Consider the following 87,227-nt stretch of genomic DNA (forward strand, 5'->3'; position numbering starts at 1 on the left):
GGTCTCGGTTCAACACTTCCCGGCAAAATAGAAACCCAGAACGGCAAAGATCAATCAATTCAATCAACGAGTTGGGAATAGTTCACGGGAGACTATTTGATTCCAAGTTTCCCCTAGGTTACCTTGCGACAGGCTCACATGTTGCGGGGGTGAAAAAGATGGCGCTTAATCTGGTTATCTCGTTCGAGCACAAGCCACATTACACGCATTACAACGCCATTCCATGGCGCCGCGGAATGAGCGTATTGCAGGCGCTCGAAGCATATGAATTCGGGCCGCCCGAAAATGAGCCTTGGCATTATTTTAGGTTCGGATACCGGAGTGGCTATTTTGTTTCGTCAGTAGACGGCATTCTTCCACAGTGGGTCGATCCGGCATATTTCGACCCCTATACTCCCTCCACATTGTGGTTATTCAGTTTGAATGGTACCCCGACCACTGAAGGCCTCGAAAAGTTGAAGGTACAAGATGGAGATACTCTGACTTTTGATTATTCATTTATCAGATTTTCCAAGTTCGACTCACGCACTCAGGAGCTGTTAAGGCAACGGTTTTTTCCAGGCCGCTGGCGCACCGTCCCACGATCCGTACTGGAAGCGCGCGTGCGGACAGGTAATCCCATTGAACCAAAAAGATACGAGTCTGATGTCGATGGCAGGATAAAGGCCGACGACTTTGGTAAAGGCTGGTTTCATCAGTTTGGCCTCAGTATTCTGAATTTCGATCCAGAAGATTTGCGTTTCGAGTATCAGTGTGCATTTTGGCAGAAGAAGAAGAAGAAGGTTGTCAATTCAAAACTGTATAGATCGGGGGAATCTTGCCCCGCGCAAGAGGTCTCAGACAAGATTCGAGCGATTCGACTAAAGCTCGAGGGAGCCCGAAAAGGAGAGTACAGGCTAAATTGGTCGGGAGAAGTCGCCTTCAAAGGACCGAATCCCAGTAAGCCTTATCCTAACCTCAAATCCGGAGATTGGTGCGGGACGCCGGAAGATGGCGGCGGTGCTGAGGATGAGTGGGTCAATAAGCTTTATATTCAGATTGTGGAATTCCGCAAAACTAGCCGTAAGTCGAAGTTATAAAGCATTTTGTCGGCCTGATTTCGTAGCAGCAAGCAGCAGTAAGTTGAGAGGGCGCGATTCGCCATTGACCTCGCGAGCCAAACGGCAGGATTGGGAAATACCACGATCGATATCTGCGCCCGGAGTCACCAGCTGCCCCGGCGCGTTTTTATGCCCTGATGGTCCATTCCCAACATGCGAGATTTCCAATGCGGCAAGCATTTCGTCGGCAGGCGGAGCATGCGAGGTTTACTGTCATCGTTGTCCGGCTCAATATTGGGCTTTGCTTGTTCGGAGTAGCGGCGATTATCGCAGCTATGCTTGGTTGACCGACGAAGCGCCCGGCCTCAAACAACCTGGCTTCACCAATAGATCAAGGCATTGACTCTCACATAGAAGCGAGTACATCATTACGTTGCGGCACGTCGGAAAAAGGCAACAAATTAGCCGCGCAAGCAACACTACACAGCGTCGGGACAATCAACGCAGCCTGCTATGCAGGAGGCGAATCCTGCGCACTTTTTTTCGAGCGCTTAAACTTCTTTATCGCTCTCCAACGTACACGAGGCATTACTGCAGGAAGTCAGTGTGAGGAAAAGTGGAAACGGCACCGATCAGCGATGTCGATAAGTGCAATCAAAAACGCAACGACGAAGAGCTCACGTTGATCTGGCGGCGCTGACTTGGCTTTAGCGTAAGGGACTGCCTCCAGCTTGAAGGTAGGTGTAACTATGCCGCATTCGCAACAACGATTGGATTCCGGTTCTTGCCCATGCAATCGAGGAAAAAAGACCCGGATCGACAAGACACGCCGGCGGCTTCTTGTTGGCATGGGTGCTTTGGGATTGAGCACGCTGCTGCCCGGGACTGCGCGGGCGGATTGGGGTGAAATCCCCGCCGGCGCGTGGCCGTTCCCCAATCATTTCAAAGTGCTGGAAGTGTTTCTGTATGGCGGCTTGTCGCCCTGGGAAACCTTCTATGTGAGGCCCCCAGGCGCGAACCAGTTCCGCGGCCTTGATGCGGACGTCGCCGCCGCCATCTGGAATGCGGGGTGCAGCGGAACGCCCATGCCTGTGAATGCGACCGAGTATTTTGCCGATGCGCAGGATGAGACTGCGGCGAATGTGCATGGCGTTCACCTCGGACCCTTCACGGCACCCTTATGGCGAGCCGACCTTATCTCCCGCATGCGGATGCTCGTCATGCAGCACGATCTTGAGCCGCATGAAGCTGCCATTCCCTATGCGATGACCGGCCATCGCCTGGGCCGTCCGAAATTTGCCGGAACAGGGGCGGCGATCCAGCGCCGTTTCCAGCTGACCAACCCTTCGCAAACCGCTCCGTTTTCCTACGTCTGTGTGCCGGGAACATACAACTTTCCCGGCGACAACATTCTCGCCGCGACGGCCACCGGCATGCATGGCGGAGACGCGAAGCCGCTGTCGCTGCGGATCGGCGCCGGCTCCTCCGAAGTTGTCAATCAACTCTTGCGCTCGGGCGTCACGCCGGAGATGGATCAGCTGCTCAATGTGTATCGTGCCGAGTATCGCCAGCGGCTGCGTTTCCAGGGCGCCGGCAACCCGCTGCGCTCGAAGGGCTTTGCCGCCTATGATTCGAGCTCGGCCAGCCTGCTAAATGCGGCGACGCTGCAGGCCATCCTCAACACGCCGTCATTTAATTTGCGGCAGGATGTCGATTGCTCGGTCAACTCGCCGAGCCTGATCGACAACCAGCCGGGCACCGCGATCAGGCTGGCGTCCCATCTGCTCACGCGTCCGAGCAACGGCGCCCGTTATGTGTGCGTGATCGATAGCGGCCTTCGCGAGGCAACGGGCGGTGGCGGCTACGATACGCACTCGAACAACATCGGGACGGTCGGACGGAATCTCTGGAACACGCTGAGCACGCTTGCGGAGATCATCCAGAATCCCACTCTTCCGGCGGACCCGAACAAGATCAGCCTCGACGACACGCTTGTCGTCGTCACGACCGAATTCGGCCGCACGCCGTCGCCGGCGCCAAACGGAAACGGGCGCGATCACCATCCGGGCGGCTATGTGAACGTCCTGCTGGGCGGCCCTATTGGCGCTGGCACCACCGGCAGGCGCCTGGTCGGCAACATTGTCGATGCCACCGGCTATGCCAATCTGAGCAACGTCTATTCCGCGACTGATTTGCGCGCGGCGATCCTGCTGGCGGCCGGCGTCTATCCGCTCAATCCCGACAGTTTCGCGATTGGCGACCTGACGAGCACACTGAGCGCGCCCGACGAGCCCAGCAGCGCGATCCTCCTGCGGCAGAGGATTTTTGGGTCTTAGAGCATCGAACCGAAAAGTGCGAAGCGGTTCTCGGATAATCCGATGCGCAAATAAAAGATGGAGCGGCGCGACGTTCCAACAGAACGTCCGGCGGTCTGGCTCGAACACCGGAGAAATACCATGAAGGTTCAGCGCAGAGTGTCTTTGCTCATGGTTCGGCTATGGATCTGTGCGCTCGTGATCGTGGGATTGGGAAATCCCGCTTGGAGCGACGATGCCGGAGATGCATCATTCTTCCGTCAGGCCGTGCCCCTCCTTTATGGCCGCAAGGTCCGGGGTCATGACGAGCTCAAGCTGCTGACCGATCTGAGCGCGGTCTCCGGCCGGGAGGCGGTGCTGCGCGCCCTGATGGAAAGCGAGGAATACGTCGATCACTGGTCGAATACGCTGGTCGACATCTTCCGCGTCCATCGCGAGACCGCCAAGGAACAGTCGACATGCTATGCCAATCCGCTGCGCGCCGGTGCGAGCGACAGCGGCCTTGCGGCCTGGATACGCGACCATAGGGCGATGGATGGGCCTGCCCCCGGCGGCGCGTTCAACATGGCCGACGTCGTCCGCTCCTCGCTGAAGCTCGATAATCTGTCGGTGATGTTTCGCGCCCACCTCTTTGCCATGACCTCCAAACCCGTCACCGGCAATGAGGTGATCGAGAAAAATGTCCGCGACGATCTTGGAGTAGCGTTCCAGAACATCTACCTCAATCGGCAGATAAGCTGCCTGAGCTGCCACAACACGGAATTCTCCACATCGGGCACAGTCACGGGCTGGAACCGCACGCATCCGATAGCTGTCCATCTCGACAAGGCGACGATGGGCTCGAGTTTCGGGCGCAACACCGACGACCTGTTCGTCTTTTTCCGCTCGTCGGTCAATCAGTCCAGCTTTACCGAGCCGCCCGACTCAAGTCCTCTCGTCAAACCATGGGGGCTGACGGGTTGCGGCGAATTCCATCAGACGGTGCCGGCAAATTCACTCGGCAGTCCTTTCTGGGGTAACCCGCGCGGCGCCAATGTGAGCATCTGGGATCTCGAACGTTCGCTCGACGATGGCTACAGGGTTCTGAAGCGCGACGGTCTGGTGCGGATGCCCGGGACCGGTCAGGGTCCACGCGATCCCGCCGACAAGGACGCCGCTTTTGCCTTCGAAGTCGCGGCAAGCACCGTCAACAAAATCTGGATCGAGTTGATGGGCTATCCGCTCACCATCGCCAACAACTTTCCGCGCAACTCGGGCCAACTCCATCCCTATTGGGTTCTCACCGAGTTCGAGTTCGCCAGGAACGACTGGTCGCTGAGGCGCGTGCTGCTCCGCATGCTGACCTCGGGATATTTCAATCGCAAGCCGCCGCTGACCGAAAGCGGAACGTCCGGCTATCAGATGCAGATGGTGTTCGATCCATGGGTGGCGGACGATCCGCGCGACGGCGTCGACACCGCGCCGGAGGTCAACCGCAATGCGATCTCAGAATCGGTGCATCGCTATTCGGCGCAGACGCTCTTCGCCTCGCTGGGCGCGGCGCTCGATTGGCCGCGGCCTGAGCGCTTTCCTCAGGCTTCATTTCCAAGCGCCGGTCTCCTGAAATCGCTGGGACAGTTTGTCAGGGATGCGGAGCCGGGATTCACGTCGGTCGATTTTCAGGGCCTGCTCGCCTGGGAGGCGCTGCCGGCAAGATGCGAAAATCCCGGTTCCGGCCCCGACTGGATCGACCGTCTAGTGTCGGCGATCCCGGCATTCGATGCCGCCAATCCCGGCAATCCGGCGCATCTCGACGATCTGGCGGTCACGATGCGCGATTGGCTGCTGGGCGATGCCGCCTTCGCGCCGGCCGGGCTCCAGGGTGCTGCAACGGGTGAGCAAGCCGCGCTGGAAGCCCTCTTCGGCGCGCCTCTGGCGACGACCCGGGCCCAAGGTTTTTCCGGACTGCCCGCGAAGCTCCGCAATGTCTGCGGCGTCATGCTCAAATCGCCGCAGTTCATGCTGTCGGGCCCGTCGACCAGCGGGCTTGGCAACGCACCCCGTTTGCGGGTGTGCAATGCGACGCCCTGCTCCTATCAGGAACTCTGTTCGGCCATGTCTCCCGCCATAAGCGCGGCGACGGGGCAGTCGGTCAGCTGTTCGAGCAATAATGTCGCGCTGCTGTCGCAGCCACGCGTGGGGCGGATCGACCTTGCCAGGCTTTGCCGTCGCGGCCTGTGCGATATTCTTCCATTGCAGATCTCACGGCTCTGCGATTTCCACCCACGCTTCTGCACCCTGAGAGGTGAGATTGACGCGCGGGCCATCACGCAACCCTTCGAACGCGGATATCTCGTCAGCATAGGGGACGGAGTGATTGTCGAGGGCAGCACATACCGCCCCGTTTTCAAGACGTCCGACCTTGTCGGTTATGACAATGGTTTGGCCCAAAAGCCATCGGGCAGCTCCGGCGACAAGCAACCGGGCTTCCGCGAGCAGTTGCTCGAGGTCCAGCCGGGAGACCAGTTGAGGATCAAGAACAGCAAGGGCAAGCTCGTGCTCGATCTCGATCGCCGCAGGGAAAAGAAAGATCCCAAGAAGCCGGGCGATGTTTTTTTCGTGAACCTTGCGCCCGTCCTCTCGCCGCCGGCAACTGAACTGAGAGAAACGAAGGAACCCACCTACGAGTCGTGGGACACGCTGATGAAGCGTCAGGACCAGACTTATTTGCGCCATGGCGAGGCGGGACCGCCGCCCGATCCCAAGGCGATCAAGGCGCGCGACTGCAAGCGCCATCCGGATCTCGCCGCCTGCCAGGTGAAGAAGTGAACGCGATGGGCCCGCAGCAGGGAGAGAAGCAATGACCAGCTATTATTTCTCGATCTTTAAGAAGCTTCGGGTCATCGGGGCAGGTGGCCATGTGAACGCGGCACCTGGGGGACTCAATCTGAATGATCCAACGGGCATCTTTGGCGGCAACGCGAAAGGCGCTTTCCTCGGGAATACACCGGCAAACAGTCCCGTTTGGGCCGTGCTGAATGCCACGGCGATCAATCCCGCGCCGGGCATGGTCATGGTCGGAGCGGCATCCTGGCGCAAAATGCCCTTGGGCACCGCCCCACCGGCCTGGACCGATTTTCAGGTCAACGCGGCGCCCCCGGCGACGTCCATCGTCGAGAGGCTGGGCGCCTGGATAACCGCAGGCAAGGTCAACGACACTCCGGCAGCTGTCATCGCTGCCATGCCGCCGCCAAACCTGCTCGCCACCAAGCCCGACACCACCACCACCGTCTTTGTGGCAAGCTCGCCCACCGATGACGGCGACCGCCCCGGAACAGTGCCGTGGAATTACTGGGAAACAGGGCAGATTTTCCTCACCGATCCGCAGACCGGAGCGACGGTCACGCCGGCGCAGTTTGCTGCGGGATCGGTCTACAACCTCGTCGCGACTATCGGCAATCGCGGCCCGCAAGGCGGCAAATATGCCATGCCGCCGACGGTCGTTCAGGCCAAGGCGCTGGTCATGGTCTTCGGCACCAGTGTGACGCCTGCGGTCGAGCTGCCCGCGCTCTCGAACATGGACGATGCGTCGAACAACAGTCTCTACGAAGTCTATGACATGCCCGGCAAGAAATATGAGCTCGTGGGCTTTCGCTTCAACGCGCAGGATATCTTCGACGGTCTGGCCAAGGCGATCGAAACCAGCGGCATCGATCTCGGGGGCCTGCCGCCCGATATCTGGTTGCAGGGACAGTCGAGCGTGGGCCATGTCTGCGCCAAGGTGATCGTCCGTCTCGACAGCCAGACCTGGCCGCTGGTTGGGGATACGCCGTTGACCAGCAACCGCATCGCCCAGAAAAATCTGGCCCCCTTCGCGATCGATGTCCAGGCCAGCGATCCCAACAATCCGCCGATCGTCTGGCGCAACATCATGGCCGGACAGGCCTTCCTGACACTGCGTGACACAAGGCGGGAGCGCTTCAAGCACAATCTGTTCCGCATCGCTGGCGATCTGCCGGCGGAGGGTGTCGAGCTGTTCCTGGCCATTCCGCAGAAAAGCTTCGAGAGATTCTTCAATCCAAAGCTGATGCGAAGCGCCGAGCCGATTGCGCTGGTCAAGAAATACGGACAAAAGCCGCCGATGCCGGACTGCACGGTGCTGGCGGTGAAGAATTCCAAGGAACTGTTGCTCGAGCTACCCAACCTCAAAGAGGAATTCGTAGCGATGTCGATCGGCGTCAGGATCGATCCGAAGAAAATCAAGGTAGGTTCGCAGTTCGATCTGACACTGCTGCATTCGGCGATGATAACGCCGCCTAAATCCAAGGGGAGAGTGCCGGAACTGTCCGAGCAGTTCGCACCCGGACTCACCTTTCAAGTCTCCGTGGTGAACTCAAAACGCCAAAAACTTCATGCAGTTGCCGCCAACAGCTGAAAGCCTTGACGAAACCGACCTGGTAGCGATGTCATCGGAAAAATTTTCGCACTTCCGCATTTTCCCCTTGACATCGCGGGCCAAACGGGAGGATTTGGGAAATATCAAAATCGAAGAACGTATGCCCGCAGGCTAAAACCCCGCGGGCATATTTTCATGCTGAGGCGCCCGCCGGCCTTGCTCCGCCGAAGCGAAGCCTCGGCTTCGCGAAGGCGAGAGGCGGGCCTCGAAGCGTCGAGCCTCATACCGCAGGCGGCGCCTGGCGCCCGAATGGCCTGATCGCGGCGGCGCTGCGGCCGTTGGCGAGGAGCCAGTCCCAGGCATAATTCGCATAGGAGCGGAAGACATAGAGGTCGATCACGTCCGGCTTCTGGCTCACGATGTGGAGGAGGGCGGCGATCTCGGCGAAGCGCAGGCGGCGCACCGCTCCCGCCTCATAATCCGAAGACAGGAGATCGAGCGAGGAGCCCTTCAGCAGCACGAAGCGGGCATCATCGCCCTCGAGCCGGATGATGGTCCGCATGTCGGAAACATCGACGGCAAAAGAGTGGATGCCTTCAAAGGCTTGGCGCAGATTGCCCAGAAGCTCGGCCGTCTTCGCGCGCGGGCAGAGAATGAGCCATTGATCGGTCGAGAGCCACAAAGCTTGAATCTCGCCCCAGGCGGCGCTGCTGCGCGGGGCGGTCGGCAGGTCGAGTCCCAGCACCTCCTTCGCCGCGGCCATGAACTTGCTGTCGCTCGCGAGGCCTCTCAGATCGATCATGCCGCGAGTGGTGATCTCGCGGATATCGACGGCGAGGTCCTTCGGCGCCTCGCGCGCCGCAAGCGCGCTCTCAAACCGGACGTCAGACATTCTGCCGGCTCCCTTCCTTGTCATAGAAGACGGGATCGGTGATCTTCGCCCTGACCACCTTGCCGCCCTCGAGCGGGAAAGAGATCGTCTCGCCCATGCGGTTGCGCCCGTTCTCGATCAGCGCCATGGCGATCGAGCGGTCGAGCGTCGGCGAATAATAAGTGGAGGTGACCTGGCCGATCATCGTCATCGGCGGCTTGTCCTTAGGCGTACGCACGGCATAGGCGCCGTCCGGCAGCACTTCCTTGGGGTCCTCGGTCAGGAGCCCGACCAGCTGCTTGCGTCCCGCACTCTTGAGGAAGGATTGCTCGAGCGAGCGCTTGCCGATGAAGTCCGCCTTCTTCTTCGACACCAGCCCGTCGAGCCCGACATCGGCGGGCGTCACCGTGCCGTCGGTCTCATCGCCGACGACGATATAGCCCTTCTCGGCGCGGAGCACATGTAGCGCCTCTGTGCCATAGGCCTCGATGCCGAATTCGGCGCCGGCGGAAAGGATCGCGTCCCAAAGGCCCCGGCCGAAATTGGCCGGCGTCGCCACCTCGTAGGAAAGCTCGCCCGAGAAGCTGATGCGGTAGATGCGCACCGGATAGCCTGCAAGCTTGCCTTCCTTCATCACCATATGCGGAAAGTCCTCGGCCGAGATATCGAAATCGGGGCCAAGCTTCGAAAGCACTTCGCGTGCCTTGGGACCCGCAATGGCGAATTGCGCCCATTGCTCGGTGACCGGCGTCACGAAGACCTTGTACTGCGTCCATTCCGTCTGCAGCCACTCTTCGAGCCAGGCCGCAATGCGATCCGCACCGCCCGAGGTCGTGTGCATGAGGAAATGATCGTCGGCGAGCCTGACCGTGACGCCGTCATCGATGAGGAAGCCGAGCTCGTTCATCATCAAGCCATAGCGGCAGCGCCCGACCTTCAAGGTCGAGAACATGTTCGTATAGACGCGGTCGAGGAATTCCGCCGCATCCTTACCCTTGATCTCGATCTTGCCCAGCGTCGAGGCATCGAGGAGCCCGACCTTCTGCCGCACGCTCAGGATTTCGCGGTTGATCGACCGATGCTTGTCTTCGCCGGCGCGCGGATAGGTGTAAGCGCGCCGCCATTGCCCGACCGGCTCGAACACCGCGTTCTGCGCCTTGTGCCAGCGAAAGATCGGCGTCTGCCGGATGGGCAGGAACAGCTCCTTGGTGAGCGAGCCCGCGATCGAGCCGAAGGAGAAGGGCGTATAGGGCGGCCTGAAGGTGGTGATGCCGATCTCGGGGATCGTCTTGCCCGTCGCTTCGGCCAGCACGCCCAGGCCGTTGAGGTTCGACGTCTTGCCCTGGTCGGTCGCCATGCCGAAGGTGGTGTAGCGCTTGGTGTGCTCGACCGATTCATACCCCTCGCGCTGCGCGAGCTCGAGATCGGCGGCGGTCACATCGTTCTGGAAGTCGATGAAATGCTTGTTGCCCTCATTATATTTGCCGGTGGCCGGCGAGAACCAGATGGGTTCCAAAGGCTTCTGCGCCGGCGCTTCCGCCTTCGCGCGGTTCAGGCTTGGCGCTGCGTTCTTCACGGCTGCTTCGCCTGCGGCATAGCCCTCGGCCAGGCAGCCCCCGATATCCATTGTGCCATTGGCGGCACCGACCGCACTGATGGCGTCATGATGCTTGCCGGGCTTGAAACTCTGGAGCGCGCTGTCGAAAGTGAGCTTACCGCCATTGTGGCACCACAGATTGACGGCCGGGTTGAAGCCGCCCGACATGGCGACGAAATCGCAAGCGATGCGGCTCTCATTGACCACGCGGCCCTGACCCCTGCGCCAGGACGCGACCTTGACGCCGGTGACGGACAGCCCGCCGAAACCCGTCTCGACGCCGGCGATCGCCTGGCCGGCGAGGATATCGATGCCCTGGGCGCGGGCCTCATCGGCCAAGGCGCCTCCCGCATCGGCGCGCGCATCGATGATGCCGGCGATGCCGACACCCGCGCGCTTGAGGGAAAGAGCGGTGAGATAGGCATCGTCATTGTTGGTGAAGACGACGCCGCGCATGCCGGGCGCGACGCCATAGCGTTCGACGAACGCGCGGACAGCGGTGGCGAGCATGACGCCGGGCCGATCGTTATTGGCGAAGGCGATCGGCCGCTCGATGGCGCCCGTGGCCAGGATGACTTGTTTGGCGCGCACTTTCCACAAACGGTGGCGCGGCGCGCCCTTGGCGAGGCTCGCCGGGTCGTGATCGGCGGCGCGCTCGAACAGCATGACATAGTTGTGGTGCCAGTGGCCGACGGCCGTCGTGCGCGTCATGACATGCACATTGTCGGCTTGGGCGAGAAGCTCGGCGCGGGCTTTGATCCAGTCGAGCGGGGAGCCGCCATCGATGGTGCCGGAGCTGAGATCGCAGACGCCGCCGAAACGGGGCTGTTCATCGCAGATGATGACGCGGGCGCCCGCGGCTTGTGCTGCTTCGGCGGCCGCGAGACCGGCAATGCCGGCGCCGATGACGAGCACGTCGCAATGCGCATGCATATGCTCGTAAGTGTCGGGATCGCGGCCTTGGGGCGCCTTGCCGAGGCCGGCGGCGCGCCGGATCAGCGGCTCATAGACATGCTTCCAGAAGGCCTGCGGCCACATGAAGGTCTTGTAGTAGAAGCCGCCCGGGATGAAGCGCGAGAACCGGCTGTTGATGGCGCCGATATCGAAGGAGAGCGACGGCCAGCGATTCTGGCTCTGCGCCACGAGCCCGTCATAAAGCTCGATCTGCGTGGCGCGCAGATTGGGCTCGTGCCGCGGACCTTCGCCGACGCCGATGAGGGCGTTCATTTCCTCAGCCCCCAGGCCCACGACGCCGCGCGGCCGGTGATATTTGAAACTCCGGCCGAAGACGCGCTGGCCATGGGCGAGGACGGCGGAGGCAACCGTGTCGCCACGTAAGCCGGTGATGGTCTCGCCGTCGAAAGTAAAGCTCACCTTTTTCGTCCGGTCGATGAGGCGTCCGCCCTTGGGCAGCCTGTAGGGCTTGCCGCTCATGAGGACTTTCCTTTGCCGCTCTCGAGCTTGTCCTTGAAGAAGGACGCCCATTCGCCGGTCGCCGCTTCCATCCATTGGCGGGGCGGCAATTCTGCGATGCCGTAGGTCGCCTTGAAGTCCATGGTCACCGTGTCGCGCACCGCATGGAACCACTTGCCGCAGCCGCGGTCGCAGCGCCAGCGCTCGAAATGCAGCCCCTTGGGATTGCGCCGCATGAACAGGTAATCGCGCTGCTCGGCATCGCTCACATGGGCGGGATCGTGCGTCGCGGGCCGCCTTATATGGGCCTCGCCGCCATAGTGGAAATCCGTCTCGTCGCCTTCGGCGCCACAGACCGGGCAATGAACGATCAGCATGAAGGGGAGCTCCTGAAGGTCTCGATCATCAGTGCGCCACCGCCGCGGCGACGCTCTCGTCGATGAAGCGGCCCTCGATGAAACGGTTGAGGCCGAAGGGTTCGGCGATCGGATGCGGGCGGTCGTGGAAGATCGTATCGGCGAAGACTAGCCCTGAGCCCGGGATGGATTTGAAGCCGCCGGTACCCCAGCCGCAATTGACATAGAGCCCTTCGACGTCGGTCTTGCCGATGATCGGCGAGCGGTCGCCGGTCATGTCGACGATGCCGCCCCACATGCGCAGCATCCTGAGGCGCGAGATGATCGGGAAGGTCTCGACCAGCGCCGTCACCGTGCGCTCGAGGGCCGGGAAGGAGCCGCGCTGCGAATAGTTATTGTAAGGATCGGTGCCGCCGCCCACCACCAGTTCGCCCTTGTCGGATTGGCTCAAATAGCCATGCACCGTATTGGCCATCACCACGCAATCGAGCACCGGCTTGATCGGCTCGGAGACCAAGGCCTGCAGGCACAGGCTTTCGATCGGCAGCCTGAGTCCCGCCGTCTGCACGATGGTCGAGACATGGCCGGCGGTGACGACGGCGACCTTCTTCGTCTTGATGAAGCCCTTCGACGTTTCGATGCCGGCGACTTTTCCGCCGTCGCGGCGGATGGAGAAGACCTCGCAATTCTGGATGATGTCGACGCCGAGGCTGTCCGCTCCCCGGGCATAGCCCCAGGCCACCGCGTCATGACGGCCGGTGCCGCCCCTCGGCTGGTAATAGGCGCCGAGGATCGGGTAGCGGCTGTTCGGATCGTCATTGATGATGGGCGCGATCTTCTTGACCTCTTGCGGAGTGATCATGCGGCAATCGAGGCCGGCGAGCCGGTTGGCATGGGCGGTGCGCTTGAAGGCGCGGAACTCGTGCTCGGTCTGGCACAGCATCATCACGCCGCGCGGCGAGAACATCACATTGAAATTGAGGTCGTGCGAGAGCTCCTCATAGAGCGAGCGGGCGAGCTCATAGATCGCGATCGAGGGATCCTGCAGATAGTTCGAGCGGATGATGGTGGTGTTGCGCCCGGTATTGCCGCCGCCGAGCCAGCCCTTCTCGACCACCGCGATATTGGTGAGCTTGTGGTTCTTGGCGAGATAATAGGCGGTGGCGAGGCCATGGCCGCCGGCTCCCACGATGACCGCATCATATTCGGCCTTGGGATCGGGGCTCCGCCAGGCCCGCTCCCAGTCCTTGTGGTAGTTCATCGCGTTGCGCGCGAGGGAAAAGATCGAATAGCGGGACTTCATGCTGGCCCTCTGAAAACCAGTCCGCTCTTTATCAAAAGGGGGGTAGGGGCGCATCCGGTTTCCGACGCCCCATTGCTGCCATGCGACAATGCGACGGACCCTTTTGCGAGGCCGGGACACTATTATTGGCAGGATCACCGGAACGCCATGACAGCATGCTGAATTTCCTTGTTTTTGCGGTACTTGCGGCGGCCGTTATGCTGGCCGTCTGCTGGCCCGTCCTGAAAACGAGGACGGCGGGGCCGGCCCGCGCCCAGTATGATGAAGCCGTGTTCCGCGACCAGCTCGCCGAGCTCGAGCGCGACAAAGCGCGGGGCCTCATCGGACCTGCCGAGGCCGAGGCTGCCCGCAACGAGATCGCCCGCCGCCTCCTTTCGGTCGGCCAGGGTGGGCCGGCCGCCGCGGCCTCGGACGCCGGCAAATGGACCGTCCTTGCGGCCGCCGCCTTCATACCCGCTGTGTCGCTGGCGCTCTACCTCGCCATCGGAGCGCCGGGGCAGCCGGACTTGCCGCTGAAGGCCAGGCTCGACAATGCGGTCGCCAATAACGATCTCCTGGCCCTGATGGCGAAGGCCGAGGCCCATCTCGCGGAAAAGCCCGACGACCTCCAGGGCTGGGAAATCTTAGGTCCCCTCTATCGCGGCACCGGGCGCTATGCCGATGCGGCGAAAGCCTTTGCCAACATCCTGAGGCTCAAGGGACCCGATGCCGGGGTTTATGGCGATTATGGCGAAGCGCTGGTGCTCGCCAATCAGGGCCTTGTGCCCAAGGAGGCGGCCCAGGTCTTTGCCGAGGCGCTGAAACGCGATCCCAAATCACCCAAGGCGCGCTTCTATGCCGGTTTGGCTCTCAAGCAGGACGGCAAGACCGCCGAAGCTTTGGCCCTCTGGCAGGCGCTCCTCGCCGATACGAAGCCCGATGACAGCTGGCGGGGCGCTCTCGAAGGCCAGATCGCGTCGCTGTCGCCGGGCGCCCCGGCTCTGTCGGACGAGCAGGTCGCCACCACCCAGGATATGAGTGCGGAGGATCGCGAAAAAATGATCCGCGGCATGGTTGACGGCCTGGAGGAGCGGCTTAAGTCGAGCCCATCCGATCTCGAGGGCTGGCAGCGCCTCATCAAGGCACGCGCGGTGCTCGGTGAAATGGACAAGGCGCGCGAGGCGTATGCAACGGCTAAGGAACAGTTCAAGGCCGACGCAGAGGCGTCCGCCGCCCTCGCGCAGGCGGCAAAGCAGATAGGGATCGACTAGATGACGATGGTGATGTCATCGCGCCGGACGAGGAAGCAGAAGCGCGCCGCACTCATCCTGGCGGGCGTGGCGCTTCTCGGCATCGCCGCGGGCCTCGTGCTCTATGCGCTCAACGACACGATCGTCTTCTTCTATACGCCGAGCGAAATCGCCGAGAAGAATGTGACGCCCGGCCAGCGCTTCCGCCTGGGCGGTCTCGTCGAGACGGGCAGCATCGTCAAGGGTGAGGGCATGACGGTGAGCTTCACCGTCACCGACACGATCAAGGCCATCCCGGTGAGCTACAAGGGCCAGCTTCCCGATCTCTTCCGCGAGGGCCAGGGTGTCGTGACCGAAGGCCGGCTCGACCCGTCGGGCAAGTTCATCGCCGACACGGTGCTCGCCAAGCATGACGAGACCTATATGCCGAAGGATGTCGCCGACCGCCTGAAAGAGAAGGGCGTGTGGAAGGAAGGCAAGGGGGCAGGCCCGTGATCGCCGAGACCGGCCATTTCGCGCTGATCCTGGCCCTGGCGACAGCGCTGGTGCAATTCGTGGTGCCGCTCTATGGCGCCGCCAAGGGCGACCGCGCCTTGATGAATGTCGCGGCCCCCGCCGCTCTGGCGCAGTTCTCGCTCATCGTCATCGCCTTCTTCGCGCTGATGCATGCCTATGTGACGTCCGATTTCTCGCTCGCCAATGTCTGGGAGAACTCGCACTCGGCCAAGCCGCTCCTCTACAAGATCTCGGGCGTGTGGGGTAACCATGAAGGCTCGATGGTGCTCTGGGTGTTGATCCTGGCGCTCTTCGGCTCGGGCGTTGCCTTGTTCGGCAACAACCTTCCGCTCGAGCTCAAATCGCGCGTGCTCGCCATCCAGGGTTCGATCGGCGCCGCCTTTCTCCTGTTCATCCTCGCGAGCTCCAACCCGTTCCTGCGCCTCTCGCCGCCGCCTATCGAAGGCAACGGCCTCAACCCCTTGCTGCAGGATCCGGCCCTCGCCTTCCACCCGCCCTTCCTCTATGCGGGCTATGTGGGCTTGTCCGTCGCCTTCTCCTTCGCCATCGCCGCTTTGATCGACGGCAAGGTCGATGCCGCCTGGGCGCGCTGGGTGAGGCCATGGACGCTCGCCGCCTGGATGTTCCTCACCATCGGCATCGCCATGGGCTCCTGGTGGGCCTATTACGAACTGGGCTGGGGCGGCTTCTGGTTCTGGGATCCGGTCGAGAATGCCTCCTTCATGCCGTGGCTCGTTGCGGCCGCACTCCTGCATTCGGCGGTCGTGGTCGAGAAGCGCAACGCGCTCAAGGTCTGGACCATCCTTCTCGCCATCCTCGCCTTCTCGCTGTCGCTCGTCGGCACCTTCCTGGTGCGCTCGGGCGTGCTCACCTCCGTCCACGCGTTCGCCGTCGATCCGGCGCGCGGCGTCTTCATCCTGATGATCCTCACCGTCTTCATCGGCGGCGCGCTGACGCTCTTCGCCTGGCGGGCGCCGGCGCTCAAGGCCGGCGGCCTCTTCGCGCCCATGAGCCGCGAAGGCGGCCTCGTCATCAACAACCTGCTGCTCTGCGTCGCCTGCGCCGCGGTGTTCATCGGGACGCTCTATCCTTTGGCGCTCGAGACGCTGACCGACGAGAAGATCTCGGTCGGTCCGCCTTACTTCAACCTGACCTTCGGTCTCATCATGCTGCCCTTGCTGCTGCTCGTTCCGGCTGGGCCGCTCCTCACCTGGAAGCGCGCCGAGGCCTGGCCGGTGATCCAGCGACTGTGGGCCGCGGCGCTCGTGACTTTTGCCGTCGCCATCGTCCTTCTCGTCGCCACCCGGCGCGGGCCGTGGCTGGCGCCTTTCGGCGTAGCGCTTGGACTGTGGCTCATCCTCGGCGCCTTGGTCGAGCTCGCCGAGCGCATCGCTCTGTTCCGCACCTCCTGGCAGGCCTCCTGGTCCAGACTGCGCGGCCTGCCGCGCTCATCGTTCGGCATGACGTTCGCCCATGCGGGGCTGGGTGTCATGATCATCGGCATCTTCGCCGTGACGACCTGGCGCGAGGAGCACATTCTGGCGATGAAGGCGGGCGACAAGCTCAGCGTCGCGGGCTATGAGCTGACTTATCTGGGCGAGGCGCCGATGACCGGCCCCAACTATACCGGCGATGCCGGGCGGTTCCGCGTCATGGACGGCAATCGCGAAGTGGCGGTGCTCGCCTCCGAGAAGCGCCGGTTTCAGCCGAGCGGCCAGGAGACGACCGAGGTCGGGCTGCTGCAGGCCTGGTCGGGCGATCTCTATGTCGTGATGGGCGATCGCATGAATGACGGGACCCGCGCCATGCGCATCTATTTCAATCCGCTGGTCTCGCTGATCTGGCTCGGCACTTTGGTGATGTTCCTGGGCGGCTTGATATCGCTGACCGACCGGCGCTTCCGCGTCGGCGTGCCGCGGCTCGCGCGCAAGCCCGTGGCCCAGGCAGCGGAGTGAAGGATGAAGCGGCTTCTCGCAGGTCTTTTCCTGCTCATGATCGCGATCCTGCCGGCGAAGGCGGTCCAGCCCGATGAGATCCTGTCCGATCCGGCGCTGGAGAGCCGCGCGCGCGCCCTGTCGGAAGGGTTGCGTTGCCTCGTCTGCCAGAACCAGTCGATCGATGATTCGAACGCGCCCTTGGCGCGCGACCTGCGCATTCTCATTCGCGAAAGGCTGAAGGCCGGCGACAGCGACGCGCAGGCGATCGACTTCGTCGTCGCGCGCTATGGCGATTTCGTGCTGTTGCGGCCGCGCTTCACGCCCGAGACCTGGCTTTTGTGGATCGGGCCTTTTGCCTTGCTGCTGGTCGCCGGGACGTTTCTCTTTTTGCGCCGGCGCAGAGGCGGCAATGAGGCCGAAAAAGCTCTGGCGCCCGAGGAAGAGGCGGCACTCAAGCGCGCTCTCGATCGCCGATCGTGAGCGAACCCGCTTTCACGGGATCGTGAAGGCCGATAAGGGCGAGCCCAAGCCCACATTACAGAAGTTTCATCTTGCCGAAAGGTCGCCGTAACCCGCGGATACCTAAGTCTAGGTCTCACTAATAACCCTGCTTTACCTGCTTTGGGACACAAGGAGACTTCCATGACAACAAGCACGAAAGTGCGCAACCGCGTGTTGGGCCTGATGGCGTTCGGCCTTCTCGCTACGACGGCGCTCACCGCCAACTTCATGGTGACGCCATCGCTGCCGGTCCATGCTGAGACCAATCAGCAAGTGGCCCCGCAGGCGGGCTTCGCCGATCTCGCCGCCAAGGTGATGCCAGCCGTGATCAGCGTCGAGGTCAACTTCGCCAATGTCGCCGACAATTCGGACGACAATGACGATGAGGACATGGGACGCGGCATGCCGAACCTCCCGCAGGACAGCCCGTTCCGCGACTTCTTCAACCAGTTCCCGCAGTTCCGCGATCAGTTCCCGCAAGGCGCCCCGCGCCAGCCGCGCGGCGGCGTCGCGCAAGGGTCGGGCTTCGTGATCACGGCCGACGGCTATGCCGTGACCAACAACCATGTCGTCGGCAAGGCCGACAAGGTGTCGGTGACCTTCAGCGACGGCCAGAAATACGACGCCAAGGTGATCGGCACCGATCCCAAGACCGATCTCGCTCTGATCAAGATCGAAGGCGGCAAGAGCTTCAATTATGTGAAGTTCTCCGACAAGGAGCCGCGCGTCGGCGACTGGGTCATGGCGGTCGGCAACCCCTTCGGCCTCGGCGGCACGGTGACGAGCGGCATCATCTCGGCCCGCGGCCGCGACATCGGCTCGGGTCCGTATGACGACTTCCTGCAGATCGACGCCTCGATCAACAAGGGCAATTCCGGCGGCCCTGCCTTCAACCTCGACGGCGAGGTCATCGGCATCAACACCGCCATCTACTCGCCCTCGGGCGGCAGCGTCGGCATCGGCTTCGCCATTCCGGCTGCGACCGCCAAGGAAGTGGTCGAAAGCCTCAGGACCAACGGCGCGGTGACGCGCGGCTGGCTCGGCGTTCAGATCCAGCCGGTGACCGACGATATCGCCGAAGGCCTGGGCCTCACGGAGAAGAAAGGCGCGCTTGTCGCCGATGTGACGGAGAAGTCGCCCGCTCTGGCCGCCGGCATCAAGACCGGTGACACGATCGTCAAGGTCGGCAGCGACGAGGTGAGCGATCCGCGTGATCTCGCCAAGAAGGTGGCGCGCTACACCCCGGGCAAGTCGGTCGAGGTCACCATCGTGCGCGATGGCAAGACCATGCAGATCCCGGTCGAGCTTGGCAAGATGCCGGGCGACGACCAGGCCGCCAACACCAAGCCCTCCGAGCCTGAGCGCACGGGCCTTGCCGAGCTCGGCGTGCGCCTGGCGCCCGCCGAAGACGGCGCCGGCGTGAAGGTCATCGACGTGAAGCCCGGCAGCAGCGCCGATCAGCGCGGCATCCGTCCGGGCGATGTGATCCTCGAGGTCGCGGGCCGCGAGGTTCATGAGCCGGCGGACGTGAAGTCGGCGCTGGCCTCGGTCAAGGGCAAGCGGATCGTCATGCTGGTCCGCTCCGGCGACAATCAGCGCTTCGTCGCACTGCCGGGCAACGAAGGATGAGACAGCGTCTCGTGCGACGCTTGGATGTCACACTCTCCCCCGCTCCCGTGTGACATTCCAGACGCGGAGACAGGGCAACCCCCTGTCTCCGCGGCCTGTTTTCGGCCTTCGAGTTTGAGGGCTTTTCCCGAGGACTAAAGTCATGCAACTTATGACGAATGGAACCACCAAGCCTGCAGTTACCGCCCGTGATTCGGACCATATGCGCATCCTGGTGATCGAGGATGACCGCGAGGCCGCCACCTGGCTGCTCAAGGGCCTGACCGAAAGCGGTCACGTGGCCGATCATGCCGCCGATGGCGAGCAGGGCCTGGCCCTTGCGCGCGAGAAGGTGCACGACGTGCTGATCGTCGACCGCATGCTGCCCAAGATGGACGGCCTCACCATCATCAAGACCTTGCGCGCCGAAGGCGTGACCGCGCCGGTGCTCATCCTGAGCGCGCTCGGCGACGTCGACGAACGGGTCAAGGGCCTCAGGGCCGGCGGCGATGACTATCTCGCCAAGCCCTATTCTTTCTCCGAGCTGCTCGCCCGCATCGAAGGCCTGTCGCGGCGGCGCCATCAGGAGCCGCAGCAGACGAAGCTCAAGGCCGCCGATCTCGAGATGGATCTCCTCGCCCGCACGGTGACGCGCTCCGGGCGCCCGATCCTGCTGCAGCCGCGCGAATTCAAGCTGCTCGAATATCTGATGCGCAATGCCGGCCATGTGGTCACCCGCACCATGCTGCTCGAGAATGTCTGGGACTATCATTTCGACCCGCAGACCAATGTCATCGACGTGCATGTCTCGCGTCTGCGCGCCAAGATCGACAAGGGGTTCGATGAGCCGATCCTGCAGACCGTGCGCGGGGCCGGATACATGCTTCGTGCATCATAGCCGGCGGAGGCGGGGACATCGGTCTTTCGCGCCGCTCCGGCAAAGAAGAGATTCATGAACCCGCAACCCGCCAGCCCGGACAACAGCCATTCGAGCCTCTGGAAGCTGTTCCGCACCTCGACTTTCCGGCTGTCCGCTCTCTATCTCATCGTCTTCATCCTCTCGGCCGGCGCCATCCTCGGCCATATCTACTGGAACACCGCGGGCCTCCTCGAGCGGCAGACCGACGATACGATCATCGCCGAGGTCCAGGGCCTCGCCGATCAGTATCGCATCAGGGGCGTCACCGGCGTGCTCGACACGATCCACCGGCGCAGCCGCGACGATACCGGCTCGATCTATCTGCTGACGACGCCTGAGGGCGTGCGCGCCGCGGGTAATCTCGTCTCGGTACCGGACGAGGTCGCCGTGGAAAATTCGGGCTGGACCGAATTCCCCTTCAATGTGAAGACCTCGACCGGCATGGAGCCGCATCGGGCGCGCGCCTACTACACGGCATTGCCCGGCGGCAATGTGCTGGTGGTCGGCCGCGATATCGAGACCATGCGGCAATTCGCGACCATCATCCGCACCACGCTGATCACCAGCATATTGATCGCGCTCGCGCTGGGCATTGGCGGCGGCCTCTTGACCAGCCGGAATTTCCTGCGCCGCGTCGATGCCATTACCGGCGCCAGCCGCTCCATCATGCGGGGCGACCTCTCGGGGCGCATGCCGGTCAAAGGCACGGGTGATGAGCTCGACCGCCTGGCCCAGTCGCTCAACCAGATGCTCGACCAGATCGAGCGCCTGATGCGCGGCATGCAGGAAGTGTCGAGCAATGTCGCGCATGACTTGAGAACGCCTCTGACGCGCATCAAGGCGCGCGCCGAGTCGGCCCTGCGCTCCGGCGCGGAAGGCGACTTCAAGGCGGCGCTCGAGCGGACGATCGATGAGTCCGACCGCCTGCTGCAGACCTTCAACGCCCTGCTTTCAATCGCCAAGGCGGAATCGGGCCAGCCGCGCGAAGGCCTGCAGCCGATCGATGCCGCCATCATCCTCAACGAAGTCGCCGAGCTTTATGGGCCCTTCGCCGAGGATCTGGGCGGCAGCCTCACCACCGATATCGAAGGGTCTCTCGACATCCGCGCCAATCGCCAGCTTCTCGCCCAGGCGATCAGCAATCTCGTCGACAATGCGCTGAAATACGGCGAGTCGCCGGCAAGCGGAGCACCGGAAATCCGGCTGACCGGCCGCAACGACGGCCATGACGTGGTGATCACGATCGCAGATCGCGGCCGCGGCATCGAGCCCAAGGACCGCGAGCATGTGCTCCAGCGCTTCGTGCGTCTCGACGAAAGCCGCTCCAAGCCCGGCAATGGCCTGGGCTTGAGCCTCGTCGCCGGCGTCATGAAGCTGCATGGCGGACAGGTGCTGCTCGAGGACAACGCGCCGGGCTTGCTGGTGAAGCTCATCCTGCCGCGGCTTGTGGCTGAAGAGGCGGCCGGTTAGCTCTTTACTTCAGCGAAAATCGACGTACAAAGCCCGCCCCCGGGTGAGTGATGGAGGCGATGATGACCGACCAGACCGACGTCGCGAAACATTGGGAGGCCAATGCCGAGACATGGACGAAACATGCGCGCGCCGGCTTCGACGTCTATCGCGACGCGCTGAACACCCCGGCCTTTTTCGCCATGCTGCCGCCTGTCGCCGGTCTCCTGGGACTCGACATCGCCTGCGGCGAGGGCTCCAACACCAGGCTCCTCGCCCGGGCGGGCGCCAGGATGGACGCCATCGACATTGCGCCGACCTTCATCCGGCATGCTGAGGCCGAGGAGGAGGCTGATCCGCTCGGCATCACCTACAGGGTCGGGGACGGCATGGATCTGCCTTATGAGTCCTCATCTTTCGATTTCGCGACCTCGTTCATGGCGCTCATGGACATGCCGGATCAGGGCCGGGTGCTCAGCGAGATCGCGCGCGTGCTCAAGCCCCAAGGCTTCCTCCAGTTTTCCATCCTGCATCCCTGCTTCGTCCCGCCCTACCGCAAGACCTTGCGCATGCCCGATGGCGAGGTGCGGGCGATCGAGATCGGCCGCTATTTCGATGCCATCGACGGCGAGGTCGAGCGCTGGTGGTTCTCGACGCTGCCGGAAGAAGAGCGCAGCGGCGTCGCGCCCTTCGCGGTGCCGCGCTTCCATCGCACCTTGAGCCAGTGGGTTAATCTCATTTGCGGCGCCGGCCTGGTGATCGAGGAACTGGGCGAGCCCTGTGCCAGCCTCGAGCTCGCCAAGGCCGAGCCGGTCGTCGCCGACACGAGGGTGGCGCCGATCTTCCTCCATGTCCGCGCTCGGAAGCCAGTAAATACCCGTTAAAACTACGGATTTCGGTTCCATCGGCTCGCCCGGCGCTCTAACATCCGCCGCCATGACGGGAGAGACCATCCATCCAATCGCGCAGATTCCGCCGCCGCTCGACCGGGACGCAGCGCAACGCGCCTGGGACCAGCTCCAACAGAGCGGCACATTCATGGCCGCCTTCGAAGCGAGGCGCTCGCTGCTCGATGCGGTCTTTGGCGGCTCGCCCTTCCTGCGCGACCTCATTCTGCGCGATCCGCAATTCGCCGCCGAGAGCCTCTCGGGCGATCCGGAGCGAACGCTGGACATGCTGATTGCCGGCCTCAGCGCCGATGTGGCCGACGAGGCGGAACTGCGCCGCCTCTTGCGCGCGAGCCGCGCGCGGGCCGCGATGACGATCGCGCTCGCCGATATCGGTGGGCTGTGGTCGCTCGATCAAGTGACGGGGGCCCTGACGCGCTTCGCCGAGGCGGCGCTTGCGGCGGCGCTCAACTGGCTCCTGCGCGATGCCCAGCGCACCGGCAAGCTCACATCGCTCGATGCGAAGGATCCAGGTGCGGGCTCGGGCTACACCATCCTCGGCATGGGCAAGTTCGGCGCCCATGAGCTCAACTATTCGAGCGATATCGACCTCATCGTCCTCTACGATCCAGAGACGCCCAAGCTCGCCGACGGCGTCGATCCTTCGACCTTCTTCGTCCGCCTGACCAAGCGGCTGGTCGTGCTGCTGCAGGACATGACCGAGGACGGCTATGTCTTCCGCATCGATCTGAGACTGAGACCAGACCCGCGCGCAACGCAGATCGCGATATCGATCGAGGCGGCGGCGATCTATTACGAGAATATGGGCCAGAACTGGGAGCGCGCCGCGATGATCAAGGCGCGCCCCGTCGCCGGCGATAGAGCGCTTGGCGAAGAATTCCTCGACCGCCTCGTTCCCTATATCTGGCGCAAATATCTCGATTTCGCCGCTATCGCCGATGTGCAGTCGCTGAAGCGCCAGATCCATGCGGTGAAGGGCCATGGTACGATCGCGGTCCTGGGCCACAATATCAAGCTCGGCCGCGGCGGCATCCGCGAGATCGAGTTCTTCGTGCAGACCCAGCAACTCATCGCCGGCGGCCGCAATCCGAAGCTGCGCGGCCGCCGCACGGTCGACATGCTGGGCCGCCTCGCCGAGGCGAAATGGATTTCACCCGAGGCGGCCGGGGAGCTGGCGCAAGCCTATCGCTTCCTGCGCGTGATCGAGCACCGTATCCAGATGGTGGCGGACGAGCAGACCCATATGCTGCCCGAAGAGCAGCCCGCCTTCGACAGCCTGGCGCGCCTGTCCGGTTTCGCCGACCCGGCCGAATTCGAGACGAAATTGCGTAGCACCTTCGAGCTGGTGCAGGGCCATTATGCGGCATTGTTCAAGGATGCCGAGGATCTCGGGACCGAGGCGGGAAGCCTCGTCTTCACCGGCGGACGCGACGATCCGGAAACGCTCGAGACCCTGACCCGCATGGGCTTCAAGCGGGCGAGCGAGATCGCCGCGATGGTCAGGAGCTGGCATTTCGGCCGCTATGGCGCGACCCGGAGCGCCAGGGCCCGCGAGCTTCTGACCGAGATCATGCCGGCGCTCTTGACCTCGCTCGCCAAGAGCGGCGATGCCGACCAGGCCTTCATCGCCTTCGACCGCTTCCTCGCCGGGCTTCCGGCCGGCGTGCAGCTTTTCTCGCTACTCAAGTCCAATCCGGGGCTGCTCGATCTCATCGGCACCATCCTCGGTACGGCGCCGCGCCTCGCCGAGGAATTGAGCCACCGCCCGAAAGTCCTCGACGCCGTGCTCGATCCGGGCTTCTTCGGAGCACTACCCAAGGCCGAGGAAATTGCCGCACTGCTTGCCGCGGCGATACCGCCCGAAACCGAGCTCGATGACGCGATCGATCGCGTGCGCGTCGTGGCCAAGGAACAGGCCTTTCGTATCGGCGTGCGGATCCTGTCCGAGACGGTAAGTGCCGCCGATGCGGGCGGCGCCTTCTCCGATCTGGCCGATGTCGTACTGGCTCAGCTGCACGACACGGTGACCAGAAAGATGGTACGCCGTCATGGCCGCGTGACCGGAGGCCGCAGCGCCGTCATTGCCATGGGCAAGCTTGGCGGCCGCGAGATGACGGCGGGGTCCGATCTCGATCTGGTCCTGATTTTCGATCACGACGAAGAGGCCGAGATGTCGGACGGCAAACGTCCACTTTCACCCGGCCAGTACTTCACCCGCTTTACCCAGCGCCTGATCAATGCGGTGACGGCGCCGACCGCAGAGGGTGTCCTCTATGAGGTGGATATGCGCTTGCGACCCTCCGGCAATAAGGGCCCGGTGGCGACGAGCCTTGTGAGCTTCAGGCATTATCACCGCGATCATGCCTGGACCTGGGAAAGCCTGGCGCTCACGCGCGCGCGTGTCGTCGCCGGCGATGCGAGCCTTGCCGATGACCTCAAGCGGGTCATCGCGGAAGATCTGTGCCGATCGCGCGACAAGGCGAAGGTCACGGCCGATGTCGTCGACATGCGCCGGCTGATGCTGAAGGAGAATGCGCCCTATGGACTCTGGGACATCAAGCGGGCGCGGGGCGGGCTCGTCGATATCGAATTCATCGCGCAATACCTGCAGATCATCCATGCGCATGACGCGCCGGAGATTCTCCATACAACGACCTACCGCGCCTTGGAGAAGCTGATCGCCACGCGTCTCCTGGGCGAGGCGGAGGGGCGGGTGCTCAGGGAGGCCTGCCTCCTCTATCAGCGCCTGACCCAGGTCCTGAGGCTCTGCGTCACCGGCCCCTACGATCCGCGAAAAGTTCCCTCGGGCCTCAACCGCATCGTCGCCAGCGCCACCACCGCCCCCGATATCGGTTCCGCCGAGGCTCTTCTGGCCGAGATGCAAGCCCAGGTGGCGGCGGTGTTTTCGAGGATTGTCGGACCACTCGACAATTAAGGCGGAATCCAGCGACGGATATCACGATCTGTTCCGTCTTCGTTTCAGGGAGCTGATTCCCATCAAACTAGGGAGACTGAAATGAAGCTTAACGCAGCTTGTGTTGCGGGGGCAGCCGCTTTGGTTCTGCTGGGGGCTGGCCATCTCGCTTTCGCCAATGAGCCATTCCTGCCGCGCTCGGAACGCTCTTTCGCGCGCCTCGACGCCGACAGCGACGGCAAGGTGACGGTGAACGAATGGAAGCCCAAGGCGGAGAAGCGGTTTCTGCGCCTCGATGACGACCATAATGGCACGGTGACGACGGCCGAGATCGACGCCTGGCTCAAGCGCGGCATCGACCGGCGCAAGGAGCGCATGCTGACCAGGCTCGACCAGAACAAGGACGGCAGCGTGACGCGTGACGAGGTTGACGCCTATATCGATGCTCTGTTCAATGGGGCGGACGGCGACAAGGACGGCAGCCTGACCTTGGTGGAGATTCGCGAGAACGCACCGAAGCGCGGCAGGCAGAGCGACGTCAAAGGAAACTGATGATGGGCCGGCATGAGTTGAGACATCCATGCTCGGCGAAAGGAAGCGACCGGAAGACGTGTCGGCACGCAACACTGAGACTGACCTGTCCGCCGACCCGGACAGTGCGCTCCTCGCTGCTGCCGCGGCCGGCGATGAGAAGGCGTTCGCCGGTCTGGTCGAACGGCATTACGACATAATCTACCGCGTGGTCTGGCGAGTCACGTCAGGCCACGCGGATACCGAGGACATGGTGCAGGAAGCCTTTCTGAAGTTGTGGAATAACCCGGCGCAGGTGCGCCATGGGGCGGCCCTCAGAGGCTGGCTCATGCGCGTCGCGACCAATCTCGCCATCGACCGGGCGCGCCGCAAGCAGGCTTCCAATATCGACGATCAACCGGAGATCGCCGCTTCCGGGCCCGATGCGCTGGACCAGGTCCTGGGCGACCGGTCGGCCCATGAGATTAATTCCGCTCTGGCACGCCTGCCGGAGCGACAGCGTTTGGCCCTCTCACTCGTCTATTTCGAGAGTATGAGCAATATTGAGGCGGCTGCGGCCCTGGAGATCAGCGTCGAGGCGGTGGAATCGCTCCTGGCGCGGGGCCGCCGGGCGCTGAAAGCCGATCTCAAGGACCGCTGGCGCGACCTCCTTGCCGATATCGGCGAGATAAGCCAATGAGGAAGACGTTATGGACGCGATGAGGACGAGACTGAGGGAAGTTCTGGCCGCCTATGGCGCGAACCCGGCCCGCTGGCCCGTCTCCGAGCGCGACCGGCTCATGGCGCTCGTCGAAAGGGAGCCCGAGCTCCTGGCCGAGGCGCGCGAGATCGACCAGGTGCTGGCCCGGGCGAGGGCCAAGGCGCCGGAGGTGCCAGCCGGCGCCGCCGCCCGGCTCCTGGCGCGGGCAGGGCAGCAAAAGCCGCAAGGGACGGTCGTTCCTTTCGACCAGGCCCGGGCAAGGCCCCGGCCCTCGATCTGGACCTGGGGGGCGGCTGCGGCGCTCGCCGCGTCCTTCGGCCTCGGCATCTTCCTCGGCACCACGAATTTCGCCGCCCGCTTCGGCGACAGCGAGGTGGTCGAGATCGACGATCCGATCGTGCTGACCGGCATCGACGATGCGACCGACCTGCTCGAGGGCGAGAGCTGATGGCGGAGCACGCCGACACGCCGAGGCGGAGCTGGTTTTCGACCTGGCCGCATTGGACCATGTTCCTGCTGGTGGCCTCGCTCGCCGTCAATCTCCTGATCGGCGCCGCCATCGGCATGCGCTATTTCTACCCCGAACGTCTCGAGCGCTGGAGCGGGGCGAGCTTCACCCAGCTCCTGCCGCGCCGCTTCCTGTCGGACCTGCCGGCGGACCGGCGGCGCGAATTCCTCGATCTCCTGAAGAGCCGGCGCGAGGTGTTTCGCCAGTCGCGCGCCGGGATGCGCGACGTGGCGCTGCGTTTCGCGGCGGCACTCGAGCGCAATCCCTATGACGAGACCGAGGTCAATGCCGCGATCCAGGACTTCACCAAGCTCTCGACCCAGATGGTCGACAGCGGCACGCAAGTGACGCTCGACGTCGTCAAGAAGCTTTCGCCGGAAGAGCGCAGCCTCCTGGCGCAGAACGTGCGCGACCGCGTCGAGCGCATGCAACAGCGCCGCAAGAAATGGCAGAAGGACCAAGGTAACGAAGAGTGAGTATCGTCAGCCCTCTTTGCATCGGCCACGCAGCCATCCATGCGCGACCGATGGGAGCTGACATAGAAAGCAAGCACTGCTGATGTATGGTGCTGCCGCACATATCTCAGTGAGCTTTCTCCCCTAGATTCGACTATCGATCCTTATCGATCCGAAACTAGGCGCTCCGGATCGAAGGCTGGGCGGTATAATGGATACCTTGATATCGGAGAGTGCAAAGCACCCGAACTGAGATGCTTCCGCTGGCTCATAGTAAGCCAGGTAGGTCGTCTTAAACTTCTGATCGTCGGATATCAGAACGATGCGCCATATGTAATCGGCGAAATCGTAGTCATGAAAATAATGGTCTGATTCAAGCGCTGCCCATGCCTCCTTGTTCAGGAACCGTTCTATTCTTGTAATGTCACCCAAACACATCGCGACAACATTCAGACCAGGACGCAACCCGGCAACCGTTTGAGTGAAATCCTTCGTGCCCGTCAAAGAGGCTTCGAAGTACATATCGGAAATATCCCGATTTAGACCTGACTCGTCCTCGCTAAATTCGTTAAGCAGCTCCTGGAGCAGAAGAAAGGTAGTGAAAGCAGACCATGCTAAGAGGGCCCAAACAATGATCCATCTGGTGCCTCTGCGACTCCGCTGGAAAAGCATGCCTCGCGTCATTCTCGCAGTCCTTGCCGGCGCGATGAGTGCCAGGCTTTCGCCTGAGCCTTTATGACCTCCTGCGGCAGCCGACGCCACGGACATCACTATTTGTTTAAGGGGCGCATTCTGAAGCAATGACAATGCGCCGCGCATTTGCTTCTTATCGAACGTCGTTTGCCCGCCCCCACGACACAACCATACCGAACTCAACGCATCATTTCTAAAACAGGAATTATGGCCGATTATCGGCGGTTTCAGCCGCGGCCTGCTTCCATGGATGCCATGACAACACGGCTTTCCTTCCGGTTCATTTTCTGCTATGGCCCCGCTCCCTGAGAGCAATGGCACATTGAGGCTCCGTTTTGCCAACGTAATGACCGGTCTCGTCTAGTTTCACCCGCCGGGGCGGGACAGCCGCGTGCTGTCTCCTCCCGGGTTTTCGTTCATCGGGTGGTGGTCTGAGACCGGTCTGGCATTGTCGGCCTGTGCCATGCGCAACATGCGCCGTCTCAGCTCTTCCATCACTCGAACAACATCGCCCGACCTCGGCCCTTAGGGGCGTCTCCCGCCGCCATCTTGGTGAACTTCCTGACCGGAAGGCCAAGACAGCATGTGCGATCTCGAGCGTGTCCAATGGACCATCATTCCCAGAACTGCCCCGCAACCCTGGATCGCCTGCAGCCGATGCGGCGAGCCGAAACCTTTCCGATCGAGCGGCAAAATCAGGCTGAACGCCAATGGCCGAAGGCTCGATGCCTGGCTGATCTACAAATGCTCAGACTGTGACGGAACCTGGAACCGGCCGCTCTTCGAGCGCCGACCCATAGGCGATATAAGTATCGCCGATCTCGAGGCGCTCCAGTCCAACGATCCCGGTTGGGTAAAATCATATGAGTTCGACATCGGCGGATTGCGCGACCGGGCACGGCGTATCGATGAAGGCACGGAAGTCGAGGTCCACAAGCAGACTCTGACGGACGAGACCGGGACCGGCAATATTCTCGAAATCACGCTCGTCGTTCGTTCAGCCGTGGGCCTCAGGCTCGACCGCCTGCTCGCCGCCGAGCTTGGCCTGTCGCGGTCGCGGCTTCATGCTCTTCGCGAACAAGGACAATTGCGGATCGATCCCGACCACAAGGATGTCCTGCGGCGGCGGATCCGGGACGGCACGCGCATTGTCCTGGAGCGATTCAAGGAAGCTCGATGGTGACGTTGGGCCAGCGCTCATGCCATCTCTTTTCCGTGATGCGCGCTATGTACTCCGCCCTGCGGGCATGCCCGCGCGAGGTCGGCCGGATGGACATTGAAAAGAGATCCTGGAGCCCATAGGGCGCCAGGATCTCGAGGCCGCCACCTGTGTCCAGCCGCGCGGCGACGCAGGTGGGTGTTTCGAGCCAGAACCGCAATGCGTCGGCCGTCGAAGCATAGGGGTCATCGCCATTGCGGATATGCATGCGAGCCTGGTTGCGCACGCTCCAGGGCAGGGCCGGATCCCTGTCCCTCAGCCTCTGTTCGATCGTCTCATCGTGCCGCGGATCGCGGTTGCCGGGATCGAAATAGAGCACGTCGATGTCATCGACTGGGGAAGCAATGGTGTAACCGGAGAGCGCGTCCCACACCGCCGCCCTGATGAAGCCCGCGCCCACGGCCCAATCCGGCAGAGCGAGCGACCGCACGATCTCGAAGACATGCATGCGGAGCGGGGCCTGCTTGAGGATCGCAATGAGACGCTGGTCAAGATCCCTGTCGTGCATGAGATGAGACTTCCTTTCGGAAGAACAGGTGAGCTACGCCGCCGCCGAATGCGCCGGCTTCGCCGCCACCGCCGGCAGCCGCACCGTGACGATGGTGCCTTTGCCGGTCTCGCTGTCGATGGTGAGCGTGCCGCCATGGAGCTCGACCAGCGATTTGGAGATGGCGAGGCCGAGGCCGGAGCCGCCCTTGGTCTTGGTGAACTGGTTCTCGACCTGCTCGAAGGGCCGGCCGAGCTTCTCGATGTCCTTGGGCGGAATGCCAATGCCGGTATCGGCGATCGAGATCACGGCATGCTCGCCGTCGAGCCTGGCGGTCAGCGTGACACGCCCGCCTTCGGGTGTGAACTTCACCGCATTGGAGGTGAGGTTGATGAGGATCTGCTTGAAGGCGCGGGTGTCGACCTCGGCGTTGAGCTTCTTCGGCGTCTGGCAGACGAACTCGACCTTGCCTTCCTGGGCGCGGGATTCGACCAGGCGGATCGTCTCCTGGACGATCTCCGAGAGATCGGTCTTCTGGTACTCGAGCTTGAGGCGTCCGGCCTCGATCTTCGACATGTCGAGGATGTCGCTGATGACATCGAGCAGGAACTGGCCGCTCGAATGGATGTCCTTGGCGTATTCGATGTATTTGCTGGCGCCGACGGGGCCGAACATCTCGTTCTCCATCACCTGGCTGAAGCCGATGATGGCATTGAGCGGCGTTCTGAGCTCGTGGCTCATATTGGCGAGGAATTCCGATTTCGACCGGCTCGCGGCTTCCGCCCGCGTTTTCTCGCGCGAATATTTGTCGGCGAGGTCGGCGAGGCGCTGCGATTGCTGCTCGGCGAGGAGGCGCTCCTTCTGCAGGTCGCGCACCGTCATCATCAATTCGCGCTCGGAGAGCAGCAGGCGCTCTTCCTGCTGCTTGAGCGGGGTGATGTCGGTGCCGACCGAGACGAAGCCGCCGTCCTTGGTGCGCCGCTCGTTGATCTGCAGCCAGCGTCCATCGCCGAGCTGCACCTCGAAGGTGTTGCCTTCGCCGATATCGCGGCTGTGGATCGGCATGCGCTGGCGCACCGCCGGCTCCTTGGCAGTCTTGGCGACGAGCTCGTAAGGCGTGCCGGGCGTGCACACGCTGGCGGGGAGCGAATGGAACTGCTGGTATTTGGTGTTGCACAGGACGAGGCGATTTTCGGCGTCCCAGAGCACGAAGGCTTCCGAGATGTTCTCGATCGCGTCCTTGAGGCGGAGCTCCGCTTCCTGGTTGAGCCGGTCGGCGAGCTTCTGCGCGGTGATGTCGATGACGATGCCGACGAGATGCGGCTCGACCTCTTCCGGCGCATGCGAGAGCTCGGCGCGAGCCCTGAGCCACACCCAGTTGCCGTCGACATGGCGCATGCGGAACTCGTGGTCGAACACCGATTTCTGGCCGCTGAGCAGGGCCTCGACCACTTCCTCGAGCTGCGCGTCCTCGGGATGGATGCGATCGGCGACGTCGCCGAAATTGAGGAACTCGCCGGTCTCCTCGATGCCCAGTATGTCATACATGGATTTCGACCAGAAGATCCGGCCGCGCGATATGTCCCAGTCCCACAGGCCACAATGGCCGCGGTCGAGCGCCTTGTCGAGCCGCTCGGTGGCGAGGGTGAGGGTGCGGTCGGCCTCCGAGGCTTTCGCCGCCTGCCAGTGGAAGGCGCCGCCCAGCATCATCAGCACGAGGAAGGTGACGGCGAACAGCACGCTCACCTGCATGACGCTGTCCTTCCAGGCGCGCATGACATCGGCATGCTTCTGGATGACGAGCAGGCTGCCGGGCAAAGGAGCGAGGTCGCTCATGCCGACATAAGCCTCCTCGCCCGAGGACAGCATGAGGCGGGCCATCTCCGTATCGTTGATGTTGATCTCGGTGATGAAGCGGCTGGTGAGCACATCGGCGATGGTCTGGCCGGCGATCGTGCCGTCGGATTTGGAGGCGACCGTGATCACGCCCGCGGCATTGACATAGGCGAAGATGCGGCCCTCGCGCTGCGCCTCAGGCAGGAGCGCGGCGTCGAGATCTTCCTGGGTGAAGGGTTTGGGCGTGAAGCCGGATTGGATCTGGTTGCGCGCTGCCTGCTTGATGTGCTGGGCGGCGGCCGTCGCATAAAGGAGCGTCTGGCGGTTCTGCTCGGCGAGATGAGTGGTGCGGCTTTGCGCCAATTGCAGGAAGAGCGCCAGAGCCAGGGTGATGAGGAAGAGCGAGACCAGGATCGTGATCAGGATGCGCAGCGATCTTTCGCCGATCGAGACGCGGGCCCAGCCGGGCAAAGGCAGCGGGAGCCGGAGCACCCGCTCCTTGAAGAAAAGCTCGCCCAATTGTGCCTTGCTGCTCAATCTCGCCCCCTGCGTGGCGCGCCGTAACCGACCTCAGCACCCTCCCACCACCTCACGAATCACCGCCTATTGATTCGTAGTTAAGGTGATTTGTCCAGCCGAAACCGGCATTGGCTATTATGTTGATACTGCAAGCGATTTTGAGGCGATCTTGGGCGGAAATTGCGCCCTGTTGAGGCCTCGCCTGAGGCAGAGTTGGTTGAGCCCGTTATTCCGGCGCCACCGCGAGCGATTTCGAGACGATCTCGTAGAGATCGCGCGACAATCCCGGGGTGGCGAGAATGCGCTCGAGCTGGGCCTTGGCAAGGCCGCGGCGCTTCGCTTCGAGGCCCGCCCAGCTGCGGAAGGCGGTGGCCATGCGGGCGGCAACCTGCGGGTTCAGGGGATCGAGCGCCAGGATCGTATCGGCCAGGATGGCATAGCCTTCGCCGTCCTCAGAATGGAAGGCGAAGGGATTGCCCATGGCGAAGGTGCCGATCAGGCTCCTGACCCGGTTGGGTGTAGCAAGCTTGAAATCGGGATGCGTCATGAGCTCGCGCACCCGCCTTATGGTGCCCTTGAGCGGCGCCGATGCCTGCAGCGCGAACCATTTGTCGATAATGAGATGATCGCCCTTGTGGCGCGCATAGAAGGCATCGAGCGCCTGGTCGCGCTCCGCGACATCGAGGGTCACGAGGGTGGAGAGCGCGCCGATCTCATCCGTCATGCTGGGCGCTCGAGCAAGCTGCTCCACGGCGAGTTTGGTGCCGAACGCCGGATCGCCGCCGGCGATCGCATAAAGCACGGCATAGCGCAAGGACCGCCGCCCCGTTTCCTCAGGGCTCGGGCTGTAGGCGCCCTTACTCTCGGTTTTCTTCCACAGAGCGAGCAGAACATCGGCAAGGCCCTTGCCGATCTCGCCGCGCAAGGCCTCGCGCGCTTGATGGATGGCACCGGGATCGACATTGCGGGCAATGAGGGTCGCGATCTCCTGCTCGCCGGGCAAGGTCAGCATGGCCGACTTGAAGGCCTGGTCGACCTCGGGATCATCGAGGACGGCTCCGAGGGCTACGATGAAGGACGTCTTGTCGTCCGAGGCACTGTGCCCTTCGAGAGCGGAACGCAGCAAAGTGTGGGCCGCCGTCTGCGCCGCCTCCCAGCAGTTGAAGGTGTCGTTGTCCGTCTTCATCAGGAAAAGCTGGTCGGCCATCGATGTCCGGCTTTTGAGCCGGATGGGCGCTGAAAAGGAACGATTGAGCGACAGGACCGGTCTTCGGGCAACGTTACGGAAACGAAACGTCTTCTTGGGCTCGTTCAGTTCGATCAAGGGCTCGTTGAGCGTGCCGACACCTTCGAGATCGAGCGGCATGTCCTCGCCGTCGGCGTCCAGGAGACCGATGCCGAGCGGGATCTGCAAGGGCAGCTTCTCCGGCTGGCCGGGCGTGGGCAGGGTCCCTTGCTCGAGGGTGAGATCGAAGGTTTTTGCCTTGGCATCATAGGCTTCGGTGACGGTGACCTCGGGCGTGCCCGCCTGCTCGTACCAGCGGAAGAACTGGTCGAGATTGCGCCCCGAGGCATCGGCCATGCAGCGCACGAGATCTTCCACCGTCGCCGCTTCCCCGTCATGGCGCTCGAAATAGAGGTCCATCGCCTTGCGGAAAGCGTCGCGGCCGATCAGCGTCAGCATCATGCGGCAGAGCTCGGCGCCCTTTTCATAGACCGTCGCCGTGTAGAAATTGTTGATCTCGATATAGGAGGCGGGCCTCACGGCGTGGGCGAGGGGACCCGCATCTTCCGGAAACTGATCGGCGCGCAGCCTCTTCACATCGGCGATGCGCTTCACCGCGCGCGAGCGGATGTCGGAGGTGAATTCCTGGTCGCGGAAAACGGTGAGGCCCTCCTTGAGGCATAATTGGAACCAGTCGCGGCAGGTGATGCGGTTGCCGGTCCAGTTGTGGAAATATTCATGCGCGATGATCGCCTCGATATTCACATAGTCGACGTCGGTCGCGGTCTCGGGCAGCGCCAGGATGTATTTGTCGTTGAAGATATTGAGCCCCTTGTTCTCCATGGCGCCCATGTTGAAATGCGACACCGCGACGATCATGAAGATGTCGAGGTCATATTCGCACCCGAAGCGCTCCTCGTCCCAGCGCATCGAGGTCTTGAGCGATTCCATCGCCCAGCCGCAGCGCTCCTCCTTGCCCTTCTCGACATAGATGCGCAGCTCGACCTTGCGGCCCGAGCGCGTCACATAATGGTCGGCAACATAAGCGAGATCGCCGGCGACGAGGGCGAAGAGATAGGACGGCTTAGGGAAGGGATCGTCCCATTCGGCGAAATGCCGGTCGGTGCCGGGGATCTGGCCGCTGGCACCCGGATTGCCGTTGGCAAGGAGGACCGGGCATGAGGCGATAGGTCCCTCGATGCGCACTTTGTAGCGCGCCATGACATCGGGACGGTCGTAGAAATAGGTGATGCGCCGGAAGCCTTCCGCTTCGCATTGCGTGCAGAAGACATCGTTGGAGACATAAAGGCCGGACAGTTCGGTATTGGCCTTCGGATTGCAGAGGGTGACGATTTCGAGCGTGAAGGGCTTTTGCGGCACTTCCGCAATGGTGAGGCTCGTGGCGCTCACGTCAAAGTGAGACTTGTCGAGAGCTTTGCCGTCGATGCTGATCGCCTGGAGCTCCAGTTTCTCGCCATCGAGCACCAGGGGCGCGCCCTTCTGGCTTGATGCCTTGTTGGGCTTCAAATTAAGCCGCGCAATGACCTGCGTCGCTTCAGTATCCAGGCTGAAATCGAGAAATACTTCCTCGATCAGGTAAGGAACCGGCTGGTAATCCTTCAAATAAACGGTCTGCGGGCTTACATTATTCATGTGCTATACTGACTTCAGTTGATGGGGGTGGATTGAACTGATCCCGAAAGGCTCCTGCGGACCTCTTCGGATAAGATCATGTGAAAACAAAAAGATAGATGGTGAATGTGAGTCAATCAAGCGACATTGGGCGGAACTGAAGATGAGCCGGGCATTTGTCAAGGAACAGGACGACCAAGAGGGCCTCGAAGAGCTGCCGGAAAGACCCATCAGCTCCAACCCCAATTTCGTGACCCCGCACGGCCTCACCTTGATCGATGAGGAGATCGAGGCGGCGCGCAAGCTCCTGGCCCACGCCCAGCATGAAAGCGACCGCGCCGGCATTGCGCGCGCCTCGCGCGATCTGCGCTATTGGACGCAGCGCCGCGCCACCGCGCAGACGGTGGAGCCGCCCAAGGCGCCGCAGAAGGTCGCCTTCGCCACGCGCGTGACAGTCAAGCGCGATGACGGTCGCGAGCAGGTTTTCTCGATCGTCGGCGAGGATGAGGCCGACCTCGAAAAAGGGCTGATCGCCTATACGGTTCCCATGGCCCGGGCTCTGCTCGGTCTGGAAGTCGGCGACGAGGCCGAGCTGCATGCCGGCCATGTCGAAGTAGTCGATCTAAAACCGATCGACGCGGAAGGCTGACAGATCGGTATTGCTGGGAGCGCCGCTCAGCATTTCGCCGAGCAGGCGTCCGGTCGTCGGGCCCCAGGTCAACCCCATATGACTGTGACCGAAGCCGTACCAGACATTGCGGAGCTTGCGCGAGGGACCGATGACCGGCAGGCCGTCGGGTGTTCCGGGTCTCCGCCCCATCCAGCGCGAGACCGTCTGATCGATCTCGCGCAATTTCGGCAGGCAGCGCTTGGCGAAGGGCCAGAGCACGTCGGCGCGCTTCCAGTTCGGTGGCGCATCGAGCCCGGCGAACTCGTCCGTGCCGGCAAGCCGCAAGCCCATATCCATCGGCGTCATGGCCATCGGCGTCGCCACATAAGTGAGCGAGCGGCCAAGCGTGATGCCGGGAGCGGGGATGACCAGGTGATAGCCACGTTCCGCTTCCAAGAGCACCTTGTCGCCAAAGGCTGAGGCGAAGAAATTGGAATAGGCGCCGGCGCAAATGACGAGACGGTCGAGCGGGCGCTCGCCGCCCGATTTCAGCGTGAGCGCCGTGGCGCGCGATCCGTCCTGCGCGACCTTCAGCACATCGTCTTGGATGATCTCGCCGCCATTGCGGACGACATTCTCGGCGATCGAGGCGACGACTTTCTGGGGATTGCGCACATAATACCAGCCGCCATGGAAAGCGCCGCACGCGAAGTCGCGGGCGATGTCGGGCTCGATCTCGGCGATCTCGCCCGGCGACAGCTTCTTCATTTCATAGCCATGCTCGCGCTTCACGGCGCGCTCTGACTCTTCGGCCTGATACTGGGCATGCGTGTCGTAGAGCCGGAGCGAATCCTTCTTGACCATAAGATCGATGGACCCCGCCGCGGTGAGCAGGGTCTCGAAATCGCTGACGACGCGCAGCCCGAGCGCCGCGCGCGCCGCGGTGATCTTGCGCACCCGGTCGGGCAGTGCATTGCGGCCGGCGGCCAGGAACCAGGGCAGCGCCTTGGGCAGATAGGACCAGCGGATGGTGAGGGGACCCAAGGGGTCGAGAAGCCAGCCCGGGATTTTGAGCAGGATGCGCGGACGGATGGTGGGCGTCACCTCGGCGAAAGCGAGGCCGCCGGCATTGCCGAAGGAACAGCCTTCGCCCGGCGGCACGCGGTCGATGACCGTGACCTTGTGGCCCGCGCGTTGCAGGAAGGCGGCGGTCGAGATGCCGATGATGCCGGCGCCGATGATGGTGATATGGGAACTGGGCATGATGTGTGACTCGCGAAGCGGCTTGTTCTTCAGTCTATTTTCGCTCGCGCGTCAAGGCTGCGCGGCACCTTCCGCCCTCACCGGATTCCGTCTACGGTCATGACAGTCGCAAAACGGAGGCATGCATGGGGCGTTTGACGACGCATATATTGGACACCGCACTCGGCCGGCCGGCCAAGGGACTGAAGATCGAGCTCTGGTCGCTCGATGGCGGGCCGTCCTTGCTCAAGACGGTGGTGAGCAACCAGGATGGCCGCGTCGATGCGCCGCTTCTCGACGGCGAAGACTTCAAGGTCGGGCAATATGAGCTGCGGTTCCATGCCGGCGCCTATCTCAAGGCGAATGGCGCGCCGATCTCCGATCCGCCTTTTCTCGACGTGATCCCGCTGCGCTTCGGCATCGCCAACAAGACCGAGCATTATCACGTGCCGCTGCTGCTTGCGCCTTACGGCTATTCGACCTATCGCGGAAGCTGAGCCGCCATGCGGCCCGACTCGCTCCTGACCACGAACTATCGCTATTTCGCAGCGGTGGCGGAAGCGGGGTCGGTGCGCGGCGCCGCGCAAATGCTCAATGTCGCGGCCTCGGCGGTGAGCCGCCAGATCATCCTGCTCGAGCAGCAGTTCAACCTTTCCTTGTTCGAACGGCGCGGCCGCAGCCTGAGGCTCTCGGCCGCGGGCGAGATCCTGCTCAACGGGCTCAAATCGGCGATGCAGGGCCATGAGGCGACGCTCGATCATCTCGATGCCTTGCGCGGGCTGAAGCGCGGGCGCCTCAGGATCGCGACCGTCGAAAGCATCTCGGTCTCGCCCTTGCCCGACCTCCTGGCGCGTTTCGCCGGCGACTATCCGGGCGTCGAGGTAACGGTGACGGTCGCGGGCTCGGATGCGGTGACCGATCTCGTCCGCAGCCATGACGCCGATATCGGCTTCACCTTCAATCCGGCGACGGTCGAGGGGCTCGACGTCAGGCTGACCCTCGAGCTGCAGCTTGGCGCAGTGATGGCGCCGGACCATCCTTTGGCCAAGGCGCGCAAGCTCTTGTTCGCCGAGTGCCTCGCTCATCCGGTGGCGTGGCCGGCCCGCGGCTTGAGCTTCAGGGCCATTCTCGACAAGCTGCTCGGCAAGGCAAAAACGCCGGCGCGCGCCTTCGAATGCAATTCGCTGCGCCTCATGGCCGCTTTGGCAAGGCGTGGACGCTGCATCGCCTTCCAGACGAAGGTCGGGATCGAGCAGGAGCTTGCCGAGGGTTCGCTGGTCTTCGTGCCCCTGGCCAATCGCCGCATGCCGGCCGACCGTCTCACCATCGTGCATCGACCGGGCTCGGCCGCGGGCCTCGCCGCCGGCGCCTTTCTCGATTTGGCGGTGCGGCACTTCTCGGCCCGGAAGGCTGTGCGCAAATAGAGCACAGACTGTCATCTTTATTGTCCTTTTTCGTACACCTGCCGTAATGCTACTTTATCGGTGACAGCTTGGAGAATTGCGATGGCGAGGAACAAGGTCCGATTTCTCCGCCGCGGCGAGGTCGTTGAACTCGCCGCCGTCCCGCCGATGCTCACCTTGCTGGACTATCTGCGCCTCGACGAAGGTTCGCGCGGCACCAAGGAAGGCTGTGGCGAAGGCGATTGCGGCGCCTGCACGGTGGCCCTGGGCTCGCTCAAGGACGGCCGGCTCGCCTATGAGCCGGTCAATGCCTGCATCCTGCTTCTGGGGCAGGTCGACGGCAAGGAGATTGTCACCGTCGATGATCTGGCGAATGGCGGGAAGCTGCATCCGATCCAGCAGGCGCTGGTCGATCATCATGGCTCGCAATGCGGCTTCTGCACGCCGGGCTTCGTGATGGGCCTGTTCCCACTCTACCAGTCGGCCATCGCACCCGACCGCAAGGCCGTCCTCGATCAGCTGGCCGGCAATCTCTGCCGCTGCACCGGTTATCGCCCGATCGTCGACGCAGCGCTCGCCACTTGCACCGGCAAGCCGGACGATGCCTGGTCGAGCGCGCGCGCCGAAACGGAGAAGCAGCTCGCACGGCTCGATGATGGCAGCGATCTTTTTGTCGGCGACGACAAGGGCTTTTTCGCAGCACCCGCAAGCGACGCAGCCCTGGCCGAATTGACCGAAAAACACCCCGACGCCGTGCTCCTCGCTGGCGCTACCGATGTCGGCCTGTGGGTCACCAAGCAGTTGCGCAGCCTCGGCAAGATCATCTTTCTCGGGCGGATGCGGTCGCTGCGCCGGATTGCCGATGAAGCGGGCGCGGTCAAGCTCGGTGCCGCCGTCACCTATGCCGAAGCGGAGGAGAGCCTCGGCCGTCTTGATCCCGATCTCGCCGAGCTCCTGCGCCGCATCGGCTCGAAGCAGGTGCGCGCCTCGGGAACGATCGGCGGCAACATCGCCAATGGATCGCCCATTGGCGACATGCCGCCGGCGCTGATCGCGCTCGGCGCCCGGCTCGAGCTGCGCAAGGGTGCGTCGTCGCGCGATATGGCGCTCGAGGATTTCTTCATCGCCTATGGCCGGCAGGATCGCGCGCCCGGCGAGATCGTCGCCCAGATTATCGTCCCGAAGCTCAAGCGGGATGAGGCCTTCCGCTGCTACAAGATCACCAAGCGGTTCGACCAGGATATTTCCTCGGTGCTGGCGGCGTTTAAATTCACCCTTGCCGTCCGCAAGATCAGGCAAGCCCGCATCGCCTATGGCGGCATGGCGGCGACGCCGAAGCGCGCGCGCCAGACGGAGGCCGCGGTTGCCTCGCTCTCGCTCGATGATCGGGCCGGCTGGGCCGCGGCCGCCGATTGCCTCACGCAAGATTTCCAGCCGATCGACGATCATCGCGCGGGCGCCCTTTATCGCCGTGAAACGGCGCGCAATCTGCTGATCAAGGCGCTGACCGAGATTGCGGGCGAAGCGACGGTCAACACCCGCATCACAGGGGTGAGGGAGCCGGTCCATGCGGGCTAAGCGCAAAGAGATCGCCACCGAGACGGTGGGCCTGGCGCTTGCCCATGACAGCGCCGCACTCCATGTGCAAGGCAGCGCCATCTATATCGACGACATGCGCGAGCCGGAAGGCACGCTGCATGTGGCGCCGGGCTATGCGCCGGAAGGAGCGAAGGGACGCATCACCCGTTGCGATCTCGCCGCGGTTGGCACATTCCCCGGCGTCGTCGCGGTGCTCACTGCCGCCGATATTCCGGGCATCAATGATTGCAGCCCGAATATGGGCGATGATCCGATCCTGGCCGACGGCGAGATTCTGTTCCATGGCCAAGTGGTTTTCGCCGTCGTCGCCGAGACGCGCGAGGCGGCACGCCGGGCCGCGCGGCTGGCCAAGATCGAGATCGCGAAGGAGACGGCAGCGATCACGGTCGAGGACGCCCTGGCGCAAGGAACTGACGATGTGCTGCCGCCCTACGAGTTCAGGCGCGGCGATCCGGCCAAGGTGATTGCGGCATCGCCGTCGCGCGTCACGGGCTCCTTCCATGTCGGCGGCCAGGAGCATTTCTATCTCGAAGGCCAGGTGGCGATGGCTATGCCCGAAGAGGGTGGCGGCATGATCGTCTATTCCTCGACCCAGCATCCAAGCGAGGTGCAGCATTGCGTCGCCAAGATGTTGAAACTTGCCGATGCCTTCGTCACCTGCGAGTGCCGGCGCATGGGCGGCGGCTTCGGCGGCAAGGAGAGCCAGGCGGCGCAATGGGCGGCGCTTGCAGCCCTTGGCGCCCATGTCACGGGGCGCCCGGTCAAATGCCGGCTCGACCGCGACGACGACATGATCATGACCGGCAAGCGCCATGACATGCGCATCGATTACAGTTTCGCCCATGACAAGACGGGCCGCCTGACGGCCGTCGATGCCAGCCTGCTGTCGCGCTGCGGCTATTCGGCCGATCTCTCGCTCGGCGTCAATGACCGCGCCATGTTCCATGCCGACAATGCCTATTATTATCCGGCGGTGAGCATCAAATCGCGCCGCCTGCGCACCAACACCGTGTCCAACACGGCCTTTCGCGGCTTTGGCGGCCCGCAAGGCATGATGCTGGCCGAGCGCATGATGGACGAGATCGCGCACGTCCAGGGCCTCGATCCGCTCGACGTGCGCAAGCGCAATTTCTACAAGGCCGGCCGCGACAGGACTCCTTATGGCATGAAGGTCGTGGACAACATCATCCACGAGGTAGTGGGTGAGCTCGAGAAGACGAGCGACTATCGCGCACGGCGTGACGCCATCAAGGTCTTCAATGCCAAAAACCCGATCCTGAAGAAGGGCCTGGCGCTGACGCCGGTCAAATTCGGCATCTCCTTCACCTTGATCCATCTCAACCAGGCGGGTGCGCTCGTCCATCTCTATACCGACGGCTCGGTGCATTTGAATCACGGCGGCACCGAGATGGGGCAGGGGCTCTATATCAAGGTGGCACAAGTGGTGGCCGAGGAATTCGGTATCGAGCCCGCCCGCGTGAAGATCACCGCCACGACCACCGGCAAGGTGCCGAACACCTCGCCGACCGCGGCCTCGTCGGGATCCGACCTCAACGGCATGGCGGCCAAGGAGGCGGCCGGCCGCATCAAGAAGCGGCTCGTCGATTTCGCCAGCCGGGAATGGAAGGTAAAGCCGGGACAGATCCGCTTCGCGCAAGGGCGCGTGATCATCGGCAATCAGAGCATCGCGCTCGGTGGTCTCGCCAAACAAGCGCATCAGGCGCGCATCCCGCTGTCCTCCACCGGCTTCTATGCGACTCCCGAGATCACCTGGAATCGCGACAAGGCCAAGGGCAAGCCCTTCTTCTATTTCGCTTATGGCGCGGCCTGCGCCGAAGTGACCGTCGACATCTTGACGGGCGAGATGCGGGTCGATCGCGTTGACATCCTTCACGATGTCGGCCGCTCGCTCAATCCCGCGATCGATCTGGGCCAGATCGAGGGCGGCTTCGTCCAGGGCATGGGCTGGCTCACTACGGAAGAGCTGGTCTTCGACCAGGAGGGCCGGCTCAGGACCCATGCGCCCTCGACCTACAAGATCCCGTGCGCCTCCGACGTGCCGGCCGATTTCCGGGTCAATCTCTTCGCCTCTTCGGGGAATCCGGCCGATACCATCTATCGCTCCAAGGCGGTGGGCGAGCCGCCGCTGATGCTGGCGCTTTCGGTGTTCTCGGCGATCACCGATGCGATCGCCGCTTTGAAGCCGGGCAAGATGCCGCCGCTTGCGGCGCCCGCTACACCGGAAGCGATCATGAAGGCCGTGAAGGCAATGTCGGCATGAAGATCTGGCACCATATCGCAAAGGCGCTCGAAGCGGGGGAGCCCTGCGCTATGGTCTCGGTGCTCAAGGTTGATGGCTCGGCGCCGCGCGAAGTGGGCGCGAGGCTCGTCCTTACCCAGCGCGGTTTCCACGGCACGATCGGCGGCGGCGCGCTCGAATGGCGAGCTTTGGCCGAGGCCCAGAAGAAGCTCAAAGGCGGCCGGTCGCTGACCGTCACGTCGCATGCGCTGGGGCCGGAGCTCGGCCAATGTTGCGGCGGGCGAGTGGAATTGCTGACCGAGATCTTCGACGGCACCGGTCTTGCCGATGCCCGCACATTGGCAGATGCCGAAAAATCGGGCGCCTTTGCCACCGAAAGCCGCTTGCGCTCCGATCATGTTGTCCGCAGCATTGTCTCGGCGGGATCGTCGGCCAAGGATGTCATGATCGAGCATTTCGGCGAGGAGAAGCGGCCTCTTTATCTGTTCGGCTCGGGCCATGTCGGGCGCGCCCTCGTCCTGGCGCTGGCGCCCTTGCCTTTCGCCATACGCTGGATCGATACGCGCCCCAACGCCTTTCCCGCCGCCATGCCGGCCAATGTCGAGCCGGTCGCGACGAGCGATCCGGTCGCCGAGCTCACCGCCGCACCCGACCGCACTTTCCTTTTGGTCATGACTCATAGCCATGCGCTTGATCTCGCCATTGTCGAGCAGGCGCTGCGCGATGACCGCTTCCCCTATGTCGGGCTCATCGGCAGCGCCAGCAAGAGGGCGCGGTTCCTGAGCCGGCTGCGCCAGGCCGGCATCGCCGATGAGCGTCTCGCCGCCTTGAAATGCCCGATCGGGGTGCCCGGTATCGCCTCCAAGGAGCCGGCGGTCATTGCCGCGGCGACGGTGGCGGAGCTCCTGGAGCGCGACGAGATGTTGAGAACCCGCCGGAATCTTCCCGCAGGCGTGCAAACGCCTTATACAATGAGCCAAAAAAAGGGCCAGGGTGGGTGACGGACAAGATCGGCAAAGACCATCTTCTTGAAGCGCTTCACATCGTGAAGGTCTTCGGCCGCTTGCGCGCCAATGACGATGTGTCGCTTTATGTGCGCCCGGGCGAGATCCATGCTCTTCTGGGCGAGAATGGCGCCGGCAAGTCGACGCTGGTCAAGATCATCTATGGCGCCTTGCAGCCGACCTCGGGTGAATTGCGCTGGCAGGGCGCCCCCGTCACCATTTCATCGCCCGCCGCCGCCCGCAAGCTCGGCATCGGCATGGTGTTCCAGCATTTCTCCCTGTTCGAGGCGCTCACCGTTGCCGAGAACATCGCGCTCGCTCTGCCGGGCGTCTTCGACATCGGCACCCTGTCGAAGAAGATTTCATCCATCTCCAAGGACTACGGCCTGCCGCTCGAGCCTTCGGCGACCGTCGGCGATCTCTCCGTCGGCGAGCGCCAGCGTATCGAGATCATCCGCTGCCTGCTGCAGGAGCCGAAGCTCCTGATCATGGACGAGCCGACCGCGGTGTTGACTCCGCAAGAGGCCGACCAGCTCTTCCTGGTGCTCGAGCGCCTGGCCAAGGAAGGCTGTTCCATCCTTTATATTTCCCATCGTCTCGAGGAGGTGAAGCGGCTCTGCCAGTCGGCCACCATTCTGCGCATGGGCAAGGTCGTCGCCTGCGTCGATCCGCGCAAGGAGACGGCGGCGAGCCTCGCGCGGCTCATGGTGGGCGGCGACATCCACATCGTGCGGCCGAAGGCCAAGGCCAAATCCGGCAGGCCGCGCCTTACCCTCGATAGGCTGAGCCTGGCGCAGGACGGTCATTTCGGCGTCGCCTTGCGCGATGTCTCGCTCAACGTGGCGGGCGGCGAGGTCGTGGCCATCGCCGGTGTCGCCGGCAACGGCCAGTCCGAGCTCTTCGATGCGGTCTCGGGCGAGAAGCTTCTCAAGCGCAATGAGGCGCTCCTCATCGACGGCAAACCCTGCGGCAGGCTGAGCATCACCGCAAGGCGCAAGATGGGCGCTGCTTTCGTACCCGAGGAACGCCTGGGCCACGGCGCCGTGCCCGGCTTCAGATTATCGGAGAATGTCATCCTGACGCGCTATGCCTCGGACAAGGATCTGACCCGGTCCGGGACCATCGGCCGCGACGCGGCATTGGCGGTGAGCGAAAGGGTGATCAAGTCCTTCGACGTGCGCAAGGGCAAGCCCGATCCCGAAGCGCGCGCTCTGTCCGGCGGCAACTTGCAGAAATTCGTGGTCGGCCGCGAGCTCGACCGCAATCCCGCCGTCCTCATCGTCAATCAGCCGACCTGGGGCGTCGATGCGGGAGCCGCCGCCACCATTCGCCAGGCGCTGGTCGACCTGGCGCGGGGAGGTTCCGCGATCCTGGTCATCAGCCAGGACCTCGACGAGATCTTCGAGATCGCCGACCGCATCGCGGTGATCTCGCGCGGCCAGCTCTCTGAGGCCCGTCCGGCATCCGAGCTCACGCGCGAGAAGATCGGCCTCCTGATGGCAGGCGAGCATGAGGTGAGGGAGGAACGCCATGCCGCTCGTGCTTGAGAAACGCGCCGAGCGTTCGACCCGCATGGCACTGTTGTCGCCGGTCCTCGCCATCCTCCTCACCGTGATCACCGGCGCCATCATCTTCGCGCTTCGCGGCATCGATCCGCTGCATGGGCTCTATGTCTATTTCATCGAGCCTCTGACGCAGCTCTGGTCGCTGCAACAGCTCATCGTCAAGGCGACGCCTTTGGTGCTGATCGGCGTCGGCCTTGCCGTCTGCTATACGGCCAATGTGTGGAACATCGGCGCCGAAGGCCAGCTCACGGCGGGCGCCATATTGGGCGGCATGATCCCGGTGCTGTTCCCCGAGTGGCAGTCGCCGCTGACCCTGCTCGCCATGCTCATTCTCGGCATTGTCGGCGGCATGGCCTATGCCGCGATACCGGCGGTGCTCAAGACGCGGTTCAGCGCCAATGAGATCCTGACCTCGCTGATGCTCGTCTATGTGGCGAGACTTCTGCTCGACTGGCTGGTGCGCGGGCCCTGGCGCGATCCGCAAGGCTTCAATTTCCCGAAAACGATTACCTTCAGCGATTGGCAGCTCCTTCCGATGCTTTGGGGCTCGGTGCATGCCGGCGCTCTCTTTGCCGTGCTTGCCGCCGTCATCCTCGCTTTCGTCATGGGCCGCATGCTGAAGGGTTTTGAGATCAGAGTGAGCGGGAGCGCGCCGCGCGCCGGCCGCTTCGCCGGCTTCTCGCGGCCGCGCACTGTCCTGTTCTGCTTCCTGTTGTCGGGCGGGCTCGCCGGTCTTGCCGGCATCACCGAAGTGGCGAGCGTCGTCGGACAATTGCAGCCGCAGATCTCGCCGGACTATGGCTTTGCCGCCATCATCGTCGCCTTCCTCGGCAGGCTCAATCCGTTGGGCGTACTCGTTGCCGGCCTGATGCTGGCGCTGAGCTATCTGGGCGGCGAAGCGGCGCAGGTTTCGCTCGGCCTCTCCGATCGCATCGCCAAGGTCTTCCAGGGCATCCTCCTGTTCTTCATCCTGGGCTGCGACACGCTCATCCTCTATCGATTCCGCTGGCTGAAGACGCAAGTCTCCGCCGCGGCGCAACCGGCGGACTGATCGACATGGATGCTTCGCTCGCCGTCCTCCTCACCATCGTCACCGCAGCGACCCCCTTGCTGCTCGCGGCGATCGGCGAACTGGTCGTCGAGCGTTCGGGCGTGCTCAATCTCGGCGTCGAGGGCATGATGGTGATGGGCGCGGTCGCGGGCTTCGGCGCCGCTTTCCTGACCGGCAACCCATATGTCGGTGTCATCGCCGCCATCATCGCCGGCATGGCCATGGCATTGCTCTTCGGCCTTCTCACCTTGACGCTGGTCTCGAACCAGGTGGCGACCGGCCTGTCCCTGACGCTCCTGGGACTTGGCCTCTCGGGCTTGTTGGGAGAATCCTTCGTCGGCGAGCCGGGCGCGCGCCTGCCGAAATATTTCGGCATCGACATGCTGATCCCATTCTCCTTCATCCTGACCGCCGCCGTGGCCTATGTGCTGTTCCGCACCAAGGCCGGCCTCATCATCCGTGCCGTCGGCGACAGCCACAATTCGGCGCATGCTCTGGGTTACCGCGTCATCTGGGTGCGCTATCTTTGCGTATTGTTCGGCGGCGCCTGCGCCGGACTGGCCGGCGGCTATCTGTCCCTGGTCTATACGCCGCAATGGGTCGAGAACATGACGGCGGGGCGTGGCTGGATCGCGCTGGCCTTGGTCGTCTTCGCCTCATGGATGCCGTGGCGCCTGGTGGCAGGCGCCTATCTCTTCGGCGCCATATCCATCCTGTCCTTTGTCGGGCAGACCCGGGCCTGGGACATTCCCACGCAGTTCATGAACAGCCTGCCCTATCTCGGCACCATATTGGCGCTGGTGGTGATTTCGGCCAATCGGCGGCTGACGCGGATGAATGCGCCAGCGAGCCTCGGCCAAGCTTTCGTGCCTGATCGATAATACAGGGAGTAAGGAGAAACAGATGAAGAAACTACTGACATGCGCCGCGGCCTTCGCCCTCGCTCTGGGCATTGCCGCAGGCTCCGCTTCGGCGCAGGACAAGCTCAAGGCCTGCTGGATCTATGTCGGCGCCATCGGCGATTTCGGCTGGACCTACCAGCATGACCAGGGCCGCCTCGCGGTCGAGAAGGAGCTCGGCGACAAGGTGCAAACGGTCTTTGTCGAGAATGTCGCGGAATCGGATTCGGAAAGGGCGATCGAGCGCCTGGCGCGCGACGGCTGCGCCATCATCTTCACCACCTCCTTCGGCTTCATGGAGCCGACCCTCAAGGTGGCGAAGAAATTCCCCGATGTGAAATTCGAGCATGCGACCGGCTTCAAGACGGCTGACAACGTCACGACCTACAATGCCAAGTTCCACGAAGGCCGTTATGTGATCGGCCAGATCGCCGCCAAGATGTCGCAGACGGGGACCGCCGGCTATATCGTGTCCTTCCCCATCCCGGAAGTCGTCGCCGGGATCAATGCCTTCATGCTCGGCGCGCAATCGGTGAAGCCCGACTTCAAGGTGAAGATCATCTGGGTCAACAGCTGGTATGACCCGGGCAAGGAGGCCGATGCCGCCAAGGTCCTGTTCAGCCAGGGCGCCGACATCATCGTCCAGCATACCGATTCGACCGCGGCACTCCAGGTCGCCGAGGAGCAGGGCAAGCATGGCTTCGGCCAGGCTTCCGACATGATCAAATTCGCGCCCAAGGCACAATATACGGCGATCGTCGACAACTGGGCGCCCTACTATGTCCGGCGCATCAACGATGTGCTGAACGGCACCTGGAAGTCGCAGTCCTCATGGGATGGCATGGCGGAAGGCACGGTCAATATTGCGCCCTACACCAATCTCCCCGACGACGTCGTGAAGATGGCGACCGAGACCTCCGAAGCTATCAAGACCGGCAAGCTTCATCCCTTCACCGGTCCGATCACCAAGCAGGACGGCACCGTCGCCGGCGAGGCCGGCAAGCCTCTGGCCGACGGCGATATCCTCGGCATGAACTGGTATGTGAAGGGCGTCGACGACCAGCTGCCGAAATAAGCGTAGCACCTTCCACGTATAGCGGACATCGGGCGCAAGCTCGATGTCCGCACTTTGAAAAGCCCCCATGACGCTCGATCCCTTCATCGCCGACTGGCTCAATCTCCTGCTGCGCTGGGCGCATGTGATGGCGGGCATCGCCTGGATCGGCACTTCCTTCTATTTCGTGGCGCTCGACTTTTCGCTGAAGCGCCGGGCCGGCCTTCCCGCCGGCGTCTATGGCGAAGCCTGGGAAGTGCATGGCGGCGGCTTCTATCATGTGCAGAAATATTCGGTGGCGCCGGCCGATCTGCCGCCAGGTCTCATCTGGTTCAAATGGGAAGCCTATCTCACCTGGCTCACCGGTTTCCTGCTGCTGATCGTGCAGTTCTATTTCAATGCGACGAGCTACCTGATCGATCCGACGATCATGCCGCTCACTCCCTGGCAGGCCATCGCGATCTCGCTCGCCGGATTGGCGGCGGGCTGGTTCATCTATGACGGCCTGTGCCGCTCAGCCCTGATCCATCGTCCGGGATGGCTGGCGCTCGCCGTCTTTCTCCTGATCCTCATCGCGGCCTACGGCTTCACCCATGTCTTCTCGGGCCGCGGGGCCCTGATCCATGTCGGGGCCTTCATCGGCACCATGATGGCCGCCAATGTCTTCGCGGTCATCATTCCCAACCAGAAGAAGATCACCGCTTCACTCCTCAAAGGCGAGGCGCCCGATCCCAAATTCGGCATCACCGGCAAGCAGCGCTCGCTGCACAACACCTATCTGACCTTGCCGGTGCTCCTGATGATGATCAGCAACCACTATCCGATGATCACCGATCATCGCGAGGCGTGGATCCTGGTCGGCCTCATCGTCATCGGCGGTGCCGCCTTGCGCCACTTCCTGGTGCGCCATGAAGTGGGCGACGACATGGAGGAGATCGCCTGGACCTTGCCGATCATTTTCGGCGCGCTTGCCGCGGCACTCTGGCTGACCGAGCCCGCGCCCATCGTCGGCGAAGGGCTGGTGGTTTCGGATTCGGAGGTTCTCGGCATCACGGCCAAGCACTGCACCATGTGTCATGCCGTGAAGCCGACGCATCAGGGCTTCAAGGAGCCTCCCAAGGGTGTCGCGCTCGAGACGTTCGATGAGTTGCGCCGTTACAATGCGCAGATCATGGCGCAGGCGGTGCGCAACAAGTCGATGCCGCTCGGCAACGAAACCGGCATGACCGATGAGGAGCGCCAGAAGCTCGGCGCCTGGCTCGTAGCGCAATGACCACACTCGGCGACATAAACGTCATGACGCGACAGGCCTTCGTCGCAGGCTTTGGCGATGTGGCCGAGCACTCGCCCTGGGTAGCGGAGCAGGCCTGGGAGAAGCGACCCTACGCCGATCGCGACGCGCTCATCGAGGCTTTCGCGCAAGCCTTGCGCGAGGCGCCACGCGAGGCGAAGCTCGCTCTCATCCGCGCCCATCCCGATCTCGCGACGCGTGCCAAGCTCACGGCGGATTCGACGAATGAGCAGGCGGGCGCCAGGCTCGACCGCCTGAGCGCCGATGAGTTCGCGCGCTTCAGCCGTTTCAACGAAGCCTATAAGACGCGCTTCGGCTTTCCGTTCATCTTCGCGGTCAGGGGCGCGACCAAGCATCAGATCCTGGCGGCCTTCGAAGAGCGGCTTGGCAACAGTCCGGAAAAGGAATTCGAGACCGCTCTTGCCCAGATCCTGCGCATCTTCCGCTTCCGGCTTGAAGATCGGGTGTCGCCATGACCCATGTCCTCTTCGGTGCGCTCCTGACCTTCGGCGCCGAGCCTGAGGATTTTTTCCATGAAGCGCAGGGCGCGCTGGTGATCGGCGATGATGGCCGCATCCTGTGGCGCGGCGCCCGGCAGGATCTTCCGGAGGACTATCGCCCGAGCCCCACCGATGATTTCGGCGATTGCCTGATCCTGCCGGGCTTCATCGATGCCCATATCCACTTCCCGCAGTATCGCATGCTGGCTGCACCCGGCAAGGACCTGCTCGACTGGCTCACCCGCTTCACCTTCCCGGAGGAAGCGCGCTATGGCGATGAAGCCTATGCCAGGGCGGCAGCGGAGAAATTCCTCGACCGGCTGTTCAGCCATGGCACGACCTCGGCCATGGTCTTCTCCTCGGTGCACCAGGTCAGCGCCGACGCCCTGTTCGACGCGGCGCAGCGGCGGCACATGGCCCTCGTGACCGGCAAGACGATGATGGACCGCGACGTGCCTGCTTCGGTGCGCGATAGCCCGGAGCAAGCGGCGGTCGAGAGCGAGGCGCTCTATCGCAAATGGCATGGCCGGGATCGCCTGCGCTATGCGGTGACGCCGCGCTTCGCCGTCACGTCGAGCGAGGCGCAGCTTCAGGTGGCGCATGACCTGATGCAATCCTTGCCTGACGCGCTGCTGCAGACGCATCTTTCGGAAAGTCAAGGCGAACTCGAGCGTATTCGCGAGCTCTATCCGGATGATGCGGATTATACGGCCGTCTATGACCGTTTCTGGCTGCTGGGCGAGCGCAGTCTCTTCGCTCACGGCATCCATCTCTCCGATCGCGAATGCCGGCGCTTGTCGCAGACGGACTCGATTGTCGTCCATTGCCCGACGTCGAACATGTTCCTGGGCTCGGGGCTGATGGACATGGCGTATCTGAGTATGGAAAGACGGCCCGTACGCCTGGCGATCGGTACCGATGTCGGCGGCGGCACCAGCTATTCCATGCTCGCCACTCTGGGTGCCGCCTACAAAGTGCAGATGCTCGCCGGCAACAGGCCGACAGCTCTCCAACTGTTCCATCTGGCGACGCGGCGCAATGCCGAAGCCCTGCGCCTTACCGATGAGGTGGGCTCGCTCGAGCCCGGCAAATGGGCGGACATCGTGGTGATCGATCCGCATGCGACCGAGATCCTGGCGAGCCGCCAGGAGCTTTCGCGCTCGCTCGAGGATATGCTGTTCGCGCTTATGATATTGGGCGATGATCGCGCCATACGCGCGACCTATGTCGCCGGACGCAAAGTTCATGAGAGAAGGATGAAATGACGAGTTCCTATCCGCGCGACATGAAGGGCTATGGCCGTGCCATACCCGATCCCCAATGGCCGGACGGCGCCTATGTCGCCGTGCAGTTCGTGCTCAATTACGAAGAGGGCGGCGAGAATTGCATTCTCCATGGCGATGCCGCGTCCGAGGCGTTCCTCTCCGAGATCGTCGGCGCCCAGTCCTGGCCGGGGCAGCGCCACTGGAACATGGAATCGATCTATGAATATGGCGCGCGCGCCGGCTTCTGGCGCCTGTGGCGCATCTTCACTGGCCGCAAGATACCGCTCACCATCTATGGCGTGGCGACGGCGCTCGAACGTTCGCCCGACCAGACCCAGGCGATGAAGGAAGCGGGCTGGGAGATCGCGAGCCACGGCCTCAAATGGATCGAATACAAGGATTACAGCGAGGCCGACGAGCGCGCCCATCTCAAGGAGGCGATCAAGATCCACACCCAGGTTACCAGCGAGCGGCCGCTCGGCTGGTATACCGGGCGCTGCTCGGTCAATACGACGAAGCTGGTGATGGAGGAGGGCGGCTTCCTCTATTCATCCGATTCCTATGCCGACGATCTGCCCTATTGGGTGGCGCGGCCGCAGGGCGGCAGTCATCTCATCATTCCCTATACGCTCGATGCCAATGACATGCGCTTCGCCACGCCGCAGGGCTTCAACAGCGGCGAGCAGTTCTATGCCTATCTGCGGGACAGCTTCGATTGCCTCTATGAGGAGGGCCGCCGCGGTTCGCCCAAGATGATGTCGGTGGGCCTCCATTGCCGGCTTATCGGCAGGCCGGGCCGGGCCCTGGCGCTCGAGCGCTTCCTCGATCACATCGTGCGCCACGACAAGGTGTGGATACCGCGCCGCATCGACATTGCCCGGCACTGGCACGAGCATTTTCCGCCGGCGTGAATGTTCTGTGGCCCGGTTCGCCCGCATCGTCATTCCGGATGTCCCGCATCATGTGGTGCAGCGGGTGCGATCCGGCGTGGTGCTCTTCGCCGATGATGCCGACTATACCGAGTATCGCGATATCCTCTTGCGCAACCTGCGTGGCGTCGATCTGGTTTCCGCCTGCCTGATGCCGGATCACGTGCATCTGGTCGCCATTCCGCAGGCGGCCGATGCGCTGGCGCGCATGATGGGCGAGACACGGCGTCTCTACGCCCGCCACAAAGGGCTCGGGCCGCAAGGGCTCTGGCGCGGCAGGTATCAATCCTGTCCGCTGGACGAAACGCATGCCAGGGCGGCGCTCGCTTATGTGAGCTTCAATCCGGTACGTGCCGGGCTCGTCGCCGATCCCGGCCAATGGCCGTGGCTGATCGGCGAAAAGCATCCGGCGCCGCCTGCCGATGAGCGCCATATCGAGGCGATCAGGCGTGCGACACGAACCGGCAGGCCCGCGGGCGCTGCCGATTTCTATGCCCGGATCGAATATGAGCTCGGCCGCTCGCTGAAGCCGAAGAAACGTGGCCGCAAGGCGCGCTGGTGATCCGCTAAAGTTGGATGATCGCGGGCTGCGGCAGCTCGACTTCCTCGAGGTTGTTGCCCGGACCCTTGCGGTCGACGATCAGGAAGTCACCCTGCTGGTCGAGGACGAGGAGCGGATAGTGCCAGACATTGCGGGCATAGTTGATGCCCTGCCGGCCCGTGGCGCGGAAGGCATGGAGCGTGTCGATGGCGGGCGCCGGACCCGCTTCGGCGACGACGATGAGCCAGTCGCGATCCTGCAAGGGATAGAAGGCCTGGCTGCCGAGCGGATGGCGCTCGACGAAGCCGATCTCGATCGGCAGCGGCCGTGGCCTGCCGTGGAACAGGCTGATGATCGTCTCGCCGTTCTCGGCACCGGTGTCTATGCGCGCCAGATCGTGAAAGCGTTCGGCATAGCCCTGATTGATCGGATAGTGCTGAGCGCCCGTCATCTCGATGACGTCGCCGAAAGGCGCGAAGCCCGCACGGGTGAGCGGTTCGATCTTGAGTCGGCGTGCCATGGCTGAACGTGAATCATTGGTCATGATATCGCCAAACTAGCGGTTAACGCTGCGCGAGACTACAAGGGTTCCGCAGACTGTCGTTGCGACAGAACCTTAGGGAAGTGTGATCGACATGCAACGAACATTGCCGCGTCGCACAAAAATCGACAGCACAAAATATGAGTGATCAAAATCAAGGCACAAGCAAGCTATTGAAATAGTTGAAGCTCAGTCTTGATGTGGCGCAAAAGAGGCAAACTGACGTAACGATTGCCGCAAAAATGCCGATGGTCCTCGCAGGTTTGTGATGTTATCAAACTAAAGGGTTGGGGAACCGATGAGCGCTAGGGACGGGCGCCGCGTTGTCATCGTTCACCAATCGAGGGGAAGTTTAGGTAAATGCGTTCAAGAGCGTCCGTGGTCGTGCCGGCCATACTGTCTGTTGTCTTGGCCGGTTGTAATGCACTCCCGAGCGAAGGCCCTCAAAGTAAGCAGATCGAAAAAACCTATCTCGAGAAGAACACGGCGGGTTTCGTTCTCGTCAATGTCAATCGCAGTGTTGCCGACTATCTGGCGCGTCACCAAGCGTTGAGCTTCGGGGACCGCTTCGGCAAAGGCAAGCCGAACCGCGCCGAATTGATCGGACCGGGTGATGTGCTCACTGTCACGATCTGGGAAGCCGACCAGACCGGCGTCTTCGCCAGCACGAGCACGGCCGATCGCGGCACCATTCCTGATGTCGAAGTGAGTAGCCGGGGAACGATTTCGATACCCTATGCCGGCAGCATCAAAGCGGCCGGACGCACGCCGCAGGGCCTCGCGGCCTCGATCGCCAAGGCTCTGTCGAACAAGGCGGTCGAACCGCAAGTGCATGTGGCGCGCAAGGAGAAAGTGGCTTCCGTCGTCACAGTCTCGGGCGGTGTGGGCAAGCCCGGTCTCTATCCGTTGAGCCTGCGCGGCGACACGCTCCTCGATGTCATCGCCGGATCGGGCGGAACGTCCGATGCCGCCTATGACACGGTGGTGAGCCTCACCCGGCATGGCGAGATCGCCTCGTCCTATCTCGATCACGTCCAGGAGACGCCGGCCGACAATATCTACATGCGGCCTGGCGATCTCATCAGCATCGAGAAGATGCCGCGCACCTATTCCGCCTTCGGCGCGGTGGAACGCAAGGGCAATATCCCGTTCGGAGCCAGCAACCTCAATCTGATCGAGGCGGTCAGCAAGGCGTCGGGCCTCGCCGATATCCGCGCCGATCCTACCGGCGTCTTCCTCTTCCGCTTCGAGAAGCGCGCCGCCGCGGAACGCTTCTCGTCTCAGCCGATCCAGGTGCAGGGCGACCTTGTGCCGGTGATCTATCGGCTCAATCTCAGGGATGCGAACCAGTATTTCTTCGCCCAGGCGATCGCCATGCAGGATCGCGACGTTATTTATGTCGCCGACGCGACGACCGTGGCCTTGCAGAAGTTCCTGGCGCTCCTGGGTTCGGCGCTATCGCCGCCGGCATCTGCTGTACGGACAGTGAATTCGGTCAACACTCTGCAGGGGAACTGACTTTGAGCAGGCTTTTGAGCGGCGCATAAAGTCGCGGGGTGGAGGCGAGGACGGCATTGCCTTTGCGGAGGCCGTCCTCGCCCAGAAAATCATTCACGCTCCCGCCCGCTTCCTTGACGATGCACAAGCCCGCCGCGACGTCCCACACATTGATATGGGCCTCCCAATAGCCGTCGAGCCGGCCGTCCGCCGTCAGAGCGAGGCCAAGCGCGCCTGAGCCGAGCCGGCTATATTCGCAATGGGCATCGAGCAGGGCCTTGACCGCCTCGGCATGCGGAGCGACCGGACGGCGATAGCTGAAGCCGATGGCGAGCCGCGCCTCATCGAGCTTCTTCACTTTGCTGACCTCGATCCTGCGGCCGTTGAGCGAGGCCCCGTGGCCCTGGCGGGCGGCGTAGAGCTCATCGGTGATCGGGTTGTAGATCACGCCGATGGCGAACTCGCCTTGGGCGAGAAGGCCGAGCGAGACGCACCAGAACGGGATGCCGCGCAGGAAATTGGCGGTGCCGTCGATAGGGTCGATGATCCAGACGGTCTTGGCGTCTTTATTCTGCACGCCGCGCTCTTCGCCGAGGAAACCGTCTTGCGGGAAGAGCCGCTTGAGCGCGCCGACGATCATGTCCTCGCAGGCGCGGTCGGCCTCGCTCACCAGATCCTGGGTACCCTTGCGCTCGACATCGAGCTCGTGGCGCCTGCGGTAGTGATCGGCCGCCCGCTCGCCCGCTTCGCGCACGACGGCGAGCGCCGCCCAGTATCTCAACTCGATCTCATTGCTTTCCAAAGGCGGCTCCTAGAATTTTGACTAGCCAAGGCTTTTTGCTTGGTCCAATCTGTCACACAACTGTCATAATTGGTCAAAGGCAGCTTCCTCGGCACCTCAAGAAACGGGCGGGGACGGCCACAGGGAGGACTCCATGAGACGATCAGCCAAGGCCCTTATCGCATCATTGGCGGCTTTTGCCGCGCTTGCTTTTTCGGGCTCCGCCCGGGCCGACGGGAATCTCACCGTCTATTGCTCCGTGCAGGAGGAATGGTGCCAGCTGATGGTCAATGAGTTCCAGAAGGCGACCGGCATCACCGTCGCCATGACCCGTAAGAGTTCGGGCGAGACCTATGCGCAGGTCAAGGCCGAGGCTGCCAACCCCAAGGGCGACATCTGGTGGGGCGGCACCGGTGACCCGCATCTGCAGGCCGCCGAAGAGGGGCTGACCGAAGCCTATGATTCACCCATGCTGGCGAAGCTCCATGAATGGGCGGTCAAGCAGCATGAGACGGCGCAGAAGCGCACCGTCGGCATCTATCTGGGCGCGCTCGGCTTCGGCTACAATACCGAGCTTCTCGAGCAGAAGAAGCTCGAGGCGCCGAAATGCTGGGCCGATTTGATCAAGCCGGAATTCAAAGGCGAGGTGCAGGTCGCCAATCCCAATTCGTCGGGCACCGCCTATACGTTCGTCGCCACCCTGGTGCAGATCATGGGCGAGGATGAAGCCTTTAAATATCTGAAGGCGCTCGCCGAGAACATCAATCAATACACCAAGTCGGGTGCAGCACCGGCGCAGGCCGCGGCGCGCGGCGAAACGCTGATCGGCATCGCCTTCCAGCATGACATCGTGACGCCGACCATCACCTCCAATGCGCCGATAAAGAATGTCTCGCCCTGCGAAGGTACGGGCTTCGAGATCGGCTCGATGAGCATCATCAAGGGCGCGCCCAATGGCGAAAATGCCAAGAAATGGTATGACTGGGCGCTGACGCCCGAAGCGCAGAAGCTCGGGGCGCAAGCCAACTCCTATCAGAATCCGTCGAACAAGGAGGCGCCAATCCCTGAGCAGGCGCCGAAGATGGCGGATATCAAGCTGATCGAATATGATTTCGCGAAATTCGGCTCATCGGCAGAGCGCAAGCGCCTGCTTGGCCGCTGGGACAAGGAAATCGGTGCGAAATAGCTGAAGCGTGGGCCTGTCAGTGCCGCACTGACAGACCCGCTTGCTCGCCATGATCGCGCTCAGCCGGCAGTCGCATTACATCCTCCTCGCCCTGATCGCCACTGGCCTCGGCTTCGTGGCGCTCCCTTGGTATGGCATCCCTTCAGGTTTCTGGAGCTTCTCCTGGTTGAGCGCTCCTCTCGAGAGCGCCCATGCGTCGGGCCTGATGCAGGCCATTCTCCATGGTCGCTTCTGGCTCTGGCCTCTGCCGGTCCTGCTGGTCGTCAGCTTGATTGAAATCCTGCGCAGGGACGGGCCGCGGGCTAAGCTCATCGCCTGGTGCGGTGGTCTCGGATTGGGCGCTTTGCTGCTGCAGGGTTTCGCGATCGGGCTCAAGGGATGGAATTTCACCGGCCTCGAAAGCCATTTCGGTCCCGTCGCGCCCCAGATCGGCATGGGTGGCGGCGCTTTCCTGACCGGCACCGGCTTTCTGCTTCTCTTCTCCGCCGGCCTCGCACTCAAGGGCTTTATGCGCGGGGATGTCTTCCTCGTTTCCTCTATCGCCGTCGTGGTCGCGGCGATCGGCCTCTTCGTCTTTTTCCCCGTGGCCCTCATCCTCATCGAGGCGGCCTTGTCGGCTGAAGGCGGCTATTCGATCGCAGCATTTGCCGAAAGGCTGTTTTCGGCCGATGTCTGGAATGTCGCCTGGAACAGCCTCAATCTGGCGATCGCCGTCGGCCTCGCCACCACCTTGCTGGGCCTCGGCTTCGCGCTGCTCCACAAGCGCACGGATTTCCGCGCCAAGGGCCTTTTACGCCTGTTGGCCATCCTGCCGATCATCACGCCGCCTTTCGTCATCGGTCTCGGCATCATCCTGCTCTTCGGCCGCAACGGCATGGCGACATGGCTGATGAGCGAGTTTCTCGGCGTCCCGCCCAGCCGCTGGATCTATGGCTTTTTCGGCCTCCTGCTGGTGCAGACGCTCGCCTTCACGCCCATTGCCTATCTGGTGCTGATCGGTGTCGTCGAGGGCATAAGTCCGTCCATGGAGGAGGCGGCACAGACCTTGCGCGCAAACCGCTGGCGGACCTTCTCGACAGTGACCTGGCCGTTGATGCGGCCGGGCCTCGCCAATGCCTTCCTGATCGGTTTCGTCGAAAGCCTCGCCGATTTCGGCAATCCTTTAGTGCTCGGCGGCAATTTCGACGTGCTGGCGACCGACATCTTTTTCGCCATCGTCGGATCGCAGAACGATCCGGGCCGCGCTTCCGCCCTCTCCATAGTGCTTCTGTTCCTTACTTTGTCGGCTTTCGTGCTGCAGCGGCAATGGATCGGCAAGAGGATCTACACGACCATATCGGGCAAGGGCGATTCAGGCGTGCCGGCGCGGCTGCCGGACGGCCTGCGGCGGCTCATCTATTGGACGACGATGCCCTGGCTTGCCTTCACTATCATCCTCTATGGCATCATACTCATCGGCGGCTTCGTGAAGTCGCTCGGCATCGATAACACGCCGACGCTGCAGCATTATATCACCGCTTTCGGTATCGATTGGACCGAGCATGGCCTCATGTGGAGCGGCAGGGCGTGGCCTTCCTTCTTCACCACGATCGAACTCGCCGCCATCGCAGCACCTTTGACGGCGGCGATCGGGCTGCTCACCGCCTATTTGCTCAACCGCCAGCGCTTCATCGGCCAGTCGGCTTTCGAATTCATCACCATGCTGAGCTTCGCCATTCCGGGCACGGTGATCGGCGTCAGCTACATTCTCGCCTTCAATGTGCCGCCGATCGAGCTCACCGGGACCGGCCTGATCCTCGTCATCTGCTTCGTCTTCCGCAACATGCCGGTGTCGATCAGGGCAGGGCTCGCCGCCATGGCGCAGATCGACAAGAGCCTCGATGAGTGCTCGCTGATGCTGCGCCATGGCAGCTTAGCCACGATCCGGCGCGTGGTGCTGCCGCTTCTGCGCCCCGCCATCGTCGCCTCGCTCGTCTATGCTTTCGTGCGCGCCATCACCTCGGTCAGTGCCGTCATCTTCCTGGTCAGCGCCCAGTACAATCTCGCCACCGCTTATATTGTGGGGCGTGTCGAGGTCTCGGATTTCGGCGTCGCCATCGCCTATAGCTCGGTGCTGATCCTGTTCATGCTGCTGACGATCGGGCTGATCCAACTGGGAGTCGGCGAGCAGCGCCGCGCGGGGCGACGCATGGCGCCGGCGGCTCTCGGAATAGGAAGGGGGACGACATGAGCATCGAAGGCCGCTCGGCGGCGGTCAGGCTCCAATCCGTGAGCAAGGCGTTCGGCGCCGTGACGGCGGTCGCTGATATCGATCTTGTCATCGAGCCGGGCACGCTGGTGACGCTGCTCGGGCCCTCGGGCTGCGGCAAGACGACGACCTTGCGCATGATCGCCGGCCTCGAAATGCCGAGCGCCGGCAAAGTCCTCATCGGCGACAAGGACGTGACCTTGCTGCCGCCCAATGAACGCGATGTCAGCATGGTGTTCCAGTCCTATGCGCTCTTCCCGCATATGACGGTGATGGAGAACGTCTCTTACGGCCTCAGCCAGTCGAACCTGTCGCGCGCCGCGCAGCGCGCCAAGGCGCAGGAAGGCCTCGCCCTCGTCGGCCTCAGCGGTTATGACGACCGTTTGCCGTCCGAGCTCTCGGGTGGCCAGCAGCAGCGCGTCGCCGTGGCACGCGCGCTCGTGCTCGAGCCGCAGGTTCTCCTCTTCGACGAGCCCCTGTCCAATCTCGACGCCAAGCTACGCCGCAAGATGCGCGAGGATATTCGCGAGATCCAGCTCAAGCTCGGCCTCACCTCGGTCTATGTGACTCATGATCAGGAAGAAGCGCTTGCCGTTTCCGACAGAATTGTCGTGATGAACAAGGGACGGATCGCGCAAGCGGGCACGCCGGCCGATCTTTATGAGCGGCCGGCCGACGCCTTCGTCGCCGATTTCATCGGCAGCGCCAATCTCGTCCCCGGCGAGATATTGGCACGCGACAAAAAGAAGAGGACGGTGACGGTCGGCCTCGGCAACTCGAAGCTGGTTCTGTCGGACAATGGCGTGGAAGGCGACAAGGTGTTCCTGGTCATCCGGCCAAGCGGCGTGACGCTCGATGGGAAAGAGGGCGATCTTCCGGCACGGGTTGAGCGCGCCACCTATTTGGGATCGCATTGGGAATATACGATAGATCTCGCCGGGCAGCCGCTCTTCGTCACTCAGCCGATCGGCAAGCAATTTGCCGCCGGTGATCGCATCCATATCGACCTGGATACCGGCCAACTCGCGATGGTTGCCCGCCAGTGATGGCGGATCTGCCCTCGCTTCAGTAGACTGGAGTCATGATCATCCATCTCAATGGCTGGCCAGGCGTGGGCAAGAAGACCATCGGCCAGATCGTGGCGTCGAGGCTCGGCGCCCGTTTCGTCCACAATCACCTTCTGCATGATGTGGCGATCGCCTGCCATGGATTGACCGACCCCGCGCGCTGGACGCTCTATGAGCAGCTACGTCGGGCAGCCTATGCAGCTTTGCGCGCGCGGCCGCGTGATGAGGTCTTCGTGATGACCAACGCGCTCTGCACGAATTCGGATCGTGAACGCGGGGCCTGGAATCATGTGGTCGACCTGGCCGTCGACCGTAAGGTTCCGCTCATTCCCATTGTCCTGGAGGCGGCGTTCGCGGAAAATGCGCGGCGACTGCAGGACAGTCAGCGTACCGGCCGCAAGATGACCGATCCCCGCCTGCTTCAAGAGTTCATGGCGGCCGATACCATACAGAAGCCGGACATGACGGAGTTACTCGTGCTCGATGTGACGAGGCTCTTGCCGGATGAGGCAGCAGAGACGATCTTGCAACATATTTCCGCTTTGACGGCTGAAGGCAAGCTCCGCACGGCAACGCCCACCGCCTCCCGGTTGCGGTAGCTCAGGCAAAGAGTTCCGTCTTCTCGAAACGGGTCACGTCGATGAGCCCGACATCGGAAATACGCAATTCCGGGATCACCACCAGCGCCAGGAGCGAATGCTGCATATAGGCGTTGTTGAGGCTGCAGCCGCAGGCCTTCATCGCCTCGACCATCTTACCGGCCTTCTGGGCGACGATCTCGGCGCGCTCGTCCGACATGAGGCCGGCGATCGGCAGTTCGACCAGCGCCAGGACCTTGCCCCGGCTCACCACCACGATGCCGCCGCCGACCTCGCCGAGCTTGTTAGCGGCGATCGCCATGTCCTCCTTGTTGGTGCCGACCACGATCATATGATGGCTGTCATGGGCGACCGTGCTCGCCACCGCGCAATCGGTCGTGTAGCCGAAGCCCGAGACGAAGCCGTTGGTCACCTGCCCGGTGGCGCGGTGGCGCTCGACCAGGGCGATCTGGCAGACATCCTGCTCGCGATCCATCAAGGCGAGGCCCTGGCTCACCTTGAGCTCGCGCTCCAGCGCCTTGGTCGGCGCCTGGTTCTCGATGACGCCGATGACCCGCGCCTTGACCTGATTGGCGCCCTTGGGCGCTGCGATGTCGAAATCCTTCGCCGCAAGCTTGCGGCCCATCTTCACCGTGTCGCGGGCACTCTTGGGGTAGGGATAGGCCTTGATGTCGGCGGTGAGCTTGCCGTCCTCGGCGAGCACCTGGCCATGGGCGATGACCATCTCGATGGGAAGCGTCATCAGGTCGGAGGTCAGGACGAGGTCAGCCCGCCGCCCAGGCGTGATCGAGCCCAATTCGCGCTCGAGGCCGAAATGCTGGGCGGTGTTGATCGTCGCCATCTGGATGGCGGTGATGGGCTTGAGCCCTTGCGCGATGGCATGGCGCACCACGCGGTTCATATGGCCGTCATTGACCAGCGTGCCGGAATGGCTGTCATCGGTGCACAGCACGAAATTGCGCGGATCGATGCCGCGCTCGGTGACGGCCTTGATCTGGGCGGCGACATCATACCAGGCCGAGCCCAGCCGCAGCATCGCGCGCATGCCCTGGCGGACGCGCGCGATCGCATCCTCGATGCGGGTGCCCTCATGGTCATCGGCGGGACCGCCCGCGACATAGGCGTGGAAGGGGAGGCCGAGATCGGGCGAGGCATAATGGCCGCCGACCGTCTTATGCGCCGCCTGCGTCGCCGCGATCTCACCCAGCATTTTCTCGTCCTTGAAGGTGACGCCCGGAAAATTCATCATTTCCCCGAGCCCGATGATATTGGGCCAGGCCATCGCTTCCTTCACCTCGGCGACACCGAGAGAGGCGCCGGCATTTTCGAGACCAGGCGCGCTCGGGACACAGCTCGGCATCTGCACCAGCACATTGATGGGGAGGCTCGCGGCCTCGTCATGCATCAGCTTGACACCGGGCAGGCCCAGCACATTGGCGATCTCATGCGGATCGATGAACATCGTCGTCGTGCCATGCGGGATGACGGCACGCGCGAATTCGGTCACCGTCACCATGCCGCTTTCGACATGCATATGCCCGTCGCAGAGCCCCGGCACGAGATAGCGGCCATTGGCCTCGATGACCTTCGTCTTGGGGCCGACCGCGTGAGAGGCGTCAGGTCCGACATAGGCGAAGCGGCCGGCGATGATGGCGATATCGGTATCAGGGATGATCTCGCCCGAATGCACATTCACCCAGCGGCCTTTGCGGATCACGGTGTCGGCCGGCGTTCGTCCCATGGCGACGTCGATGAGCTGCGGCGCCGACTCGAACCAGGTCTTGGGCATTAGGCTGTTCTCCTATTGAGAGCGGCGTGGCGGTGTGCTCACCACCTCGACGCAATAGCGCGGCACATAATGCTGCGCCCGTTGTTTGTAGAAATCGACACAGAAGGACTGGAAGGCGGCGAATTTGCGCGACACATAGCGCCTTCGCGGATAGAGCAGGTTGACCGAGACTTCGGGCGAGCGCCACTGTGGCAGCACCGGCATGAGATGGCCAGTGGCGCATTCGATCTCGGTGAAGAAATCGGGGAGGTAGGCGAGGCCTTCGCCCGCCACCGCGAAATATTTGATCATCCAATAATCATTGGCGACGCAGCTTGCCGGCGGCAGCACGTCGAGCGTTTCCTCGAGCCGCTTCAAGTGCCAGGATTGAAGGCCTGTCGGCGTGCGGAAGGCGATGCCGCGATGATCGTGAAGCTCGGCCGGCGCCTCGGGCTGGCCATGCTTCTCGATATAGGTGGGGCTCGCATAGAGGCCGAAGGAAGCACCGGTAAGGCGGCGCGCAATGTAGTCGACATTGGAGGGCTCGCCCCAATAGAAGATGCCGTCGAAGGCCTGCTGGCGCTCGGGCGCGAAGAGATAGCCGGATGAGAGGAAGATCACGTCGATCTTCACCTGGGGAAATCGCTGGCGGAAGGCGAAGAGCAGTTCCGAGGTGAAGGACGTGCCGAACTCGCCGGTCGAGCCGATGGTGAGCGTGCCGGCGATCTCCTGGCGCATGGCCGCGATCGCCGCCTCCGCGCCATCGCAGCTCGCCTGGATGCGGTGGGCATGGTCGAGGAACTCGGCCCCGGCATCGGTCAGGAACATGTCGCGGCCCTCGCGCACGAACAGCGCTACGCCGAGCCTGTCCTCGAGCTGGCGGATTTTGTGGGAGAGCGTCGATTTCGGCAGGCCATGCAGCTTGGCCGCGTTGGACAGCGAGCGCGCATCGGCGACTTTGATGAAATAATCGATGGCCTCGAGATCCATGGTCTGTCCAAAATATTGGACGAAATGTCCAAAATTAACAGGCAATTCGCCAATTGCGTGGACGAGCATAATACGGGAAAGTCGTCTGAGCTTTCAATAACGATAGAACAGCCCTCCTTCGCTAAAGCTTCGGAGGGCTCCTGCTTCGCGGGGAGGAAGTCTGCCAATCCTGCGAAGCGCCGGACGGCGCGAAGCAGGAGGGAAAAGGAGCCGATTTTGCCCGATATCCGCGATTACATCCGCGCCGGCCGTGCCGAGCTCAAGGCGACGGTAATCATCAAAGGCGGCCAGCTCGTCAATGTGGCGTCGGAGGAGATCTATCCGGCCGATATCGCCATTTATCATGACCGCGTCGTGGCCATGGGCGATGTGAAGATCTATGAGGGCAAGGATACGGAGATCATCGACGCCACGGGCTATCATCTCTGTCCGGGCATGATCGACGGCCATCTCCATGTCGAATGCTCGAAAATGTCGATCACCAGCTTCGCCAAGGCGGTGGTGCCCTTAGGCACGACGGCGATCGTCTCGGGCCTCGACCAGATCCTGGTCTCGGCAGGCGTCGCCGGCGCACGCGAATTCCTCGACGAGGCGGAGAGAAGCCCGCTCAAGGTCTTCTGGGGCGCTCCTTGCAAGACGCCCTATACGCTGCCCGTCTCCAATGTCGGGCACTATTTCGGCCCCGACGATCATCGCGCCACCCATCATTGGCCCGAATGCGTCGGCATCTGGGAGACGGTGCGCGAATTCATCCAGGAAATGGACGACAACGTGCTGGAGGCTCTGGCCATTGCCGAGAAGAGCCGCCTGCCGGTGCTCGGCTGCTCGCCCATGGCGCGGGGCCAGAAGCTCAACTCCTATCTGCAGAGCGGCGTCAGGGCGGATCACGAAAGCTACACCGCCGATGAGATGCTGGAGAAATTGCGCAACGGCATGAATGTGGTGATCCGCGAATCCTCGATCTCGCATTTCCTCACCGAGAATCTGCGCATCGTCACCGAGATGGGCATCACCGCGACGCGGCGCATCTCCTTCTGCACCGACGATGTCGTGGCGAGCGACATCCTGAAGCGCGGCCATCTCGACAATATGGTGCGCATGGCGATCAAAATGGGCATCAAGCCTTTGACCGCGATCCAGATGGCGACCATCAACGGCGCCGAAGCCTTGCGCATCGATCACAAGGTCGGGCTGATCGCGCCCGGCCGCAGCGCCGATATCCTGTTCGTCAAGGATTTGAACGATTTCCATGTCGACCGCGTGGTGGCCAAGGGGAAGCTCGTGGCCGAGAAGGGCAAGCTCACTGTGGCGCTGACGCCACCCACGCGCAGCGACACGCTGATGCGCACCTTCAAGGTCGACCCCGTGAAGCCTGAAGAGCTCATGGTGCGCGGCAAGGGCAAGGGCGAGAAGGCCAAGGTCCTCGCCATGGCGGTCTCGCCCGACCAGATCTTCGTGCGCAAGCGCCGCGACGTGACGCTTCAGGCCAGGGACGGCATTATTTTGGCCGACCCGAAGCTTGATGTGCAATATGTGACCGTGGTCGAACGCTATGGCCGCACGCGAAACCGGCCTGTTGCCTTCGTCGCGGGTTTCGGCCTCGAAACCGGGGCGCTCGCCACCTCGACGGCGCCCGACGACAATAATATCGTCTGCGTCGGAACCAATGCTGAGGACATGGCCGTCGCCATCAACCATATCATCGCCCATAATGGCGGCCAGGCCGTGGTCAAGGACGGCAAGGTCACCGCGTTCCTCGAATTGCCGATCGGCGGCATCGTCTCCGATCTCGCTCCGGAGGAGATGGCGAAGCAGGAGGCGGCCCTCGATGACGCCGCCCGTGCGCTCGGCTGCAGACTGCCCTGGCCTTTCATGTATATGTTCGTTCTGCAGATCACCGCCATTCCGGACTATGCGATCACCGATCTCGGCGCTATCGATTGTATCGACCTGAAGGTCGTCGATCCGGTCCTGGCGCCGTTCTAGGCAACAAGGGAGGTAAGAATGAGAAAAATATGGGCTGTGCTGGCGGGCGTCCTGCTCGCCTTAGGCACGTTGGTCTCGGGCGCCCTTGCGGAAAACCCGACCAAGCTCAAGATCGCCGGCATATTGTCGGCCGGCAAGGAGGCGCCCTGGGAGACGTCCTTCGTCTCGTCCATGGACCGCATCATCGCCGCGAAGCCCCATGGGCTCGATATCGAGGTGAACTACACCGAGAATGTCTATGACAATGCCGAGCAGGTCTTCCGCACCTATGCCGAGACCGGCGAATATGACATCCTCTTCGGCGACACGGCCTATGCCGATGCCATCGAGAAGCTGAAGGACGAATTCCCCAATATCATGTTCGTGATGTCGGGTTCGGGCAATCGCGGCATGGGCGGCAATGCCTATTGGGTCTTTGTCCATGCTCATGAGCCGGCCTTCGTGATGGGCCAGCTCGCGGGCAAGCTCACCAAGTCCAATGTCGTCGGCACCGTCTCGACCTTCCCGGCCGAGGACACCAATGACCAGATCAACGCCTTCTTCGCCGGCGCCAAGGAGGTCAATCCGGCGGTCAAGCAGAAGATCACCTATATCCAGTCTTGGTACGACCCGGCGAAATCGAACGAGGCCACCTCGGCCCAGATCGCCGCCGGCGCCGACATGATCTATCAGATGTCGGGCGCCTTCGAGGTCTGCGAGCAGAAGGAGATCGGCTGCTTCGGCAATTATGTCGACATGTCGTCCTTCGCGCCGAAATCGATCGTCGCCTCGGCCATCGTCAAATGGGATCCGCATATCAACTGGATCATCGACGAATGGTGGAAGGTGAAGGCGGAAGGCGGCAAGTTCGATGCGCCCAAGGAGCCGAAATGGTTCACCTGGAAGGAAGGCTCGGGCGACATCGCTCTCAACAAGAGCTGGGCCGAGAAGCTCCCCGCCGATGTCAAGAAGCTCACCGACGATACAATTGCCGCCATCAAGGACGGCTCGAAGACAGTCGAGCTCAATCTCAACGAGGTGAAGTCGGATTGATTTCACCCCAGTTTTACCGCGGAATCCCCTCTCCCCCGTTGGGGGTGAGGGGATTTTGACATGACCGGCCCGCGCCTCGTTGTCCGCCATCTCACCAAGCGCTTTGGCGCGCTCGTTGCCAATGACGACATTTCACTGGCGGTTGAGGCGGGCGAGCTCCATTGCCTGCTGGGTGAGAACGGGGCCGGCAAGTCGACCTTCTCCGGCTGTCTCTATGGCTTGCTGCAGCCCGATCATGGTGAGATCGAGATCGACGGGCGCAAGGTCGAGCTGACGAGCCCCGCCAAGGCGATCGCCTGCGGCATCGGCATGGTGCATCAGCATTTCGTTCTGGTGCCGAGTTTCACGGTCCTCGAGAATATCGTGGTCGGCACGGGCTCGGGCCTCAGCCTCGACACGGGCGTCGCGCGCAGAAAGATCCTCGATCTCAGCCGCGGCTTCGGCCTCGAACTCAAGCCGGATCGGCTCGTCTCCGACCTGTCGGTGGGCGAGAAGCAATGGGTCGAGATCGTCAAGGCGCTCTATCTGGGTGCCCGCCTCCTGATCCTCGATGAACCGACCGCCGTGCTGACGCCGCAGGAATCCGAAAGGCTCTTCGCCGTCATCGCCGAGCTCAAGGCGGCGGGCATCGCCGTCATCCTGATCTCGCACAAGATGAACGAGGTGATGCGCTCCGACCGTGTGAGCGTGCTGCGCAAGGGCAAGCTCGTCGGAACCGTGAGGACGAAGGATGTCACGCGCGAGGATCTCACCATGATGATGGTCGGCCGGCCGGTGGCCCAGGTTCATGCCCGGGCGAAAGCACCTCACGGCGAGGCCGCCTTGCGCGTCGAAGGGCTGAGCCTCACACGAGGCGGCCGCGCCTATCTGTCGGATATCGATCTAGACATTGGAGCCGGTGAAATTGTCGGCATCGCCGGCGTTGCCGGCAACGGCCAGGATGAATTGCTGGAGGCGATCGCAGGTCTGGCGCGGCCGGACCGGGGCCGCATGCTTCTAGGCCCCGAGGACATCACGCGCCTCAGCGTGCAGGACATAGCGCGCCGCGGTGTCGGCTATGTGCCGAGCGACCGGTTCCGCGACGGCCTTGTTTCCGATTTCACCATCGCCGAGAACCTGATCCTCGGCCAGCACTGGGACGAGCATTGGCGGTCCGGGCCGTTTCTCGATGACGCGGCGACGGCGAAGAACGCCGAGACAGCGATATCCTCTTATTCGATCATGGCCAGCGGCCCGGACATGCTCTGCGGCCGGCTCTCCGGCGGCAATGCCCAGAAGGTCATCCTGGCGCGCGAATTCGCCAAGGCGCGCCATCTTCTTCTGTGCAATCAGCCGACGCGCGGCGTCGATATCGGCGTCATCGAATTCGTGCATCGCGAGCTGCTGCGCAAGCGCGAGGAGGGCTGCGCGATCTTGCTGGTCAGCGAGGAGCTCGAGGACATCTTTGCCCTGAGCGACCGCATCGCGGTGATGTTCAGGGGCGAGATCATGGGCGTCTTCCCGCGCGCGGCGGCTAACATTGCGGCGATCGGGCCCTTGATGGCGGGCCATCGCCCTGAGGCTGCGGCATGACCCTGACCGAAAGGCTTGGGCTTCGCCTCGAGCCGCGCGCCGAGGCCAAGACCTTGGATCGCGTCCTGGCGCTCGCTTCGGCGCTCATGGCCGCGCTCATCCTGTGCGGGCTCCTGTTCATGGCGGTCGGCGTCAATCCACTCTCCGCCTTGGGCGCGCTGCTGCAAGGGGCTTTCGGCACCTGGCGTGCCGCGACCGAGACGCTGGTCAAGGCGACGCCCTTGATCTTCACTGGCCTCGCGACGGCGGTCGCCTTTCGCGCGAGGCTCTGGAACATCGGCGCCGAGGGCCAGGTCTTCGCCGGCGCCATGTTCGCTTATTGGTGCCAGAGTGCCATCGCCGGGACTTCGCCTTTCCTGCAATTGCCCGTCGTCATGGGCGGGGCGCTGGTGGGCGGCGGCCTCTATGCCGGCCTCGCCGCCATCCTCAAGACCCGCTTCCGCGTCGATGAGGTGATCTCGACGGTGATGCTCAACTACATCATCGTCTATGCGCTCTCGCTCCTCTTGCTCAAAGGCCCGTGGAGCGAGGCGGGCGGCTTCTTCGAGCAGACGGCCAAGATCGATCCGGCGAGCCAGCTGCCGATCCTCTTCGACAAGACGCGGCTCCATCTGGGTTTCCTGGTGGCTCTCGTCGCCGCCGCTCTCGTCTGGCTGCTGGTCAAGCGCACGCCGATGGGCTTCGAGATCCGCGCCGCCGGCTCCAATCTGCGGGCGCTCGAAGTGCAGGGCACGAACAAGGCCCGCGTGATCCTCATGGTCATGCTGATCTCGGGGGCGCTCGCCGGCCTCGCCGGCATGAGCGAGGTCTATGGCGTGCATTACCGCGTGAAGGCGGGGGCACTCGCCACTTACGGCTATACCGGCATCATCGTCGCGATCCTGGGCCAGCTCAATCCTTGGGGCGTCGTCATCGCCGCCATCCTGTTCGGCGCGCTGGTCAATGGCGCGACCTTCATGCAGATCAAGACCGGCGTGCCTTCGGCCCTCATCTATGCCATCGAGGCCATCATCCTCCTGTTCTATCTTGCCGGCTGGGCGGCATCCTCATTCAGGCTGAGGCGGGTACGCGCATGATCGCCGATCTTCTCGAAACCTCGATCATCATCAGCATTCTCGCGGCGACGGTGCGCATCGCGACACCCATCCTGCTCGCGGCCATTGGCGAGATGATCGCCGAGCGCAGCGGTGTCTACAATATGGGGCTCGAAGGCACGATGCTGATGAGCGCCTTCACCGCCTATATCGGCGCTTACTACACGGGCTCGCTGTGGCTCGGCGTCGTCGTCGCGATGGCTACCGGCGGCCTGATGAGCCTTATCTTCGCCTTTCTCGTCATCACCTTGAAGGTCGAGCAGATCGTCACAGGGCTCGCGCTCAATCTTCTGGGCTCCGGCCTCTCGATCTTCTGGCTCAGAGCCGCTTTTGCCAATGCCGGCCAGACGCCGACGATCCCCTTCTTCGGCAACGCGCCCATACCTCTGCTTTCCGACATTCCCTTCCTGGGTCCCATCCTGTTCGATCAGAAGCTCTTGACCTATCTCGCCTTCCTCGCGGTTCCCGCCGCCTGGTATTTCCTCTTCCGCACCCGCTACGGGCTCGAACTGCGCTGCGCCGGTGAGAACCCGAAGGCACTCGACATCAAGGGGATCGATGTCTCGGCCCGCCAATATGCCGCCGTGGTCTTCGGCGGCCTGATGGCGGGATTGGGCGGCGCCTTCCTCACGGTGGGCTCGGCGGCACGCTTCGTGCCGGAAATGACCAATGGCCGCGGCTGGCTCGCCATCGTCATCGTCATTGCCGGACTGTGGCGCCCGGTGCCGGTGCTCTTGGCGACGCTCGTCTTCTCCTTCCTCGATGCGCTGCAACTGCAGATCCAGGGCATCGGCGTCGCCATTCCCTATCAGCTGCTGCTCGCCATGCCCTATATCTGCGCCATCCTGGCTCTTGCCATCCGCCGCTCGCATTCGGGCGCGCCAGCGATGCTCGGCATTCCCTATTGGCGGCGGTGAACCCCCCATGCCTCTCGCCATGCCGCAAATTCAGACGGCCTGATCTGATAGCGTGCGAAATTTCCCTCATGCAGGCCGAGCAACTCGTTCTCCGCCATCTCCTGAAACCGCTCGCGTTCTTCCGCTTCGATATGCTCTCGCGTCCAGGTGCGCAAATGAGCCGACGCCTGTTTTTTGTTCATACGGCCGCGAACAACTGAGCCGACAATCTCACGCAAGGCCATGCGGTGGCGTAGCCGGAAGGGGTCGGGCTCACCAAGTGACTGCCTGACGGCGGCGTAACGTGCGGCGGAACGTTCATAGGCCCAGATGAATACATCACGCAGCAACTCTGTCCTGGTCATCTCGTACACGCCAAGGACTGCATCGGCGTAGAGTTCGCGCGCGACATCCTGGAACGACAGCGGTGAGAGATTTCCCTTTATGAACGGAATGTTCGCTGCAAGGCGAGACACGCGCTTGTTCACATCGTCGAAAGGCTGCAAATAGGGAAGCTGCACCATGACGAAGAAAGCCTGCTCGAACGGATCGCCTATGGCTGAGGCCGTCTTGAGGATCTGATCAAAGCACTCTTCGATAAGCTGCGGCGCCTCCAGGGGATGAAACACCGATCGCTCGATGCCGACGCCGATATAGCGCAGCCGGCCCGGCGCATCGGGATCAGCGAGCAGGTTGTTTGCAAGCAGAGCATGAAGGTTGAGGACCGTATAGCGGTTGAAGCCGATCTCCTCCGCCGCGCCGACCAGAAATTCGATCGCGTCCTTATGATTGAGGATCATCTGCGCCTCGAGCCGGCTTTTGCCTTCCGTCTCCTCGCCAAGCTCGATCAGACGCCGGGTGTCGAGCAATGAATAGGTGTTGCCTTCAAGACGGCTCGAATTCCAGGACAGATCGATGAGAAGCCTGTTCAGTATCCGCTTGGCATAGGTGCCGGCGGGCTGCTCGGCGATCCTCGGCGTTCCAACTTCGCGCAGATGCGCCCGTTCCGCTGCCGATAAATAGAAACTTTCATTAGGCCGATACGAATCGAGAAACACGCGATGATAGCCAACCGGTTTTCGCGCTGCCGGTGCCTGGCGCACATAGTCTCGAATCTCCCGTCCGGCCTTTGAAAGGGTAAGCACCTCCGCTTCGAAACGGGCTTCGGCTTTTGCGGCGATCTCAACCGTTGCTTCTTTTGCCTGGGGCAGGCGGTACCGGGCCCACCGCCCTTTACCTTCCATGACAAGCCGATTGTCGTCGACAAGGGCCTTGAGGCGATGTTGCAAGGTGCGTCGCGGCAGCGCGGCCGCGAGCAGGTCTGCGATCTGCTGTAGCGTGAGACCATCGGGATGCCCGCTGACGACCTCCTCAAGTGCCAGCAAGTCCTTATCTCTGGCGCGTCTGGCCAAATCGTCCTCCAGTTGATTGCGCGCACGCCTTATGCGCAAATAATCTATCTAATCGCGCAATATATGAGGTCTATGCGCAAATAAATATTGCGCATAGAAGAGTATATTGCGCGAAAGGGGGAATGCGCAATATAATTCCCTAGGAATAATTGTTAAGCAGGTCCGCGTGGCTTGGCGGGCCGGTTTCAGGGATTATCAGGGATTATCAGCGAATTCTTCAAAAAAGAAACTCGGCTTAGACAAATCAAGCACTTGGTTGCCTGAAAGTACGAGAAGCAGGGAATTTTGTCTCTGAAAGGTACCCTGCAAACACTGCGGAATATTCTCCTCTCACTTTTAGTCGATAGCCACGCTGCCGCCGCTTCGCGCGGTCTTCCCGAGCTTCCTATTTTCCAACTCGAAACCGCACTGTCAAGAACAAAATAGGAACAATATTACTCAAATCTCCTGGCGCAGCACCACGGCGGTGGTCGTCTCGGCGACTTCCGGGAAGCTCGATATTTCGTCGCGGATCTGGTTGAGGCGGGCGAGCGATTCTGCCGCGATGTCGATGAGGAGGTCGAGCTCACCGGCAAGCGACAGGCAGCGCTTCACCTCGGGCAGGCGCTTGAGGCGGGTGACGACCTGGGGTGAGGGTGTCTGCTTCAGCTTCACCAGGAGGCAGGCGACGGCCGCGAGCGGGCTGTCGGCGATATCGGCGCGATAGCCCCGGATGATGCCTGACTTCTCGAGCCGGGCGATCCGTTCCCTGAGGCTCGAGCGAGCGAGACCGACCTTGGCGGCAAGCGCCTTGGCGCTGATCCGCGCATCATCCCGCAGAACCTTAAGGATTTCACGATCTTTGTCGTCGAACGTCATGAGGGCGGTCATACCGGGCAAAGGGGCGGTGCCGCAAGGCCAAGTGGCGGTTGAGTTCGAGCCCCGGATGGCACATCTTCCGCCAAACTGCTTGAGGTAGCCGCCCTTGTCGATCATCAACCATCCCGCCCCCGAGATCAGCGAAGCTTCGGCGCGCGAGATCGCCTTGCGCCATTTCGGCCTGACCGGTCCGGTCGCCCCGCTCGCCAGCGAGCGGGACCAGAATTTCCATTTCGGCGACACCGGCTCGGGCGCCGTGCTCAAGATCGTCAATGCCGCCGAGCCCGACGAGGCGCTGCGCTTCCAGGTCGCCATGATCGGCCATATCAAAAGGATCGATCCCGGCCTCGCCGTGCCGCCGGTGCGCCGGTCGACATCGGGCGAGGAACTGCCGGTGATCGAGACTGGCAAGGGCGAGCGCCATCTGATCCGCGCCGTCGACTATCTCAAGGGCACGCCTTTGGCCGAGATACGGAAATCACCGGCGCTGCTCGAAAGCTTCGGCAGCTTCCTGGGCCGGCTCGACCGTGCGCTCCAGAGCTTTGGCCATGCGGGCGCCCATCGCGATCTCGACTGGGACCTGCGCAAGGCCGGCCGCTCGCGCGCCAGGCTCGAAGCGCTCCAGGATGCCGAAGAGCGCGAGATCTGCGACTATTTCCTGACCCGCTTCGAGCAGATGGTGGAGCCCCGGCTGGCCGCACTCAGGGCTTCCATCATCCACAATGACGCCAATGACTGGAATGTGCTCGTTTCCGAAGATGGCGGCGCGATTTCGGGCCTCATCGATTTCGGCGATGCACTGCACACCGCTCTCATTTGCGAGATCGCCGTCGGCGCCGCCTATGCCGTCCTCGATGCCGATGATCCCTTGGGCGCGGTCGCCCATATGCTTGGCGCCTATCACCGGGAACTGCCGCTCTCCGAGGCGGAGGTCGATCTCCTGTTCGATCTCATCGCCATGCGGCTCGTCACCAGCGTGACGATCTCCGCCGAGCGGCGGCCGCGCGTCGACGGCAATCCCTATCTCAATATCAGCGAGAAGCCGGCCTGGGACATGCTGCGCCGCTGGCGCCGCATCGATCCCCCTATCGCGAAGGCGATCCTGCGCCAGGCTTGCGGTTTCGAGGTGGCACCCGGCGCTGCCAAGGCAGCCGAGTGGCTGAGCCGCAACCGGGCATCGCTCAGCCCGATACTGGGCCGTCCGCTCTCCAATCACCGTATCCTGCACGTGCCCTTCGGCGATGCGGCGCATCCTCTGGTTAAGGCAGCGGCCGCCATGGATGTCGAAGCCTGCGAGACAGCATGGCAAGCGCTGCGCAAGGCGGAGAATGCCGAGCTCGGCATCGGGCCCTGGGGCGAGAGACGCGCCGTCTATGCGGGCGAGATGTTCCAGTCGAAGCTGATCCCAAATGTCAGACGCACCCGCCATCTGGGGCTCGACATCTTCGCCGAAGCCGGGACGCCGGTGCTGACGGCGCTCTCGGGCCGCGTCGTCGACGTCACCATCGAGCGCGAGCCTTTGGGCTATGGCTGCGCCGTGCTGATCGAGCATGAGCCCGAGCCTGGCGTGCGCTTTGCGAGCCTCTGGGGCCATCTCGCCCATGCGACGGCCAAGCGCCTCGAGAAGGGCCAACATCTCGCCGCCGGCGAAGAGATCGGCACTCTGGGCGATGCGCGGGAGAATGGCGGCTGGCTGCCGCATCTCCATTTGCAGCTCGTCGCCTATGCGACCGACGATCTCGCCCCCATTCCGGGTGTGGGCGAGGAGGCCTATCTCGATCTCTGGTCAAAACTCTATCCGCCGGCCTATGATTTCGCCGGCCTGACGCGCGAGACCTTCCACCGCGAGGGGCGGTCGGGGGACGAGATCGTCGCCATCCGCAAGCGCAAGCTCCTGCCCAATTTGAGCATCTCTTTCAAGAAGCCTCTGAAGATGGTGCGGGGCGAAGGCCAATGGCTCATCGCCGATGACGGCCGCGCCTATCTCGACTGTTTCAACAATGTCGCGCATCTGGGCCATGCAAACCCCGAGATCGTCGAGGTGCTGGCGCGCGAGGCTTCGCGCCTCAACACCAATACGCGCTATCTGCACGACAATCTGGTGAGTTACGCCGAGGCGCTGGGCGCCACCTTGCCGGGCGATCTCAAGGTCGCGACCTTCGTCTGCACCGGCAGCGAGGCCAATGACCTCGCTTTGCGCCTGGTCCGGGCGAAGACGCAAGCCAATGACATGGTGGTGGTCGATTGGGCCTATCATGGCCATGGCGCCGAGTTGATCGACATCAGCCCCTACAAATACAAGCGCGCCGGTGGCCTTGGCCGCAAGGCCCATGTCTGGGAAGCAGCCTTGCCGGACAGCTATCGCGCGCCGGGAGATTGGCCGGTCGAAGAGCATGGCCGGCGTTTCGCCGAAAGCATCGCCCGTCAGGTCGAGGCGATCCGCAAAGCCGGCAAACGGCCGGCGGCCTTCATCGCCGAATCGGTGCCGAGCTGCGCCGGTCAGATCTTCTTCCCTCCGCATTACCTGGAGGAGGCCTATCGCATCATTCGCGATGCCGGCGGACTGTGCATTGCCGATGAGGTGCAAGTGGGGATGGGCCGCGTCGGCAGCCATATGTGGGCTTTCGAGACGCAATGTGTGGTGCCCGACATCGTCACCATGGGCAAGCCGATCGGTAATGGCCATCCGCTCGCCGCGTTGGTGACGACGCCCGATGTCGCCAAGGCTTTCGACAACGGCATGGAATATTTCAACACCTTTGGCGGCAACCCGGTGTCCTGCGCTGTCGGCCTCAAGGTGCTCGAGATCATCGCGCGCGACCGCTTGCGCGACAATGCGAAGGCCGTCGGCGACTATCTCCTGGCGCGCTTCCGCGACATGCAGGGCCGTCACGAATGCATTGGCGACGTTCGCGGCATGGGCCTGTTCCTGGGGCTCGATCTGGTCAAGGACCGCTCATCCAAGGCCCATGCGACGGAACTCGCCAACCGGGTGGTCAACCTGGCGCGCGAGGAGGGCGTGCTGATCGGCACGGATGGGCCTTATGACAATGTCGTCAAGATGCGCCCGGCGATGATCTTCATGCGGCGCGACGCCGATCTCCTTTGCGACGTGCTCGATCACGCTCTGGCAAGAGCGCCAGCAGCAACCGTCTGAAGCGCCGGCACCAGCCGCTCGACCCAGGCCATCTGGCCGTCGCGGTCGCCGATCAGGTCCTGGCGGATCTCGATCAGCACGGCATCGAGGCCGCGGGCCTCGCCATGAACCGGCACCGTGTAATCGCTCTCGTCGCGGATCTGATAGGGCTCGTTGGCGGCGACAGTGAGCCCAGGCTCTTGCAGCGCGTCGACCAAGGCATGGCCCAGTCGCTCGGCCTTGCGGAAAAGGATGCCGGCATGCCAGGGCCGCACGAAGCCTTTGAAGACGGGCGTGAAACTATGGACCCCGAAGACGATGGTGGGTGTTCCCTTGGCCTGACGCTGGTCGAGGATGCGGCCGACTTCCCTCTGGAACGGCCAATAGAAGGCAGCCTCGCGATAGGCGCGTTCTTCGTGGCTTAGCGTTTGATTGCCGGGTATCGCCGTGGTTTCGCTGATTTCGGGGATGGATGAGGCAACGCCGGTCGGGCGGTTGCAGTCGATGAGGAGCCGCGAATAGCCGGAAAGGACGAGCGGCGCATCGAGCCGGCGCGAAAGCTCGCGGGCGATCGGCGCGACGCCGATATCCCAGGCGATGTGGCGCTGAAGCTCCTTGGCATCGAGGCCGAGCCCGCTGTAGCGCGTTGGGATATAATTCGATGCATGCTCGCAGAGCAGCATATAGGGCGATGCGCCTTGCGGGTTGACGGTCTCGGCCGCGGGCGGATCGTCGTAAGCAGTCTCGACCTCACGCTTGAGCATCACGCCAGCTCCTTCAGCCTTTGGGTGACGGTCGCGGTGTCGCTCACCCAGCAATAGCCGCCGAAGGCCTTGAGAGCATTGTCATGGCGTGCCTGCGAGTAGGTGGCGCAGGCATCTTCGGCGAGCGTCACCAGATAGCCGCGGTCGGAGGCATCGCGCACCGCCATGTCGACGCATTGGTCGGTCACCACGCCCGAGATGATCAGATAACGGATGCCGAGATTCTTGAGCACATAGTCGATATTGGTGGAGTTGAAGACGCCTGACGAAGATTTGGGGAGCACGATCTCATTGTCGATGAGGGCCAGCTCCTTGATCGGCTGGGCCTCGGGCAGGCCCTTCGGTATGAAGATGTTGGAGAGCCGGTGATCGAGCGAGATATCGCGACCATCCTTGGTCAGGGCCTCGATGATCGTATGCAGGACCTGGATGCCCGACCGCCGCGCCGCCTGGAGAAGCTTCTCCGCATTGGGAATGGTCGTGGCTTTGAGCCGCTTGAAATAATAGTGGTCGGCATCGAGCTCGGGATGCTGCGGGTCGAGCCCTGGCGTGCAGAAGATGGTCTGCAGATCGACGAAGAGGAGGGCGGTCTCGTCTTTCCGGTACGGCGCATCGCGGGTGATGGTGGCGGGCTTCATGATTCACTCTCAAGGTTTTCCCCGGGCGCAAAATACCGAACGTCCTCACGCTTTTCCAGCCTGAATCGTTTTCTCAATACTTCAATTCAAACCCTTGAAAAGAATCAGCTTTTGATGAGGCCTTTGAGAATCTGGGCAGCGATCTCGAAAGACTGCAGACGCGCCGCATGATCGTAAATATGGCCGGTGACGATGAGTTCGTCGGCCTGGGTTTGATCGAGGAAGCTCTTGAGTCCGGCCGCCACCTTGTCGCGCGTGCCGAGGAAGGAATAGACCAGCGCGTGATCGGCGCCCGCTCTTTCATGTGGCGCGGCGAAACTGTCGATATCGTCGATGGGCGCCGGCAATTGCCCGGGCTGCCCGCGCCGCAGCCTGACGAAGGATTGCTGCAGCGAGGTGAAAAGGCGGCGTGCTTTGTCATCGCTGTCGGCGGCGATGACATTGGCGGCGACGGCGACATAGGGCTTGGCGAGCTGGGCGGAGGGCTGGAAGCGCTCGCGATAGATGGCGATCGCCTGGTGGAGCGCGTCGGGAGCGAAATGCGAGGCGAAGGCGAAAGGCAATCCCAGATGCGCCGCAAGCTGTGCGCCGAAGAGGCTCGAGCCCAGGATCCACAAAGGCACTTTGAGCCCCGCCCCAGGCACGGCGCGGATCTTCTGATTGGGCTCGGGATCGTCGAAATAGATCTGCAGCTCGACGACGTCCTGCGGGAACTGATCGGCGGCCGTGGCGAGGTCGCGGCGCAGCGCCCGCGAGGTCAGCATGTCGGTACCCGGCGCCCGGCCGAGGCCCAGATCGATGCGGCCGGGATAGAGCGATTCGAGCGTGCCGAATTGCTCGGCGATCACCAGCGGTGAATGATTGGGTAGCATGATGCCGGCGGCGCCGACGCGGATGGTCCTCGTGCCGCCCGCCACATGGCCGATCACCACCGCGGTGGCGGCGCTGGCGATGCCGCTCATATTGTGATGCTCGGCGAGCCAATAGCGCTTGTAGCCCCAGGCCTCGGCATGGCGCGCGAGGTCGAGCGTGTTGCGCAGCGCATCGGCGGCGGTGGCGCCTTCGACAATGGGCGACAGGTCGAGGGCCGAGAAAGCGATCATGAGCGGAATCCGTGAAGTCGGCAGGATTTCTGAAGATGGGCACTCGTGCCGGGATGTGCAATGCCGGCATTGCATGGCTGTGCCTTACCGGGCAATGTGCCCGTCCTCACCCCAGAGACCCCCATGCCGGCACCAAAAGACATCATCCTTGGCATCGATCAAGGCACGACCAACACGAAGGTCGTGGCGATCGACGGACAGGGTTTGATCCTGGGCCAGGCCGTGCGCCCGATCGCGACGACGGCGCCGGAGCCGGGCTTTGTCGAGCAGGACGCCGAGGCGATGGTCGCCAATATCCTGGCCTGCATCGGCGAGCTCAGGGAACGGCTGTCGCTGCGACCGGCCGAGATCCTGTCCTTAGGGATCGCCAATCAGACCGAGACACTGGTCGTCTGGGACGCCGAGACCGGGCGGCCGGTGATGCCGGCGATCGTCTGGCAATGCCGCCGCGGTGCCGAGGAACTGAAGGTCTTGCGGAATGACGATGCCTTGCGCCTCGTCAAGGCACGCACCGGTCTCGACCTCGATCCGACCTTCACTGCCGCGAAGCTGCTCTGGCTCAAGCATCATCGACCGTCGATCGCGGCGCGGATCGGCAGTGGCAGCCTGCGTTGGGGGACGGTGGACAGCTGGCTCATCTTTGCGCTCACCCAAGGCAAGACCTATGCGACCGAGCCCGGCAATGCCGCGCGCACCATGCTTTTCGACATCGACAGGATCATCTGGGACCCGGAGCTCGTAGCACTTTTCGGGCTCGAGCTTGCGGCCTTTCCCGAGTGTCGGACATCTCATTCGGACTTCGGGACGGCGAGCGCTGCGCTCCTTGGCGCCCCGATCCCGATCACCGGCGTGATGGGAGATCAGCAGGCGGCCTTGTTCGGCCATGGCTGCTATGAGGAGCGAGAGCTCAAGATCACTTACGGCACCGGCGCCTTCCTATGGATGAACGCCGGCACGTCGCCGCCACCCGCGCCGGGCGACGGCATCATCCGCACCATTGCCTGGCAGATCGATCAGCCATGCTATGCCTATGAAGGCTTCGTGATGTATGCCGGCAAGATCCTCGACTGGCTGGCCGAACGCCTTTCCATCGCCGGCGGCGGCGCTTCCGTCGCAGCGGAGGCGGAGAAGGCCGGCACCAGCGCGGGCGCACTTCTGATACCGGCCTTCCAGGGCCTCGCTTCACCCTGGTGGCAGCCCGACATGCGCGCCGGCCTGTTGGGCCTGAGTGCTGCGACCACCAGGGGCCATATTGCCCATGCCGGCCTCGAAGCCGTCTGCTATCAGATCCGCGCGGTGCTCGAAGGGATCGGTGACGGCCGTGACCAAGCCATGCCCATTGCGAAGATCGACGGCAGCATGACACGCTCCCGCTATTTCACAGAGCTGCAGGCGAGCGTGCTCGGCGTTCCTCTCTTCGTCTCGGCGTCCGATGCCATGACGCCTTACGGTTCGGTTCTGATGGCCGGTCTCGGCGCCGGCCGCTGGCGGACGCTTGCCGAGCTGCGTGACCTTCCGCGCGCCGGCGAAAAGGTTGAACCCGCATCGGCATCCGCTTATCAGGCCTCTTACGAAGCCTGGGTCAGGGCCGTGAATGTCCTCATTGCGGGCTATGGCCGGAACTGAAGCGCATGACCGCCGAAAGCACCACCAAGATATATGATCTCTTCGTCATCGGCGGCGGCATCAATGGCGCGGCGATCGCTTGCGACGCCGCGGGCCGGGGTTTGAGCGTAGCCTTGGCCGAGATGCAGGATTTCGCCGAGGGCACATCCTCGCGCTCGTCCAAGCTCATCCATGGCGGCCTGCGCTATCTCGAAACCTATGACTTCAAGCTGGTGCGCGATGCGCTGCTCGAACGCGAGATCCTCATGCGACGGACGCCGCATCTCGTCTGGCCGCTGCGGCTCGTGCTGCCCTATGTCGAAAGCCAGCGGCCGCGCTGGATGATCCGCCTGGGCCTTCTCTTCTATGACTATCTCGCTCATCGCAAGATCTTGCGCCGGTCTGAGGCGATTGACCTTCACCGTCATCCGGCGGGTGCGGCGCTCAAGCCCGCCTATCGTCACGCCTTTGCCTATTCCGATTGTCGCGGCGATGACGCGCGCCTGGTGATCGCCAATCTCCTGGGGGCTGAGCGCAATGGTGCCGATATCCTGGCACGCCATCGTTTTATCGGGGCGGAGCGCGACGGCGATCTGTGGCGCATCACGCTCGAGAATATGGGAAGGCAATTCGCGGTCGCGAGCCGCGCGCTGGTAAATGCGGCAGGTCCCTGGGTCGTTGACGTCACGGGCAGGATGAATGTGCCGGTGGGACGGAAGCTGCGCCTGGTGCGCGGCAGCCACGTCGTCGTGCCACGCCAATGGTCGGGCGATCACGGCTATTTCCTGCAGACCCGCGACGGTCGCCTGATGGAGGCTTTTCCCTATGAAGGGGATTTCACCTCGATCGGCACGACGGACGAGCCGTGGGACGAAGCGCCCGAGAAAGTGACGATCTCGGATGAAGAGATCGACTACATGCTGGCCGAGGTGAATGAGTTCTTTCGCAAGCCGGTGACGCGCGCCGATATAGTCTGGAGCTATTCCGGCGTGCGGCCGCTTTTCGAGACGGGCGGCGGGCGCGATGGCGACCTCTCGACATTGACCCGGGATTATTCCTTCGAGATCGATCACCGCGAAGGCGAGGCGCCGGTGCTGACCGTCTTCGGAGGCAAGCTCACCACGCATCGCCGCCTTGCGGAACATGCAATGCAGAAGCTCTGCGCCCTCATGCCCTGGCCTCAAGCCAGCCCGTCGCGCTCGGACATTCTGCCAGGCGGCGATTTCGGCGCCACCGGCATCGATGGCTACCGCAAGGTATTGCGCGCTCGTCTGCCCTGGCTGCCGGAAATGCAGGCAAATCGCTATGTTCAGCTCTATGGCACGCGCGCCGACGAATTGTTGAAGGGTGCTGCGAGCCTTGCCGATCTCGGCCCTCTCTTCGGCGCCGACCTTTATCAAAGGGAGGTCGATTTCCTGAAGGAAACCGAATGGGCGGTGACGGTCGAGGACGTCATCTGGCGGCGCAGCAAGCTGGGCCTCAGGCTTTCCCCGGTTGAGATCGGCAGGCTTCAGTCCTACCTGAAGGAGACGGCCATTTCGAAGTCACCTTCCTGATCCCAATTGAGCGAGCACACCCATGATCGACCTCTATTACTGGACGACGCCCAACGGCCATAAGGTCACGATGTTCCTCGAAGAGGCGGGCCTTCCCTATCGCATCATTCCGATCGATATCGGCAAGGGCGACCAGTTCACGCCGGACTTCCTGCGCATCTCGCCCAACAACCGCATTCCGGCCATCGTCGACAACAAGCCGGCCAATGGCGGAAAGCCGATCTCGGTCTTCGAATCGGGCGCCATACTGCTTTATCTCGCCGAGAAGACCGGCAAGTTCATTCCTTCCGATCTCGCCGGCCGCGCCGAAGTCCTGCAGTGGCTCTTCTGGCAAATGGGCGGGCTCGGGCCCATGGCCGGGCAGAACCATCATTTTCGCAACTACGCGGTGGAGAAGATTGCCTATGCGATCGACCGCTATGTGAACGAGACAAACCGTCTCTATGGCGTGCTCAACAAGCGCCTTGCCGATCGCGCCTTCGTCGCGGGCAAGGATTACTCGATCGCCGACATGGCGTCCTATCCCTGGACGGTCTCGCATGAGCGGCAAGGGCAGAATCTCGACGACTTCCCGCATCTGAAGCGCTGGTTCGAGGCCATTCGCGCACGTCCTGGCACGGTCGCCGCCTATGCCCGTGTCAAGGAGGTCAATCCGGATTCGGGCAAGCCGATGTCGGAAGCCGAGAAGAAGATCCTTTTCGGCCAGACGGCTGCCGTCGTTCGGTGATTACTCGAGACGGCTGCGGAACAGCCAGGCCGCGGCGCTCAGCGTGCAGATCGCGATCAGCGCCAGCGGGATCGTATTGTGGACGACCTCGCTCACGGGAATGTCCTTGAGGAAGACGCCTTTGACCACGATCAGGAAATAGCGCAGCGGATTGACGAAGGTCACCGGCTGCAGCCAGTCCGGCATGTTCTCGATCGGCGTGGCGAAACCCGACAGCAATATGGCCGGCACGATGAAGACGAAGGCGCCGAGTATGGCCTGCTGCTGCGTCATCGACAATGACGAGATGAAGAGGCCGATGCCGACCACGGATGCCAGATAGAAGATGGCGCTGCCATAGAGCAGGATGAGCGACCCGCGCAGAGGGATGCCGAAAAGAAAGATCGCCGCCAGCACATAGAGGGTGATGTGGACGAGCCCGATCATCATCGGCGGCGTGAGCTTGCCAATGAGGATCTCATGGGTGCGAAGCGGCGAGACCATGAGCTGGTCGAATGTGCCGAGCTCGCGCTCGCGCGCCACCGAGAGCGCGGTGACGACGAGGCCGATGAGGAGCGCGATGATGGCGACGAGGCTCGGCACCGTGAACCAGACGAAAGTCAGGTTGGGATTGAACCAGTAGCGCGGCGCGATAGTGACGCTTGCCGCCCGCTGTCGGGGCGTGGCGAGGTCGTCCGCCAAGGTGGCGACGATCTGGCCGAGATAGGACGAGACGATCTGCGCCGCATTGGAGCGGCGGCCGTCGAGGATGATCTGCACATCGCCCGAGCGCCGCGCCTCGATATCGCGCGAGAAAGTCGGACCGATCTGAAGCGCGGCGATGACCTCCTGGCGCTCGATGAGGTCGTGCAGGACCTCGTCGTCATTGGTATGGATGAGATTACGGAAGGTCGGCGTGCCGTCGATACGCTGGATCAGCTCATGGCCCCATTTGCCGCTGTCGCGGTTGAGGATCACGATATCGGCGTTCTTCACCTCGAGCGTCGCCGCGTAGGAGAAGACGACGAGCTGCAGGATGGGCGGCACGATGATCACCATACGCCCGCGCGGATCGCGCAGGATCGCGAGCAGCTCTTTGATGACGAGGGCGATGATCCGTTCCCACATGTCAACCGAGCCTCTTGGCGGTGCTGCGCGCGGCAAGGCCGAGGAAAATGGCGCCGGCGAGGAGCAGAACGGCGATATTGGTGAGAAAGAGCGGCCAGACGTCGCCCGCCAGGAACACCGTCTGCAGGGCAGGGATCAGATAGCGCGCCGGGACGACGGCGCTGATCCACTGGATGACGATGGGCATGGAGCCGATCTCGAACAGGAAGCCCGACAGCAGGAACGCCGGCAGGAAGGCCGAGAGCAGAGCGAGCTGCGAGGCGAGGAACTGGTTCTTGGTCGCCGCCGAGATGAGGAGGCCCTGGCCCAAGGCCGGCAGCAGGAAGGCGGCCGAGATCGCATAGAGGGCGAGGATCGAGCCGCGGAACGGCACGCCGAAGATGAAGACGGCGACGATGACGCACAGCGTCATCGATGTCATCGCCAGGATGAAATAGGGCAGGATCTTCCCCGCCAGGAGCTCGAAGGCGGTGACCGGCGTCGCCATCATCGCCTCCATCGTACCGCGCTCCCATTCGCGCGCCACGACGAGCGCGGTGAGAAGAGTGCCGATCAAGGTCATGACGATGGCGATCGAGCCCGGCACCAGGAAGTAGCGGCTGGTCAGCTCCGGATTGAACCAGAAGCGCTGCTCGACCGTGATCCCGGCCGTCTCCTTGGGCGTTTCGCTGGCTCTTTGCCTGAGCCAGGTGGTGACCACGCCTTGCGCATAGCCCTGGACGAAATTCGCGGTGTTGGGGTCAGTGCCGTCGACGATCACTTGAACTTGCGGATGGTTCTGGGCGGCGAAGTCGGCAGCAAAGCTGTCCGGGATGACGACGATGCCGCGGACGTCGCCGACGACCAGCGCTTCCTCGAACTCGCGCCGGTCACGGCCCTGCCGGACCTCGAAATAGCGCGAGGCGGCGAAGCTCGCGGCCAGGTCCTGGGTGAGCGGCGTCATCGTCTCGACCACGACCCCGATGCGGGTGCGCGTGGCGTCGAGCGACACGCCATAGCCGAACAGGAAGAGAAGGATCAGCGGCAGAACGAAGGCGATGAGGATGCTGCTCGGATCGCGGATGATCTGGTAGCTCTCCTTGCGCACCAAGGCGAAAAGCCGTCGCGTCCTGCCGGATCCTCCATCGCTCATGAATTCGCCTCCGCTTCCGAGCCTTGCACCAAGGAAATGAATGCATCTTCCATGGTGGGATCGGGGTTGTCGTGCGTGGCGACCTTGGCCTTGAGCTCATCGGGGGAGCCCAAGGCGATCGATTGCCCGCGATAGATGAGCGAGATGCGGTCGCAATATTCGGCTTCGTCCATGAAATGGGTGGTGACCAGCACGGTGACACCCTTTTCGACGAGGCCGTTGATATGCGTCCAGAACTCGCGCCGGGTGATCGGATCGACGCCCGATGTCGGCTCGTCGAGAAAGAGGGCCTCGGGCTCATGCATCACGGCGCAGGCGAGCGCCAGGCGCTGCTTGAGACCGAGCGGCAGGTCCTTGGCCGACATGCCGGCATGGCGGTTGAAATCGAAGATATCGCTGACGAGCTTGATCTTTTCGTGCTTTTCAGCACCCTTGAGGCCATAGACGCCGGCGAAGAAGCTCAAATTCTGCGCGACGCTCAGATCGCCATAGAGCGAGAATTTCTGCGCCATGTAGCCGAGCCGGTTGCGCGCTTCGGCCGAGTCGCGGCGCAGATCGAAGCCGGCGACGCGGCCTTCGCCGGCGCTGGGTTTCAGAAGCCCGCACAGCATCTTGAAGGTCGTCGACTTGCCGGCGCCATTGGGACCGAGCAGGCCGAAGATCTCGCCGCGGCTGATGTCGAAGGTGATGTCCTGGGCCGCGGTGAAATCGCCGAAGCGCTTGGTGAGGCCGCGCGCCTCGATCACATGGGGATTGGCGTCTTGCTGCGGCTTCGTCGCTTCCGCGAGCCGCGAGCGCCCGCCCGGACCACCGCCCAGCATATCGACGAAGGCATCCTCGAAGCGGGGCGCCGTCGGGCCAATCTGGACGGATGCGGCAAGGTCGGCCTTGAGCGCGGCCTGGCTCGCTTCCGCATCGGTGACGAGGCGGATGGCTTCGCCCTGGATGACACCGTCAATGACGCCGGGGCGGTCGAGCATCTTGGCGAGGATCGGCCGCCGCCTGCCGTCTATCCCGGTGATCCTGTAGACGCGGCCATCGACGCGATGCGTGAGCTCGGCGGGCGGGCCGGTGAAGAGCAGCTTTCCCTGGTTGAGCAGCAGCACGCGCGTGCAGGCCTCGGCCTCATCGAGATAGGCCGTCGACCAGACGACACCGATGCCTTCGCGGGTCAGGTCCTTGACCATTTTCCACAGGTCCCGGCGCGAGATCGGATCGACGCCGACTCCCGGCTCATCGAGGAGCAGGAGCCGCGGCTTCTTGAGGAGCGCGCAGGCAAGCCCGAGCTTCTGCTTCATGCCGCCAGACAGCTTTCCGGCGAGCCTTCCGGTGAAGCGCTTGAGGTCGGTGAAGCTCAGAAGCTCGTCAAAGACGGCCGGGCGCTCAGGCGTGGGCAGGCCGCGCAGATCGGCATAGAGATCGAGATTCTCCTGGACGCTCAGGTCCTCATAGAGGCCGAAGCGCTGCGGCATGTAGCCGATCGCCGCCTGGATCTTTTGGGCCTCCGTCTTGATGTCGAAGCCCAATACGTTGAGCGTGCCTTGATCGGGAAGGAGAAGGCCGGTCATCAGCCGGATGAGCGTCGTCTTGCCGGCACCGTCCGGCCCGACGAGGCCGGTGATCTCACCGCCCTTGATCGCGGCCGTGATCTGGTCGAGGGCCGGGCTTGCGGCCCCGAATGTCTTGCTGATCCCCTCGATGCGGACGAAGTCTTCGCTCATGGGGGCTCATGGTCCTTTGGGCTCCGGGACATGCACCGTCACCGGCATGCCCTGACGCAGCCCTTGATCGGGCTCATCGATGATGATGCGCAAACGATAGACGAGATCGGTGCGCAGCTCCGGCGTCTCGACCGATTTGGGGGTGAATTCGGCGACCGGTGAGATGAAGCCGATCTTGCCGCGATAAGGCTTGTCAGGCGCCGAGTCCGAGGTGACGTTCACTTCGAGCCCGGGATGGATCCTGCCGAGCAAAGGCTCGGGGATATAGCTCCTCACCCACACCGGACGGTCGAGCGAGAGCACGAAGATGATGTCGCTGGTCGAGATGATGGCGCCAGGCTCGCGCAGCCTGGACAGGATGACGCCGGCGGCCGGCGCCTTGAGCTCGGTATCCGCGAGCGAGGTCTGGGCGGCGGAGAGATTGGCCTCGGCACCTTCAAGGCTCGCTTTCGCCGCGGCGATGTCCTCTTTGCGTGAGCCTTCCTCGAGAAGCTGCAGGGCCTGCTGCGCCGAGGCGACGCGGGCCTGCGCCGAGTCGCGGTTGGCGCGGGCATTGTCGAGGGCGGCTTCCGAGATCGTCTGGCCGGGCCTCAGCTTGAAGGCGCGGTCATAAGCGAGCTTGGCATTCTCGAAATCGGCCATGCGCTCCTCGAGCTGGGCGCGCGCCTGGGCGATCTCGGCCGCCCGCGGACCCGCCACCAGCTTGTCGAGCGTGGCGCGCAAATTGGCCACTTGCGCGCTCTGGGCGGCGACCGCGTCCTCATAGGGTTTGGCGTCGAGACGGGCGAGGAGATCGCCCGGCTTGATGCTGTCGCCTTCATCGAAATTCATCTCGGCGACCCGGCCATTGACGCGGAAGCCGAGCTGCACCTGGCGGATATCGACATTACCATAAAGCGTGATGCGGTCGCTGTCGGCCGGGCGCCAGCCGAGCCGCGCCGGCAGATCGAACCACCAGGCGATGAAGGCGCCGATGAGCACCAGGGCGAGTATTACGGCGATCCGCCGTCGCATTGTTCCAAGCCTCGCTAGGCCTTGACAGAATGTCAACAACTGTTGACATATAGGCCTTCTGAACCGCTTGTCAACATGGACGCCTTGGCGGCGTTCTGCCCCCTATGCTGAGATGTTGGTAGACGTGATCGCCCAGACAGATTGACATGGTGAAAGCCAAAAAATCCGACACCACGCGGGCACGCATCATCGATGCGGCGCGTGAGCGTTTCCGCAAGGAAGGCTATGAGCGCACTACCATTCGCAAGGTGGCCCGCGACGCCGGGATCGATCCCGCTCTGGTGATGCGCTATTTCGAGAGCAAGCGGGGGCTGTTCGATGCGGCGATGACGGTCGAATTGCGCATCCCCGATCTGAGCGCTCATCCGCGCGACAAGCTGGGTGAGGCGCTGATCACGCATTTCCTCAATCGTTGGGAGGAGCCGGACGATGACTCGCTTCAGCTCCTGCTGCGCTCATCGGCGAGCAATGAGGAGGCAGCCGAGCGCCTGCGCACCACGATCTTCCGCGACCAGATCGTCCCGATGGTCGCGCGGCTGCGCGGCGAGGAAAAGGGAAGCCGTGACATTGCAGCGCTGATCGCGACGCAGACCGTCGGCCTCGCCTACACCCGCTATATCCTCAAGCTGCCGCCGCTCGTCGCCATGCCGCGCGAAACGATCATCCGGGTGATCGGCGCGACGATTCAGCGGTATCTGGACAATCCGCTGGGATCGCCCTCGCCCCGCGCAGCGGGGAGAGGGAAGGGGCCCGACGCGTAGCGTCGGGAAGGGTGAGGGGCCTGTGGAAAGTTTGCTACAGGCCCCTCACCCTCCCATTGCTTCGCAATGGGCCCCTCCCTGTACCCTTCTGGTGTCCTGTGCCGGGGATTAGACTGGCAGGACGGGTCGCTCTGCCGGGAGCCACCAAGCCCTCCGCGTTGCTGCGA

Annotated in this window: 70 protein-coding genes; 48 read left to right on the forward strand and 22 right to left on the reverse strand. The window is 62.9% G+C overall.

The window, feature by feature from the left end; all coding sequences use genetic code 11:
* The 4 genes from DS839_RS33480 to DS839_RS33495 form a co-directional block, all read left to right on the forward strand.
* Positions 1-1,079: DUF4430 domain-containing protein (locus DS839_RS33480; protein WP_368912070.1), on the forward strand; the 1,079-nt coding region annotated here is incomplete at its 5' end.
* 824 nt (positions 1,080-1,903) lie between these two features.
* On the forward strand, positions 1,904-3,376 hold the full coding sequence (locus DS839_RS33485) for a DUF1501 domain-containing protein (RefSeq protein ID WP_162918979.1): 1,473 nt from the start codon (positions 1,904-1,906) through the stop codon (positions 3,374-3,376).
* Between the two features lie 120 nt (positions 3,377-3,496).
* Positions 3,497-6,163 (forward strand): hypothetical protein, encoded by a 2,667-nt coding sequence (locus DS839_RS33490; RefSeq protein WP_119274903.1) that lies wholly within the window; start codon positions 3,497-3,499, stop codon positions 6,161-6,163.
* Between the two features lie 31 nt (positions 6,164-6,194).
* Entirely contained in the window at positions 6,195-7,769 is a 1,575-nt protein-coding gene (locus DS839_RS33495; protein ID WP_119274904.1) for a hypothetical protein, read from the forward strand.
* A 241-nt stretch (positions 7,770-8,010) separates the two neighbouring features.
* Here DS839_RS33495 and DS839_RS33500 read toward each other — a convergent pair whose 3' ends face one another.
* The 4 genes from DS839_RS33500 to DS839_RS33515 are packed head-to-tail and all read right to left on the reverse strand — an operon-like array spanning position 8,011 to position 13,270.
* Positions 8,011-8,622 (reverse strand): sarcosine oxidase subunit gamma, encoded by a 612-nt coding sequence (locus tag DS839_RS33500; RefSeq protein ID WP_162918980.1) that lies wholly within the window; start codon positions 8,620-8,622, stop codon positions 8,011-8,013.
* On the reverse strand, positions 8,615-11,632 hold the full coding sequence (locus tag DS839_RS33505; protein WP_119274906.1) for a sarcosine oxidase subunit alpha family protein: 3,018 nt from the start codon (positions 11,630-11,632) through the stop codon (positions 8,615-8,617). The genes DS839_RS33500 and DS839_RS33505 overlap by 8 nt, the downstream gene beginning before the upstream one ends.
* Positions 11,629-11,988 (reverse strand): sarcosine oxidase subunit delta, encoded by a 360-nt coding sequence (locus DS839_RS33510; protein ID WP_119274907.1) that lies wholly within the window; start codon positions 11,986-11,988, stop codon positions 11,629-11,631. Before DS839_RS33510 ends, DS839_RS33505 begins: the two co-directional genes overlap by 4 nt.
* A 28-nt stretch (positions 11,989-12,016) precedes the next feature.
* Entirely contained in the window at positions 12,017-13,270 is a 1,254-nt protein-coding gene (locus DS839_RS33515; protein WP_119274908.1) for a sarcosine oxidase subunit beta family protein, read from the reverse strand.
* A gap of 155 nt (positions 13,271-13,425) precedes the next feature.
* Here DS839_RS33515 and ccmI point away from each other — a divergent pair, with 155 nt between their 5' ends.
* The 13 genes from ccmI to DS839_RS33580 all read left to right on the forward strand — a co-directional run bounded on the left by ccmI (position 13,426) and on the right by DS839_RS33580 (position 27,466).
* A complete protein-coding gene (ccmI, locus tag DS839_RS33520; protein ID WP_162918981.1) occupies positions 13,426-14,520 on the forward strand; it encodes a c-type cytochrome biogenesis protein CcmI in 1,095 nt (364 codons plus the stop codon).
* The gene (ccmE, locus tag DS839_RS33525) at positions 14,521-14,994 is read left to right on the forward strand and encodes a cytochrome c maturation protein CcmE (protein ID WP_368912071.1); all 474 of its coding nucleotides are present in this window, start codon (positions 14,521-14,523) and stop codon (positions 14,992-14,994) included.
* Complete coding sequence (locus tag DS839_RS33530) at positions 14,991-16,970, forward strand: heme lyase CcmF/NrfE family subunit (protein WP_119274910.1); 1,980 nt, start codon at positions 14,991-14,993, stop codon at positions 16,968-16,970. Before ccmE ends, DS839_RS33530 begins: the two co-directional genes overlap by 4 nt.
* A gap of 3 nt (positions 16,971-16,973) precedes the next feature.
* Complete coding sequence (locus DS839_RS33535; protein ID WP_119274911.1) at positions 16,974-17,432, forward strand: cytochrome c-type biogenesis protein; 459 nt, start codon at positions 16,974-16,976, stop codon at positions 17,430-17,432.
* Positions 17,433-17,594: 162 nt separating this feature from the next.
* The gene (locus DS839_RS33540) at positions 17,595-19,082 is read left to right on the forward strand and encodes a Do family serine endopeptidase (RefSeq protein ID WP_119274912.1); all 1,488 of its coding nucleotides are present in this window, start codon (positions 17,595-17,597) and stop codon (positions 19,080-19,082) included.
* A 202-nt stretch (positions 19,083-19,284) separates the two neighbouring features.
* On the forward strand, positions 19,285-19,959 hold the full coding sequence (locus DS839_RS33545) for a winged helix-turn-helix domain-containing protein (protein WP_119274913.1): 675 nt from the start codon (positions 19,285-19,287) through the stop codon (positions 19,957-19,959).
* A gap of 54 nt (positions 19,960-20,013) precedes the next feature.
* Positions 20,014-21,450 (forward strand): HAMP domain-containing sensor histidine kinase, encoded by a 1,437-nt coding sequence (locus DS839_RS33550; RefSeq protein ID WP_119274914.1) that lies wholly within the window; start codon positions 20,014-20,016, stop codon positions 21,448-21,450.
* 62 nt (positions 21,451-21,512) lie between these two features.
* A complete protein-coding gene (locus tag DS839_RS33555; protein WP_119274966.1) occupies positions 21,513-22,313 on the forward strand; it encodes a class I SAM-dependent methyltransferase in 801 nt (266 codons plus the stop codon).
* 52 nt (positions 22,314-22,365) lie between these two features.
* A complete protein-coding gene (locus DS839_RS33560) occupies positions 22,366-25,272 on the forward strand; it encodes a bifunctional [glutamine synthetase] adenylyltransferase/[glutamine synthetase]-adenylyl-L-tyrosine phosphorylase (RefSeq protein ID WP_119274915.1) in 2,907 nt (968 codons plus the stop codon).
* Between the two features lie 81 nt (positions 25,273-25,353).
* Positions 25,354-25,803 carry an EF-hand domain-containing protein gene (locus DS839_RS33565; protein ID WP_119274916.1) on the forward strand — a complete coding sequence of 150 codons (450 nt, stop codon included), beginning with the start codon at positions 25,354-25,356 and terminating at the stop codon, positions 25,801-25,803.
* A 28-nt stretch (positions 25,804-25,831) separates the two neighbouring features.
* On the forward strand, positions 25,832-26,461 hold the full coding sequence (locus DS839_RS33570; protein WP_119274917.1) for a sigma-70 family RNA polymerase sigma factor: 630 nt from the start codon (positions 25,832-25,834) through the stop codon (positions 26,459-26,461).
* A gap of 10 nt (positions 26,462-26,471) precedes the next feature.
* Positions 26,472-26,930, forward strand: coding sequence for a hypothetical protein (locus DS839_RS36760; protein WP_162918982.1), 459 nt, complete (start codon positions 26,472-26,474; stop codon positions 26,928-26,930).
* The gene (locus DS839_RS33580) at positions 26,930-27,466 is read left to right on the forward strand and encodes a periplasmic heavy metal sensor (protein ID WP_119274918.1); all 537 of its coding nucleotides are present in this window, start codon (positions 26,930-26,932) and stop codon (positions 27,464-27,466) included. Before DS839_RS36760 ends, DS839_RS33580 begins: the two co-directional genes overlap by 1 nt.
* Before the next feature lie 123 nt (positions 27,467-27,589).
* Here DS839_RS33580 and DS839_RS33585 read toward each other — a convergent pair whose 3' ends face one another.
* Positions 27,590-28,264, reverse strand: a complete 675-nt coding sequence (locus DS839_RS33585; protein ID WP_162918983.1) for a hypothetical protein — start codon at positions 28,262-28,264, stop codon at positions 27,590-27,592.
* A 457-nt stretch (positions 28,265-28,721) separates the two neighbouring features.
* On the opposite strand from DS839_RS33585, the gene DS839_RS33590 reads away from it, so the two are divergent.
* Positions 28,722-29,321, forward strand: a complete 600-nt coding sequence (locus tag DS839_RS33590) for a DUF1062 domain-containing protein (protein WP_119274920.1) — start codon at positions 28,722-28,724, stop codon at positions 29,319-29,321.
* Here the strand turns inward: DS839_RS33590 and DS839_RS33595 are convergent.
* The 3 genes from DS839_RS33595 to pepN all read right to left on the reverse strand — a co-directional run bounded on the left by DS839_RS33595 (position 29,302) and on the right by pepN (position 35,077).
* Positions 29,302-29,865 (reverse strand): nucleotidyltransferase family protein, encoded by a 564-nt coding sequence (locus DS839_RS33595; RefSeq protein ID WP_119274921.1) that lies wholly within the window; start codon positions 29,863-29,865, stop codon positions 29,302-29,304. The two genes, DS839_RS33590 and DS839_RS33595, sit on opposite strands and share 20 nt — an antisense overlap.
* A gap of 33 nt (positions 29,866-29,898) precedes the next feature.
* On the reverse strand, positions 29,899-32,217 hold the full coding sequence (locus DS839_RS33600; protein ID WP_162918984.1) for a PAS domain-containing sensor histidine kinase: 2,319 nt from the start codon (positions 32,215-32,217) through the stop codon (positions 29,899-29,901).
* A 208-nt stretch (positions 32,218-32,425) separates the two neighbouring features.
* The gene (pepN, locus tag DS839_RS33605; protein ID WP_119274923.1) at positions 32,426-35,077 is read right to left on the reverse strand and encodes an aminopeptidase N; all 2,652 of its coding nucleotides are present in this window, start codon (positions 35,075-35,077) and stop codon (positions 32,426-32,428) included.
* Positions 35,078-35,219: 142 nt separating this feature from the next.
* Between pepN and DS839_RS33610 the strand changes: the two genes are divergently transcribed.
* Complete coding sequence (locus DS839_RS33610) at positions 35,220-35,705, forward strand: GreA/GreB family elongation factor (protein WP_119274924.1); 486 nt, start codon at positions 35,220-35,222, stop codon at positions 35,703-35,705.
* On the opposite strand, the gene DS839_RS33615 is transcribed toward DS839_RS33610, so the two are convergent.
* Positions 35,679-36,962 carry an NAD(P)/FAD-dependent oxidoreductase gene (locus DS839_RS33615; protein ID WP_368912075.1) on the reverse strand — a complete coding sequence of 428 codons (1,284 nt, stop codon included), beginning with the start codon at positions 36,960-36,962 and terminating at the stop codon, positions 35,679-35,681. The genes DS839_RS33610 and DS839_RS33615 overlap by 27 nt on opposite strands.
* 92 nt (positions 36,963-37,054) lie before the next feature.
* On the opposite strand from DS839_RS33615, the gene uraH reads away from it, so the two are divergent.
* From uraH to DS839_RS33685, 14 genes are all read left to right on the forward strand, one after another.
* Positions 37,055-37,405, forward strand: a complete 351-nt coding sequence (gene uraH, locus DS839_RS33620; protein WP_119274926.1) for a hydroxyisourate hydrolase — start codon at positions 37,055-37,057, stop codon at positions 37,403-37,405.
* Between the two features lie 6 nt (positions 37,406-37,411).
* Positions 37,412-38,332, forward strand: a complete 921-nt coding sequence (locus DS839_RS33625; protein ID WP_119274927.1) for a LysR family transcriptional regulator — start codon at positions 37,412-37,414, stop codon at positions 38,330-38,332.
* 81 nt (positions 38,333-38,413) lie between these two features.
* Positions 38,414-39,889: a xanthine dehydrogenase small subunit gene (xdhA, locus tag DS839_RS33630; protein WP_119274928.1), complete on the forward strand. Its 1,476-nt coding sequence runs from the start codon at positions 38,414-38,416 to the stop codon at positions 39,887-39,889.
* Positions 39,879-42,191 carry a xanthine dehydrogenase molybdopterin binding subunit gene (gene xdhB, locus DS839_RS33635; protein WP_119274929.1) on the forward strand — a complete coding sequence of 771 codons (2,313 nt, stop codon included), beginning with the start codon at positions 39,879-39,881 and terminating at the stop codon, positions 42,189-42,191. The genes xdhA and xdhB overlap by 11 nt, the downstream gene beginning before the upstream one ends.
* Positions 42,188-43,171 carry a xanthine dehydrogenase accessory protein XdhC gene (xdhC, locus tag DS839_RS33640; protein WP_119274930.1) on the forward strand — a complete coding sequence of 328 codons (984 nt, stop codon included), beginning with the start codon at positions 42,188-42,190 and terminating at the stop codon, positions 43,169-43,171. Before xdhB ends, xdhC begins: the two co-directional genes overlap by 4 nt.
* Entirely contained in the window at positions 43,168-44,721 is a 1,554-nt protein-coding gene (locus tag DS839_RS33645; RefSeq protein WP_368912072.1) for an ABC transporter ATP-binding protein, read from the forward strand. Before xdhC ends, DS839_RS33645 begins: the two co-directional genes overlap by 4 nt.
* On the forward strand, positions 44,705-45,790 hold the full coding sequence (locus tag DS839_RS33650; RefSeq protein WP_119274932.1) for an ABC transporter permease: 1,086 nt from the start codon (positions 44,705-44,707) through the stop codon (positions 45,788-45,790). Before DS839_RS33645 ends, DS839_RS33650 begins: the two co-directional genes overlap by 17 nt.
* A 5-nt stretch (positions 45,791-45,795) precedes the next feature.
* The gene (locus DS839_RS33655; protein WP_119274933.1) at positions 45,796-46,671 is read left to right on the forward strand and encodes an ABC transporter permease; all 876 of its coding nucleotides are present in this window, start codon (positions 45,796-45,798) and stop codon (positions 46,669-46,671) included.
* Positions 46,672-46,693: 22 nt separating this feature from the next.
* Entirely contained in the window at positions 46,694-47,764 is a 1,071-nt protein-coding gene (locus DS839_RS33660) for a BMP family ABC transporter substrate-binding protein (RefSeq protein ID WP_119274934.1), read from the forward strand.
* Positions 47,765-47,831: 67 nt separating this feature from the next.
* A complete protein-coding gene (locus DS839_RS33665; RefSeq protein WP_119274935.1) occupies positions 47,832-49,016 on the forward strand; it encodes a urate hydroxylase PuuD in 1,185 nt (394 codons plus the stop codon).
* On the forward strand, positions 49,013-49,510 hold the full coding sequence (uraD, locus tag DS839_RS33670; protein WP_119274936.1) for a 2-oxo-4-hydroxy-4-carboxy-5-ureidoimidazoline decarboxylase: 498 nt from the start codon (positions 49,013-49,015) through the stop codon (positions 49,508-49,510). Before DS839_RS33665 ends, uraD begins: the two co-directional genes overlap by 4 nt.
* A complete protein-coding gene (gene guaD / locus DS839_RS33675; protein ID WP_119274937.1) occupies positions 49,507-50,799 on the forward strand; it encodes a guanine deaminase in 1,293 nt (430 codons plus the stop codon). The genes uraD and guaD overlap by 4 nt, the downstream gene beginning before the upstream one ends.
* On the forward strand, positions 50,796-51,710 hold the full coding sequence (gene puuE / locus DS839_RS33680) for an allantoinase PuuE (protein WP_119274938.1): 915 nt from the start codon (positions 50,796-50,798) through the stop codon (positions 51,708-51,710). Before guaD ends, puuE begins: the two co-directional genes overlap by 4 nt.
* Positions 51,711-51,717: 7 nt before the next feature.
* Positions 51,718-52,290, forward strand: a complete 573-nt coding sequence (locus DS839_RS33685) for a transposase (protein ID WP_162918985.1) — start codon at positions 51,718-51,720, stop codon at positions 52,288-52,290.
* A gap of 4 nt (positions 52,291-52,294) precedes the next feature.
* On the opposite strand, the gene DS839_RS33690 is transcribed toward DS839_RS33685, so the two are convergent.
* Positions 52,295-52,789, reverse strand: a complete 495-nt coding sequence (locus DS839_RS33690) for an ureidoglycolate lyase (protein ID WP_368912073.1) — start codon at positions 52,787-52,789, stop codon at positions 52,295-52,297.
* A 381-nt stretch (positions 52,790-53,170) separates the two neighbouring features.
* On the opposite strand from DS839_RS33690, the gene DS839_RS33695 reads away from it, so the two are divergent.
* Positions 53,171-54,328, forward strand: a complete 1,158-nt coding sequence (locus DS839_RS33695; protein ID WP_119274941.1) for a polysaccharide biosynthesis/export family protein — start codon at positions 53,171-53,173, stop codon at positions 54,326-54,328.
* Here DS839_RS33695 and DS839_RS33700 read toward each other — a convergent pair.
* Entirely contained in the window at positions 54,306-55,109 is an 804-nt protein-coding gene (locus tag DS839_RS33700; RefSeq protein ID WP_368912074.1) for an inositol monophosphatase family protein, read from the reverse strand. The two genes, DS839_RS33695 and DS839_RS33700, sit on opposite strands and share 23 nt — an antisense overlap.
* Before the next feature lie 133 nt (positions 55,110-55,242).
* Between DS839_RS33700 and DS839_RS33705 the strand changes: the two genes are divergently transcribed.
* Genes DS839_RS33705 through DS839_RS33720 form a run of 4 tightly spaced genes read left to right on the forward strand, consistent with a single transcriptional unit; the run spans position 55,243 to position 60,188 of the window.
* Positions 55,243-56,274: an ABC transporter substrate-binding protein gene (locus DS839_RS33705; RefSeq protein ID WP_119274942.1), complete on the forward strand. Its 1,032-nt coding sequence runs from the start codon at positions 55,243-55,245 to the stop codon at positions 56,272-56,274.
* A 49-nt stretch (positions 56,275-56,323) separates the two neighbouring features.
* Positions 56,324-58,504 carry an ABC transporter permease gene (locus DS839_RS33710; RefSeq protein ID WP_119274968.1) on the forward strand — a complete coding sequence of 727 codons (2,181 nt, stop codon included), beginning with the start codon at positions 56,324-56,326 and terminating at the stop codon, positions 58,502-58,504.
* Positions 58,501-59,568 carry an ABC transporter ATP-binding protein gene (locus DS839_RS33715; RefSeq protein ID WP_119274943.1) on the forward strand — a complete coding sequence of 356 codons (1,068 nt, stop codon included), beginning with the start codon at positions 58,501-58,503 and terminating at the stop codon, positions 59,566-59,568. Before DS839_RS33710 ends, DS839_RS33715 begins: the two co-directional genes overlap by 4 nt.
* Positions 59,569-59,603: 35 nt before the next feature.
* Positions 59,604-60,188 carry a hypothetical protein gene (locus DS839_RS33720; protein WP_119274944.1) on the forward strand — a complete coding sequence of 195 codons (585 nt, stop codon included), beginning with the start codon at positions 59,604-59,606 and terminating at the stop codon, positions 60,186-60,188.
* A gap of 1 nt (position 60,189) precedes the next feature.
* Here the strand turns inward: DS839_RS33720 and ade are convergent, their stop codons facing one another.
* Both ade and DS839_RS33730 read right to left on the reverse strand, forming a co-directional pair.
* A complete protein-coding gene (ade, locus tag DS839_RS33725; protein ID WP_119274945.1) occupies positions 60,190-61,977 on the reverse strand; it encodes an adenine deaminase in 1,788 nt (595 codons plus the stop codon).
* A gap of 12 nt (positions 61,978-61,989) precedes the next feature.
* Positions 61,990-62,946 (reverse strand): LysR family transcriptional regulator, encoded by a 957-nt coding sequence (locus tag DS839_RS33730; protein ID WP_119274946.1) that lies wholly within the window; start codon positions 62,944-62,946, stop codon positions 61,990-61,992.
* 216 nt (positions 62,947-63,162) lie between these two features.
* Between DS839_RS33730 and DS839_RS33735 the strand changes: the two genes are divergently transcribed.
* Genes DS839_RS33735 through DS839_RS33755 form a run of 5 tightly spaced genes read left to right on the forward strand, consistent with a single transcriptional unit; the run spans position 63,163 to position 69,547 of the window.
* Complete coding sequence (locus DS839_RS33735; RefSeq protein ID WP_119274947.1) at positions 63,163-64,932, forward strand: adenine deaminase C-terminal domain-containing protein; 1,770 nt, start codon at positions 63,163-63,165, stop codon at positions 64,930-64,932.
* An 18-nt stretch (positions 64,933-64,950) separates the two neighbouring features.
* A complete protein-coding gene (locus DS839_RS33740; protein WP_119274948.1) occupies positions 64,951-65,964 on the forward strand; it encodes a BMP family lipoprotein in 1,014 nt (337 codons plus the stop codon).
* Positions 65,965-66,024: 60 nt separating this feature from the next.
* On the forward strand, positions 66,025-67,536 hold the full coding sequence (locus DS839_RS33745) for an ABC transporter ATP-binding protein (RefSeq protein WP_119274949.1): 1,512 nt from the start codon (positions 66,025-66,027) through the stop codon (positions 67,534-67,536).
* The gene (locus tag DS839_RS33750) at positions 67,533-68,612 is read left to right on the forward strand and encodes an ABC transporter permease (RefSeq protein WP_119274950.1); all 1,080 of its coding nucleotides are present in this window, start codon (positions 67,533-67,535) and stop codon (positions 68,610-68,612) included. Before DS839_RS33745 ends, DS839_RS33750 begins: the two co-directional genes overlap by 4 nt.
* Complete coding sequence (locus DS839_RS33755; protein ID WP_162918987.1) at positions 68,609-69,547, forward strand: ABC transporter permease; 939 nt, start codon at positions 68,609-68,611, stop codon at positions 69,545-69,547. Before DS839_RS33750 ends, DS839_RS33755 begins: the two co-directional genes overlap by 4 nt.
* Here the strand turns inward: DS839_RS33755 and DS839_RS33760 are convergent.
* Both DS839_RS33760 and DS839_RS33765 read right to left on the reverse strand, forming a co-directional pair.
* Entirely contained in the window at positions 69,532-70,938 is a 1,407-nt protein-coding gene (locus DS839_RS33760) for a Fic family protein (protein WP_119274951.1), read from the reverse strand. The genes DS839_RS33755 and DS839_RS33760 overlap by 16 nt on opposite strands.
* A 438-nt stretch (positions 70,939-71,376) precedes the next feature.
* A complete protein-coding gene (locus DS839_RS33765) occupies positions 71,377-71,796 on the reverse strand; it encodes an Lrp/AsnC family transcriptional regulator (protein WP_162918988.1) in 420 nt (139 codons plus the stop codon).
* Between the two features lie 106 nt (positions 71,797-71,902).
* On the opposite strand from DS839_RS33765, the gene DS839_RS33770 reads away from it, so the two are divergent.
* A complete protein-coding gene (locus DS839_RS33770) occupies positions 71,903-74,953 on the forward strand; it encodes an aminotransferase class III-fold pyridoxal phosphate-dependent enzyme (protein WP_119274953.1) in 3,051 nt (1,016 codons plus the stop codon).
* Here DS839_RS33770 and DS839_RS33775 read toward each other — a convergent pair.
* The 3 genes from DS839_RS33775 to DS839_RS33785 form a co-directional block, all read right to left on the reverse strand.
* A complete protein-coding gene (locus tag DS839_RS33775; RefSeq protein ID WP_119274954.1) occupies positions 74,917-75,696 on the reverse strand; it encodes an N-formylglutamate amidohydrolase in 780 nt (259 codons plus the stop codon). The genes DS839_RS33770 and DS839_RS33775 overlap by 37 nt on opposite strands.
* Positions 75,696-76,334 carry a cysteine hydrolase family protein gene (locus DS839_RS33780; RefSeq protein WP_119274955.1) on the reverse strand — a complete coding sequence of 213 codons (639 nt, stop codon included), beginning with the start codon at positions 76,332-76,334 and terminating at the stop codon, positions 75,696-75,698. The genes DS839_RS33775 and DS839_RS33780 overlap by 1 nt, the downstream gene beginning before the upstream one ends.
* A 104-nt stretch (positions 76,335-76,438) precedes the next feature.
* Positions 76,439-77,437 (reverse strand): LLM class flavin-dependent oxidoreductase, encoded by a 999-nt coding sequence (locus tag DS839_RS33785; protein WP_119274956.1) that lies wholly within the window; start codon positions 77,435-77,437, stop codon positions 76,439-76,441.
* Between the two features lie 123 nt (positions 77,438-77,560).
* Here DS839_RS33785 and DS839_RS33790 point away from each other — a divergent pair, with 123 nt between their 5' ends.
* The 3 genes from DS839_RS33790 to DS839_RS33800 are packed head-to-tail and all read left to right on the forward strand — an operon-like array spanning position 77,561 to position 81,325.
* Entirely contained in the window at positions 77,561-79,063 is a 1,503-nt protein-coding gene (locus tag DS839_RS33790; RefSeq protein WP_162918989.1) for an FGGY-family carbohydrate kinase, read from the forward strand.
* 5 nt (positions 79,064-79,068) lie between these two features.
* The gene (gene glpD / locus DS839_RS33795) at positions 79,069-80,598 is read left to right on the forward strand and encodes a glycerol-3-phosphate dehydrogenase (protein ID WP_119274958.1); all 1,530 of its coding nucleotides are present in this window, start codon (positions 79,069-79,071) and stop codon (positions 80,596-80,598) included.
* A 22-nt stretch (positions 80,599-80,620) separates the two neighbouring features.
* Positions 80,621-81,325, forward strand: coding sequence for a glutathione binding-like protein (locus DS839_RS33800; protein WP_119274959.1), 705 nt, complete (start codon positions 80,621-80,623; stop codon positions 81,323-81,325).
* Here DS839_RS33800 and DS839_RS33805 read toward each other — a convergent pair whose 3' ends face one another.
* Genes DS839_RS33805 through hlyD form a run of 4 tightly spaced genes read right to left on the reverse strand, consistent with a single transcriptional unit; the run spans position 81,326 to position 86,299 of the window.
* Complete coding sequence (locus DS839_RS33805) at positions 81,326-82,432, reverse strand: ABC transporter permease (protein ID WP_119274960.1); 1,107 nt, start codon at positions 82,430-82,432, stop codon at positions 81,326-81,328.
* A gap of 1 nt (position 82,433) precedes the next feature.
* The gene (locus DS839_RS33810; protein ID WP_119274961.1) at positions 82,434-83,564 is read right to left on the reverse strand and encodes an ABC transporter permease; all 1,131 of its coding nucleotides are present in this window, start codon (positions 83,562-83,564) and stop codon (positions 82,434-82,436) included.
* Entirely contained in the window at positions 83,561-85,285 is a 1,725-nt protein-coding gene (locus tag DS839_RS33815) for an ATP-binding cassette domain-containing protein (protein WP_119274962.1), read from the reverse strand. The genes DS839_RS33810 and DS839_RS33815 overlap by 4 nt, the downstream gene beginning before the upstream one ends.
* Positions 85,286-85,291: 6 nt before the next feature.
* Complete coding sequence (gene hlyD, locus DS839_RS33820) at positions 85,292-86,299, reverse strand: secretion protein HlyD (RefSeq protein WP_119274963.1); 1,008 nt, start codon at positions 86,297-86,299, stop codon at positions 85,292-85,294.
* A 146-nt stretch (positions 86,300-86,445) separates the two neighbouring features.
* Here hlyD and DS839_RS33825 point away from each other — a divergent pair, with 146 nt between their 5' ends.
* A complete protein-coding gene (locus DS839_RS33825) occupies positions 86,446-87,060 on the forward strand; it encodes a TetR/AcrR family transcriptional regulator (RefSeq protein ID WP_119274964.1) in 615 nt (204 codons plus the stop codon).
* Positions 87,061-87,227 lie beyond the last annotated feature (167 nt).

It is taken from the genome of Taklimakanibacter deserti (assembly GCA_003574785.1).

Bases quoted from the DNA above. Each gene is read 5' to 3' on its own strand.
- DS839_RS33500 (WP_162918980.1), bottom strand. From the start codon at position 8,622: ATGTCTGACGTCCGGTTTGAGAGCGCGCTTGCGGCGCGCGAGGCGCCG.
- DS839_RS33625 (WP_119274927.1), top strand. From the start codon at position 37,412: ATGCGGCCCGACTCGCTCCTGACCACGAACTATCGCTATTTCGCAGCG.
- DS839_RS33555 (WP_119274966.1), top strand. From the start codon at position 21,513: ATGACCGACCAGACCGACGTCGCGAAACATTGGGAGGCCAATGCCGAG.
- DS839_RS33810 (WP_119274961.1), bottom strand. From the start codon at position 83,564: ATGAGCGATGGAGGATCCGGCAGGACGCGACGGCTTTTCGCCTTGGTG.
- DS839_RS33710 (WP_119274968.1), top strand. From the start codon at position 56,324: ATGATCGCGCTCAGCCGGCAGTCGCATTACATCCTCCTCGCCCTGATC.
- DS839_RS33740 (WP_119274948.1), top strand. From the start codon at position 64,951: ATGAGAAAAATATGGGCTGTGCTGGCGGGCGTCCTGCTCGCCTTAGGC.
- DS839_RS33655 (WP_119274933.1), top strand. From the start codon at position 45,796: ATGGATGCTTCGCTCGCCGTCCTCCTCACCATCGTCACCGCAGCGACC.
- DS839_RS33590 (WP_119274920.1), top strand. From the start codon at position 28,722: ATGTGCGATCTCGAGCGTGTCCAATGGACCATCATTCCCAGAACTGCC.
- DS839_RS33660 (WP_119274934.1), top strand. From the start codon at position 46,694: ATGAAGAAACTACTGACATGCGCCGCGGCCTTCGCCCTCGCTCTGGGC.
- DS839_RS33755 (WP_162918987.1), top strand. From the start codon at position 68,609: ATGATCGCCGATCTTCTCGAAACCTCGATCATCATCAGCATTCTCGCG.
- DS839_RS33800 (WP_119274959.1), top strand. From the start codon at position 80,621: ATGATCGACCTCTATTACTGGACGACGCCCAACGGCCATAAGGTCACG.
- DS839_RS33665 (WP_119274935.1), top strand. From the start codon at position 47,832: ATGACGCTCGATCCCTTCATCGCCGACTGGCTCAATCTCCTGCTGCGC.
- uraD (WP_119274936.1), top strand. From the start codon at position 49,013: ATGACCACACTCGGCGACATAAACGTCATGACGCGACAGGCCTTCGTC.
- ade (WP_119274945.1), bottom strand. From the start codon at position 61,977: ATGCCCAAGACCTGGTTCGAGTCGGCGCCGCAGCTCATCGACGTCGCC.
- DS839_RS33650 (WP_119274932.1), top strand. From the start codon at position 44,705: ATGCCGCTCGTGCTTGAGAAACGCGCCGAGCGTTCGACCCGCATGGCA.
- xdhC (WP_119274930.1), top strand. From the start codon at position 42,188: ATGAAGATCTGGCACCATATCGCAAAGGCGCTCGAAGCGGGGGAGCCC.
- DS839_RS33825 (WP_119274964.1), top strand. From the start codon at position 86,446: ATGGTGAAAGCCAAAAAATCCGACACCACGCGGGCACGCATCATCGAT.
- xdhB (WP_119274929.1), top strand. From the start codon at position 39,879: ATGCGGGCTAAGCGCAAAGAGATCGCCACCGAGACGGTGGGCCTGGCG.
- ccmE (WP_368912071.1), top strand. From the start codon at position 14,521: ATGACGATGGTGATGTCATCGCGCCGGACGAGGAAGCAGAAGCGCGCC.
- DS839_RS33780 (WP_119274955.1), bottom strand. From the start codon at position 76,334: ATGAAGCCCGCCACCATCACCCGCGATGCGCCGTACCGGAAAGACGAG.
- hlyD (WP_119274963.1), bottom strand. From the start codon at position 86,299: ATGCGACGGCGGATCGCCGTAATACTCGCCCTGGTGCTCATCGGCGCC.
- DS839_RS33785 (WP_119274956.1), bottom strand. From the start codon at position 77,437: ATGATCGCTTTCTCGGCCCTCGACCTGTCGCCCATTGTCGAAGGCGCC.
- DS839_RS33535 (WP_119274911.1), top strand. From the start codon at position 16,974: ATGAAGCGGCTTCTCGCAGGTCTTTTCCTGCTCATGATCGCGATCCTG.
- DS839_RS33585 (WP_162918983.1), bottom strand. From the start codon at position 28,264: ATGCGCGGCGCATTGTCATTGCTTCAGAATGCGCCCCTTAAACAAATA.
- DS839_RS33775 (WP_119274954.1), bottom strand. From the start codon at position 75,696: ATGCTCAAGCGTGAGGTCGAGACTGCTTACGACGATCCGCCCGCGGCC.
- DS839_RS33720 (WP_119274944.1), top strand. From the start codon at position 59,604: ATGATCATCCATCTCAATGGCTGGCCAGGCGTGGGCAAGAAGACCATC.
- DS839_RS33790 (WP_162918989.1), top strand. From the start codon at position 77,561: ATGCCGGCACCAAAAGACATCATCCTTGGCATCGATCAAGGCACGACC.
- DS839_RS33595 (WP_119274921.1), bottom strand. From the start codon at position 29,865: ATGCACGACAGGGATCTTGACCAGCGTCTCATTGCGATCCTCAAGCAG.
- DS839_RS33730 (WP_119274946.1), bottom strand. From the start codon at position 62,946: ATGGATCTCGAGGCCATCGATTATTTCATCAAAGTCGCCGATGCGCGC.
- DS839_RS33495 (WP_119274904.1), top strand. From the start codon at position 6,195: ATGACCAGCTATTATTTCTCGATCTTTAAGAAGCTTCGGGTCATCGGG.
- DS839_RS33505 (WP_119274906.1), bottom strand. From the start codon at position 11,632: ATGAGCGGCAAGCCCTACAGGCTGCCCAAGGGCGGACGCCTCATCGAC.
- DS839_RS33580 (WP_119274918.1), top strand. From the start codon at position 26,930: ATGGCGGAGCACGCCGACACGCCGAGGCGGAGCTGGTTTTCGACCTGG.
- DS839_RS36760 (WP_162918982.1), top strand. From the start codon at position 26,472: ATGGACGCGATGAGGACGAGACTGAGGGAAGTTCTGGCCGCCTATGGC.
- DS839_RS33490 (WP_119274903.1), top strand. From the start codon at position 3,497: ATGAAGGTTCAGCGCAGAGTGTCTTTGCTCATGGTTCGGCTATGGATC.
- DS839_RS33695 (WP_119274941.1), top strand. From the start codon at position 53,171: ATGCGTTCAAGAGCGTCCGTGGTCGTGCCGGCCATACTGTCTGTTGTC.
- uraH (WP_119274926.1), top strand. From the start codon at position 37,055: ATGGGGCGTTTGACGACGCATATATTGGACACCGCACTCGGCCGGCCG.
- DS839_RS33545 (WP_119274913.1), top strand. From the start codon at position 19,285: ATGCGCATCCTGGTGATCGAGGATGACCGCGAGGCCGCCACCTGGCTG.
- xdhA (WP_119274928.1), top strand. From the start codon at position 38,414: ATGGCGAGGAACAAGGTCCGATTTCTCCGCCGCGGCGAGGTCGTTGAA.
- DS839_RS33515 (WP_119274908.1), bottom strand. From the start codon at position 13,270: ATGAAGTCCCGCTATTCGATCTTTTCCCTCGCGCGCAACGCGATGAAC.
- DS839_RS33805 (WP_119274960.1), bottom strand. From the start codon at position 82,432: ATGTGGGAACGGATCATCGCCCTCGTCATCAAAGAGCTGCTCGCGATC.
- DS839_RS33690 (WP_368912073.1), bottom strand. From the start codon at position 52,789: ATGGCACGCCGACTCAAGATCGAACCGCTCACCCGTGCGGGCTTCGCG.
- DS839_RS33560 (WP_119274915.1), top strand. From the start codon at position 22,366: ATGACGGGAGAGACCATCCATCCAATCGCGCAGATTCCGCCGCCGCTC.
- glpD (WP_119274958.1), top strand. From the start codon at position 79,069: ATGACCGCCGAAAGCACCACCAAGATATATGATCTCTTCGTCATCGGC.
- DS839_RS33565 (WP_119274916.1), top strand. From the start codon at position 25,354: ATGAAGCTTAACGCAGCTTGTGTTGCGGGGGCAGCCGCTTTGGTTCTG.
- ccmI (WP_162918981.1), top strand. From the start codon at position 13,426: ATGCTGAATTTCCTTGTTTTTGCGGTACTTGCGGCGGCCGTTATGCTG.
- guaD (WP_119274937.1), top strand. From the start codon at position 49,507: ATGACCCATGTCCTCTTCGGTGCGCTCCTGACCTTCGGCGCCGAGCCT.
- DS839_RS33715 (WP_119274943.1), top strand. From the start codon at position 58,501: ATGAGCATCGAAGGCCGCTCGGCGGCGGTCAGGCTCCAATCCGTGAGC.
- DS839_RS33540 (WP_119274912.1), top strand. From the start codon at position 17,595: ATGACAACAAGCACGAAAGTGCGCAACCGCGTGTTGGGCCTGATGGCG.
- DS839_RS33815 (WP_119274962.1), bottom strand. From the start codon at position 85,285: ATGAGCGAAGACTTCGTCCGCATCGAGGGGATCAGCAAGACATTCGGG.
- DS839_RS33550 (WP_119274914.1), top strand. From the start codon at position 20,014: ATGAACCCGCAACCCGCCAGCCCGGACAACAGCCATTCGAGCCTCTGG.
- DS839_RS33610 (WP_119274924.1), top strand. From the start codon at position 35,220: ATGAGCCGGGCATTTGTCAAGGAACAGGACGACCAAGAGGGCCTCGAA.
- DS839_RS33510 (WP_119274907.1), bottom strand. From the start codon at position 11,988: ATGCTGATCGTTCATTGCCCGGTCTGTGGCGCCGAAGGCGACGAGACG.
- DS839_RS33745 (WP_119274949.1), top strand. From the start codon at position 66,025: ATGACCGGCCCGCGCCTCGTTGTCCGCCATCTCACCAAGCGCTTTGGC.
- DS839_RS33570 (WP_119274917.1), top strand. From the start codon at position 25,832: ATGCTCGGCGAAAGGAAGCGACCGGAAGACGTGTCGGCACGCAACACT.
- DS839_RS33765 (WP_162918988.1), bottom strand. From the start codon at position 71,796: ATGACGTTCGACGACAAAGATCGTGAAATCCTTAAGGTTCTGCGGGAT.
- puuE (WP_119274938.1), top strand. From the start codon at position 50,796: ATGACGAGTTCCTATCCGCGCGACATGAAGGGCTATGGCCGTGCCATA.
- DS839_RS33705 (WP_119274942.1), top strand. From the start codon at position 55,243: ATGAGACGATCAGCCAAGGCCCTTATCGCATCATTGGCGGCTTTTGCC.
- DS839_RS33750 (WP_119274950.1), top strand. From the start codon at position 67,533: ATGACCCTGACCGAAAGGCTTGGGCTTCGCCTCGAGCCGCGCGCCGAG.
- pepN (WP_119274923.1), bottom strand. From the start codon at position 35,077: ATGAATAATGTAAGCCCGCAGACCGTTTATTTGAAGGATTACCAGCCG.